The organism is Nocardioides albus, assembly GCF_014648255.1.
Taxonomy (GTDB): Bacteria; Actinomycetota; Actinomycetes; order Propionibacteriales; family Nocardioidaceae; genus Nocardioides; species Nocardioides albus.
In genome coordinates this window covers 1-111,666 of the sequence record NZ_BMQT01000011.1, presented here as the reverse complement: position 1 = coordinate 111,666, position 111,666 = coordinate 1, and the positions used below count along the sequence as shown (strand labels likewise).

The window sequence follows — 111,666 nt, the reverse complement described above, 5'->3', positions numbered from 1 at the left end:
ACCCTGCCCTCGTCGATGAGCTGCATCACCAGGTCGGTGGTCCACAGCTTGGTGATCGAGCCGACCTGGAACAGCGAGTCTGTCGTCGCCTCCACGCCGGTGTCGAGGTTGAGGACTCCGCTCGCATGGTCTACGACGTGGCCGTCCTGGAGGACTCCGACCGCCGCCGCGGGCACCCGACGCCTCCTCAGGAGAGCCGGGAGTTCGCCCTGGAGCCAGGTGCGGGTGGCTGCGAGGGCGCCGGGGAGAGCGTTCATCGGCTGCGCTCGGCGAGAGCCGTGAGCGCGCGCTCGAACGCGGCCCTGTCTGCCGGGTCGAGATCGGCCAGCAGCTCGGCCTCCATGGCCTCGATGGCATCGCGGCAGCCGCGGAGCACCTTGGCCCCGACGGAGGTCAGGGACACGATCCGGTTGCGACGGTCGGCCGGGTCGGGCTCACGAGCCACCATGCCCCGAGCCTCGAGCCGGTCCAGGTTGCCGATCAGACGGGTCTTGTCGCGGCCGGTCGACGCGGCGAGCTGGGCCTGGGTCGGCGCGTCCGACTCGGCCAGCGCGGTGAGCACCGCGTAGTCCCACATCTCCAGCCCCGCGGCATCGAGGATCGGCTTCTCGCGAGCCATCACCTCGCGCATCAGACGGGACAGCAGGAAGCCGAGCTCGGGTCGATCCACCGCAGAATCCTAACCGCTCGACGGATCATCTACACACGCTTACGATCATCAGGTGCTTACTTTCAACGCGCTTCTCGCGGCCTATGACCGCTCCCTTCACGACACCGTCGCCCTCGCCTCCACGACCGACGACCTGAGTCGCCCCACCCCGTGCGACGGCTGGGACCTCGCCGACCTGTTCGGCCACATGGTCGGCCAGAACCTCGGCTTCGCCGCCGCGGTCGCTGACGGCGATGCCCCGGTCACCTCGTACGCGTCCGTGGCGGTCAGCGCGGAGAACCTCTCGCAGAGGTGGCAGGACTCGGCGACCCGGGTCCGCGACGCGTTTGCCGCCGCCGACCCGGAGACGACGATCCACCTCGCCGAGTTCGGTTTCCGGCCGACCGTCACGGTAGCGCTGGGCATGCAGCTGCTCGACGCCGCCGTGCACGCCTGGGACGTCGCGACGACGCTCGGGATCACCTATCGACCGAACGAAGAAACGGTCGCCCACGTCCACGACATGGCGCGCCAGATCGCCTCCTCGCCGAGCGGCACTCCGGTCTTCGCCACGCCGCTGCCCACGAGCGGCGATGACCATTGGAACGACGCGCTGCGCCTGCTCGGGCGTGACCCGGCGCGGCCTCTGAACGCGTAGCGCAACCTGCTGGTGTGTTGTTCACTGGATGCATGCTGCTCGCCGACGTCGTCGCCACCTCGAACGCTGTTGCCGCCACCCGGTCACGGAAAGCCAAGGTCGCGGCACTGGCGGAGTGCCTCGCCGCGACAGAGCGCGACGAGCTCCCGGTGGTGACGGCCTATCTCGGCGGTTCGCTGCTGCAGCGGCGTACGGGACTGGGGTGGCGCTCGCTCACCTCGCTCCCCGCGCCGGCGGCCGAGCCGTCGTTGACCGTTGCGGGCGTGCACGAGGCCTTCGAGCGGATCTCCCGACTGGCCGGCGCCGGGTCGCAGAGCGAGCGGGCACGCGAGACCGACACCCTGTTCGGCTCCGCGACCGAGGCCGAGCAGGCCTGGTTGCGGAGCGTGGTGACCGGAGAGGTTCGCCAAGGCGCCCTCGACTCGCTCGTCCAGGAGGCGCTGGCGGCCGCGGCGCAGGTGCCGTTGCCAGCCGTACGCCGCGCCGCGATGCTCGCCGGCTCGACCGTCGTGGTCGCCGGGCTCGCCTTCGACGGCACCGACGCGCTGGCCGAGGTCGGGCTGGTCGTGGGTCGTCCGGTGCTGCCGATGCTCGCCTCGTCGGCCGGCTCGGTCGAAGAGGCCATGGCGAAGCTCGGCGAGGCGGTCGTGGTCGACACCAAGCTGGACGGCATCAGGATCCAGGCCCACAAGTCCGGCTCCGAGGTCCGCATCGCGACGCGCACCCTGGAGGACATCACCGCGCGCCTGCCGGAGGTCGCGGAGATCGTCGGCGCCTTGCCGGCCGAGACGCTCGTGCTCGACGGCGAGGCGTTGACCCTCGGCCCCGAGGGGCGACCGCGGCCGTTCCAGGAGACCGCCTCACGCACCGCGACACGGTCGTCCTCCGACACCGTCGTGGCTCCGTACTTCTTCGACATCCTCCATGTCGACGGCCGCGACCTCCTCGACCACGCCCTCGATCAGCGCCTCGCCGAGCTCGACCGGATCGTCCCCGAGCAGCACCGGGCCCCGCGGTTGCTGACCGTCGACGCCGAGGAGGCCGAGCGGTTCGCCGCCGATGTGCTCGCCGCCGGCCATGAGGGAGTCGTCGTCAAGGGGGTCGGCCTACCGTGGGAGGCAGGGCGGCGCGGCGCAGGCTGGATCAAGGTGAAGCCCGTCCACACGCTCGACCTGGTCGTGCTCGGTGTCGAATGGGGCTCGGGGCGTCGCAAGGGCTGGCTCTCCAACATCCACCTCGGCGCGCGCGGTCCGAACGGCTTCGTGATGATCGGCAAGACGTTCAAAGGGATGACCGACCAGATGCTGGCCTGGCAGACCGAGCGGTTCACCGAGCTCGCCGTCACCGACCCGCAGGGCGACTGGGTGGTCGAGGTCAGGCCCGAGCAGGTGGTTGAGATCGCCTTCGACGGGGTGCAGCGCTCGACCCGCTACCCCGGTGGGGTCGCGCTGCGGTTCGCCCGCGTCGTGCGTTACCGCGACGACAAGACCGCCGCCGAGGCCGACACCCTCGCGACGGTGCAGCAGTTCCTCGCCTAGCCTGATCGGGACGTCGACCGGGTGTGTGATGACGCGCACTCGTGGTGCAACTCCGAGTTGCACACCGCGTACAGTGTGCTTGTGAGCATCCGACCAACCATCTCTGACGCCGCGTCAGCCCACGGATCTGCGCCCGACGGCCGCCGGTCGGCCGCCGCCGCCCGCCGCCGTGCACGCGAGGCAGACATCGTCACGGCCACCCGTAGACTCTTCGACGAGCGCGGGGTCAGCGATGCGCAGATCGAGGACATCGCCAAGGCCGTCGGCATCAACCGGGCCATCGTCTACCGGCACTTCACCGGCAAGGACGAGATCTTCGCGCTGACCCTGGTCGGCTATCTCGACGAGCTCCGTGAGCGGATGCTGGTCGCGACCGAAGGAGACAGCGCCCCCACCGACGTCGTCCGCGACGTCGTCGGCGCATTCGTCGACTACGGGATCGAGTATCCCGCGTTCGTCGACTGCGCTCAGACACTGATGCGCCGCAGCGGCTCCGACCTGCTCGACGAGCTCTCCGAGAGCGCCCTCTTCCGACTCGGACGGGCGATGAACGGCTGCCTCACCATCCTCACCAAGGTCCTCGAGGACGGCGCCGCCTCCGGCGAGCTCCACGTCAAGGACGCCAACCTGCTCGCCAACACGCTCTACGCCTCCGGCCTGGGCGCCCTCCAGCTCGCCCGCGTCGGCATCCTGGTCTCCGAGTCCGCCCCCGGCGTACCCACCGTCGGCTCCGTCTCCCCCGACCAGGTCCGCGACTTCCTGGTCACCTCCGCCCTCGCCCTCACCGCAAAGTAACCGCAGCCGAGACGTCACCCCCGTCGCCCGACACGTCACGCGATGACGTCTCGACCGACCTAACTGACGTCTCGACCGACCGCAGTGACGTCTCGGCGAAATGACAACGGCGCCCGGCATCAGCCGGGCGCCGCGTACGTTCTCCTGGGTCTACTTCTCCAGGATGGCGACTACGCCCTGGCCGCCGGCGGCGCAGATGGAGATGAGGCCGCGGCCAGATCCCTTCTCGTCGAGCAGCTTGGCCAGGTTGTTGATGATCCGGCCGCCGGTGGCGGCGAAGGGGTGGCCGGCAGCGAGGCTAGAGCCCTTGACGTTGAGCTTCTCGCGCGGGACCGAACCCAGCGGGGCGTCGAGGCCGAGCTTGTCCTTGCAGAAGTCCGGGGACTCCCAGGCGGCCAGGGTGGAGAGCACCTGGGAGGCGAAGGCCTCGTGGATCTCGAAGAAGTCGAAGTCGTCGAAGGTCAGGCCGTTGCGGGCAAGGAGGCGCGGGACGGCGTACGCGGGCGCCATCAGGAGGCCCTCGCCACCGGCGACGTAGTCGACCGCGGCGACCTCGGCGTCGACGAAGTAGGCCAGGACGGGGAGGTTCTTCGCCAGGGCCCACTCCTCGCTCGCGAACAGCACGGCGGAGGCACCGTCGGTCAGCGGCGTCGAGTTGCCGGCCGTCATGGTCGGGTTCTCGCCCTTGACCCCGAAGACGGGCTTGAGCGTCGCGAGCTTCTCCACGGTCGAGCCGGGGCGGAGGTTGTTGTCCTTCTCCAGCCCGCGGAACGGGGTGATCTGGTCCTCGAACCAGCCGGCCTCGTACGCAGCGCCGAGCTTCTGGTGGGACGCGGCAGCCAGCTCGTCCTGGGCCTCGCGGGTGATGCCCCACTCCTGCGCGGTGAGTGCGGCGTGCTCGCCCATGGAGAGCTTGGTGCGCGGCTCAACATTGGCCGGGATGTTGGGGATGACGTCGGCCGGGCGGAGCTTGGCGAACGCCTTGACGCGGTCGACGTTGGTCTTGGCGCGGTTGGCCTCGAGCAGGATCTTGCGGAGCTTCTCGCCCAGCGCGATCGGCGCATCCGAGGTGGTGTCGGTCCCGCCGGCGATGCCGGAGTCGATCTGGCCGAGCGCGATCTTGTTGGCGATGTAGGTCGCCGCCTGGAGGCCGGTGCCGCAGGCCTGCTGGAGGTCGACGGCCGCCGTCTCGGGCGCGAGCTTCGAGCCGAGCACGGACTCGCGGGTCAGATTGAAGTCACGCGAGTGCTTCAGCACGGCGCCGGAGGCGACCTCACCGATGCGCTCGCCCTCGAGACCGAAGCGAGCCGCGAGCCCGTCGAGGACGGCGGTGAACATCTCTTGGTTGGACGCGGTCGCGTACGCACCGTTGGAGCGGGCGAAGGGAATACGGTTGCCGCCCACGATGGCGACACGACGAGTGGTGGTCATGGGTTCATCCTTGTCTGATGACGCTCTTTGGAGAAGGGTATGTCGGGGAGATCACGAAATGTGGACACCGAGTTACACCTCTAGTTACAACTGACCAGTAACATACTAACCGTACGCCTCAGAGACTACGCCCAGAAGGATCAGAGCAGACCATGAGCGACAAGTACCAGAGCTTCACGCAGTCGGCGATCGGCAAGGTCCTCGTCAAGAACCTCGGGCTGCCGAGCCCCGCCAAGCTCGAGCGGTACGCAGCCGGCGCCCCGCTCGTCAAGGGCACCGTCCTGGTCGGCGGTCGGGGTCGTCTGGCCGAGTCTCTCGACGGCCTCCTCGCCGAGCTGGGTGCCACGTCGACCTCTACGGCGACCGGCGGCACGCGCTTCAAGGGCCTGGTCTTCGACGCGACCGGACTGACGTCGACGACCGACCTGGTCGCGCTGCAGGAGTTCTTCACCCCGGTGCTGCGCAGCCTGGACAACAACCCTCGCGTCGTCGTGATCGGCACCCCGCCCGAGCAGCTCAAGGGTGGCGAGCGGGTCGCCCAGCGCGCGCTCGAGGGCTTCACCCGCAGCCTCGGCAAGGAGATCGGCAAGGGCGGCACCGTCCAGCTCGTCTACGTCGCCGAGGGCTTCGAGGGCTCACTGCTCTCCACGCTGGCCTTCCTGCTCTCCCCGAAGAGCGCCTACGTCTCCGGCCAGGTCGTCCGCATCGGCACCAAGAACGCCTCCCCCGCCGCCGAGCAGGTCGACCCCGCGAGGCCGCTGACCGGCAAGGTCGCGCTCGTCACCGGCGCTGCGCGCGGCATCGGCGAGGAGATCGCCAAGGTCCTCCAGCGCGACGGTGCGACCGTGGTCGGTCTCGACATCCCGCCGTCCGAGGACGATCTGAAGAAGGTCACCTCCGACTACATCACCGCCGACATCACCACCGAGGACGCTCCGGCGAAGATCGCGTCCTACCTCCAGGAGAAGTTCGGCGGCGTCGACATCGTCGTCCACAATGCCGGCGTCACCCTCGACAAGAAGCTTGCAAACCAGAAGGCCGACCGCTTCGGCACCGTGCTGGAGATCAACATCTCGGCCCCCGAGCGGATCACCGCCGAGCTGCTCGAGCAGAAGCTGATCCGCCCCAACGGCCGCATCATCGGCGTCTCCTCGATTGCGGGCATCGCCGGCAACGTGGGTCAGACCTCCTACGGCGCCTCGAAGGCCGCCGTCATCGGCTTCGTCGACTCGCTGGCCGAGGAGCTCCCCGACGGCATCACCGTCAACGCGGTCGCCCCGGGCTTCATCATCACCCAGATGACCGCGGCGGTGCCGTTCGCGACCCGCGAGGTCGGTCAGCGGCTCAACGCGATGGCCCAGGGCGGCCTGCCGGTCGACGTCGCCGAGACCATCGCCTGGTACGCCTCGCCGGCCTCCACGGGCGTCAACGGCAACGTCGTGCGGGTCTGCGGCCAGATGATGCTGGGGGCCTGATGAGCACGCCCAAGACCGAGCCCAGCTTCACAGGTAGGTCAGGTCCCGGCCTGCTCCTCCGGGCGGCGCTGCCCGCCATCCCGGGCGTCAACGCCCTCCCCGGGGTCAAGAAGACCGGCGTCGCCTACGAGGAGCTCGGTCTCACCCGCGAGCCGGTCGTCCTCGAGCGGGACGCGGTCGACGCCTACGCCGAGCTGTGCGGGTTCCCGATCAAGGACACCGTGCCGCTCCCCTACCCGCACATGCTGGCCTTCCCCCTCCACATGGCGCTGATGTCCTCTCCGGACTTCCCCTCGCCCGCGATGGGGATGGTCCACATCGAGAACTCGATCAGCGGCTATCGCCCGATCACGGTCGGTGAGGCGGTCGCGGTCACCGCGACCGTGGGCCAGCCCGAGCCGCACCCGGTCGGCAAGGCGTACCGGTTCCTGACGGTCGCCACCGTCGACGGCGAGGTCGTGTGGGAGTCCACCTCGACCTACCTGGTCCGCGGCAAGCGCAACCCCGACGTGATCTGGGCGTCTGATTTCGCCGAGGTGGATCCCTCCGGGCCGGTCTTCCCGCTCAGGGCCGACCTGGGTCGGCGCTACGCCAAGGTCGCCGGCGACTACAACCCGATCCACCTCTACCCGTTGACCGCGAAGGCGCTCGGCTTCAAGCGGCAGATCGCGCACGGGATGTGGACCAAGGCGCGCTGCATCGCTGCGCTGGAGAACCGGCTCCCGGGAGCGGTTCGGGTGGATGTCGCGTTCAAGAAGCCCGTCTTCCTGCCTTCCTCGGTCGCGTTCGGGTCGCTCAAGCACCTGGACGGCTACGACTTTTCGCTCCACAAGCGTGGCTCGGACACGCTCCACCTGGTGGGGCGTACGACCGCTCTGTGACCCCGAGGGGCCGCCACGATTTAACCCGTGGCGGCCCGGGTCCTGCAGGTGAGACGGTGCTCGCATGCCCGCCCCACGCCAGCTCCCGCCGCACTACACCGAGCGGCCGTTGACACTCTCCGATGCCGCCGCCGTGACCCTCGTGATGGCGGCGAACGAGCTGGCGACCGTGGGCGAGGTGTTCATCGAGGAGGCCGACATCGTCGCGGAGTGGCAGCGGCCCTCCTTCGACGTCGGCCCGGCGACCGTCGGCGTGCTCGGACCTGACGGTGAGCTGGTGGCCTACGCGGAGTGCTCCGGCGGCGCCCGCGCCGATGCCGCCGTCCACCCCGACCACTGGGGTCGCGGGATCGGCACCGCTCTGGCCGGCTGGATCAGCGCCCGCGCCGCCGAGCTCGGCGAGCCGGTCATCGGCATGCCGGTCCCCCAGGGCTCGCCCGGCGACCGGCTGCTCGAGTCGCTGGGCTGGTTCCCGCGCTGGGAGTCCTGGGTGCTGGCGCTGCCGGAGGACGCGGCGATCCCGGTGCGCGAGCTGCCCGAGGCGTACGCCATCCGGGCTGCCACCCCGCAGGACCACGAGCAGGTGTGGACCGTGATCGAGGACGCCTTCCTGGAGTGGTCCGAGCGCGAGCGGGAGCCCTATGCCGACTGGGTCGCCACGACCATCGAGCGTCCCGGCGCCGAGCCGTGGAACATCCGCGTCGTCACCGGCCCGGACGGCGCGGTGGTGGCCGCCGCGGTGCTGGTGATGACCGAGGACGGCCGGGAGGGGTATGTCAGCAGACTGGCCACCCGCAAGGACCAGCGCAACCGCGGCCTGGCCCAGGCACTCCTCGCCGATGCCTTCGGCGCTGCCCGCGCCCACGGAGCCACCCGCGCGACCCTGTCGACGGACTCCCGCACCGGCGCCCTCGACCTCTATCTCCACGTCGGCATGGAGGTCGAGTCGACCTGGGTCCACCGGGCGACCCGGCCCTGATCCCACGTCGACGCCCCGGCCTCGGCTACCATCTTGCGTCCAGGAGGTGGACAGACATGTCCGACGTACTGATCCGAGGCCTCTCGGATGACGAGCTCGCGCGCATCGACACCGAGGCGACGCGGCTCGGGCTCACCCGCAACGAGTATCTCCGCCGATGGTTCACGCCCGACGCGCTGCGTCCGCTGCCACCGGCGCGACCCGTGGCCGGCGGCGACTTCGCGAAGTTCGCCCCGCTCGCCGACCGGGGTCTGATGCGTGACGCATGGTCGTGAGGCGACCCTGGCTGATGCACCGGTCGGCACTCGCCCGGATGTCCACCAGCCCCGACGCTGAGAAGTGGTCCCGCCTGATCGAGCTGGGACAAGTACGCATCACCACCACCACGCTGCTCGAGATCGGCCACCTGGCCCGCTCGGAGCGGGAATGGTCCGAGCTCGTCGAGGACGTGCCGGTGATCCACATGCCGCTGGCGACGTTGACGCCGCGCACCGAGGCGCGGGCGCTGGAGATCCAGCGGATCGTCCTGCGCGACGGCCGCCACCGGGCCCCGTCGGTCCCGGACCTGCTCGTCGCGGCGGTCGCCGAGGAGGCCGACCTCACCGTGCTCCACGCCGACAACGACGTCGATCTCATCACCCGCACCACCGGGCAGCCGGTCGAACGCCTGCGCGCCTGACTCGCTCGGTGAGGGTCGGGTCCGGGTCCCGGCCACCGACCGATAGAACATGCGCATGCATGCTGACCCCCACCAGACTGCAGCCGACCTGACGACCCTCGTGACCGCGCTGCGCGCGATCGACGTCACCGGCCCGATGGACCCCGTTCTCGGCGGTCTCGCGGGCTCCCAGACCGCGCAGGCCACGCTGTGGCTCTCCACGCGCCTGGCGGCCGCGGTACGTTCCTGCGCCGACAGGCTCGCCGAACCGTGCGGTCCGGCCGAAGACCGGTTCGACCTCCGTCACGCCGAGAGGGCCTATGTGTCGCCGACCGGTCCACCTGGACTCGCCCAGGTCGGCGGCTGGTCGACCCAGGCGCTGACCGAGGCCGCCCGCCGCGTACACGTCGCCGCCGACATCCTCGAGTCGCACCTGCGCGAGCTGCCAGGCGTCCTGACGGCTGCGGCGCCGTCACAGACGGAGACCGAGGTACGCAACGTCGAGCTGGTCCACAAGGCGCTGCGACACGCACGCTGGGCGATGTACGACGGCGCTGCGAGCCTGGATGCCGCGTTGGCCGATCTGAGCGAGGCGACCGCGGACGCGGTGGCGGCAGGATGTCCGCTCGCCGATGGCCCGGCGTCGTACCCGCAGGCCGTCACCGTCGCCCTCGATCGGGTCGTCCGAACCGACGCGGCGACCGCGCGAGCGCTACACGCGATCGAGTTCCCCGAGAGTCTCCGGTCACGGATCGCCGCCTACCTCGACCGCGTCGTCGCGACCCGGCAGATCGTCGCCTCGCTGGGCGAGGAGGGCGCCGCGGCGCTCTCGGTCGGCACGGTCGCCAAGAGCGCTGGCGGTGTGATCGGGAAGGGCAGCGCGTACGTCCGTTTCCTGCGTACCACCCTGCTCGGGCTGGCCCGGTCACGGTCGCTGGGCGCACTGCGGCACTTCGCCCGCGGAAGCGCGAACGGCGGCTTCCTTCGATTCCTGGTCGGCGCGCGGATCGCCCGCGGCGTCGGCTGGATCTTTCTACCGCTGACGATCGTCACCGGCATGATCGACGTGGTCACCGGCGGCGGAGCCAGCGGTGTACGCGGCTGGGCGAACCGCGTCCTCGGGGCGACCGGAGCCGGCGGAGCCTCGATAGTCCTGCTGACCCAGCTGCGCTGGACGACAGCGGGCCCCGCCGCGCTCAGTGTGGCCGGGGCGGCGGTGCTCGCCTTCAGCTCCTGGTCGCTGGCCACACTGGCCTGGGATCACCGCACCCGGATCGCGATCTTCTCGACCGCGGTCGCAGGCCGGCTCAGAACAGCTCGCGTACCTTGTCGATCGGCCGGGCCAGCACGCCGCGGTCGCCCTTGAGCACGATCGGGCGCTCCAGCAGGGCCGGGTGCTCGACCATGAGGGCGACCAGCTCGTCCTCGGAGAGGTCGCGGTTGCCGAGGTCGAGCTCCTTGTAGACCGGCTCCCGCCTCCGCAGCACGTCCCGAGCGCTCAGGCCGGTCTTCGCGAGGATGTCCTTGACCTCCTCGGTCCGCAGACCGAGGACGTGGTAGTCGACCTTCTCGAAGTCGACTCCCTCCTCCTTGAGGAGGACGAACAGGTTCCGACACGTCGTGCAGGTCGGCTTCTCGTACACGGTGATCTGATCCACGGCGCCACCTTAGCCCGCGGGGTCGGTGCGCTATCGCGGCAGGCGACCAGGGTGTGCGATAGTGCGCCGGCCTATTTCTGGATACGATGATGAGACAGACGCGTCGAGTCGGCTCGTTCTGACCGAAATTCCCGCCGAGTCGGCTCGTCATGACGAGCCGACTCGGCGCCGAATCCCGTCAGGACGAGCCGACTCGTTGAGAGGTCAGGCGCGCGGCGGGCGGATGAGGCCCTCTTGAGCGACCGTGGCAGCCAGGGTGCCGTCGGCGGTGAAGACGCGACCGATGGACAGACCGCGGCCACCGTAGGCCGAAGGGCTCTCCTGGTCGTAGAGCCACCACTCATCGGCTCGGAAAGGCCGGTGGAACCAGATGGTGTGGTCCAGCGAGGCCATCTGGATGCCCTTGTGGTCCAGCGAGTGGGCAGCCAGGGAGGCGCCGAGCAGCGAGATGTCGGAGGCCCAGGTGAAGGCACCACGCTGGATGTCGGGGTCGTCGGGAAGCGCGGCGCCCAGGCGGATCCAGAGGCGCTGCTGCGCGGGACGGGTCGGGTCGGGCTCGATGCCCAGGAGGGAGTTGCCGACGGCGCGTACCTCGACCGCTTCCCACTCCCGGGCCAGCGACACTGCCTCGGGCGACCCCGAGTCGGCCATCATCTTCAGGAAGTCGATGCACTTCTCCGGCGGCGGGACGGACGGCATCGCGTCCTGGTGCTCGAAGCCGGTCTCCTCCCGCTGGAAGTTGGCGGTGAGGTAGTAGATGTCGCGCCCCTTCTGGCGCGCGCGGACCCGCCTGGTCTCGAAGGAACGGCCGTCGCGGATCCGTTCGACCTCGTAGACGATCGGGTAGGACGGGTCACCGGGGAGCAGGAAGTAGGAGTGCATCGAGTGCACCGTGTAGGCGTCGTCGGCTGATCGGATCGCGGCCATCAACGCCTGCGCGGCCACCTGGCCACCGTAGGCGCGCCCGCGCGAGTTGCGGGTCGTGGTGGCGCCATGGAAGAGATCCTTGTCGATCTCGACCAGGTCGAGCACCCCCACCAGCTCCGCCACTGCCTGATCCGCCGCTACGGCCTCCGTCGTCATGTGAGTGAGTTTCCCTCAGTCCTTCTCAGGGCCGTCATCGGGGTCGGGGCCGTTCAGCCCGGCCAGGAACTGCTCGAACTGCTCACCGAGCTCGTCACCGGTCGGCAGCGGCTCGTCGGGCGCCAGGAGGGAGCGTCCGGACTCCTCGCCACGCTGGAAGGTGTCGTACTGCCGCTCGAGCGCGGCCACGACCTCCCGCACCTCGGCGTTCTCCTCGATGTAGGAGGCGATCTCCTCCTCGCGGCGCTGCGCCTCGGCCTCCAGGTCGGAGACGGGGATCGTCAGCCGCGCCGCGCGCTCGAGCTCCTCGACGAGCACGACCGCCGCGGCCGGGTAGTCACTCTGCGCCAGGTAGTGCGGCATGTGCACGACGAACCCCCCAGCGGGGTGGCCCCACTCCCCCAGGCGTACCTCCACCAGGGCCTGGGCCGAGGACGGGATCCGGATCTCGCCCTTCCACGGGCTCTCCCAGATCTGCCCGGCGAGCTCCTGGGCCGGATCGTTGGCATGCCTGGTCGTGGTCAACGGACGCGTGTGCGGCACCGCCATCGGCACCGAACCGAGGGAGATCACCTCGGTCACGCCCAGACGCTCGATGACATCGCGTACGGCGCCGGCGAACGCCTCCCAGCGGTTGTCGGGCTCGGGGCCGTGGAGCAGGAGGTAGGGGTTGTCACCGGTGTCCTTGAGGAGCCGGACGACCAGCCGCGGCGCATCGAAGGACTCGTAGTGGTCGCTGACGAACGAGATCGCCGGTCGCCGGGCCCGGTAGTCGTGGAGCTCGTCGACATCAAAGGTCGCCACCACCGGCGCCCGTCTCGAGGCCTGGATGAGATGGGCCGTGGCCCGCTCTGCCGCCTTGCCGGCATCGAGGAAACCGTCCAGGACGACCACCATCGGCAGCCGGTCGCCACCTGCGAGGACGACCTCCTCCGGCAGGTCGTCCACGATGTGCACGAGCCGTGATCCGGACATCGGTGCCTCCTCCCGTTGCGTACGGCCCTGCGGGGCCTTGCGGTCATCTGTCCCGCCCGGGGTCTCGACCCTGGGGCTCAACCTTCTCAATACACGCTTCCACATGACGACAGGGCAGCATCCTGGACGTCCGCGATATTCCCAAGCCGACGCGCGGACATCGGCGAACGGCCCTCGATGCCCGCGGTGAGCGACCCCTGGGAACCCCCGTTGTTACTAGCGGGTAATGTATTCCTCGGGCACCACCCGTGCCCCTATCGACAACGCCGTGCAAGCGGCACCCGACCGGCAACCCACATGGAGTGACACGGTGACCCGACAGCTGCGAGAAGTCGTCTTCGTCGACGGCGTACGCACACCTTTCGGCAAGGCCAAGGGCCAGTACGCCGAGACCCGCGCGGACGACCTGGTCGTCAAGCTCATCCGTGAGCTCACGCGCCGCAACCCCGAGCTTCCCCCCGAGCGGATCGACGAGGTCGCCATCGCCGCGACCACGCAGATCGGCGACCAGGGCCTGACCATCGGCCGCACCGCGGGCTTGCTCGCCGGGCTCCCGCAGTCCGTCCCCGGCTACGCGATCGACCGGATGTGCGCCGGCGCGATGACCGCCGTCACCACGACCGCCGGCGGCATCGCCTTCGGCGCCTACGACGTCGTCATCGCCGGCGGCGTCGAGCACATGGGCCGCCACCCGATGGGTGAGGGCGTCGACCCGAACCCGCGGATCATCTCCGAGAAGCTGGTCGACCCGAGCGCGCTCGTCATGGGCAACACCGCCGAGAACGTGCACGACCGCTACCCGGCGATCACCAAGGAGCGCACCGACGCCTTCGCCGTCCGCTCCCAGGAGCTGGCCGCCAAGGCGTACGCCGACGGCAAGATCCAGCCCGACCTGGTCCCCGTCGCCACCCGCTCGGCCGAGAACGGCTGGGGCCTGGCCACCACCGACGAGCCGATGCGTCCCGGCACCACCACCGAGGATCTGGCCAAGCTGAAGACCCCGTTCCGCCCCCATGGTCGCGTGACCGCGGGCAACGCGGCGGGCATCAACGACGGTGCGACCGCCTCGCTGCTGGCCTCCGAGGACGTCGCCCGCGAGCTCGGCCTGCCGATCAAGATGCGCCTGGTGTCGTACGCCTTCGCCGGCGTCGCCCCCGAGGTCATGGCCGTCGGCCCGATCCCGTCGACCGAGAAGGCGCTGGCCAAGGCCGGGCTCACCATCGACGACATCGAGGCCTTCGAGGTCAACGAGGCGTTCGCGATCCAGGTGCTCGCGTTCCTGGACCACTTCGGCATCGACGAGAACGACTCGCGAGTCAACCCGTATGGCGGCGCGATCGCGTTCGGTCACCCGCTGGCCTCCTCCGGTGTGCGGCTGATGATCCAGCTCGCCCGCCAGTTCGAGGAGCGCCCCGAGGTCCGCTACGGCCTCACCACCATGTGCATCGGCCTGGGTATGGGCGGCACGGTCATCTGGGAGAACCCTCACTGGAACGGCGCGGAGGCCTGACATGACGGACATCAACACGCTGCTCGCCGACGTGGAGAAGCTCTTCTCCGACGACGAAGTCGTGACCGCGGCCAAGCTGGCGAAGGTCAACCTGCCCTCCGGCAAGGTCCTCGGCCTGGTCACCCTCGACAACGGCCACGACCACACCCGGCCGAACACGTTCGGGCCGAAGTCGCTGGTCGAGCTCAACACGGCGTACGACGCGGCCCTTGCTGACCCCGAGATCGACGCGATCGCGGTCACCGGCAAGCCGTTCATCCTCGCGGCCGGTGCCGACCTGACCTCGCTGCAGGCCGGGGGCGCCGACGGCATCCGTACGATCGCCGAGCTCGGTCACGCAGTCTTCCGCAAGCTGGGCGACGGTCACAACGGCACCAAGAAGCCGTCCTTCGGCTTCATCAACGGGCTCGCGCTCGGTGGCGGCCTCGAGGTCGCACTGCACGCCGACTACCGCACGATCCAGGACTCGGTGCCGGCCGTCGGCCTGCCCGAGGTCATGCTCGGCCTGATCCCGGGCTGGGGCGGTGGCTACCTGCTGCCGAACCTGATCGGTCCGGCCAAGGCCGCCAAGGTCTTCATCGAGAACCCGCTCAACAACGGCAAGGTGCTCAAGGGCACCGAGGCCTTCGACCTCGGCATCGCGGACGCGATGTTCGGCGGCGCCGACTACCTCGAGCAGTCGCTGCTGTGGGCTGACAAGGTGCTCAGCGGCGCCGTCGAGGTCACCCGTGAAGAGGTCGACCGCGGCGACGCCTGGGACGAGGCGGCCAAGAACGCCGGCTTCTTCGCCTGGGCCAAGACCGGCGACGCCTCCCCTGCCGCCAAGAAGGCCGTCGAGCTCTTGACGCTGGCCAAGACCGCCACCCGCGACGAGGGCTTCGCGGCCGAGGACGACGCGCTGGTCGCGATGTCCGAGACCCCGCAGCTGCTCGCCTCGCTCTACTCCTTCGACCTGGTGCAGAAGCGCGCCAAGCGTCCCGCCGGTGCCCCCGACAAGGCGCTCGCGCAGAAGGTCACCAAGGTCGGCATCATCGGTGCCGGGCTGATGGCCTCGCAGTTCGCGCTGCTCTTCGTCCAGCGCCTCAAGGTGCCGGTCGTCATGGTCGACCTCGACCAGGAGCGTGCCGACAAGGGCGTTGCGTACGTCCACGCCGAGCTCGACAAGAAGCTGGCCAAGGGCCGTGCGAGCCAGGACGCTACCAACCGTCTCAAGGCGCTCGTGACGTCGTCGATCGACTACGCGGAGGCCTTCTCCGACGCCGACTTCATCATCGAGGCCGTCTTCGAGGAGATGGGCGTCAAGAAGACCGTCTTCGCCAACGCCGAGGCCGTCGCGCCGGAGACCGCGGTCTTCGCCACGAACACCTCGAGCCTCTCGATCACGGAGATGGCGGCCGACCTGAAGAACCCCGAGCGGGTCGTGGGCTTCCACTTCTTCAACCCGGTCGCGGTGATGCCGCTGCTGGAGATCATCCGCGGCGAGAAGACGTCGGACGCGGCCCTGGCCACGGCGTTCTCCGTCTCGAAGTCGCTGAAGAAGATCTCGATCCTGGTCAAGGACAGCCCGTCCTTCATCGTGAACCGGCTCCTGGGCCGGTTCATGGGCGAGGTCTCCAAGGTCGCCGACGAGGGCACCCCTGTCGACGTCGTCGAGTCCGCCTTCGCCGGGGTCGCGCCGATGGGCCCCTTCGCGCTGATCGGCCTGGTCGGTCCGGCGATCGCGTACCACAACAACGAGACGCTCGCGAAGGCCTTCCCGGACCGGTTCTACCTCTCCGAGAACCTCCACCGGGTCGTCGAGGCCAAGAAGAGCTCCTTCTTCGGTCCCGACGGGCGCACCCTCGACCCCGAGGTCGAGGCACTGCTCGTCACCGGCGATGTGGTCAAGACCGCGGAGGAGGCTCGCCGACAGGCGCTGGAGGCCATCGCCGACGAGATCGGTCGCATGCTCGAGGAGGGCGTCGCGCAGGCCGCCGAGGACATCGACCTGGCGATGATCACCGGGGCCGGGTTCCAGTTCTGGAACGGCGGGATCACCCGGCTGCTCGACCGCGAAGGCATCTCGGAGAAGGTCACCGGCAAGAAGTTCCACTGACCCACGACGAATCCGCCGCCGGCCACGATGTGGTCGGCGGCGGTTCGCAGTCGCTCTGGAGTGGCCTGTTCCGCCCGGACTCGGCCCCGAGCTTCAGACGCTGTTGTCGACGTATGGGCCGCTCGGGCTGCCGGCCACGTCCGGCTTCACGGCCTTCTGCCGCGGGCGTGGCCGCTGCTCGTCCCTGCCCTTCGCCGTGCTGCGCCGGCTCTCGATCCGCTTGCGGACCTTCTCGTCTGCCGCTTGCAGGTCGAACGGCGCGGACATCTGCTCCGGTGACCAGTGGAACTCGGCCACGAGATCGTCGTAGAGCATGGATTCCCCCGAGTGCTGGTTGGTGACGGTGGTGACGGTTCTGGGAGCTTGCGGGTCCCGGAACCTACGACACTCTAAACCGGAATCTGTCCGCATCCGGTGCACCGCCACACGTGAGATCCGGTTGCTACCGGAAGCCATCGGCCCCTGACCTGCGAAAACTGGCTCCTCTGCGACAGAAAGCGATGTCTCAGGGTCAGAGACGGCGGCCCTGGCCGCCTGCCGCAGCCCACACCCGGGCGATCGACTCCGCGGTCCGTGAGAGATCGTTCTCGACCCGGTCGAGTGCCTCGTGCAGCGGACCCGGTCCGGGTGCAGCGGAGAAGACCGCCGTCATGCCGGCCGCGATCGCCGCGTCCGCACCCTGCGACACGTCACCGGCGATCACGACGACCGGGACGCCATGTTCCTGGGCGAGCCTCATCACTCCTACCGGTGTCTTGCCGCCGAGGGACTGGGTGTCGAGCCTGCCCTCACCGGTGATGACCAGATCCGCGCCGGCGATCGCGGAGGCGAGTCCGACGGCGTCGGCGACGAGGTCGAAGCCGGAGCGCAGCTCGGCACCGAGGAACGCGAGCGACGCGAAGCCGAGCCCGCCCGCCGCGCCGGCTCCCGGGGCCGCCGGGTCCGCGAGCGCACCGCACACCTCGCCGAGCCGACGTAGGCCGTCATCGAGCATCCGGACGGTCGCCTCGTCGGCTCCCTTCTGCGGACCGAAGACATACGCCGCGCCCCGCGGACCGTGCAGTGGACTGTCCACGTCGCAGGCGGCGATCACCTCGCAACGAGCCAGACCGGGATGCACACCGGCGAGGTCTACCGCGACGATGTCGTGCAGGCCGACCCCGCCCGACGCGTTCTCCGCGCCGCTCGCGGTGGCGAAGCGTACGCCCAGGGCCTGGGCCATGCCGACCCCGCCGTCGGTGGTGGCGCTGCCTCCCAGGGTGAGCAGGATGCGCTCGGCCCCGGCGTCCAGAGCCGCCTTGATCAGCTCACCGGTGCCGTACGAGGTGGCGGCCGCGGCGCTGGTCGGCGTGGGATCGACCAGGTGCAGGCCCGAGGCGGAGGCCATCTCGACCACGCCGGTGACCCGGCCGCCGGGCTGCTCGGCAGGGATCAGACCCAGCTCGGCGCTGACGGGCTGGCCGTGCGGGCCCGTCACGGTGTGCTGGACGATCCGGCCGCCGAGGGAGCCGACCAAGGCGTGCAGCGTCCCTTCTCCCCCGTCAGCGACGGGCAGACACACGGTCTCCCAGCCGGGGGCACCGCGCCGCCAGCCGGCGGCGATGGCCGCGGCGGCCGCAGGGCTGTCGCAGCTGCCCTTGAACGAGTCCGGAGCGATGACGACGCGCATGGCTCAGGCGATCAGCAGGGAGAGCGGAACGACGACGACCATGCCGGCGATCCCCTGGACCAGGGTCGCCATGGTCTGGGCACGGTAGGCCTGCGGCACGCTCATCTTGCTGAACTGGCTGACCACCCAGAAGTAGCTGTCGTTGGCGTGCGAGACCGTCATCGCTCCCAGGCCGATCGCGAGCACGACCAGCGTACGTCCCATGTCGCTGCCGAGGCCGAGGTCGGCCACCAGGGGCGCGACCAGGGCGGAGGTGGTCACCATCGAGACCGTCGAGGAACCCTGGGCCGTCTTGAGCGCGGCCGCGATCAGGAACGGAACCATGATCCCGATCCCCAGAGCGGAGAGCTCGGTGCCGAGGAAGGTGCCGATGTCGGTTGCCTGGATGACGGCACCGAACGCGCCGCCAGCGCCGGTGATGAGCAGGATCGGCGCGGAGTCGACGATTCCTTCCGCGACCCGGTCGGTCACGGTCTTCTCGTGGTTGGTCGGGCGCAGGCCGGCGACCGCGATCCCGAGGCCGATCAGCAACGCGATGACCGGCTGACCGACGAAACGCAGCACGTCGGCGGCCGTCGTCTCGGTGCCGGGAAGGAACGGCAGCGACATCGCCGAGCCGAGCATGATCAGCACGATCGGGATCACGATCGGGGCGAACGCCATGGCGGCTCCCGGTCGCTGGACGGTGTTGGCGAGCTTCTCGAACTCGGCGATCCGGCGGTCGACCTCGGCGTCCGAGGCGCCGTCGGGCTGCACATCACGGAAGCGGAGCGCCCACAGCGTCCCTGCCCCCGCGGAGACGAGACCGACCACGAGACCCATGGCCATCACCAGACCGAGCTTCGCATCGAGACCCAGGTTGCCGGCGGCCGCGATCGGGCCGGGAGTCGGCGGGACGAGCGTGTGGGTGGCGTAGAGACCGGTGGCCAGCGCGACGGACATCGCGACCGGGCTGGTGCGAGTCCGTGCGGCCATCGACTCCTTGAGCGAGTTGAGGATGACGTAGCCGGAGTCGCAGAAGACCGGTATCGATACGACGTACCCGATGATGCTCATCGTCAGCGTCGGGAACCGGCGGCCGAGCACCCTCACGATGGCATCGGCCATCGTGATCGCCGCACCGGACCGGTCGAGGAAGACGCCGATGATCGTGCCGAGGATGATCACGATCCCGATGCCGCCGAGGGTGCTGCCGAAACCGCCGGTGGCGATCGCGACGACACCTGGCGTGTCACCGTCGGTGAGTGGTGGCAGCCCGAAGGCAAGGCCGCCGACCAGAGCGGTCAGCAGGAGTGCCAGGAACGGGTGCATCCGTGCCCACGCGGTGAGCAGGATCAGTCCGGTCACCAGGGCGAGCAGAATCAACAGGTCGGCCATCGAAGTCCTCAGTCGTCAAAGAAGTACGCAGCACAGCATCGGTGCCGCGATGTGACGACGTCCACAGGCAGATGGCCAAGGCCAGCGGCCTAGTTCTTGTGCATGTGCACAACCACGAGGACCGGCTAGCGCGCCGAGCCGAGCACCGGACCGAGGTAGAGGATCAGCACGTCCGGCAGGTGGTCCATCCGCAGCCCGGTGATCTCACCGATCCGGGAGAGGCGGTACCGGACCGTGTTGCGGTGGACGTGCAGCGCACCCGCCGCTGCCGTCGCGCTCGCATGGTGCTCGATGTAGGCGTTGAAGGTGGCCACGAGCTCGCCGGACCGGTCGGTCGCGACCAGCCGTTGCCACGGCTCCGCGAGCAGATCGCCGCGCCATCCCTCCCCCATGCCTCTGACCAGGGCGAGCAGCGGCACGTCCTCGAAGTCGTACGCAGCGCCGCCCGCGCCGACGAGATCGGTCACCGCCAGGGCGTCGCGGGCGGTCAGGTACGCATGCTCGAAGGCGCTGCGCCCGGCGAAGGCCCGCCCGGTGGCGTGCCGGAGACGACCCTCAGCGGCCCGCAGCAGCGCGGTCACCTCCTCGTTCGGCCCTCGGGAGCGACCAGCCGGGCTGAAGACGACGAGCTCCTGCGGCTCCACCCGTCCGACCAGGACACCGCGTACCTGCATCAGGTCCCGCTGGAGCCCCCGAAGGGCCTCGATGTCCGGCTTGCTGCGGGCTGTCGGTGCGACCACGGTCGCACGTCGAGGCACCTCGAGGTCGATGCCCAGCCCGGCGGCCCATTCGGCGAGCTCGCGCGGTGCGAGCCGGCCTGCGGCGGCATGACCGACGAACTCCTCGCGCTCCCGGTAACGCCACTGTCGCGACTCCGCCGCCTGGGCCTGGTCCACCATCAGCTCCGCCGTCACCCGGATCAGGTCGCCGAGCACGCGCACCTGCCCGGGTTCGCCGGTGATCCCGACGACTCCGACCAGCTGGCCGTGGCAGCGCAGCGGCAGGTTGATCCCCGGCTGGACGCCGCGCAGCGCCAGCGCGTCGGAGTGCGCGATCTCCACCACCCGGTCCTGCTGTGCCGCCAGGAGGGCGCCTTCGTGCACGGTGCCGATCCGGTCGTCCTGCCCCGATGCCAGGATCACCCCGGCCGCGTCCATCACGTTGACGTTGTGCCCGATGACGCCCATGGTCCGTTCGACGACCTGGTGCGCCAGCTCCGGGGTCAGGTGAGCGGTGCCCACCGCAGCGGTCAGAACTGCTCCTGGCGGGACAACGACCCCGCGCCCTCGGTGACCTCCGCGGCGTCCTCCGACCCCGTCGGCAGGGCCGAGATGGTGTCCAGGGCGATCGCCTGCGGCGTCAGACCGATCGCCTCCAGGATCTTGGGACGCTTGGCGTGGTCGAGGAACTCCTGCGGGATCCCGTGGATCTTCACCGGCGTGCGTACGTCGGCGGCGGTCAGGGTCTGCAGGAACGATGCCCCCACGCCGCCGGCGATGCCGTTGTCCTCGATGGTGACGACGAGCCTGTGGTCGGCGGCCGCCTCGACGAGGGCCGGATCGACCGGCTTCACCCATCGGGGGTCGACGACGGTGACACCGATTCCCTGCGCGGTGAGCCGCTCCGCGACGCCCATGGCGACCTCGGCCATCGAGCCGACGCCGAGGACCAGGACGTCTTTGGTGCCGTTGCGCACGAGCACGTCGGCGCCGCCCAGCTTGGCGATCGTGGGGATGTCCTCCGGCGGAGGGCCCTTCGGGAAACGTACGACGGTGGGCGCGTCGTCGACGTCGACTGCCTCGTCGAGCAGCTCGTTCAGCCGGGTGATGTCGCGGGGCGCGGCCAGCCGCAGGCCGGGAACGACCTGGAGCAGCGACATGTCCCACATCCCGTTGTGGGAGGCGCCGTCGTCACCGGTCACTCCGGAACGGTCGAGGACGAACGTCACCCCGGCGCGGTGGAGGGCGCAGTCCATCAGCACCTGGTCGAAGGCACGGTTGAGGAAGGTGGCGTAGACCGCGAAGACCGGGTGGAGGCCACCCATCGCCAGGCCGGCGGCCGAGGTGGCGGCGTGCTGCTCGGCGATGCCGACGTCGAAGGTGCGCGCGGGGAACCTGGCCTGGAAAGCGTCGAGCCCGACCGGGTGCATCATCGCCGCGGTGATCGCGACGATGTCCTGGCGGCTCTCCCCCAGCCGCACCATCGCATCGGAGAAGTGGTCGGTCCAGATCCGGCCCTTGGGCTTCTCGGCGCCGGTCTGGACGTCGAAGGGGCCCGGCGAGTGGAACTGGTCGGCCTCGTGGCGCTCGGCCGGGTCGTAGCCGTAGCCCTTGCGGGTGATCGCGTGCACGATCACCGGGCCGCCGAACTTCTTGGCGCTGGTCAGGGCCTGCTCGAGGGAGTGCCGGTCGTGGCCGTCGACGGGCCCGACGTACTTCAGACCGAGGTCCTCGAAGAGCCCCTGGGGCGCGACCGCGTCCTTGAGCCCCTTCTTGACCGCGTGCAGCGCGTCGTAGGCCATCGCGCCGATCCCGGGCACCGCGTTGAGGCGACGCTTGACCATGTCGAGGACCAGCTCGTAGCGCGGATTCGTACGCAGCGCCGTCAGCGCCGTGGCCAGGCCGCCGATGGTCGGGGTGTAGGAGCGACCGTTGTCGTTGACCACGATGACCAGCCGGGAGTCGTGCTGGATCGCGATGTTGTTGAGCGCCTCCCAGGCCATCCCGCCGGTCAGCGCGCCGTCGCCGATCACGGCGACGACGTGGCGGTCCTCGCCGCGGATCGTGTAGGCCTTGGCCAGGCCGTCGGCGTAGGAGAGCGCGGTGGAGGCGTGGGAGTTCTCGACCACGTCGTGGTCGGACTCGGACTGGCTCGGGTAGCCGCTCATCCCGCCCTCGCGGCGCAGCGTGCCGAAGTCGCCGGCCCGGCCGGTGACGAGCTTGTGGACGTAGGACTGGTGGCCCGTGTCGAAGACGATCTTGTCGCTCGGGCTGTCGAAGACCCGGTGCATCGCCAGGGTCAGCTCGACCACGCCGAGGTTCGGCCCGAGGTGGCCGGTGTTGGTGGCCACCGTCCGGATCATCAGGTCCCGGATCTCGCTCGCGAGGAGCTCGAGCTGGTCGTCGGAGAGATCGCGTAGATCCTGCGGCGCGGCAATGCGTTCGAGGAGACCCATGGCCCGGATTCTACGGCGCGATCCTGAAGGGCACCGACTCGGATAGCGCCGCGTGCTGAGGAGATCCCAGGAACTGCGGCAGCCCGATCCGGGCCGAGTCGCTGAGATCCAGGTCAGGCGCCTTTGCGGGGTCGACGAAGACGATCTGGCGGCCCTCGTGACACACGACGTCGGCATCGGTGAGGTCGACACCGGCGGCGTACAGGTGGAGCTTGTCGTCGGTGCCGGTCTCGGGGTGGTGGACGTCGTGGACGGCGACCAGGTGCAGGTCGGCAGGGCTCACCCGGATCTCGGTCTCCTCCTCGAGCTCGCGCGCGGCGCCGGTCAGCGGGTCCTCGCCGGGCTCGAGGTGGCCGCCGCAGAAGGACCACTTCTCCGGTGCGATGCGGGGATGCTCGTCGCGCTCCTGGAGCAGCACCCAGCCACGACGGTCGACAAGGATCACGGCGGCGAACTCGGTCATGAGGAGCGAGCCTAGTTGTTGGCCGGGCGCACCGAGGCGCGCGGCCTCCCGAGCTCGCCCGTCAGGAGGCTCCCCACGCGGTCGAGGCCGACGGGTGCCTCGACCAGATCGGCCCAGGGCCGGGTGGACGCCGCCAGGAAGGCGACCGCCTGCTCGAGGTGGCGCGGCTCGTAGTTGTGTACGCCGCTGACCGAGCGCCATCCGCGCACGACGTCCTCCGGGTCGAGCCGGATCGCCGGCCCTGGGGAGACCGATCCGACCAGGAGGAGCGACCCGCCGATGTCGAGGGCCGCGAGGGCTTCCTCGATCGCCGGTGCCGCGCCGGAGAAGTCCAGCGCGACATCGACCGTCGGCAGCGTCTGCGCGGCGGGGAGCGTCGAGGTCGCGCCGAAGTCGACGGCGAGCTCCAGCCGAGCAGGCTCGACGTCGCTCACCACGATCTCGGCCGCACCGGCCCCGGCTGCGGCGGCGACCGCGGTGAGGCCGAGCATCCCGGCACCGACGATCAGCACCCGGCGACCGTTCAGCGAGCCGGCCCGCTCGAGCGCGGCCATCACCGTGGCGGTGGCGCACCCCGCCGGCGCGGCGACCTCGTCGGTCAGCGTGTCCGGGACCGGCACCACCGCGGTGCCGGCGGGCAGGAGCACGTGGGTCGCATAGGTGCCCGACAGCGGCCACCCCGGTTCGTACCTCTCGTGCCCGAGCTTGCGCACCCGGCGGCACTTCGCGGTGAGGCCTCGGAGACAGCGGTCGCAGGCCCCGCACGAGACGGTGACGCCCCAGACCACTCGCTGTCCCGTGCCCGCGATCCGGCCGACGCCCTCGTGCCCGAGCACGCTCGGACAGGCGCCGGGACGCCGGCCGGAGACGGTGTGGTGGTCGGAACCGCACACCGTCGCGAGGTCGATCTCGACCAGCGTCTCCCCCTGCCCCGGCGATGGCAGGGGCACGGTCTCCGACGTCACCTCGGCACCGCCTCGCCACACCGCCACCCGCGCCGACCGCGCCATCAGACGGTGCCTACCTTCTTGCGCAGCCAGGCGCTGAACAGGTCGATGACGATGATCAGGACGATCACCATGCACACGTAGGTCATCATCGTGTCGAAGTGGAAGCTGTCCACCTCGGTCTTGATGAAGAACCCGATGCCGCCCGCACCGACGGTGCCGAGGATCACGGAGCTGCGTACGTTGGTGTCGAACCGATAGAGCAGCAGCCCGAGCAGCGACGGCATCACCGCAGGCAGCACGGCGTGCGCGGCCGACTGCACGGGCGAGGCTCCGGCCACACGGAGGGCCTCGACGGGCCCCTGGTCCACCTCGTCCATCGCCTCGGACCACAGCTTGCCCATGACCGCGACGTTGTGGATAGCCAACGCGATCACTCCCGGGAAGGCACCGAAGCCGACCGCGGCGATGAACATCAGCGCGTACACGGTCTCGGGGACCGCGCGCAGCACCGACATCACCCCACGCCCCAAGAACCACAGCGGGACGAACCGGTTGGTCGTCCGCGACGAGATCACGGCGAAGAAGAGCGCTGCCGGGATCGACAGAGTGGTGCCGAGCAGGCCGATCCAGATCGTCAGCAGGCAGTACTCCAGCCCGGGCCGGATCGTCTCGGACCAGCGCAGATCCAGCGGAAAGGCGCCGTCCTGGTGGATCGTCTTGCCGTTCGGGTAGGTGCGGTCCACGCCGAACAGGAAGTTCCACAGGCCCCGCCAGCCCTCGAGCAGCTCCTTGGGCGAGGTGTTGGTCTGCACCGCGGCGTACCAGTGCACCAGTATCAGGGCGATCGCGACGACCGCCCCGGTGGCGATCCCGGCCGGGCGGTACCGCGGCGGGATGTCGAGTCGCGGTCTCGGAGCGGTGGTCAGGCCGGTCATGCGAACTCTTTCGTAGCGGAGTCTGTGGATTCCTTCGGGGCCGTGGAGCCAGCCACAGCGGCCTCCGCGGCCTCCGCGGCCTCCAGCGCCTCGAGGGCGGGGCGATAGAGGTCGGCGACTGCCTGGTCGGTGACCTCGGAGCTGCTGTCGAAGACGAGCCGTCCGCCGGCCAGCCCGAGGATCCGGTCGGAGAAGCGGCGCGCCAGGTCGGGCTGGTGGAGCACGGCCGCCACGGCGAGCCCGTCGTCGTCGGCCAGCGAGCGGAGCAGGTTCATCACCTGCTCGGAGGCCGCCGGGTCGAGCGCCGAGACCGGCTCGTCGGCGAGCAGGACCTGGGCGCGCTGGCACAGTGCCCGAGCGACCGCGACCCGCTGCTGCTGGCCGCCGGAGAGACGACCTGCCTTCTCTCGAGCCCGGTCGGCGAGACCGACCCGGTCCAGGCACGCCATCGCCTCGGCCTGGACCTCGCGCGGGAAGGCCAGCACCGACCAGGACCGGCTCAGGCTGAGCCGTCCGAGCGCTCCCGCGCAGACGTTGTCGAGCACGCTGCGACGAGGCACCAGATGGATCTTCTGGAACACCATCGCCACCGTCGGCACCGCCTCCGCGCTTCGCGCGGTCACTCCCTCGCTCGGCGCGAGCGGACGAGCAAGCTCGCCGCTCGACCTCGCTCCGGTCGTCTCACCCGGCCTGGCGCTGACGCCGTCGACGGTGATCGTGCCACCGTCGGGACGTTCCAGACCGACCACGCAGCGCAGCGACGTGGACTTGCCGGAACCGTTGGCCCCGAGGAGGCTGACCACCTCCCCGGAGGCGACCTCGAAGGACAGACCGTCCAGGACCGTCTTCTCCCCGAACGCCTTCCTCAGGCCGTCGACACGCAGCATGGCGCCGCTGGAGAGGTGATCAGCCCTCATCAGAGGTCGTCCGTGGTGAGGTCGAGAGCCTCGGCGAGCTCGGCGACCGGCTTGTAGTCGTCATCGGTCACCGCGACCAGCGCGGGCTTGCCGGCCGGCGGGGTGAAGTCGAGGTACTCACCGATCTCCGCGACCGCGTCGGCGGGAAGGTTCAACAGCGCCTCCTGGACGGCCGCGGACACCTCCGGCGTCATGTTCGGGCCGGCTGCGATGGGGTCGTTGAGGATCGGCTCGGACTTCCAGACCTGGCGGAACGAGGACTCGTCGAACTGGCCCTCCGCGGTCGCCGACGCCAGGGTCTGGCTGTTGATCTCGGCCGCATCGACCTTCCCGTTGACCAGGGCCAGCAGCGCCTCGGTGTGGCCACCGGCGTACTCGGCCCTGACGTCCTTCTCGATCCCGGCGTCGATGAGAGCCTTGCGTGGCACCGCGTCACCGGAGGTGGAGCCGGACTCAGACAGCGCCAGGGTCGTGCCTGCGAGGTCCTCGACGGACTTGACCGGCGAGTCCTTCGGCACCCAGATGCCCCCGGTGTAGGAGGAGACCTTGCCGTCCTCGCCCGCGAAGGACGCCAGCGGTGTGGCGCCGGCCTGCTTCTGGGCGAAGACATAGCCCAGCGGACCGAACTGGCCGATGTCGAGCTTGCCGTTCTGCATGGCGAGGATCTCGGCGACGTACGTGTCGGAGATCTGCACCTCGACCTCGCAGCCGAGCTCCTCGCCGAGAGCCTTGCCCAGGGTCTCGTAGACGGGGATCAGGGTCTTGGGGTCCTCGAAGGGCTCGACGCCCATCGCGAGGGTGCCGTCGGGACAGATCTGGTCGGGTCCGATCTCGCCGCCGGTGGCCGCCTTCTCCGAGCCGGACCTCTGAGTGTCCGCGTCACCGCCGCAGGCGGTCAGGGCGAGGGTCAAGGTGGCGGCGCCGGCGAGCGCGGTGAGGGAGCGCAGCGTGAACATGTCGGTTTCTCCTGTGGTCAGAGCAGCTGGTCGAGGACATCGGGCGCGAGGCCCAGTGCGGTGGTCATGCCGATGCCCGACGTCACCGAGACGACCCGGAGTCCCGGGAACGGCTCGTCGATGAGGAAGTCGGTACGCGGTGAGTCCGCGTAGACACCTCGCCAGCGACGTCGGACGGTGAGCGGAGCCCCGAGCAGCCGCGCCCCTTCTCGTAGCACCAGCTCGGCGACGTGCTCGTCGTCGAAGGGCAGGTGCGTACGGTCGTAGTGGTGGGTGTCGCCCAGGACGATCGATCCCGGCCGACCGCCGGTGCCCGGACGCTGGGTGAGCATGAGGTTCATGACGACGTCGAGGAGCTCCGGGCTCGTCTGCTCGAGCTCCGTGCGTACGTCGGCAGCCGCCGCGGTCTCGGCGAACCCGCCGTAGCGCAGCATCGAGAGACCGGTCAGCACCGCCGGGCCGATCTCGACGTCGCCCGGAGGCGCCACCTCGAGCATCTGGAGCCGGCAGCGGCGTACCTCCGCCTTGTCGGCCACCTGAGGGAAGAGCCTGTCGACGTCGTGGCCGGCGGCGTGGACGACGCGTGCGGAACGGACCGTTCCGCGGCTGGTGCGGACCTCGACCCCGTCGGTGACCGGATCGATGGCGCCGACATGGGTCGACCAGCTGAACCGGACGCCTTGGGTCTCGAGCCAGGCGGCGATCGCGGGAAGCGCCTCGCGCGGATCGACACGGAGATCCAGCGGCAGGTGGGCACCGCCACGGACGTCCGCGGCGGCCGGCGGGAACAGGTCACGGGTCGCCCCGGCATCCAGCACGCGGGCCTGCTCGGAGCCGCGCGCCGCGGCGAACTCCTCGAGCACGGCCATCTCCGCCTCGGACCGGGCCACGGCGACCGTCCCCGTCTCCTGGAGGCTGAAGCCCGCCTTGGCGGCGAGGGCGAGCCAGCGTTCCCGGGCCGGGAGGGCATAGGCGAGGGTCTGGCCCGACTGCACGGTGGGGCAGATGTGCCCGAAGTTGCGGATCGAGGCGCCGACGGCGCGCTCGTCCCGCTCGATGACGTGGACCTTCAGGCCGCGCGCGAGCCCTTCGACGGCATGCGCGAGGCCGACGATCCCGGCACCGACGACGACAAGGTCGGCGGCACCGTCGGGGGTGGTCGTATGAGTTGGCACGGCCCGAACACTTCTGTCTCGCGGCAGCCGCGGTCAACAGTCCCGACGAACATGTACAGACAAGTTAACCGGTCGTTTTCCTGGCCCCTGCTTGGCTCTCTGAGCGTTATCCGGGCGTTCACGAAGCGCTTGATCACACTTGTCTGATCAAGTTGTAGCCTGCTGTCCATGAGCAGCCCGTTGCATGTCCAGGTCGCCGAGGCCATCCGCGCCCGGATCATCGCCGGCGAGCTTCCGACCGGCGCTCCGATCCCCTCCGAGGCGCAGCTGTGCGAGCAGTTCGGCGCCTCCCGCGGCACGATCCGTACGGCACTGGCGAGCCTGCGCCGCGAGGGCCTGCTCAGCGGCGGGCAGGGGCGTCCACCGACCGTGCGGGACACCGCGCTCGGGCAGCCCTTCGAGCAGCTGATCTCGTTCAGCGCCTGGGTGCAGCAGATCGGCCACACCGCCGGCCAGCGCACCATCGAGGTCGCCCGACGCGGCGCGACCGCCGCGGCCGCCGAGGCGCTCGGCATCCAGGAGGGGGACCCGGTCGTCGACGTGCTCCGGCTGCGTCTGCTCGACGACCAGCCCGCGATGCTGGAGCGCAGCACCTTCGTCGAGACCGTGGGGCGCCTGCTGTTCGACTTCGACCCCGACTCCGGGTCGCTCTACGGCTACCTGACCGCGTCCGGCGTCGACCTGCACGCGGCACGCCACACCATGGACGCGGTCGCGGCCGACGAGACCGACGCCGACCTGCTCGACATCGCCGTCGGCAGCCCGCTGCTGCGCGAGCGCCGCCGGGCCACCTCCTCGGACGGGGTCCCGCTGGAGTACGCCGACGACCGCTACCGGCCCGACCGGGTCACCTTCACCATCGACAACGCCCGGCCGTCCGCGGCCGGGGTCCGCACCGACGTACGCATCCTCAAGGAGATCTCGTGAACTTCCAGCTCGCCGCCCTCGACATGGCCGGCACGACCGTCGACGAGGGCGGACTCGTCTACGACGTCCTCGAGACGACCGTCGCCGACGCCGCCGGCGAGCCGGTCCCCCACGACCTGCTGCTGCAGTGGAAGGGCACCTCCAAGTGGGAGGCGATCCAAGGGCTGCTGCGCGGGCTCGGCCGGGACCCGAGCACCGCCCAGGTCGACAAGATCTTCGACGGCTTCGGTGAACGCCTCGTCACCGCCTACCGTGAGACCCCACCGGAGCCGTTCCCGGGCGTGCCCGAGATGTTCGCGACACTGCGCTCCCAGGGCGTGAAGGTCGCCCTGCAGACCGGCTACTCCACCGAGATCGCCGCCGCCATCCTCGACGGCCTCGGCTGGACGGTCGGAGCCGGTGCCGGCACCATCGTCGACGCCGTCATCACCTCCGACCTCGTCGCCGCCAGCCGCCCCGCTCCGTACCTGGTCTTCCACTGCATGGAGGCCACCGGCGTCCAGGACGTACGCCGCGTGCTGGTCGCCGGCGACACCCCCAACGATCTCGGCGCCGGCACCAACGCCGGAGCGGGCTTCGTGGTCGGCGTCGCCACCGGTTCCTTCACCCACGACCAGCTCGCCACCGAGCCCCACACCCACCTTCTCGCCTCCACGGCCGACCTGCCGACACTCCTGTGAGACCCAGATCCCTTGACTGGACCCAAACGAAGGCAAAGACTGTCGCCATGGCACTCACCAAGAAGCAGAAGGCGATCCTGACCACCGGCGCGATCATGGCCCAGGCGGCAGTCGCTCCGGTGATCCTGCGTGACCTGCAGAGCCGCTCGGACGACGAGCTGCGCGGGCCGCGGATGTTGTGGCGGCTGTGGGGCAGCACCAACCTGCTCGGCGCGGCGACCTACTGGTTCGTCGGCCGGAAGCCCGCCAAGGCATAGGCCCGCCTCGGAGGCACGGCGTCCCCGCAGGCACGCGTTTCGAACCTGCATGGATATGCAGCGATATACAGCGGTGCCAACCGTGTTCATGCCCGGGCACAAATTTTGCGACCCGCCCTTCTCAAACGCTGCACGGCTGAGGAAGGGTGCTAAGTGTCGGGGGTCACAAAACTCGGACCCTGCCCAAGCCAGGAGTGAACACACATGGGGACGCACAACTCGGACGGACCTGCTCGGGTCTCCAGACGATCGTTCGTCGGATACGTCATCGGCGGCGCCACGCTCATCACCGCCGCCGATCTGGGGCTGGCACCGCCAGCCGCCAACGCCTTGCCGGTGCCGTCGGTACCTCAGGTTCCTGAGCTCTACGACCTCAACGACTTCCTGACGCACTGCGCGATGCCGACCTCGAACCTGATCGCGATCGAGGTCGACGAGAAGGGCCACGCCCACTTCGCGCTGCCGCGCATGGAGGTCGGGCAGGGCATCACGACGGCCGTCGCGATGCTCATCGCCGACGAGCTCGACCTCCCGGTCGACCACGTGCACGTCACGCTGGCCCCGGCGCGGCCGGAGCTGCTCTTCAACCAGCTGACCGGTGGCTCCAACACGATCGTCTCGATGTACACCCCGGTCCGCGTCGCCGCCGCCATCGCCCGCAAGGCGCTGCTCGAGGCCGCCGCGATCCTGCTCGGGGGCGCGGTCACGCAGCTGACCTCCAAGGACGGCGTGATCAGCCTCCCGGACGGCTCGTCGGTGACCTACGGCGAGGCGGCCGCCAAGGCGGCCAAGCCGACGACCGAGAAGGTCGAGGTCGAGCTGAAGAAGACCGCAGACCACCAGATCGTCGGCAAGCCTCACCGGCGCGTCGACGCACGCGATGCCGTCACCGGCAAGAAGCAGTTCGCGATGGATCTCGACATCCCCAACGCACTGCCCACGATGGTGTGCCGCGCACCTGAGCTCAACGGCACCCCGGAGTCGATCAACAACAAGATCGACGTCGAGACGATGCCGGGCGTCACCCACGTCGCGATCATCCCGACCGGCGTCGCGGTCCGGGCAAAGACCTTCGGTCAGTGCATCGACGCCGTCCGCGCGCTGGACGTCACCTGGAACTCCGGCACCGTGACGACCCTGTCGGCCAAGGACATCAAGGCCGAGCTCAAGGCCGGTCAAATCCCCCTGGCTGTGCCGAAGATCGGGGCGACCTCGGTCGACGGCGAGTTCACCTTCCACTTCCGCAGCGGTTCGGCGCTCGAGCCAAACTGCGCGGTGGCCGACGTACGCGACGGAAAGGCCACCATCTGGGGCGGCCTGAAGTCACCGATCGACGCCCAGGGCCGGATCGCCAAGGCGCTCGGCCTCCCGCAGACAAGCGTGACCGTCAACGTCGTCCAGGGCGGCGGCTCCTTCGGGCGCAAGCTCTTCAGCGACGCCGCGGTCGAGGCCGCCCACGCCTCCAAGGCCTTCGGTGCGCCGGTCAAGCTGATGTGGCACCGCGCCGACGAGCCGCGCCAAGGCCGAGTGCACCCGATGGCCGTCTCTCGGATCCGGGCGACGGTGCTGGCCGGCAGCGTGCTCACCTTCGAGCAGCGCCACGCCAGCGTGGCCACCGATTTCACCCACGGCCTCGGCGAGCGGTTGACCGCGGAAGCGGCGGCGCTGCCGACCGGCCTGTCGAACCTGACCTTCTCGGAGTCGATCTTCCTGCTCAGCCAGGAGCTGCCTTACAACTTCGGGGTCATCACCCAGCTGCTCAACGAGCCGAAGCCCGCGGTCGACCGGTTCAACACCAGCTCGGTCCGCAACATCTACTCCCCCGACGTCGCCACGGCCAGCGAGCTCATGGTCGACCAGCTCGCCAAGAAGCTGAAGCAGGATCCGGTCACCTTCCGGCGCAACTATCTCAAGAGCAAGAGCGTCAAGCGGGTCCTGGACCGTGCCGCCGAGCTCGGCGACTGGGGCCGCTCGATGCCGGCCGGCACCGCACAGGGCATCGCCATCCACAAGGAGTACAAGGGCGCCACCGCCGTTCTCGTCGAGATCGACTGCCGTCCCGAGACCGTCAACCGGAAGGTACGCGACGCCGTAACCGGCCCCCGGGTCACCAAGGCCGTCGTGGTCGCCGACGTCGGGCTGGTGATCAACCCCGCCGGAGTCAAGGCCCAGATGATGGGTGGCTTCTCCGACGGCATGTGCCAGGCGCTGACCTACAGCAACCACCTGGTCGACGGGCAGTTCCTCGAGGCCAGCTGGGACAACTCGGCCTACACCCGGCAGTGGAACACGCCGTTCGAGTTCGAGTGCGAGGTGATCGAGTCGCACGGCAACCAGCCCGGCGGTGTCGGCGAGGCCGGGGTGGCCGCCTCCATGGCAGCCGTCGCCTGCGCCTACGCCCGCGCCACCGGCAAGATGCCCACGGAGTTCCCGATCAACTTCCACGACCCGCTCCACTTCGAGCCCAAGTCGTTCGTCCCGTCCGTCCCCGAGTCGCCGACCGACGGCCTCGCCTACACGTTCTGAGGTCCTCGATGCCTACTCACACCTTCCAGCTCAACGGCGAGACCGTCACTGTCGACGTCGAGGACGACGTCCGCATCCTCTGGGTCCTGCGCGACGTCCTCGGTGTCACCGGCCCCAAGTACGGCTGCGGCATCAACGTCTGCAAGGCCTGTACGTCGCACATCAACGGCAAGGCGTTCAACCCCTGCTCCGTACGCGTCGCCGACCTCGACAAGAACGACGAGATCACCACCATCGAAGGCCTCGCCGACACCGCTCCCGGCGACGGGCTGCACCCGATGCAGGAGGCCTGGCTCGAGCACGACGTCGCCCAGTGCGGCTACTGCCAGCCCGGCCAGATCATGGCCGCGGTCGCGCTCGTCAACAAGGTGCGCGAGGAGGGTCGGGCGATCAACGAGGCCGACCTCGACACGATTCGCAACGTCTGCCGCTGCGGCACCTACTCCCGGATCCGCGAGGCCATCAAGACCGGCCAGGAGGCGATGGCCCGCGGGCTCTGAGAGCTCTCCGGGGTCAGTCCCCGGAGAGCTCCTGCTCCGCGCTTCGCGCGGTCACTCTCTCGCTCGGCACGAGCGGACGAGCAAGCTCGCCGCTCGGCCTCGCTACGATCGTCTCGATCCGCTCGACCTTCGCGGTGAGCTGGCCGGTGTAGCCGGGCCGGATGTCGGCCTTGAGCACCAGCCCGACCCGCGGAGAGACGGCGGCGACCGCGTCGACGCACTGCTTGATGACAGCCATCACCTCGTCCCACTCACCTTCCAGGTTCGTGAACATGGCGTTGGTCTCGTTGGGCAGTCCGGACTCGCGGACGATGCGGATGGCCTCGGCGACGGACGCGGCCACCGAACCATCGGGGTCGTCCGTGGTCGTCGGGGCGATCGAGAAGGCGACGAGCATGCCGCGACACTATCCGACTGCCTCGTCCAAGCGCGTCCCTGACTGCATATAGTGGCGCCGCCGGGGGCCGAACGTGCCACAGCCGGCGGGAAGGAAGGCGATGACTGAGGGACTCGACCGGCTCGCTGCCACGCTCGGTGTGCCGGCCACGCGGCTCGCGCCGCTGGCGGCGTACGACGACCAGCAGCTGGACCGTTTCGACGAGCTGGTCCACGGCGCGATGACCGCAGAGGACAAGGCCTTCGACGCCTCTCTCGACGAGGCGCTCAAGCTGGTCCCGAAGATGCTGCGCGGGGTCGTCCAGAAGATGCTCGGAGGTGCTCGATGACCGCACTGACCAGCGCGCTGGAGATCACCAAGCTCGCCCACGAGATGCACGTGGACGAGGCCGAGCTTGCTTTCCTCGCCACCACCTCCCCCGATGACCTCCGCGACCTTCGCGGGGTCGTCTCGCACGCGATGTTCAGCCGTCACGAGTCCCGGGTGAAGGGGCTGGCCGCGGTCAGCAAGAAGCTCCCCGCGGCGGTCACCGCGAAGATCACCGAGATCGCCATGGGGCCGATGCTCAGCGCTCGGGTGGCTGCGGTGATGGATCCCACCGACGCTGCGAAGCTGGCCGGTCATCTGAAGCCGGCGTTCCTCGCCGACCTCTCCGTCCATCTCGACCCGAGCCGGGTCGGGGCCATCATCGCCAAGCTCGACCGGTCTCTGCTGGTCGATGTCGGCCGCCGGCTCCTCGCGGACGGTCACGTGCTGACGCTGGCCAGGTTCACCGGCGTGGTCGGCCCCGAGACCTCGCTCCAGGTGATGGACGGCGCCTCCGGCGCCGAGATCCTCCAGGTGGCGCTCTTCCTCGACGACACCTCGGTGCTGGACCCGATCCTCGCCGGCCTCCCCGACGAGACCGTCTCCGAGATCGCCGCCGCCACGGCCGACCCGGGCGAGGCCGCGGAGGCACTCCTGGCCACCCTGAGCGAGGACAGCCGCGCCAGGATCGCCTCGCTCGCCTGATCTCAGGCCGGGGGCCAGAACCTGGCCATTCGGTGACAACATGTCGAACGACGGCGAAATGAGCGCGCCATCGCGCGACCCGGCGGTTAGCGTCCGCGCGTGCCCACTGTCCATCTGCCGCGCCGTCCCTTCCTCCCGGACCACCGGGAGGAAGGCGAAGGTCGGATCAGGCTGCTGCTCGGCGCGCTGCTGACCGGGTCCTTCGCGCTGCGCCTGGTCGGCATCGACCATGGGCTGCCACAGGTCTACAACCCCGATGAGGAGCTCCACTTCGTCCCGCAGGCCGCGGCTGCCGCGGACGGCGACCTCAACCCGGGCTACTTCCAGAACCCGTCGGCGCTGACCTACCTGCTGGCCATCGTGTTGCGGGTGGTCTACATCGGCCATGACGTGACCGAGCGGCTGGCGGCAGATCCCGGCGAGATCTTCCTGGTGTCACGGGTCGTGGTCGCCGCGCTGGCCACCGTCCTGGTCTACCTCGTCTACCGGCTGGGTCGCCGGCTCTACGGCGCCGCCGCAGGGTTGATCGCCGGTGCTCTGCTGGGCTTCGCCTTCCTCCCCGTCTTCTACAGTCATCAGGCGCTCAACGACATCGTCACTCTCATCCCCGTGACGCTGGCGGTCTGGGCATCGCTGCGCGCCTACGAGGACGGCCGCCTGGCCGACTTCACGCTCGCCGGCGCGATGGTCGGGCTCGCCGCCGGCACCAAGTACTCCGCCGGGCCGATCGCGCTGGTCGTCGGGCTGGCCGGCCTCCTGCGCCTCCTCGAGCGCAAGGACCAGCTCCGTCCGACGCTTATCGCCCTCGTCTGCTCGGGGGTGTTCTGTTTCGCGGCGTTCGTGCTGGTCAACCCGTTCCTGGTGATCGACTTCGACTACGCGATCCGCCAGTACAGCGGACAGTCGGCGCAGCTCCCCGCCGGCAAGATCGGGCAGAGCGGCGCGGCCTGGTCCTACTACCCGTACTCCCTCATCTGGGGGCTCGGTGCGGTGCCGGTCGCGATGGCGCTGCTCGGCGCGATCTCCGGGTTGCGCAGCGACCGGTCGCGTACGTTGCTGCTGGTCCTCTTCCCCGTCGTCCTCTACCTCTACGCCTCCACCCAAGGTCGGTTCTTCGCCCGTTGGATGCTTCCGACGTACCCGATCCTGGCCGTGCTCGCCGGGCTTGGGGCGGTCGTCCTGGCCACCTGGGTAGCCAGGCGTCTCGCCGCACGGGGTCGGACCCGCGTCGCCGGGCTGGCGCTGCCGACGGTTGCGCTCCTCGTGCTCGCCCAGCCCCTGGCCGACTCGGTGCGCAGCTCCGTCATCCTCACCCGCACCGACACCCGGACGCTCGCTCTCGACCACATCCGCGAGCATCTCCCGCCCGGAGCCCGGATCGTGGTCGAGCCGGCCTTCCCGGCTGCGTACCTCGACTTCGCAGACGTCGTGCCACGACCGGTCGAGCGTCCGTTCCAGGAGTATGAGTCACGGCTGAGACCCGAGCTCGTCGACACCTACCGCGAGGAGGGCTACTGCTGGGTGCTGGTCACCAGCCACCAGCGCGACCGAGGCCTTGCAGCCGGGCTGAGCGATGCCGCTGCCTATTACGACCGGCTGCGACGCGAGGCCGACCAGATCGTGACCATGTCGCCCTACCGCGACGGCGCGAGCGCGCCGAAGTTCTCCTTCGACTTCAGCTACGACTGGTATCCGCTCGCCTTCGAGCGTCCTGGTCCCGAGATCGAGATCGTCTCGCTCTCCGACTGCACCGGCTGAACTCGCAACGCACGCGCCAGCGCCACCGCTGCCGCCAGCACGATCGCGTCGCCGATCACGACCAGGCCACCGTCGAGCAGTGTGTGCACCGGACCGCTCAGCTGGGTCAACAGCAGAACATGGGCGACCAGCGCGGCCGCCAACATGACACCGACGAAGATGTACGTCACCCGCCACTCCCGCACCTCAGGATCGGCGTCTGGCGCGACGGCCCGGCCCAGCCGCAGCACCGCGAGGGCCACCAATGTGGCCGTCAGCGGGAGCAGGGGCATCGCATAGCGAGCATGGATCCAGCCGCCGCCGGCGATGAAGGTGCCGACGCTGGCCACCACCAGCGCCGTGTAGCCGACAGCGACCATCCACGCCCACCAGTCTTCCGGCGCCAAGCCACGGGTCCGGCGCTCGTGCGCCTTCCACCAGCCGATCCGTTCGCGGCATACGGCACGGACCTCGACCACGGCCGCGGCCAGCAAGATCGCAATGAGCAGCACCGGAACCACCACCAGCACGTCGAGCAGCCGCTCGTCGACCCACAGCGACTCGAGCAGCCGCCAGTGGAATCGTGGGTCGAGCAGAGTGCCGAGGGTGGTGCCCGACGGCTCACGCCCGAACTTCTCGAAGAGCGCCGTGGAGGCCGTCGGGTCGCCGTACAGGCGGATGTTGCGCAGGTAGAACCACGCGATCGCCACCACTGGCACGATGCCGACCAGGAAGCCGGCGACGAGGCCACGGAGGAGACCCGCGCGGTTGCGCCTGTGCAGCCAGGTCGCGCCGACCACGACCAGGCAGGCGAGCGCGACCGCGATCACGCCGGTCGACCGGGTCGCCACCGAAGCGGTGGCCGCGGCGGTGATCAGCGCGATCCGCCCCGGCGTGACACCCGTCCTGACCATGCGCAGCGCCAGCAGCACCACCCACAGCATCGTCACCGTGGACAGCCCGTCGTTGTAGATGCCGCCGCCGCGGTACGGGATCGAGCCGCAGGAGAGTGCCACGGCTGCCCCGAGCAGAGGCACCGCCGGCCGGCGGGGAACCAGCTCACGTGCGATCAGGCCGACCAGCAGCACCGTGAGAGTCAGGCCGATGCCGTTGAGGATCCGCATCCCGAAGTAGGTGACCCCTGGATGACCGGTGGCGTCACCGAGCGCGACCAGCGGCAGCGAGAGGAGGTAGAACAGCGGTGGGTGGTTGGCGACCCAGACCGCGCGGTGCGGCTCGTCTTTGACGGCGAGGATCTCCGACATGCGCGTGTCGGTGTTCGGGTCCGCCGGGATCAGGGTGTCGATCGTCGGCAGTTGCCCCCGGTACAGCACCTCCGCGTAGCCGACGTGGGCGCGCTCGTCGGCCTGGTGGAGCGGCGCCGTCGCGACAGCCGTCTGTAGGCACAGCACGAAGACCACGACGCCGACCAGCAGAAACGCTCTGGGATTGCGCACACTCGAATCTACGACGTCATCCGCGGCTCCGCGGAACCCATCTGCGGCGATCGACAGGAGTTGTCTGTACGTTCGCCGTAGCGTCACACACGACGACGGCCCGCCACCCTCTCGGGTGACGGGCCGTTCTGTGTCAGTCGGGTCAGGCGTTGACCAGGCTGCGCAGGACGTACTGCAGGATGCCGCCGTTGCGGTAGTAGTTGGCCTCACCGGGGGTGTCGATGCGGACGACCGCGTCGAACTCGACTCCCGTGTCGGTGGTGACCTTGACCGTCTTCGGGGTGACACCCTCGTTGAGCTCGGTGATGCCGGAGATCGAGAAGGTCTCCTCACCGGTCAGGCCGAGGCTGTCGGCGTTCTCGCCCTTGGGGAACTGCAGCGGGATGACGCCCATGCCGATCAGGTTGGAGCGGTGGATGCGCTCGAACGACTCGGTGATGACCGCCTTGACGCCGAGCAGCGAGGTGCCCTTGGCGGCCCAGTCGCGCGAGGAGCCGGAACCGTACTCCTTGCCGCCGAGGACGACCAGCGGGGTGCCGGCCGCGGCGTAGTTCTGCGCAGCGTCGTAGATGAAGCTGACCGGAGCGTCGGGCTGGGTGAAGTCGCGGGTGTAGCCACCCTCGGTGCCCGGGGCGACCTGGTTCTTGATCCGGATGTTGGCGAAGGTGCCGCGGATCATGATCTCGTGGTTGCCTCGACGCGAGCCGTAGGAGTTGAAGTCCCGCTGCTCGACGCCGTGCTCGATGAGGTACTTGCCGGCGGGCGAGTCCTTCTTGATGTTGCCCGCGGGGCTGATGTGGTCGGTGGTGACCGAGTCACCCAGCTTCAGCAGCACCCGAGCACCCTCGATGTCGGTGACCGGGGCCGGAGCCTTGGCCATGCCGTCGAAGTAGGGCGCCTTGCGGACGTAGGTCGACTCCTCGTCCCAGGTGAAGGTGTCACCGGTCGGGGTCGGCAGGTTCTGCCAGCGCTCGTCGCCCGCGAAGACGTCGGCGTAGTCCTTGGTGAACATGTCGGAGGAGATCGCGGTGGCGATGGTCTCCTCGACCTCGGCCGGGGTCGGCCAGATGTCCTTGAGGAAGACGTCGTTGCCGTCCTGGTCCTGACCCAGCGGGTCCTCGAACAGGTTCACGTTCATGTTGCCGGCCAGGGCGTAGGCGATGACCAGCGGCGGCGACGCGAGGTAGTTCATCTTCACGTCGGGGTTGATCCGACCCTCGAAGTTGCGGTTTCCGGAGAGGACCGAGACGACGGCGAGGTCGTGCTCGTTCACCGCGGTGGAGACCTCGGGGATGATCGGGCCCGAGTTGCCGATGCAGGTCACGCAGCCGTAGCCGACCAGGTTGAAGCCGACCTTCTCGAGGTAGGGCGTGAGGCCCGACTTGTCGTAGTAGTCGGTGACGACCTTCGAGCCCGGCGCGAGGGTGGTCTTGACCCACGGCTTGCGGGTCAGGCCCTTCTCGACGGCCTTCTTGGCCAGCAGCGCCGCGCCGATCATGACCGACGGGTTGGAGGTGTTGGTGCAGGAGGTGATCGAGGCGATCGTGACCGCGCCGTTCTCCAGCTCGAACTGCTGACCGTCGGCCAGGGTGACCGGGATCTTCGCGTCTACTGCCTTGGAGGTGTACGTCGGCAGGTGCCCCAGATAAGACGTCTTGGCGTCGGTGAGCGAGACACGGTCCTGCGGACGCTTCGGGCCGGCGATCGAGGGCACGACCGTGGCGAGGTCGAGCTCGAGCTTCTCCGAGAAGCGGGGCTCGGCGGCCGGGTCGTGCCAGAGGCCCTGCTCCTTGGCGTACTTCTCCACCAGCGCCAGCTGCTCCTCGGAGCGGCCGGTGAGCTTGAGGTAGTTGATGGTCTCCTCGTCGACCGGGAAGATCGCGATGGTGGAGCCGAACTCAGGGCTCATGTTGCCGATGGTGGCGCGGTTGGCCAGCGGCAGCGCCGTGACGCCGTCGCCGTAGAACTCGACGAACTTGCCGACCACACCGTGCTTGCGCAGCATCTCGGTGATGGTGAGCACCAGGTCGGTGGCGGTCGAGCCCTCGGGCAGGTCGCCGTTGAGCTTGAAGCCGACCACGCGCGGGATCAGCATGGAGACCGGCTGGCCGAGCAGCGCGGCCTCGGCCTCGATGCCGCCCACGCCGAAGCCGAGGACGCCCAGGCCGTTGACCATGGTGGTGTGGGAGTCGGTGCCGACGCAGGTGTCGGGGTAGGCCTGCAGCTCGCCGTCGACCTCACGGGTGAAGACGGTGCGGGCCAGGTGCTCGATGTTGACCTGGTGGACGATGCCGGTGCCCGGCGGGACGACCTTGAAGTCCTCGAAGGCGGTCTGGCCCCAGCGCAGGAACTGGTAGCGCTCGCGGTTGCGCTCGTACTCGATCTCGACGTTCTTCTCGAACGCCTCCGGCGTGCCGAAGACCTCGGCGATCACGGAGTGGTCGATGACCATCTCGGCCGGCGAGAGCGGGTTGATCTTGGTCGGGTCGCCACCGAGCTCGGCGGCAGCCTCGCGAAGGGTGGCGAGGTCGACGATGCAGGGCACGCCGGTGAAGTCCTGCATGATCACGCGCGCCGGCGTGTACTGGATCTCCTTGTCGGGCTCGGCGGTCTCGTCCCAGCCCGCCAGCGCCTTGATGTCGTCGGCGGTGATGTTCGCGCCGTCCTCGGTGCGCAGGAGGTTCTCCAGCAGCACCTTCAACGAGAAGGGCAGCGACTGAACGTCGAGGCCCTCACCCTTGACCGCATCCAGGCGGAAGATCTCGTAGGACTTACCGTCCACGTCCAGGGTGCTCTTGGCACCGAAGCTGTCCTTGCTGGCCAACGCGTTCATCTCCTTGCTCGCGTCCACAGACGTACGAATTCAAGTCTTTGGAGCCCATCCTGCCCCGGCTACCCACGCCGGGAAAACAAAGGCTCACCTAACCTTTTACGACGGACGTGCCGTCGATCTCTTGATATCAAGATACATGATGTCGAACGACAATTCGAATCACCCGGCGCGCCGTGTTGTGACCACCACCGCTGACAGCCATCCTCGGATGCTCCATGATTGGTCCGACCTGGGCACCGTCGGGCCGCTGGCCGGGCACTAGTTTGTGATGCGAGGAGATCCTTGAGCACCCTGATCGCCGTCGTGGCACTGGCCGTCGCCGCGGCCGCAGCCGCTGTCGCCTGGCGTCTGCAGCAGGCCAACAAGGCCCTGCGCGCCGAGACCATCGGGCTGCTGTGGCGGTTGGAGCAGGCAGATCTCTCGGCGCCGCGCAACGCCTACGCCGACCTCCCGCCCGAGGAACGGTTGCTGAGCATCCGCATCCTGAACCCGCTCGAGCTGGCCTCCGCGCAGACCAAGGCGGCCACGATGCTGCACAGGGTGCGCCCCGCGCTGCTCTCGAAGATGGTCTATGACCAGGCGGCCGACTCGCTGCGCGAACGGCTCGCCGACGAGGGTGTCGTGGCCGAGGTCAAGGTCCATGCTGGTCGCTAGCCTCGCGCTGGTCGCAGCCGTCGCCGCCGGTGTCGCCGTTGCCCTGGCTTTCCGAGAGCAGCATCGTCTGGAGCAGGCGCTGGATGACGTACGCCTCGCGGACCTGAAGGCACGCACGAGCCACGCCGAGGCGGAGCGCGCCGCGAACTGGCTCGGCTCGATCACCGACCCGATCACGGCACCGTTCGCCGGCGCGACCCGATCGGTGGCGGATGCGCTCGCCCGCGTGGTGCCTCGTTCAAGCCGCCGTGGCACACGTCTGCTCACCACGGTGCCGGGCGCGACCTCTGGAGAGCTGCTCGGCACCCTCGGTCCTCAGCTGGACGAGGCGGTCCTCGACCGCAGGCAGCTGATCACCGATCTCTCCGACGATCCGACGATGGCGATGCGCGCCATCGTCGATGACGCCAGCCGGTAGGCTCCTAGAGGTTCTCCAGACGCTCGCGCAGACGGGTGCGCTCGTCGTCGGTGAGCGGCACCTCGAGCTCGTCGACGTACGCCATCGCCTCCTCGAGCCCGATCTCGCGATGCTCGGTCTCCTCGCCCTCACGGCGGATGGTGACGGTGTCGTGGGTGAGGCTGATGTGGCGGTCGGCGAGAAGCTTGGTCACGATCAACCGGTGGCGGAAGTGCACCGACGGGTGCGTGCTGGTGAAGTGGTGGCCGATCGCAACGTCGCTGGGCACCACCAGCGCCTCGTCATGGGTGTGCATCCGCTCCCAGCCGTCGCCCTTCGCCCGCTCCAGCGCCCAGCCGTGCTCGGTCCACCTCACTCGGTGGGTGATGCCTCCGACCTGATCGACCGCGCCGTCGACCAGCGAGATCGGCCGCCACACGCTCAACCCGAACCCGGGATCAGCCAGCAGTCGCTGCCCGTCGAGATCGACCACCACCACCAGGTGCGTACGTCCGGCCGCGGTCGGATCGGCGCCCACCCGGGCGAGCCGCCGCTCGACGGCGTATCCCAGCTGCTCCAGCGCCGCCGCGAGCAGCGTCCCGTGCTCGAAGCAGTAGCCGCCTCTCCCCCGCCCGACGAACTTCTCCTGCACCTCGGCCAGGTCGACGCCGGGGTGCTGCTCCAGCAGCACGTCGATGTTGTCGAAGGTGAACGTGCGCAGGTGGGCGTCGTAGATCTCCTCCAGCGCCGCCCGCGACGGGCCCGACGGCTCCGCCGTCCCGATCCGTTCCAGATAGGCGGTCAGGTCGAGCCGGTCGGTGCCCCACATCTCATCGCTCACAGCAGCATCACAGCGCCGAAGTCCTTGACGCGCAAGCGATATCCGAAGCGCGCCCACTGCGTCCGGCACCGCCGTTGCGGGCTGTCGGGCGCTCCTCCCAGGTCGGCCGACCACGTTGCAGACGAGGCCGTAGGTCCGGTAGCCGCTCACGGATGCCGGACCTACGGCCTGATCAGAGCTCAGCAGGTGAGTCGAGCGTCCGCCCAGTCGCCGTGGTCGTCACGGACGAAGTCGCCGCCGTCGACCATGATCAGCTTGAGCCCCTCGACGCCGCTGAGGCTGATGTCCATGGGGCGGGCAGCATCGGAACCGGTCATCGGTCCGCTGTCGAAGAGGAGACGACCGTCGCCCCACACCTGGAAGGCGAGGCTGCCGTTCGTGCCCACGGAGTCGTCGACGCCGACGTACCCGGTGAGGCGGTCGCATACCGCGCCGAGGTGGAACACCTGCTCGGAGTGGGCGGCACCGCCGAGACCCTTCTCGAAGGTCCGGCCCTCGATGGTGATCGGTGAACCGTCCCCGGACGCGCTGCCGCCGTTGCTCTGGTCGCGCTCGAGCGGCCCTTCCCAGTTGAACGAGTCGAACGGCTCCAGGTCGCTGAGGTACGGCGACCCGGACGGTGCCGACCCCGGCGCGACGGTGACCTTCTGCTCCGCGGTGCGCTCCACCGAGCCGGCACCGATGGTGTAGCTCGCGTCGACACCGATGGTGTGCGCGCTGCCCGGCTCCGCATCCCGCGGCACGTCGACCTTCCACCTCAACGTCGTGACCCCGCCGGGCCGCACCTTCTGCCCGGTCGTGGCGCCGACCGGCTCAGCGGTCCAGGACTCGGGGAGCGAGAGCTCACCCCTCACGTCGCGGAGCGGCTGGCGCCCCTTGTTCTGGACCCGTACGGTCACCGGAACCGTGGACCCCGGCTCGGGCCAGCGACGCTCGGCCTCGATGCTCACCCGGTTCAGCAGGGAGTTCTCCAGCATCGGCCCGGACTCGATGGGGCTCAGCAGGACGACGAAGCCGCCGTTCGCCTCCGAGTCGACGGTCAGTCGGTCTGCGCTCGTGACCGGGTGACGTTCGACGACCAGGTCGTCGCGACCGCTGTCGCGCACCACCTCGGCCAGGTAGCGCCGGCCAGGCTCCAGGAAGCTCAGTGGGACCGAGGTCGACGACGCTGCGCCGGCTTGTGCCGAACCGACGAACCAGCGGTCGCCCGACCGTCGCGCGAACGTGGCCTCCGCGTCCGGCCGCGCGGACACCAGCCGGGTCTCGTCCCAGGTGGTGGGCATCTTCCGCAGGACCGCTTCCACGACACCGCGGCCGTCGTAGGACTCGACGCTGTCTGCGGGGTGCAGCAGGCCGGACTCGAAGACGACCGAGAGACCGAGCTCGTGTCCGGCGCTGGTCTCGCGTCGGTCGGCGGAGAAGGTGAGCGGCGTGTAGTCCATCGAACCGACCACGTTGCGGGTGAGTGCCAGGTTGACGCTGTGCTGCGGCGTGACCCACCCGAGGTGGTAGTCCTCACCGCCACGTACGCCCTCGGAGGTCAGCACGTGCGGCCAGGTGCGCTCGATCCCTCGGGGGGCGGTCGACCCGTGCAGGTTCACCATGATCCGCTCCTCGGCGGTGTCACGGAGCAGGGCGTCGTACCACTTCATCCGGGCCTGGGAGTCGGAGTCCATGAAGTCGACCTTGAGGCCGGCGATTCCCCACGACTTCCACAGCGGCAGGAGCGCGTCGCGCTGCTGCTGGGTCTCGAGGTCCTGCCAGCGGGACCACACCCACACGCCGATGCTCTTCTCTCGCGCGTAGGCGACCAGCTCCGGCATCCACTGCGGGCTCCATCCCTCGTCCACCAGGACGTACTCCCAGCCCTCTTCGGCGGCGTGGTCCACGTAGTCCTTCTGGCGCTCCAGGTCGCGGGGGCTGCCACCGTCGGACCACCACGACCACGCAACCGTGCCGGGCCGCACCCAGTCGGTGTCGGCGATCCGGCTGTCGCCGGCCAGGTCGGTGACCAGGTCGCTCTCGACCACCGCGGACAGGTCGCCGACCACAGCGACCCGCCACGGCGTCGTCAGCGGACCATCACTGGTCACCGATGCCTCGGGCAGGGACACCTGGAAAGAGCCGGGCTGGCCCGTCGGCAACAGGTGTGAGGCGGCGTACCGACCATCGAGGTCGGCCTCGGTGAACATCGCCCAGCCGCCGTCAGGCAACCGGAACAGCGCCGGGAACGCGTACGGCAGCTGCTTCACCTCGTCGGCACGGAGCCGCCGGTACTGGTTCTCGTAGTTGGCGCGGTGCTCCATCAGCACCGCCTCCGAGGCCGCCGGAACCCGGAAACCGCTGCGCTCCCCCGTCACGCTGGTCTGCCCGGCGCCGGGCAGGACGTACCGGTAACCCACACCGTCGTCGAAGACGCGGACCTGCAGGCGCATGCTCTCACCCGTCGCACCGCGCAGCGTCGCGGTCAGCTGGTGGCCGACATCGTGATGCTCGTGGCGCTTGCCGACCACGGTGCGGTAGTCCTCACGCACGCTGCTGCGCTCGAGACCGGTCACCGTCAGACCCTTCGACAGGTCAGCAACCGACGTCTCGATGCCGAGCGTCGAGGTGACGGTCGCGCGCCCGTCACGTCGCACCTCGAGCGCCAACCGTCCCGCGGACCGGTCGCGTCGCAGCACCGCCGTCACGTGGCCCGAGGGCGAGTCGACGGCCCACGAGCTCTTCCCGGTGTCGAGAGATCCAGACTCCTGGCCGGCAACCCGGTCACCGGACTCGTGCACGGACCCCGGGATCGTGGCCGCATGGACAGGTGAAACCAGACTCACGATCAGAGCAGGAGCCGCGACCACAAGGCCGGCGCGTGCGCTGATCCGTTCGAATATAGACAACATTCCTCCGCAGAGAGCCCTCATCGGGTCTCACATCGTTCTTCCCGAGACCAGGGCGCAGATCGCCCCGGCCACCAATCGATGGGGAACCCTAGAGTGTCCTATGACACATGGCAATGTCGCCCCGTCACCCCATGGCGAAGCCGCGTTCGCTCAACTGCTGAGTCGGCGCGTCATGACGCGCCGACTCAGCAGGGGGCGTCGCCAGGACGAGCCGACTCGGCGGGATCTGCTGTCGGGATGAGCCGACTCGGCGCTACCTGGTCAGCAGAGCGACGGCTTCGACGTGGTGGGTCATCGGGAAGAGGTCGAAGGCGCGCAACGTACGCAGCCGGTAGCCGTGCTCGGCGAAGATCGCCACGTCGCGGGCGAGGGCGGCGGGGTCGCAGGCAACGTAGGCGACCTTGCGCGGCGTACGCGCGACGACGGCCTCGACGACGGCGCGGCGCGCGCCCTCGCGGGGTGGGTCGAGGACGACGAGGTCGTAGGGGCCCTCCTCGAGACGGCCCAGGACGGTGGCGACGTCGCCGGCGGTGACGTCGGCGGTGGGGACGTTGCCGACCGAGAGCGCGGAGGCCGTCTGGTCGCCCTCGACAGCGAGGACACGGCCGGTCGGACCGACGGCGTCGGCGAGGAAGGCGGAGAAGAGGCCGACGCCGGCGTAGAGGTCCAGGACGGAGTCGCCGGGGGCCGGAGCCAGGGCGGACATCACGGCGGAGACGAGGGCCTCGGGCGCCCCCGGGTGGACCTGCCAGAAGCCGTCGGCTGCGACCTCGAAGGAGTGCTCCACTCCCCCGATCACCACGCTCTCCACGACGGTCCCGGCAGCTGGCTCGCGCGCATCCGTGGTCGCGATCAGACAGTCCTCGACCGGGATCACGTCGTGGGAGCGGTATTTTCGCATGCCGCGGGCGCCGCCCGGTGCGGTGGCGTAGCGCTGACGGGTGCGCCAGCGCAGTCCGTCCTCGTCGCCGGGAACGGCCTCGACGACCAGGTCCGCGACCAGCGGGTCCGAGGCGGACAGGCCACCGAGCCGGACCAGCTGCTCGCGCAGCACGGTCGCCTTCAGGTCGCGCTGAGCGGGCAGGGAGACATGCTGGAAGTCGCAGCCCCCACACAGCCCGGGACCGGCATAGGGGCACGGCGGAACGACCCGTTCCGGCGCGGCCGAGAGCACCGAGACCGCGTCCCCGCGCCAGAACCGGTCGCCCGCGGTTCCCTCGGTGATCTCGACGACCACCCGCTCACCGGGCAGGCCGTGGCGTACGAAGACCACGCGGGAGGCCTCTTCGATCTGCACGCGGGCGACGAAGTGTCCGCCGTGGGCGACCGGGCCGATCTCGACTTCGAAGCGCTTCCCGACGTACGACTCGCCCTTCGACGCCTTCGGACGGGGGCGCCGTCCGCGAGGCACGGGACGCTGGGGGCGGCTCATCGGCGTCCGCTTCCGCGGCGCAGGCCCGGCGCGAGCCAGTACTCCTCGCGCAGCTCCTCGGCCCGCTCCTTGCCGGAGGCGAGCTGGTAGGGCACCGAGATGACCATGACGCCCGGGGTGAACAGCAGCCGACCCTTGAGCCGCAGCGCGGTCTGGTTGTGCAGGAACTGCTCCCACCAGCGGCCGACGACGTACTCGGGGATGTAGACGGCCACGACGCCACGCGGGTTGGCGTCACGGATCGCCGAGGCGTACTCCACGACCGGACGGATCAGCTCTCGATAGGGAGAGTGGAGCACCTTCAGCGGCATCGGCAGGTTGCGCTCGTCCCACTGCTTGAGCAGCTCGGCGGTGTCGGAGTCGGTGGTCGAGACCGTCACGGCCTCGAGAGCGTTGGGCCGCGAAGCCTGGGCGAAGGCCAACGCTCGCAGGGTCGGCTTGTGGAGCTTGGAGACCAGGACGATGGCGTGGACGCGGGTCGGCAGCACCCGGTCGCGCTCGTCGGCGGCGAGCTCGCGGGCCACGTTGTCGTAGTGACGTCTGATCGCCAGCATGACCACGAAGAAGAAGCCCATGGCGAGGATCGTGATCCAGGCGCCGGAGAGGAACTTGGTGATCAGCACGATCACCAGCACGACCGCGGTCATCCCGAGACCGAAGGCGTTGATCGCCCTCGAGCGCTGCATCCGGCGCCGTGCGACCGGGTCGCGCTCGGTGGCCAGGTGACGGGTCCAGTGCCGGATCATGCCGAGCTGGCTCAGGTTGAAGGAGACGAAGACGCCGACGATGTAGAGCTGGATCAGCTTGGTGGTCTGCGCATCGAAGATCACGATCAGCGCGATCGCCAGCACCGCCAGGAAGATGATGCCGTTGCTGTAGGCGAGCCGGTCGCCGCGCGCCCCCAGCGAGCGTGGCGCGTAGCCGTCCTTGGCCAGGATCGAACCGAGCACCGGGAAGCCGTTGAACGCGGTGTTGGCGGCGAGCACCAGGATGATGCCGGTGACGGTGATGACGAAGTAGAAGCCCGGCGGGAAGTCGCTGAAGACCCCGGCCGCGATCTGGGAGATCACCGGATGCTGCTCGTAGCCGTCCGGAACGGCGTTGCCCGCCGCGGTGCGGAGCTGGTCCAGCTTGTGCGGGTCGACGTAGCGGATGCTCATCTGCTTGGCCAGCACGATGATGCTCATCATCATCGAGACCGCGATCAGACCGAGGAGCAGCAGCGTGGTGGCGGCGTTCTTGCTCTTGGGGCGCTGGAAGGCGGGTACGCCGTTGGAGATCGCCTCCACACCGGTCAGCGCCGCACAACCGGACGAGAAGGCGCGGGCGAGCAGGAAGACGAGCGCGATCTGGTTGAGCGTGCCTTCCCAGCCCTCCTCGGGACGGATCTGGAGGTGCGCGCTCTCCGCCTCGGGCAGGTTGCCGTTCAGCAGCAGCATCAGGCCGTAGAGACCCATGCCGAGGATGGCGAACATGAACAGGTAGGTCGGGACCGCGAAGAAGGTCCCGGACTCGCGTACGCCCCGCAGGTTCATCGCCGTGAGCAGCACGATCGCGGTCGAGGCGACCAGCACCTCGTTGCCGATCAGGCTGGGGATCGCGCTGGCGGCGTACTGGGCGGCGTTGGAGATCGACACCGCCACCGTCAGCACGTAGTCGACCAGCAACGCGCTGGCCACGGTCACGCCCGCGTTGCGTCCCAGGTTGACGGTGGCGACCTCGTAGTCGCCGCCGCCGCTGGGATAGGCGTGCACCGTCTGCCGGTAGGAGGCGACGACGGTCAGCATCACCAGGGCGACGACCAGGCCGATCTTCCAGGACCAGGCGTACGCCGACGCGCCCGCGACCGCCAGCATGATGAAGATCTCGTCGGGCGCGTAGGCGACCGAGGAGAGCGCGTCGCTGGCGAAGACGGGTAGCGCGATGCGCTTCGGCAGCAGCGTCTCGCCGAGCTGCGAGCTCCGGAGCTTGCGGCCGATCAGTATCCGCTTGGAGACATCACCAACACCCACAACCGCAGACGCTACGGCACCGAGCGCATTCCACCCGCTTCCGGATCGCCATCGCACCGAACACGCCAACTTCGAGGGCGTAGGCGACGGGCGGGCCGCACGAGTGCAATCATGACACGGTGCACGTAGTGATCATGGGCTGTGGCCGCGTCGGCTCGACCCTGGCCAGAAGCCTCGAGGACCGCAACCACACGGTCTCGGTCATCGACCAGAACTCGGACGCCTTCCGGCGGCTCGGACCGGGCTTCAACGGCGACAAGGTCGCCGGGATGGGCTTCGACCGCGAGGTCCTGCTCAAGGCCGGCATCAAGCGGGCCGAGGCGTTCGCGGCGGTCTCCAGCGGCGACAACTCCAACATCATCTCCGCGCGGGTCGCCCGCGAGGAGTTCGGCATCCAGCAGGTCGTGGCACGCATCTACGACCCCGGCCGCGCCGAGGTCTACCAGCGCCTCGGGATCAGCACGGTGGCGACCGTGAAGTGGACCGCCGACCAGGTGCTCCGCCGACTCCTCCCGGCGGGCGCCGAGCCCGACTTCCGGGACATGTCGGGCAACATCCGCATCGACCAGGTGATCATGCCCGAGTCCTGGGTCGGTGAGCGGACCATCAAGTTCCAGCGCCAGTCCGGCAGCCGCATCGCCTGGATCGACCGGCTCGGCGAGGGCATCCTCCCGGTCCGCGAGAGCGTGATCCAGGAGGGCGACGTGCTCCACGTCGTGATGCGCGAGGAGAACACCGCGCAGGCCTACAAGACCATCAAGAACGGCCCCGAGGAAGACTGATGCGCGTAGCCATTGCGGGAGCCGGAGCCGTCGGCAGGTCCATCGCCCGTGAGCTGATCACCAACGGTCACGAGGTGCTCCTCATCGACAAGAACCCAGGCGCGATCAAGCCCGAGCGGGTGCCCGACGCCGAATGGCTGCTCGCCGATGCCTGCGAGCTCTCCTCGCTCGAGGAGGCCCGGCTCGACAACTGCGACGTGGCCATCGCCGCGACCGGGGACGACAAGGCCAACCTGGTCTGCTCGCTGCTGGCCAAGACGGAGTTCGGCGTGCCGCGCACCGTCGGCCGGGTCAACCACCCCAACAACGAGTGGCTCTTCACCGAGGCCTGGGGTGTCGACGTCAACGTCTCGACGCCGCGGATCATGTCCGCGCTGGTCGAGGAGGCGGTCACCGTCGGCGATCTGGTGCGGCTGTTCACCTTCCGGCAGGGCCAGGCCAACCTGGTCGAGATCACCCTGCCCGCCGACTCGCCCTATGTCGGCAAGCCCACCGGTCTGGTGCCGTTCCCGGAGAACTGCGCGCTGGTCACGCTCCTGCGTGACGGCCAGGTCTACGTACCCACGCCCGAGCAGCCTCTCGAGCAGGGCGACGAGCTCCTCTTCGTCGTGCCCACCGAGAAAGAGGACGAGCTCGAGCGGCTCCTCGCTCCGACCGGTCACGGCGGCTGATCCCCGGATCCCGTACGCAGCAACCCCTCGATCTCGGCAGGAACCCTGATTTGCCCGCTTCTCCCCTCCTCCAGACGCTTCGTCCTGTCCGGGGAAGGCTGATCGGCAGCCTGCTGCTGATGGTCGTCTCGACCGTCGCCGGCCTGGTGCCGCTGGTCGGGATCGTCGAGCTCGCCCGGATCCTGCTGCCGGCGGCGTCCGGTGCCGCTGTCGATGCCGACCGTGCCTGGGTGGTGGTCTGGGTGAGCGTGGCGGCGCTGCTGGTGCGCCTCGCGACGGTGCTCGGCTCGTCCTGGCTCTCCCACGTCGCCGACCTCGACCTCTCCATTCACCTGCGCCGGCTGCTGGTCGCTCGGCTCGGCCGGGTGCCGTTGGCGTGGTTCACCGAGCGCAACTCCGGCACCGTGAAGAAGGCGGTGCAGGACGACGTCGCCGCGCTGCACCATCTGGTCGCCCACTCGGTCATGGAGCTGACCGCGGCGATCACGCTGCCGACCGTCGTCGCCGTCTACCTCTTCGTCGTCTCTCCACCGCTCGCCCTGATGACCCTCGTCCCGCTCGTGCTCGGCCTGATCGGATTCCGGATCTCGATGCGGGGCGCCGGGGCGCTCTACCGCGACTATGACGCCGGGCTGGCCGAGCTGGCCGCGGCCACTGTCGAGAACACCGGCGGGATCGCGGAGATCAAGACCTTCGGCGCCACCGGGCAGGCTCACCGCCGGCTGGCCGAGGTCGCCACCCGGTTCGGCGGGTTCAACCGGGCCTGGATGCGTCACTCCGCGTTCGGGATGCTGCTGATGGAGCTCGCGCTGACACCGGCGCTGACGCTGGTTCTCGTGCTCGGTGCCGGGGTCTGGATGCTCCGGGCCGACTGGATCACCGGTCCCGACCTGGTCCCGTTCCTCGTCCTCGGCCTGGCCATGACTGCCCCGGTCACCGTCGCCGGCTACGCCGCCCGCGAGCTGCGCGAGGCCACCGAGGCGGCCCGGCGCATCCAACGCCTGCTGGCCGAGCCGGAGCTTCCGGAGCCGACCGTGCCCGCCCAGGCACCCGCCTCGTCCCGCGTCGAGCTCCATGACGTCTCCTTCGCCTACTCCCCCGGCGCGCCACCGGTGCTCCACGACATCGACCTGGTCCTCGAACCAGGCACCGTGACCGCGCTCGTGGGCCACTCCGGCTCGGGCAAGTCGACGCTGGCCAAGCTGCTGCCCCGGTTCGCCGACCCGATCGCGGGCCGGATCACGATCGACGGCGTGGACCTGCGCGAGCTGACGAGCGCTCAGCTCTACGAGCTGGTCTCGTTCGTCTTCCAGGACACCGGGCTGCTGCGTACCTCCATCCGGGACAACATCCGGCTCGCCCACCCGCAGGCCCCCGAGGAGGACGTACGCCGCGCGGCCGAGGCCGCGCAGATCGCCGACCGCATCGACGAGCTCCCGCGCGGCTACGCGTCGGTTGTCGGCGAGGACGCCCAGCTCTCCGGAGGCGAGCGGCAGAGGGTCGCGATCGCCCGTGCCCTCCTCTCCGACACCCCGATCCTCGTCCTCGACGAGGCCACCGCCGCGGCCGATCCCGAGTCGGAGGCGCTCGTCCAGCGCGCGCTGTCCCGCCTCGTCGCCGGCCGTACGCTGCTGGTGATCGCTCATCGGCTCTCGACGGTCACCGCGGCCGACCAGATCGTCGTGCTCGACGAGGGCCGGATCGCCGAGCGCGGCACGCACCGCGAGCTCCTCGCCCGGGGCGGGCGTTATGCGCGGCTCTGGGCGGCTGACCAGCGCGCCCACCCGGCCCCCGCCGATCAAGCCGTCACCCCCGCTGGTCGAGCCGCGAGCGCCAGCGAGCGTGTCGAGACCAACGGCGGGGACGGCTCGACCAGCAGGCGTGCCGGCTCGACCGACGTGGACGAGGTGGAATCGGCGTGATCATCATCGTCCAGCTCATCGCCGCGCTGGTGGACCGCCCGCACCGGCACCAGCTCGCCCGGGTGGTCGCGATGTTCGTCGCCACCGGGGTGCTCCAGGGGCTCGCCTTCGCCTGTGTCGTGCCGGTCCTGGACGCCGCGCTGCGCCAGGACTGGGACGCTGCGACGACGTGGCTGGGCGTGCTCTTCGGCCTCTTCGTGGCCCACCACGTGGCGCTGACGGTGGGCAACCTGGACGGCTACGACCTGGCCTGCGACCTGCTCGACATCACCCTGGCACGGCTCGGCGACCACACCGTGCGGCTGCCGCTGGGCTGGTACGACCAGGATCGCACCGGCCAGCTCTCCCGGATGGCCTCCAAGGGCGCCACCGACATCGCCTCGGTGCCAGGACATCTGCTGCGGCCGCTGATCGCCGCCGTGGTCAGCCCGGTAACCGTGGTCGTCGCGATGGCGTTCCTGGAGTGGCGCCTGGCGCTCGCGCTCCTCGTGGGGGTCGTCGCGGTGCTGGCCACGACCCGGCTCCTGGCGACGATCGTCGGCCGCGGTGAGGGCGCCTACGACGCCGCGATGGCGGAGGGCTCGGCGCGCGTGGTCGAGTTCGCCCTCAACCAGCCGGCGCTGCGGGTCTTCGGTCGCACCGTCCACGGCAACGAGCTGGTCGAGACCGCGCTGCGGGAGCAGAAGCGGGCCTCGCGCCGGCTGCTGGTGACCGGGTTCGGCGGCCTGGGGATCCAGCTGCTCTCCATCCAGGCGTTGCTCACCTTGGTGATCGCGCTGGCCGTCCACCTCAGCCTCGGCGGCACGCTCGCCCCGGCCACGGCGATCGGTCTGCTCGTCCTCACCGTGCGGTTCGTGGAGTCGCTCATCGACTACGGCGAGCTCTCCAGCGCGCTCCGGATCGCGGAGGGGTCGTTGCGACGTGTTCTCGACGTGCTGGCCCTCGAGCCGCTCCCCGAGCCCGCCACGCCCGGCGAACCCGCCGACAGCGGCATCGAGCTGCGCGAGGTGACCTTCTCCTACGACGGCACCACGCCGGTCCTCGACGAGGTCTCCCTCACCGCGCCGCCACGCTCGCTGACCGCCGTGGTCGGGCCGTCGGGCTCGGGGAAGAGCACCCTGCTGCGCCTGGTCGCCCGGTTCCACGACGTCACGGCGGGCTCGGTGAGGCTCGGCGGGGTCGACGTACGCGATCTGGGGATCGAGGCGCTGATGCAGCGCGTCTCGATCGTCTTCCAGGATGTGTACCTCTTCGAGGGCACCCTGCGCGACAACGTGCTGATGTCGCGCCCCGACGCCACCGACGACGAGCTGCGCGAGGCCGCCCGGCTGGCCCGCGTCGACGACATCGTCGCGCGTCTCCCGCACGGCTGGCAGACCCGGATCGGCGAGGCCGGGTCCACGCTCTCGGGCGGTGAGAAGCAGCGGGTCTCGATCGCCCGGGCGCTGCTGAAGGACGCCCCCGTCGTCCTCCTCGACGAGGCGACCGCCGCCCTCGACGCCGAGAACGAGGCCGCCGTCCAGGAGGCGCTCACCGCGCTCGCCGCCGACCGTACGGTGATCGTCATCGCCCACCGCCTCCAGACCGTCGTCGCCGCCGACCAGATCGTCGTCCTCGACTGCGGCCGGATCGTGGAGCGCGGCTCCCACGAGGAGCTCCTCGCCCACGACGGCCGCTACCTCGACTTCTGGCGCGAACGTACGCAGGCCGAGGGCTGGCGGCTCCTCGCCAGAGAGTAGGCACGGAGAGTCACGCCGGCCGGGCCGCCCCCGAGGACGACCCGGCCGGCGTGGCTCGGACTCAGAACGCGTCGGGGTGCAGGCCCTCGGCGATCGTGCGCACCGCGGTGACGTTGCCGAGCGTGCCCGGGAACGTGTCCGGGGTGCGCAGGGCGATGAAGCGGTCCTCCTTGACGGCGGTCACGTCGGGGAAGGTCTTGCGCAGGTAGGCCTCGACCCGCCCGGCCTCGGACGGCTCCCGGACGGCGAACACGATCGCGTCCGGGTTGCGCGCGGCGACCTCCTCCGGCGAGACGACCGCCGAGAAGAACTGGGCGAAGAGCTCCTCGTCCGGGCTGAAGACGTTCTCGCCACCGGCGCGCTCGATCATGTCGTACTCCACCCCGGCGCCGATCGCGGAGAGCGTCTTGCCCTCGACGAAGAGCTGGGCGACCTTGGGCTGCGGGCGGTCCGCGACGGCCTTCTCGACGGCCTCGAGGTCACCTCGGGTCTCGGCGACCAGCTCGTCGGCGGCGGCAGGGACTCCGAAGATGCTCCCGAGCGCCTCCAGGTCGGTGAACAGGTCGGTGACCTCGCCGGTGGAACGGCGTTCGGGGCAGCCGCCGGCTGCGACGTACGTCGTCACCCCGGCGTCGGTGAGCTGGTCGATGGTGGCGAAACCCTGCTCGGCGGTGAACTCGTACTCGGTCGGGGCGACGACCGCGTCGGGCTGTACGTCGAGGAGCTGCTCGCGGGCCGGCGGCGCGTCCGTGCTCAGCTCGGGCACCTCGCTCGCGTCCGCGGCGACGTCCTCGGGCAGCTCGTGCATGGCCGTCTGCGCCTGGCCGACGAGCCGGTCGGCGACCCCGAGGCGTACGAGCAGCTCGGTCTGCGCCGGGCTGAGCCCGACGATGCGCTTCGGAGCCGACTCGACCGTGATCTCGCGCCCGCAGTTCTCCACGGTCACCGGATATCCCTCGGCGGCCTCGCCTTTCGCCGAAGCGTCGTTCTGGACGCCGGTGCCGCCGCATCCGGTCGCGGCCAGGAGCGTGAGTGCTGCCACCGGGACGGTGCGCAGCAGTGGGGTGGTGTTCATGTGTTCCTCTCTCGAACCCGCGCGGACGTCCCGCGCAGGAGCAGGTGTGGGGTGCCTGCCTCGGGATCGGTGATCCGGCTGGCCTCCACTCCGAAGACCTCGCGCACCAGATCGGGCGTGAGGATGTCCGCCGGCGTCCCGAGCGCGACGACGTGCCCGCGGTCGAGCACCGCGACCCGGTCGCAATAGGCCAGCGCGAGGTCGAGCTCGTGGAGCGCGACCACGGTGGTGATGCCGAGCTCTGCGACGGTGTGCATCAGCTCGAAGCGATAGGAGACGTCGAGATGGTTCGTGGGCTCGTCGAGCAGCAGGAGCTCGGCCTCCTGTGCGATCGCCCGGGCGAGCAACGTACGCTGCCGCTCACCGCCCGAGAGCCGGTGGACCGGCCGGTCGGCGAGCCCGGAGACGCCCGCCAGCTCCATCGCCCGGCCCACGACCAGCCAGTCCGCGGCACTGTCGCGACCGAGCACTCCCCGGTGAGGCGTACGTCCCAGCAGCACGCTCTCGGCGACGGTGAGCCCGAACTCGTCCGGCGGCTCCTGGGCCATCACCGCGACCCGGCGGGCGACCTCACGCCGACTCATCGAGGCCACGTCGGTGCCGTCGAGGAGCACCTGACCCGAGACCGGCCGCAGGGCGCCGAAGCAGGCCCGCAGAATGGTCGACTTGCCGCTTCCGTTGGCGCCGAGCAGGCCGAGGACCTCCCCCGGCTCGACCACGACCGAGGCCGCGGTGACGACCTCGCGGCTGCCCCGGTTCAGGGTGAGGTCCAGCGTCTCGAGCCTCATCGCGCCATCCCCTGCTCGTCAGCCGCCCGGCCGCGCATCAGCCATAGGAAGAACGGCACCCCGATCAGGGCGGTGATGATCCCCAGCGGCACCTCGGCGGGTGCCGAGACCGTCCGGGCGATCAGGTCCGCACCGCACAGGAACAGCGCGCCGCCGACCACGGCCACCGGCACGATCCGCCGGTGGTCGGAGCCGACCAGCACCCGAGCGATGTGCGGGACGACGAGCCCGACGAACCCGATCCCGCCTGCGACCGAGACCACGGTGCCGGTGAGCAGCGCGGCCGCGAGCAGCAGGATCGAACGCAGCCGGTTCACCCGGACTCCCAGCGCCGTGGCCGTCTCGTCCCCGACCTGGAGCGCGTTGACCGCGCGTCCGGTGGTGAGCGAGACACCGAGCGCGACCACGAGCGCAACCAGCGGCCCGATCAGGTCGGTCATCGTTGCGGCGGAGACCGAGCCGAGCAGGAAGAACATCACGCTGAACACGTTCTGCGCCTCGGTCGTGAGCGTGAGATAGCTGGTGATCGCGCTGAAGAACGTGCCCAGCGCCACCCCGGTCAGCACCAGCCGCTGCGGGGCGATGCTGCCGTCCTTGTACGCCACCCAGAAGACCGCCGCGGTCGCGACCGCGGCGCCCAGGAACGCCGCGGTGCCGATCCAGGCGCCGACCGCCGCGGCACCCAGGACGACCACGGAGACCGCGCCCACCCCTGCGCCCGAAGAGACGCCGATGATCGCCGGCTCGGCCAGCGGGTTGCGTACGACTGCCTGGATGAAGACCCCGGCCAGGCTCAGCGCCGCTCCGGCCAGCGCGGCCAGCAGCGCTCGCGGCAGCCGGAACTGCCAGACCACCTGGTCCTGCAGCGGCGTGTAGGTGCCGTCGCTCATCCACGGCATCCCGGGCAGCAGGTGCCCGGCCACGAGCCTGGCCGCGTCGAGCGCGCTCAGATCGACGGTTCCCGAGGACGCAGACAGCGCGACGACGAGGACGAGGGCCGCGGCCAGGCTCACGGTCAGCAGCCGGGCGCGCCATCTGCGTCGCGCGATGCTCTCAGGAACGCGAGGGCTGCCGACGGTCGGCGGCTTCGCGGGCGGCGCTTCCTCGTCCGTGCCCGTTGTCGGGGAAAGGTCCGTGGGGGTCGTCATCGCACTCCTGTGCACGTCGTGGGCTTTAACCGATGGCGCGCACAGCATACTCACATTGATAATCGTTCCCATGATGATTGATCGGATGCTCGTCCGCACGGCGGCGGACCATCCCCCGATTGCAGCGGCCACGGTCGGACTGCAGGTCCTCGTGACCATGACCTACCTCCCGCAGGCCTACGCCCTGGCTCAGGGGCTCTACGCGGTGGTCGAGCGCGACGACGACCGGGCGCTGACCGCCGCGCTGTGGATCGCCGCGATCGTGGCAGTGCGCTGGCTCCTGTCCTGGATCCAGGCCGTGGTCGCGGGACGGCTCGGCGCGAAGGTACGTCTCTCGGTGCGGGACGAGGCGCTGCGAGGCGTCCTGGTCCCCGAGGCACTGCACGACCCGGGCCGGCGAGACGGCGGTCTCCGCACGGCACTCGTCGACGGGGTCGACGGCGTCGATGCGTACGTCACCCGCTACCTGCCGGCGCTCGCCCAGGCGTTCGTGCTGATCCCGCTCGTGACGGCCCTGCTGATGCTCGTCCATCCGCTCTCCGGCCTCGCCGCCGGCCTGGCGGCACTCGGCGCACTGACCGCGCCGCTGCTCTGGAAGCGACTCATGCGCCGACGCTCGGACGACCACTGGGACACCTACGAGGCTCTCGGCTCCGACCTGCTCGAGGCCCTGCGCGGGATGGCGACGCTGCGCCTGCTCGGCCAGGTGGGCCGAACCAGGGAACGGATGGCTGAGCGCAGCAGGGCGCTGCACCGAGCGACCGTCAGGGTGATGCGTACCTCGCTGCTCGACACCGCGCTCATCGATCTCGCCGTCCAGGGCGGCACGGTCGCCGCGGCCGGGCTCGCCCTGGTCGCGAGCGTCGGTGGGACCGGGGTGCCGCCGGCCGAGCTCTACCTGGCGCTCATGCTGGTGAGCGAGGTCTTCCGCCCCATCCGGGATCTCTCCGCCGCCTGGCACGCGGGCTATCTCGGGACCTCTGCCGTGCCGGCGCTCCGCAGGCTCGGTGTCGGCGCGCAGCACGCCACCTCGTCGAGCGGCCCCGCCGAGACGGACCGGAAGGTGTCGCCCTCGGCGGCGCTCGTCCTCGACGACGTCTCTTTCTCCTACGCCGACGGTCCGGCGATCCTCGACGGCGCCCGAGAGAGCTTCTCGCCAGGCGCCGTTACCGCCGTCGTCGGTCCGAGCGGCGCCGGGAAGACGACTCTCCTCGACCTGGTCCTCACCCACCTCTCCCCCACCGGCGGCCGGGTTCTGCTCGACGGCCGTCCGGTGCGTACGTCCGACGTCGCCGTGGTCTCGCAGCGGCCGGTGCTGTTCGAGGGGACCGTGCGCGAGAACCTCCAGGTCGCCGGCACGCACGGGAGCGAGGCCGACCTGTGGCAGGCGTGCGCGGCGGCAGGCATCGAGCAGGAGGTACGCAGCCTCCCCGCCGGCCTCGACACGCCGGTCGTCAGCGCCGGGGCCAGCCTCTCCGGCGGACAGCGGCAGCGGATCGCCCTGGCCCGGGCCGTCCTCTCGGAGCGGCCGGTGCTGCTCGCCGACGAGCCGACCAGCGCCCTCGACCCGGCCTCGGCACGCACCGTGACCGCCACGCTCGCCCGGCTCGCCGCCGACCGCATCGTCGTCGTGGTCGCGCACCGCGAGGAGTCGCTGGACGGGGTGCAGCGCGTCCTCGAGCTCACCGACGGCCAGCTGCACCCGCTGCTTCTGGAGAGGAGCCACCGATGACCGCGACCGCCGCTCCCAGGCGGCCGCTCACCGCCCTGTTCGGTCATCTGGGCGGCGAGCGCCGGGCCATCTCGGGCACGATCGTGCTCGTGGTCGTCAGCCAGGTGTGCCTGGGAACGATCTCGGTGCTGCTCGCCGCCGCCGTCGGTCACGCCGTGGTCCTCGGCGAGGCGCCGCCGGGATGGTTCTGGCTCCTGCTCGCCGGCCTCGTCGCTTTCCGGGCGCTGTTGACCTGGGGTGAGATGGACGCCTCCCACGCGCTCGCGTTCCGAGTGCTCGCTCGGCTCCGGATGGCGCTCTTCGACCGTTACGCGGTCGCGTTGCCGACCAGGCGTCGCGAGAACGTCGGCCGGGCCGCCTCGACCGCGATGGCCGACACCGAGCGCCTGGAGTTCTTCTACGCTCACACCGTCGCCCAGCTCCTCGCCGCAGCGGTCAACACGCTCCTCGGCCTCGTCCTCCTCACGTTCGTGGAGCCCACGCTCGCGCTGGTCACCCTCGTCGCGCTCGTGCTCGTGCTCTCCACAGTACCGCTGGGTCGACACCGTCTGGAGGCGCTCGGGCAGGAGGTCATCGAGGCGACCGGGGCACTCTCCGACCGGGTCGTCGACGTGCTCGGCGGCCTCCGCGAGGTGCTGGGCTACGGCCTCCACGAGCCGGTCCGCCGTCAGATCCGCGAGACCGGCGCCGACGCCGCGCGGTCGGCGGCCAGGCTCGAGACAACCCAGCGCGTGCTCGCCGGAGCCCGCGAGGCGGCGGTGACCCTCGCCGGGGTGGGCGTGCTGGTCAGCGTCCTCGCCCGTGACGTCGCCGCCGAGCACGTCGCCGCCCTGGTCGTCCTCGCGCTCGCGACCGTCGCACCGGTTGCCGATGCCGCCGCCACCTGCGCCCGGCTGCCTGCCCTGCGCGCCTCGGCTGCCCGGGTCGGCGACGAGCTCGCCCGTCCTGCCGTGCTCACCCGCGACACCCCACCGGCCGTGCTGCCCGACGGGCCGCTCGGCCTCGTCATGAGCGATGTCGGCTTCGGGTACGGCGAGCGCCGTGTGCTGGACGGTTTCGACCTCACCATCGCGCCCGGAGAGCACGTCGGTCTCCGTGGGCCGCCGGGAGCGGGCAAGTCCACCGTCGTGGCGCTCGCCAGCCGGCTCTGGGACCCCGACACCGGAACCATCGACCTCACCGGCCCGGAGACCGCCCCAGTTGCGATCTCAGGGGTCGAGGACGCCGTGCTGCGGGTTGCGCTGACCACCGTCGAGCAGGACGGCGCGCTCTTCTCCGGCACCGTACGCGAGGCGATCGCCGGCCCCACGACGACCGACGCCGAGATCGCGAGCCTCCTCGACCGGCTCGGCCTCGCGGACGCGGTCGCGCCGGAGAGCCACATCGGCGAGGGCGGTCTCCGGCTCAGCGGTGGGCAGCGTGCGCGGCTGCGGCTGGCGCGCGCCGTCCTGCACCGCCCACGGATCCTCATCCTCGACGAGCCGACCGCCGACCTCGACGAGGACTCCGCCCGACGGGTCACCGACCTGCTCGACACGATCCCGGCGACCATGCTGGTGGTCTCCCACCGTCCGCAGACTCTCGCCGGGATGGACCGAGTCGTCGACATGGGGGTCGACGACTCGGTCGAGACGGGAGTCGAGATCGGACCTCAGGAAGCCCCCGGAAAGCCATCAGAACCCCGCAGAGCCCGCAACCACGCGGGACACGCGGCGCGTGAACGTTGAAGATCCGCGCTACTGGCCTACGCTGGCGACGAGCCGCATCTCGTCAACCTTTGCTGCTCTGATCAACGATTAAAGGAGATCGCATGAACCGCACCGACCTGGTGAGCGAAATCGCCAAGCAGGCCGAGATCACTCAGACGCAGGCCTCGGCCGCCCTGGGTGCCGCCCTCGAGGCGATCAGCGCGGCCGTCGCTGACGGCGACAAGGTCACGCTGCCCGGCTTCGGTACGTTCGAGTCGCGCGAGCGCTCGGCTCGCACCGGCCGCAACCCGCAGACCGGCAAGACGATCGACATCCCGGCTTCGCGTGGCCCGGCGTTCAAGCCCGGCTCCGCTTTCAAGGAGCGGGTCAACAAGGGCTGAAAGCCTTTGGATCAGACGAAGGGCCGGATCGTTCGCGATCCGGCCCTTCGTCTGTTCTGCGATGCCTACCCGGCGGCTTCAGCCCTGGCGTGCCTTGAGGCGTGGGTTGCGCTTGTTGATGACGTAGACGCGGCCGCGGCGGCGTACGACCTGGGAGCCGGGCTGGTTCTTGAGAGATCGGATGGAGTTGACGACCTTCATCAGGGTCTATCCCTTCGTGCTGGTGTAGGGCAGCAGAGCGACCTCCCGGGCGTTCTTGATCGCCTTGGTGACCGCGCGCTGCTGTTGCGGGGTGAGGCCGGTGACGCGGCGGGAGCGGATCTTGCCGCGGTCGGAGATGAACGTACGCAGCAGCTGCACGTCCTTGTAGTCGACGTAGGTCACGTCCGGGGCCAGCAGCGGCTTGCGCCGCTTGCGGACCGGAGACGGCGGACGCTTGGGCATGGCGGCCTTTCTCTCGGGATTCTCTCTCAGCGGATCTTGGCGGGGTCGACGTAGCCCCGCTCGACCGCGCGGACCAGGCGCCGGGGCACCTGGTGGGTCTGGCCGTCGACGGTCACGGGCACGAGCGCGACCGCAGTCGCCTTCCAGCTCGAGCGTCGGTGGCGGGTGTTGCTGCGCGACATCTTGCGTTTGGGTACGGCCATCTCGGCCTCCTTCGGGGTTTGTTGTCGGGGTCAGGCTGCGCGACCGATGGGGCCGAGCCAGTCCTCGAGCCCGTCCCAGGACTCCTCCCAGAGCTGGCCGCGCTGGGCGATCTCCTGGTCGGTGAGCAGGGCGCGCTCGAAAGCCCGCGGGATCTCGTCGGCCTCGTCGTCGATGCCGATCACGACGATCCGGGTGAGCCGCTCGGTGCGGCCCCACTTCTGGGTCGACCCCACGCTCGCCTGACCACCGGCGCCGTCCCAGACGCAGATGTCGTCGGGACGGGTCGGGACCCAGAAGCAGCCGCGGGAGCGGCGCGGGCCACCTCCGAGGATCTCCAGCTCCTCCTGGAACCGGACCGGATGGATCGGGCGCTCGGAGCGCAGGTCGAGCCGCCACGCCCCGCCCTCCGGCAGCGGTGGCAGCGGGTTGCGGCGCACCTCGGCGACCCAGGCCTCCACGGCATGGTGGCGGTGCACGCCGGCGACGAGGCCGGCGGCGTCCAGGAGCGAGGGGTCGGTCACCACCGGCGTACGCGGCTGGGCCAGGGTCGCGATCAGCGATCGCTCCTCCGGCTCGGGGTCCTCGGTGACGCAGACGACGTCGGCGTACTCCACGATCGCGCTCGCGACCTCGGCGACGCCGCGGCGATCGTCCTCGGAGGTGGCCAGGCCGCGCTCGTCGAGCAGGTCAGGGCCGAGCAGGTCCTCGGCGACGGTGGTGCCCTCGAGCGCGGCGACGACCGCGGCGATCGAGATGTGTGGTGCCATCCGCGGCGCCCAGGCGAGCACCCGGCAGACCTGGATCGCCTCCGCCGCGACCGGCAGGCAGGCGACGATGCTGCCCCAGCGGTCCTGTGCAGCGAGGCGCTCGAGGGTCGGGACGATGTCCTCGCGGATCGCGCAGGCGACGCAGGCGTGGGCGAGGTTGATCTCCTCGTGCTCGACCACGCCGTCGATGTCGCTGACGATGCGGGTCAGCAGCTGGCGGCCGGGGTCGATGACGTGGCGGACCATGACCGTGTCGGGCAGGCCGAACTGGAGCGAGACGGTCGCGGAGAGCATCGCACCCTCTTCGACCCCGCTGACCAGGATCACCGGCAGCTTCGGGCTCGGGAGCTTGCGCTGCGACCGCGGCCGCGGCGTCATCGGCCGCGCCCGTAGCGGCGCTTGAACCGTTCGACCCGGCCCTCGGTGTCGACCACGCGGCCGCGCCCGGTCCAGAACGGGTGGCTGGCGCTGGAGACGTCGACGTCGACGACCGGGTAGGTCTCGCCGTTCTCCCAGGTGACGCGCTCGTGGTCCTCGGCGAGACGCTCGAGGATCGTCGACTGCATCAGGAAGAGCTTGTCCGCCGAGCGGTCGCGGAAGACGACCGGCCCGGAGACGGGGTGGATGCCTTGCTTCATGGGGACCTCCCGCTGTGGTTAATGATAACGGTTCTCATTCTACACACAGGGTCACGCCCCACTCATATCGAGGCCAGGCTCACCCCTCAGCGGTGTGGGTGTGCATGCGTACGCCCTCGCTGTTGAAGATGCTCAGCACCTGCGCCGGGCGCGACCCGGTCGCGAAGATCGCGTGCGGCACCCTCGTGTCGAACTCGGCAGCCTCACCGCGGGTCAGCACCAGGTCGCGGTCACCCAGAATCAGCCGCAGCTTGCCGGAGATGACATAGAGCCACTCGTAGCCGTCATGGACCCGCGGCTCCGGCACCTCGGTGACCGGTTCGTAGGTGATCTTGAAGGTGTTCACCGGCGAACCCTCGGGGGTCAGCGGCGCGATCTCCATGCCGTCCTTGCGGATCACGGGCCGGCGCACCCGAGGATCCGGGACCGACGGCGTCACCAGGCTGTCGAGCCCGACGCCGAGGTGACGGGTGAGCGGGATCAGCAGCTCAAGGCTCGCCTGACGCTTGCCCGACTCGAGTCGCGAGAGCGTGCTCGGCGACATCTCGGCCATCGCGGCCAACTGGTCCAGCGTCCAGCCCTTGCTGTGTCGGATCGCTCGGATCCGCGGTCCGACCTGTTTGAGCTCGTCGATCATGTGACCCATCTCCCGTTTGCCAAATCTGCAAGAACCCTTGCCGTTCCTTCATTATGCCAGTGAACTGGTGTCATGACCGAAAACACCGAACACCTCGACGCGATCGTCATCGGCGGCGGAGCCGCCGGCCTCTCCGCAGCCCTCATGCTGGGCCGCTCCCGCCGCAGGACCCTCGTGGTCGACTCCGGCCTTCCCCGCAACCGCTTCGCGGCCCACATGAACGGAGTCCTCGGCCACGACGGCCTCGACCCCGCCGACCTGCTGCGCAAGGGACGCGAGGAGCTGGCTGCGTACGACGTCGGGATCCGCCCTGGGCGCGTCGCCCGCCTCGACGAGACCGAGCACGGCGTGAGCGTCCTCCTCGAGGACGGCGAGCGGCTCACCGGCCGGATCGCGATCGTCGCCACCGGCGTCACCGACGAGCTCCCCGACATCCCCGGCCTGGCCGAGCGCTGGGGGACGACGGTCCTGCACTGCCCCTACTGCCACGGCTGGGAGGTGCGTGACCGCCGGATCGGCGTGCTGACCACCTCTCCCCTCGGCATGCACCAGGCGCAGCTCATCCGGCAGTGGAGCGACGACGTCGTCGTCTTCACCGCGGGGCTCGGTCCGGTCGAGGAGGCCGACGAGCAGCGGCTGCTCGCCCGCGGGGTCACCCTCGTCCCCGAGCCCGTCGTCGAGGTGCTCGGCGAGGGCGACCAGGTCACCGCGGTCCGCACCGCCGACGGCAAGGTCACCGAGGTCGGCGCCATCTTCACCGCCGGCACCCTGCGTCCGCACGACGGCTTCCTCACCCACCTGGGCCTCGAGCGCACCGACACCCCGGTCGGCAGCTTCCTCGCCGTCGACCCCACCGGCAAGACCAGCAGCGACCGGATCTGGGCGGTCGGCAACGTGTCCAACCCGATGGCCAACGTCCCGATCAGCATGAGCGCAGGCACCATGGCCGGCAGCGTCGTGAACATGACTCTGGTCACCGACGACTTCGACCGAGCCGTCGCCGGGACCGCCGAGGCGGGCGACCCGGTCGCCTTCTGGCAGGAGAGGTACGCCGGCGGAGACCGCATCTGGTCCGGCAAGGTCAACGCTGTGCTCGGTGACGTCGCCTCCGGCCTGGAGCCGGGGACGGCGCTCGACCTGGGCTCCGGCGAGGGCGCCGACGTCATCTGGCTGGCGCAGCAGGGCTGGCAGGCCACCGGCATCGACATCTCCGAGAACGCCGCGACCCGGGGCCGTGAAGCCGCGCACGCGGCCGGCCTCTCCGACGAACGGGCAAAGTTCGTCGTCTCCGACCTCTCCGACCCCGCCGTCCTCGACAAGGGCTATGACCTGGTCACCGCGAGCTTCTTCCACTCCCCCGTCGAGCTGCCCCGCACCGACATCCTGCGCCGGGCCGCCGGACTGGTGAACCCGGGTGGCCACCTCCTCATCACCTCGCACGCGGCGGCCCCGCCCTGGGCCGAGGCAGCCGCGCACGAGCACCACTTCCTCGATGCGAAGGGCGAGCTGGAGGAGCTCGATCTGCCCGAGGAGGGGTGGGAGACGGTCGTGCTCGAGCACCGGAACCGCCCGGTGACGAACCCGTCGGGCGAGCCCGCCACCCTCGAGGACGCGGTCGTCCTGCTCCGCCGACTCGGATGAGGCCTACGCCGCGCCGCAGCTCTCGGTGAGGAACTCGCCGAGCCGCTCGTAGGCGAGGTTCTGGGCCTCGCTGCGCTCGAGCGGGTCCTCGCCGCGGCCGGTGCGCAGGGCGTCCTCGATCATCATCCGCACGCCCTCGACGGCGGCCGCCGGCGTACCTTCGGGAACACCCATCGACTGCAGGCTCGACGCCGCCAGACCGAGAGCGGTCTCGTTCTCGTCGTTCGGGGTGGACATCTGACTCGCATGGGCGTTCGCCATGGCCTGTACGGCGCCGCAGAACTCCTCCAGAGACGCGACCGGGCCGGCGACGACCGGAGCGACCGACGAGGCCCCGCCGGCGGGGTCTGAGACTGCCGGAGCCTCTCCGCCACCGAGGTCGCGGGTGAGCACCACGACCCCGATCGCGACAGCGATCAGGACACCGATGACCAGCGCGCGGGGCGGGTGCGGAAGTCGGTCGCGCAAGGTCGGCTCAGGTGGCGCCTCGGCCCGGCGGGCGGGGTTGCCGGAGCGCCTCGGGTCACCCATCAGCACTCACTGGTAGGTGTTGGCCGGCGCCTCGCGCGGCTCGACCGAGGCGGCCTCGATGGCCGTCTCCGACTTGCCGCCGGGAGCGGTGCCCTCGACCCAACGACCGGTGACCGCGACCCAGGAGTCGCGCTCCGGGGCGTCGTCGTAGTCCTCGACCCGCACCCGCGAGGCGCTCGCGTCGGCGGCGCAGCAGGCGATGGCGATGCGGGTGACGTACCAGTTGCCGTTCTCGTCGGTGCTGACGAAGCCGGTGAGGCGTACGTCGCGGTCCTTGATCGTCGCCCCGTCCTCGACCCCGGCACGCCACATGAACTCGGCGACCTCGACGTCGACCGGCCCGTCGGAGGCGGGCAGCGGCAGGATCTCGGCATCGGGGGCCGCCGCGACCGGGTCGTCGGCACGCCGCTCGGCGAGGTAGGCGCCCAACGACGGCGGGCTGGCGACGAAGACGATCACGCCGGGCACGATCGCCAGCCAGGTCATCGCCGGGACCTTGTGGCCGTGATCATGACCGTCGTGGTCGTCGCTGTCCTCGTGGTCGTGCTCGCCCGGCGCTGGACGCAGCAGCATCCACGCCGTCAGCCCGAGCAGCACCACGCCGGTGGCCACCAGCGGCCACTTCATCCAGTCGGTGACGTACCTCAGATAGCCGTCACCGAGCGAGAGCCGCAGCAGGACGGCGCCGAGGAAGCCGACCACAAGGGCCTGGGTAGTACGCGTCACGCGGCCACCTCCGTTGCGCGAGCGCCAATCTGCGGACGCGGCCGCGCGTTGACTGAATGGTTCGCTCGCTGACGCTCGCTCACAGCAGCCACCATCCGATGCCGACGGCGGAGGCGACCGCCGTGATGATCACCAAGGGTACGAAGCGAAGCGCGAAGGCCATGCCGAACTGGCCGGCCTCCATCGAGGCGAGCTTGATGTCCATCGCCGGGCCGACGACGAGGAAGACCAGCTTCGCGGTGTCTGAGAAGGCGGTGAACGAGGCCGCGACGAAGGCGTCGGACTCCGAGCAGAGCGCCACGATGAACGCGAACAGCGCGAGCGTGAGGATTCCCAGCACTGCCTGCCCGGCGACGGTGTTGACCACCGAGCGAGGTACGAAGGTGTTGACCGCCGCGGCCAGCATGGCGCCGAGCACCAGGAAGCCCGAGGCGTGCAGGAAGTCGTGGCTGACGTTGCCGAGGAACGAGCGCTCGTGGGCGTGCTCGTCGCGCCCGAGCTTGGTCAGCCGCTCCAGCAGCAGCTTGCCGCGGGCGAGCATGATCCAGCCGACCGCGACCGCCGTGATCAGCGAGGCCAGGAACCGGGCCAGCACCATCATCGGCTGGCCCGGGAAGGCGACCGCGGTGGAGACGAGCACCGCAGGGTTCACCGCCGGCGCGGCGAGCAAGAAGGTCAGCGCGACCGCGGGCGCGACCCCACGGCGGATCAGAGAGTTGGTCACCGGCACCGCGGCGCACTCGCAGCCCGGCAGCCCGATCCCGGCCAGGCCGGCGACCGGGACGCCGAGCACGGGGCTCTTGGGCACGATCTTGCTCAGCGCCTTCTCGGAGAGGAACGTCGAGATGACCGCGCTGAGCAGCACGCCACCGAGCAGGAACGGAGCCGACTGCACCACGATCGCGACGAAGATCGTGCCCCAGGTGTTGAACAGGTCGTGGTCCAGCAGCGGCAGCAGCCAGCGCTGGGAGAGCAGGATGACGAGCAGGACGATCGCCACGACCTCTGTCTGCCCCAGGCGGAACCCGGACTTCTCCGCCGCCCGCACCGGGGTCTTCGTACTCATGGTGCGAGTGTTTAGCACAGCTCGATGACGCCCGGGTAGCGCCCCGCCGGTTCGGAATGGTTCCGGTTAGGATTTTGTCGAGGTCACCAGCTGGACTTGGTGATCCCCGGCAGATGCCCCTTGTGCGCGAGCTCGCGGAACCGGATCCGGGACACCCCTGCCTTGCGCAGATAGCCCCGCGGCCGGCCGTCGACCTGGTCACGGTTGCGCAGGCGTACGGGTGAGGAGTCGCGCGGGAGGCGGGACAGGGCGCGGACCGCCTCGGCCTGCTCGGCAGAGCCCGGCTCGGCAGTGCGGATGCGCTCCTTGATCTCGGCCCGGCGTGCGGCGTACCGCTTCACGATCTCGCGACGCTTGGCCTCGGCCGCGATCTTGGATTTCTTGGCCATCAGACGCATCCTCCTCGGGCGAGCATCTCGGCGACGACGGCGTCGATGCCGCGTACGTCGATCCGCTTGATCGCGTTGGTGCTGAGCCGCAGCGTCACCTTCCGGCCCAGGCTGGGGACGTAGTAGGTCTTCTTCTGCAGGTTCACCTCCCAGCGTCGTCGGGTCGCCTTCTTGGACCAGGGGCGGTTGTTGCCGAAGCCGGGGCGGGCTCCGGTGACCTGACACGTGCGTGACATGGCAGCCTTTCGTCTTATCGGGAATCATTTTCATTATGTCACAGCTGCTTCTCGTCGCGTCATCACCGTCCCCGCCGACGGTGCCGCTGGGCAGGGGATCCATACCGATACCGACTAACATGGCGCTCATGGCACCAACCCAGCAGGTCAAGCGGCGCGCCACCAACCAGGGCGCCGCCGTGAAGGAGGCACTCGCCGCCGAGGACACCTTCCGCAGCGCCCAGGACGTCTACGCCACGTTGCGCGCGAGCGGAGAGAAGATCGGCCTCTCCACGGTCTACCGCCACCTGCAGATCTTCGTCGACGACGGGCTCGCCGACGTGATCCACAAGCCGGATGGTGAGTCCACCTACCGGCTGTGCGGAGACGCCTCCACGACCCATCACCACCACCTGGTCTGCCGCAGCTGCGGCAAGGCGGTGGAGATCGAGGGCCCGGCCGTGGAGACCTGGGCGGACAAGGTGGCGGCGCAGCACGGCTTCTCCGACGTCAACCACACCGTGGAGATCTTCGGCCTCTGCACGACCTGCGCCGCCTCCTGACTCAGCCGCGTCGACGCGCCACGCCCACCGCGACGTCGACCAGCAGGAACGCGACCAGGCTGATCCCCAGCATGGGGACGAACCAGCCGACCACACCGGTGACCGCGACGAGTCCCACGAGTGCCGGCCAGGGCAGGCGGCGCCACGCCCCGCGCGGTGCCGGCCGACCGAACCGCAGGCCGGTGGCACCGCGTGGCCGCCGCAGCCACCACATCCGGTAGCCGAGCAGGGTCATCACGATCAGGCCGATCGCCAGCGCCGCCAGCGCCAGCTGGTTGGCGACGCCGAACAGGATGCCCATGTGGGCGCCGATGACCCAGTCGGTCAGCTTGGCCATGACCGGCCAGTCGGCGAACTCGACCCGGTCCAGCATCTCGCCGCTGGCGGGGTCGACACTGATCGCGTCGTAGCCGGTCGGCCAGTCGCGCTTGTTCTCCGCGGCCGTCCAGGCGCTCGCTGCGTCGGCCGGCGGGACCAGGTAGAGCGGATCGCCCAGCCCGGCCTCCCGCGCGGTGGCGAGGACACCGTCGACCCCTGCGCCGTCGGAGAAGACCGCATCCGGCTCCTCGGCGCCCGGGGCCGCCTCCGCGGAACCGTGTTGCGCGTGCTCGTCAGCGGCGCCGCCGCCGGGGAGCAGCGAGGTCGCCGGTGTGGGCTCGGTCCACGACAGCGCCGTACGCACCTCGCCGATGTTCTCCCCGGCGAAGCGTGACCAGGTCAGCCCCGAGACCGACAGCGCCAGCACACCCAGCAGGACCCACACCCCGATGACGGCGTGCCACGACATCACCCGGGAGCGTCCGGTGGCCGCCGGATCCGGAGCGATCAGCCGGCGCGCGCGCCGTTCCCGGCGGCTCTTGCCGATCCACAGCATCAGCCCGCCGAGGGCCACCACCCACAGCCAGCTCGCGGCGAGCTCGCTGTAGTGACGACCGAAGGCGCCCAGGTGGAGGTTGCGGTGCAGCTCGTCGAGCCAGGCACGGAACCCGAGCCACTGCCCGTAGCTGCGTACCTGGCCCTCCACGCCGGCGGAGTAGGGATTGACGAAGACCGACATGTCGTAGCCGGCCGGGACGGTCTCGTCGGTGAAGACCACCCGCGTGCTGCGGTCGGGGGCGGACGGCACGTCGACCCGGAGGATGTCGCCGTCGGGGTGGCTGGCTCGGGCGGCAGCGACCTGTTCGGCGAGCGTCGCCTGATCTCCTGACGGGGTGACATGGGTGAGGTCGTGGTAGGCGATCTGCTCGACCTGCGGGGCGATCGTGTAGAGCAGCCCGGTCACCGAGGCGACCAGGATGAACGGGGCCACCAGCACCCCGGCGTAGAAGTGCAGGCGCAGCACGAGCGGACGGACCAGCGACCACCAGGCCCGCCATCGGCTCGGCGGGTCGATCCGTGGCTCGGCCTGCGGTGCGCGCCGGGACTGGGTGGGAAGGGTTGGCACGGGCATTCGAGGTCTCTCTTCTCGCGAATCGGGGAACGCAAGACAGCCACCGGGGCTCACCCGGTGGTGCTCGCAGAGGGTTGTCAGAGGCCGAACGGCCTCGGCGGTCCCCTACGCGGAGAGACGTCGACCCACGGAGCCGGCCGCGGTACGACCTGCTGCACCTCGGCGAGCAGGGTCCCCACGACCACGAGCCGCGGGATCGGGAGGCTGCGTACGACGACAGCGAGAGCCTTGCGGTGCAGCCCCCAGACGACGACGGAGAGCGCGGCCGCGCAGGCGTGGGCAAGGAGCATCGACCCGTTGCCGTCGACCGCGCCGGCGGCATGCTGGTGCTCGGCACCGGGGGCCGCAGCGAAGGCCGCGAAGACCTCGTGGAGCGCCAGCTGGGACAACCCGGCCGCCAGCGCGCCGCCGAGCAGGCCGACCCGACGCTGCAGGACCACGATGCCCGCACCGAAGACAGCCAGCGCCGCTGCGGCCAGCCAGCCGGCGCCTGGCAGAGCGCCGCCCGCGGCCACGTGAGCCAGACCCGCGCCCGTCATGATCTCGAGGGTGGCGAGCAGGGAGAGCCACACGCTTCCGCGTACCGGCCTCACCACTCGCAGCTCCACGTCGAGCACCGTATCCCGAGCCGGCGCCACCGACGCGCTCCTGCGCTCGTGCCGTCGTCGTGGGTTCACATCGGTCGGATCGGGGACGCGCTCTCAGAGCTGGTGGGCGTCGCCCTCCACCAGGAACGTCGGATATCGACCCTGGTCCGTGTCGTCGGCCGCGATCACCGGGCTGACCGGAGTGCAGGACAGCGTCGACACCTCGCAGGTGACGACCTGTCGGGCACGCAGCACATCGTCTGCCTTCTCGTCGATGCGCTCCGCGACACCGAAGAACGTGTCCTCGTCGCTCCAGCCGGCGAGCGTGAAGTGGCTCCACGGCGCATCGATCGCACGGCGGTCACCGGTGTCTACGTCGTATGCGACCGCTTCGGTGGGCCACTGGCTGGTGTCGAAGATCGTGCTGCGGTCCGGGGAGAGCAACCCGATCCCGGACAGCCAGGTGTCGCTCAGCTGCCGATGCCGGCCTTCGCCCTCGAGATAGACGTGGAAGCCGTCGCGGAACACGGTCTCGCGATATCCCTCGTAGACCTCCCCGTCAGGACCATCGCTCGCTGGTGTCGCGGAGGCGTCGTCGAGGTCGATGGTGGCACCGTCGAAGAAGACCCGCTCGTTGCTCACCCCGATCAGCAGGGGCATGATCTCGCCGTAGAGGTCGGCCAGATCGTCGCCGTCGTCAGGCTCCTCGTCGGGCGTTCGGTAGAGCTGCTCGCCGGTGCGGGTGTCGAACACCGCCACCTGGATCACGTGGGTGCCGAACTCGTCGGTCGGGCCACGCGACTGGTCCACCGTGGCGAACACCGACCGGTCCGCCGACACCGCCAGGTTGCCCCAGCCCACCTTCTCGACCTTCTCGGTCTCGCCCTCCGCGCTGGTGAACATCAACGTCCCACCACGCATCCAGTAGGCGCCTGTCGCGCCGAGCACGAACTGGTCCACACGATCACCGATCTCGACGGTCCGCTCCCCCACGTGCAGCGTGCCATCGGCATACCAGGCCGGTGCGGTGGCATCCCACTCGGTCGGGCCCACGGGCAACGCGAAAGGCTCCTTGCCGCCGGCAGTCGCGGTCGGGCTCCCGCATCCGGTCGCCAGAACGGAGACCATCACGCCGGCAGCGATGACCGCGACCGGGTTCATCGGGCGGCGGGCTGGACGGGTGTGTGGTTGCGCGCGAGGAGCCAGATCATGGTGCCGTAGCAGGCGATCCGCAGCGCCCAGCCGACGCCGGTGCGCAGGATGCCGAGGGCGAGGATCGCCCAGTCGCGGTCGATGGCGCCGCTCCAGGCCAGGAACCAGATCGGGCCCTGGATGGCCGCTCCGATCGCACCGGGCGCCAGGAAGAGCCAGGTCAGCCGCGAGCACAGCTTCACGATCTGCTTGTCCTGGTGCCACTCGAGCGGATCACCGCTGGCGACGCCGATGAAGAAGCCGAAGATCGGCCAGCCGATCAGGCACAGCCCGCCGACGATGACCGTGTAGCCGAGGCTGATCAGGATGCCGGGCAGGAAGTAGGCCAGGGCCTGCTCCTCGGCCGTGCCGCCCATCGACTGGGCCAGGCGCACCACCGCGAAACCGATGACGATGCCGAAGATGGCGTTGCCGACGTACTGCAGGCTCGAGCGCTGCACCAGCCGCACCAGCAGGAAGATCGCCGCGGTGGCCGCCGAGGCGATCAGCGCGACCTTGAGGTCCTTGACCACCAGCCAGGCGATGGTGAAGACCAGGCCGGGCACACCGGCCTCGAGCATCCCGCGCACACCCCCGAGCCCGGCGGACATCTGGCGGCGTACGACCGCCTCGACGGTGTCGACCGTCGGATGGTTGTGGTCGTGGTCGACCGGACCGCCGTCGTCGGCAGGGGTCTCAGGGGCGGGGCTCACGTTTGATTGGCTCACTCGTTGGGGTCCGGAATCAGCTCGTAGCGGGGGTTGAACATGATGCGCTGGCCGTCATGGCGGCCGATGCGGCCCTGCACCTGCAGGGACCGGCCCGGGCTGACCCCGGCGATGCGTCGGCGACCGAGCCAGATGATCGTCAAGGTGCCGGAGCCGTCGAAGAGCTCAGCCTCCAGCGCGGGTACGCCACCGCGCGGTCGCAGCGTGATCGTACGCAGCGTCCCCCGCAGCCGGACCGTCTCACGGTCGGGGGCGTCGGCGATAGAGGCGACATCCTTGGCGACGTAGGCGGCCCGGATCTCGCTGGCGTCCATCGAGGCGGTGTTCGCCCACTCGCTGAGCTTCGCGCGCAGCCGGCCCTTGGACATCGCTACCCGATCACTTCTCGACGCGGCGCGCGTTGGGCGGCAGCTTCACCTCGAGCGCCTCACCCTTGGGCTTGGCCCCCTCACCGCGGCGCACGACGACCCGCTCGAGGAGCTTCTCCCACTCCTTGCCGGCGGACTGCTCCATCGCGGGGCGGCCCATCATGGTGGCGCGGAGCATCCAGCGCGGGCCGTTCACGCCGATGATCCGGGTCTGCTGGACGGCCGGCTGACCATCGGGCAGCTTCACCTTCATCTGCGTGATCAGCTCGGTGCCCCACGGACCCTCCAGGTCGGCGGTCGCGCCGCCGCGCTGCTGGACGTCCTCGCGCAGCATCGGCAGCGACTCCGTCCACAGGTCGCCGTTGCGGGGCGCGGCGAAGGCGCGCAGCTCCATGGCGCCGTCATCGGCGGTCAGCATCACGGCCGCGATCTGGCCGGACTTCTCGTCCACCTGCAGGCGCAGCTCCTTGCCCGGCGCGGGGGCGAGCATCATCGAGCCGAGATCCACCCACTCACCGGTGATCAGGCCCTCGGGGACCGAGTCGATGTCGAACGGCCCGACCTCGGGAGCTGCCGGCACCGGCCGCTCAGGGGCAACCGGCCCCTCGTCGACCGATGCAGACGGCTCTCCCCGGTGGGAGGGCGTGGACTTGCGACGGAACTTCACGACCATCTGCTTTCAGGTTGCGGTGACTCTGTGAGGAGACTTATCTAACACTGATCCCTCAGCGGTTCGAGAAGCCCCCTGTAGAACCGTAACCCCCATCGCCACGAACCGAGGCCGGTAAGTCGGCCAACTCGGAGACCTCGACGAAACGGGCCTGCTCGACGCGCTGGATCACCAGCTGGGCGATCCGGTCTCCACGACGCAGCTCGATGGCCTCGACGGGGTCGAGATTGACCAGCGCCACCTTCACCTCGCCGCGGTATCCGGCATCGACCGTCCCCGGAGCGTTGACGATGGAGAGACCGTGCTTGGCGGCCAGTCCGGAGCGGGGATGCACCAGGCCGACGTACCCGTGCGGCAGGGCGATCGCGATCCCGGTCGGCACCAGTGCCCGCTCCCCCGGTTTCAGGGTCACGTCCACTGTCGTTCGCAGATCGGCTCCGGCGTCCCCCGGGTGGGCGTAGGCGGGTGGCGGCAGCTCCGCGTCCAGACGCACCAGGGCTACTTCGAGATCAGACACACCCCGCACCCTAATGGCGCCGAGACTCACCCGATTCGTGACTCCCTTGCCCGACGTGAAAAACTCACGATTCGTGAGCACCCCCGCGTACGACGAGCGACTGACCGTACCGCTGCGGTGGTGGGTCCAGGGCGTCATGTTCCTGGCAACCTTGTGGATCGCCGTCATCTTGTGGGTCCCGGCAGCGCTCGCCTGGGGTATCACGGCCGCGACCGTCAGCCTGTTCGCGCTGGCCATGATCGTCTACGGCAACGCCAGGATCACGGTCGCCGACGGCCTCCTCCGCGCCGGGCCCGCCCGGATCGAGGCTCGCTTCCTCGGCGAGGCGGTCGCTCTCGACGAGACCGAGGCACATCACCTGGCGGGCCGCGACGCCGACGCCAGGGCGTACCTGCTTCTCCGTCCCTACCTCAAGCGCGCAGTCCGGGTCACCATCGAGGACCCGGCCGACCCGGCGCCCTACTGGCTGCTCTTCACCCGCCACCCGGTGGCGCTCGCCAAGACGGTCAACGCGCTGCGCGCGAGTCTCTGAGAGCCAACGCCGCGCACATGGCCTAGGCTCGGGACATGTCCACGTCCAACAACGCCCAAGGCAAAAAGGCACAGCAGGGCGACAAGATCTGGGCGGTCATGGCCCTCGTCAGCGGGCTCGGTGCCGCCAAGATCACCAGCAAGGTCCTCTCCTCAGGCTGGCAGGCGTCCACAGGGCGCAAGCCGCCGGCCAACCCCGCCGATCCCGACGTACGCCTCGTGGAGGCTGTGGTCTGGTCGGCTGTCACCGGGGCGACCGTCGCGCTCGTGCGGATGTTCGCGCAGCGTCGCGCGGCCAACTACTACGTGAAGTCGGTCGGTCGGTTGCCGAAGCAGCTGGAGAAGGACTAGTCCTCAGATCACGAACAGAAGGCCGTACGGGAGCTCCCGTACGGCCTTCTGCTTACTCACAACGTAGGGCTCGAGCCTCTACGCGCAGTCGAAGCAGATCATCTTCTTCTCGTCAGCAAGCTGGCTGCGGTGGTGGACCAGGAAGCAGCTCATACAGGTGAACTCGTCCTCCTGCTTCGGCTTCACCTCGACCGCAAGCTCCTCGTGGCTGAGGTCGGCTCCAGGGAGCTCGAACGACTCCGCCGCCTCGGCCTCGTCCTCATCGACCTTGCCCGAGTTCTTGTCGTGACGACGAGCCTTGAGCTCTTCGATGCTCTCCTCGGACTGGTCCTCTTCATTCTTACGCGGTGCGTCGTAGTCCGTCGCCATTTGCGCCACTCCCCTTCTCACTCATCTTCTGTCCCCCCGCGCGCCCCCGAGGGCAGCGGCACGGCCCGGATTGTGCACTATTCACGTGCATTTCGCACACTCAAACCGGATCCGCGTCGCCGGAACGTTCTGTCACCTGGCGGTATTCCCTATCACAGGGGCAGATGATCAGTGTGTTTCGGGGAGGTGAACGCGGTCGTGGCCGACGGAGCTCCGGGACCGTCCCGGCCGTCAGCCGGTCATAGATCTACATCAACCGGTGGCATTCAGTCCGGTACGACACCCGGGACCGACTCAACTGGCAGAAAACCGGCCTGAACAGCAGCTTTCCGTAGCTCATCGTAGCCGTGCACGGGTGCAACGAGGACGAATCGGCGACCGCCGGCACCCGTCGTCGCCTCCCAGCGAGCGCCGGCCGCCTCCGCCACCAGGCACGCTGCGGCATGGTCCCACAGGTGCAGCCCCTCTTCGAGGTAGCCGTCGAGAGCGCCATCGGCCACCGCACAGATGTCCAGTGCCGCCGAGCCGATGCGACGAACGTCACGTACGACAGGGAGAAATCGCACCAGCGCCTCGGCCTGGATGCGGCGGAGTCCGGCGTCGTAGGAGAAGCCGGTGGCGATGAGCCGCTGGGCGAGGTCGGCGGGCCGGCGTACGGCCATGGGCTCGCCGTTCTTGACCGCGGCGACCGACCCGTCAGGCTGTCGGAAAGCGGCGTAGAGGGTGCCGTGGGGCACGTCGACGACCGCCCCGGCGACCACCTCGCCGGCGTACTCCGCAGCGATCGAGACGGCATAGCTGGGCAGGCCGTAGAGGAAGTTGACGGTGCCGTCGATGGGGTCGACGATCCAGCGGACACCGCTGGTCCCCGAGAATTCGGTGGTCGAGCCTGTCGACACCCCCTCCTCCCCGAAGAATGCGTCCTCCGGGCGCTCCTGGGCGATCAGCCGCCGGATCAGCGCCTCGGTGTCCCGATCGGCCTGGGTGACGACGTCGGTGGCGGTGGACTTGGTGGCTGCCACCTCGACCACGCCGGCCGCCCGTTCGCGGACGAGGTCGGCGGCCGCGCGGGCGGTCGCCACGGCGAGCGCGAGCAGGTCTCCGGACTTGGGCGCTGGGCCGTGCGGTGCTGGCTGGGACGGCTCTGGACGGTCTGTCATGGGGCCGACCCTATGTCGGGGGTGATCACCCGGAGTACTGGGGCGAGTCCTCCCCCGACAGGGTCGGCAGCTGGGAGCGCTGGTTGAAGCAGCAGCCCGCAGGACAGCGGTCGTGGCTGGCGCCCAGTCCGCCGACGGTAAGCCGCTCTGGGGCCTCGCCGCGCTCGACGGCGGCGCGTTCCAGCAGCAGGTCTCGTACGGCAGCCACGAACCGCGGATCCTCCCCCGCGGTCGGGCTGCGTCGGGCGTGGATCCCGAGCCGCTCAGCGGTCGCCATGGCCTCGGTGTCGAGGTCGTAGACGACCTCCATGTGGTCGGAGACGAACCCGACCGGGCACATCACCACGGCCTTGACGCCCTCGCCCGCCAGCTCCTCGAGGTGGTCGTTGACATCCGGCTCCAGCCACGGGATGTGCGGGGCTCCGGAGCGGCTGCAGTAGACGAGATCCCACTCGTGGGTGACCCCTCGTCGCGCCGCGACCTGATCGGCGATCACCTGGGCGACGTCGAGGTGCTGGGCGACGTACGCGTTGCCCTCGGGGCCGGCGTTGTCATTCATCGAGGTCGGGATCGAATGGGTGACGAAGAGGATCCGTGCGCCGTCGCGCTCCGCTGCGGGAAGGTCCTCGATCGAGGCGAGCACGCCGTCGACGACCGGCTCCACGAAGCCCGGGTGGTTGTAGTAGAGCCGCAGCTTGTCCAGCACCGGCCCTCCCTCGACGTCACCGGTCTTGTCGCACGCCTCGAAGAGGTTCTCGCGGTATTGCCGGCACGAGGAGTAGGACGAGTAGGCGCTGGTCGTGAAGACCGCCGCTCGCTTGATCCCGTCGGCTCGCATCTGCGCGACGGTGTCGCTCAGGTAGGGATCCCAGTTGCGGTTGCCCCAGTAGACCGGCAGGTCGATACCGTGCTCTGCCAGGTCGATGCGCAGCGCAGCCAGGAACGCCCGGTTCTGGTCGTTGATCGGCGATTTCCCGCCACGGTCGAAGTAGTGCTGACCCACCTCGACCAACCGCTCCCGAGGGATCCCGCGCCCCCGGGTCACGTTCTCCAGGAACGGCACCACGTCCTCGGTCTTCTCCGGCCCCCCGAAAGAGACGAACAGCAGGCCATCGTAAGGAGAGACATCCACCCGCCCATCCTATTTCCCAACCCCGAAGAGTCGAAATCAGCCGCCGAGAGGTCAGTAATCGACGCCGAGAGGTCGATCTTCCGGATCGGTCGATCAGTTGAAGTTCGGTTTCATCCAGCCCGGCTTCCAGTCCACAGCGAAGTCGCCAGCGCCTCGTTGTCGCGGCGGACACCCCTATTCGTACGCGGATACCAGGCCGAGGTGGCCAAAAGGATCTTGATCCGGCCCTCGCGGTCGCGGCACCGCACCCACGTACGTCCGAACACCATATCGACTTCCGCGATGTCGTCCCATGAGATCGTTCTGCTTCGGAACGGCGCGACCAGCACCACGCCACCGCTCGTGACCCTGAGCCGGCCCCGGAATCCGAGCAGAAGCCCGGTCGAGGCGATCCCGCCGACGACCACGGCCGTCGCGTAGGCAGCTCCGGTCAGCGCCTGCTGATAGGCGGCGAACCCGACGCCCCAGATGCCGAACGCCATCAGCAATCCGACCGCCAGTACCGCTATCCATGCCCTGCCGACGAAGGCTGTGACCAGGTAGCCGCGCTTCACGACGGACAACTTAGCGCTGCCGAGCCTGCTTCGCGGTCGATCACCCCACCTCGTTAGGGCGGGCATCCAGAAACTGACGTCTCGCCGTCAGAAAGTGACCTCTCGGGGTTATTCGACGACGGAGGAGTAGGCCACCACTCCGCGCTTGAGGAGGTCCATGGTCTGCCTTGCCGTGCGGCGGAGCGGGGCATCGCCGGCGGCGTCGGCCACCTGGCCGCACAGGTCGATGAGCTGCTTGACCCAGCGGACGAAGTCGCCGGCGGCGAGATCGACCTCGCTGAGAACGTCGTCGAGCTCGTCGCCCTCGGCCCACCGGTAGGCGGCCCAGGCGAAGCCGAGGTCGGGCTGGCGCAGGAAGTCGAGCTTGTGGTCCCGCTCCAGGGCATCGAGCTGGCCCCACAGGCGTACGGTCTCGGCGATGACGTCCTTGACCTTGCCGCCGGGAAGGCGGGGCGGGGTGGCGTCGTCGGCGCGGCGGGCCTCGTAGACCAGCACCGAGAGAGCGGCCGCGAGCTCGGAGGGCGTCAGGTCGTCCCACAGGCCGCCACGGAGCGCCTCGGCGGCGACCAGGTCCATCTCGGAGTAGAGCCGCATCAGGTGGGTGCCGCGCTCGGTGACGGTCTCGCCCTCGAGGTAGTCGAGCGCGACCAGGACGTCGCAGACGCGGTCGAAGGTGCGCGCGACCGTGTTGGTGCGCGCCTCGACGCGACGACGCAGGGTGTCGGTGTCACGGGAGAGCTTGAACCAGCGCTCGGCCCAGCGGGCGTGGTCCTCGCGGTCGGGACAGTCGTGACACGGGTGCATCTTGAGCTCACGGCGCAGCTCGGAGATCTGGGTCTCCGCCGAGCTCTTGCGCTCCTTGCGAGCGGTCGGCGACCCCTCGTAGGGCACCGGCCGCAGGTCAAGGGTCTTCTCCCGAAGCCGGGAGGCCATGTCGCGGCGCATCTGGGGGTTGCGGCCGTTGAACGACTTAGGCACCCGCAACCGGGTCTGGGCGACGATCGGCACGTTGAAGTCCATCATCGCCAGGCGGCGCGCCTGGCGGTCCTGGGTGAGGACGTAGGGGCGCGGACCGTCGGGGTCGAAGCCCGGGTCGAGGATGACGGCGTAGCCGGCGAACTTCCCCGTCGGAACGTCGATGACATCACCGACCTTCAGCTTCGAGAGCGAGTCGATGATCTCGTCACGGCGGTCGGCACGCCGCTCCCGAGAGGAGGACTTCTCGACGTCGGAGATCTTGCGCCGGATCGCTGCGTACTCCATGAAGTTGCCCTTGTCGCAGGCCGCCGCCTCCTGGTAACCCTCCAGAGCGTCCTCGGCCTTGTGCACCTGACGGGCCAGCCCGACGACCGCCTTGTCGGCCTGGAACTGGGCGAACGACTGCTCCAGCAGCTCGCGCGAGCGGGCCCGCCCGAACTGGTGCACGAGGTTGACCGCCATGTTGTAGGACGGCCGGAAGCTCGACCGCAGCGGATACGTACGCGTCGAGGCGAGACCGGCGAGCTCGCGCGGGTTCAGCCCCTGCTGCCACAGCACGACGCCGTGGCCCTCGACGTCGAGGCCGCGCCGGCCGGCGCGGCCGACGAGCTGGGTGTATTCCCCCGGGGAGAGGTTGACGTGGGCCTCGCCGTTCCACTTCGAGAGCTTCTCGATGACGACCGTGCGGGCGGGCATGTTGATGCCCAGCGCGAGCGTCTCGGTGGCGAAGACGGCCTTCACCAGACCGCGCAGGAACAGCTCCTCGACGACCTGCTTGAAGGCCGGCAGCAGTCCGGCGTGGTGGGCGGCGACGCCGCGGCTGAGGCCGTCGATCCAGTCGTGGTAGCCGAGGACGTGGCGGTCCTCGTCGGGCAGGTCGGCGCAGGCCTCCTCGACGTAGGCGATGATCTCGTCGCGCTCGTCGGATGTGGTCAGGCGCAGGTTCGCCTGGATGCACTGGCCCACCGCGGCGTCGCAGCCGACCCGGGAGAAGACGAAGTTGATCGCGGGGAGCAGGTTGTCGCGCTGCAAGGCGGTGATGACCTCCACGCGCGACGGGATCCAGACCCGCCGCCCGTTGCCCACGCGCCGATTCCCGTTGCCTCTGCGCTTGTCCTTGGGCGTACGCCGGTCCGTCATCCGTCCGGCCGCCCAGTCGTCACGAGCCAGCTTCATCAGCTCACCGTTGACCGGCGCACCCTCCTTGACGAACCCCGCTGCCGCGTCGACGTCGGAGGAGGCGAACAGGTCCATGATGCGGCGACCGGCCATCACGTGCTGGTAGAGCGGCACCGGCCGCTTCTCCTCGATGATCGTGGAGGTCTCGCCACGCACCGTGGTCAGCCACTCCCCGAACTCCTCGGCGTTGGAGACGGTGGCACTCAACGAGACGACCGAGACCGACTCGGGCAGGTGGATGATGACCTCCTCCCAGACTGCGCCGCGAGAGCGGTCGGCGAGGTAGTGGACCTCGTCCATGACCACGAACCCGAGCCCCATCAGGGTCTGCGAGCCGGCGTAGAGCATGTTGCGCAGCACCTCGGTGGTCATCACCACGACCGGCGCCTCACCGTTGACGACGTTGTCGCCGGTCAGCAGACCGACCTTGTCGGCGCCGTAGCGCTTGACCAGGTCGTTGTACTTCTGGTTGGAGAGCGCCTTGATCGGGGTGGTGTAGAACGCCTTGCGACCGGTCGCAAGCGCCAGGTGGATGGCGAACTCGCCGACGATCGTCTTGCCCGAACCGGTCGGCGCGGCGACCAGGACTCCCTTGCCGTCCTCGATCTCCCTGCACGCCTCGACCTGGAAGTCGTCGAGCCCGAAGTCGTAGAGCGCGGCAAAGTCCCGGAAGACGGGGTAGTCCTTGTCACGCTTGTAAGCGGCGTACTTCTCCGCTGGCGAGGCGTCCATGGCTCCGAGCCTATCGACCGGTGCCGACAATCAGCTGCGCGGCGGCACCAGTACGCCGAGAGCGGACGGGACGCACTCGACCTCGAGGGGCAGCGGGCCGAGCCGCTCGCCGTCGCTGTAGGCGATCACGCCGGGCGCAGAGACCGTGATCCGGCGGGCGCGGATGCGTTCGAAGGCCGGGTGGGTGAGGTGCTTGGCCTCGCGTACGCCCGGGAAGACGCGGAGGAACTCCAACCGGGAGACCGGCTTGATGAGGATGGCGTCCAGCAGGCCGTCGGCCGGGTCGCAGTCCGCCGCGATCCGCAGGCCACCGCCGTAGGACTCGGTGTTGGCGATCGCCAGCAGCATGGCCTCCTGCTCTCGCGGGACGCCGTCGATCTCGAGCCGGTACGGCACCGGCTTCCAGCTGCGGATCACCGACAGCGCGGCGAGCGTGTAGCGAAGGTCGCCGTGCGGCCACCTCATCGCGTTGGCCCGCTCGTTGACCGCCGCGTCGAACCCGGCGGCCAGGACCGTGGCGAACCAACTGTCGTCGCTGCGTCCCAGGTCGATGCGACGAACGTGGTCGCCCACGACGACATCGGCCGCGGCCAAGGGGTCACCAGTCGGGATCCCGAGCGCGCGCGCGAAGTCGTTGCCGGTGCCGAGCGGGACGACGCCGAGGCTGACCTCGGTCTCCGCCAGCGCCTGGACGGCGACATGGACCATGCCGTCCCCACCCAGGGTCACGACCGTGTCCACGCCCTCGGCCACGGCCTTCCGGGTCAGCTCGAGAGCATGGTCGGCGTCATCACCGATCAGGTGCTCGACCAGCGCCCCGGATGCCGCCAGTCGTTCAGTGACCGCGTCGAGGATCTGGTCGGCGTTGCCACGGCCGGCGGTGGGGTTGGCGAGCAGGGCGATCTGGCGCGTCACCCGGTGAAGACTAGTGGTCAGATCACCGACGGGACGTCCGGATCCCCGATCACGTCCTTGCGCTTGTTGGCCTTCCGCCTGTCGTGGGCCCGCGCGATCACCTCGGAGATCCCGAAGAGGACGACCATCGGTCCGGCCATGATCGTCATCGTGAACGGGTCGCCAGACGGGGTCGCGATGGCTGCGAAGACGAAGGAGCCGACGATGATCCACGCTCGGTACTTCGCCAGCGCGGCACCAGGCAGCACCCCGATCCGGTTGAGCATGATCACGAAGACCGGGATCTCGAAGGCGATGCCGAAGACCAGCAGCGTACGGCTCAAGAAGCTGAGGTAGTCGCTGAACTCGACGATGTTGGTCAGCCCGTCAGGGATGAAGCCGAACAGGATCTCCAGGCCCTTGGGCAAGGTGACGTAGCCGAGGAGGACACCGACCAGGAAGAGCGGGCTCGCGACCGCCACGAAGATCCGCGACATCTTCTTCTCATGGGGGTGCAGACCCGGCATCAGGAACGCCCAGATCTGGTAGAGCCAGATCGGGCTGGTGCCGATGAAGGCGGCCAACCCGCACAGCTTCAGATAGAGCATGAAGCCGCCCGCCGCCCCGTTCACGGAGCTGAGGGACTCGGCCCCGCTATCGGCGTCCATCATCTCGACGGCCTTGAGATAGGGGTCCATGACGAGAGCGAAGAGCTGCTCGAAGAAGAACAGCGAGACGATGAAGCCGACGATCAGAGCCAGGGCAGCCTTGATCACCCGCGCGCGAAGCTCACGCAGGTGGTCGGAGAGCGCCATCCGGCCGTCGTCGCCGATGGCGTGCTTGGGGGTGCCGCGGAAGATCGCGACAACACCGGCGATGGACAATGTCGGCCTCAGTTGCCGGAGAGGCGCTCGCGCTCGGCCTTGATCTCGGCCTCACGTCGCTCGAGCTCGGCGATGCGCTCCTGCTCGGAGGCGGTCAGCTCGGCCGGCTTCTCGGCCTTCTCGCCCTTCTTCTCGTCCTCGTCGCGAAGACCCTTGGTCTCGGTCTTGAAGATCCGCAGCGCCTGACCGGTGCCGCGGGCGAGCTCGGGAAGCTTGGCGGCACCGAAGACGAGGATCACGATCGCCAGGATGATGAGCCACTCGGCTCCCTGCGGCATACCGATCAATGGAGTGAACATGAACTACCTCATCTACGTCTAGGGGGGAACGCCAGAAGTCTACGCGTCCGAACGGTACAGGCCGAGTGCCTGCCGTGCAGTCGCGACAAACGATTCGGTGAACGTTTCGTCGTCAAGGACCTCAGCGTAGGGTGCCAGCCGGAGCAGGAAGCGGGTGAGCCAGCGCTGGTCGTAGACCCGCAGCCCCACCTCGAGCCCACCGCCGGCCAGCTCGACCGGGTCGATCACCGAATAGTATTCACCGACCCAGCGGGCCTCAGGAGCCAGCCGAACCCGGACGACCGTGCCGGATTCCGTACGCTCCAGCAGCCCGGCCGCGTCCTCGGCACTCGCGCCGTCCTCCGGATCCGTGGCCACCGGGGTGTCGAGCACCTCGGCACCTCTGATCCGGTCGAGGCGGAAGCTGCGCGGCGCCGCGGCCGTGTGACACCAGGCGTCGACGTACTCGACGTCGCGGATCGAGACCAGGGCGCGCGGGTCGAGGACCCGCGAGGACTCCTCGTCGCGCGCCGGGACCCAGTAGTCGATGCGTACCTGACGGCCCTGGTCGATCGCGGTCGCGATCGCGGCGTGGATCTGGACGAGCGAGGTGTCGACCGGCTCTTCGCCGGGGTCGATGCTCGCCGCGGCGCCTTCGGCGGCCGCCTGCTCGAGCTTGGCCAGGGTCCGGTCGACGACCTCCTTGGTCTCGGCGGCCACCGCCCCGCCGCGCAGCGCCCGCAGCGCCACGATCACGGCGGTGGCCTCGATCGGGGTCAGTCGCAGCTGGCGGTCGAGGTAGTCGGCGTTGGAGATCCGGATGACTCGGTCGCCGTCGGGCTCGGTCAGCGCGTCGATGTCGACGTCGATCAGGTCGTCGGGGTAGCCACCTGGCAGGCCGCACATGAAGAGCACCTGCAGGTCCTTGACCAGCTGCTTCTCCTCGACGCCGAGGTCGGCGGCGGCCTTGTCGAGGCGTACGTCGTCGTCTTGGGAGTAGAGGTAGGGCACCAGCGTCAGCAGCCGTCCCACCTGCCCCTTGGCACCGGAGGCGCTTGCCCGGTTCGCTCGCTGAGGCTCACTCATCGGGTTGCTCCGTCCAGGGGCGCTACCAGTCGCTCCAGTCGGGCCGCGACCTCGCGCCGCAGGTCCGCGGGCTCCTCGACGTAAGCGTCGGGGCCGTGCCCCAGGACGGCACCGACCAGGTCGGCAGGCACCCGGGTCAGCACCACCCGGTCCCAGTCGTCGCTGCCGTCGGGGCCGGTCACCCCGGTCTCGGTGGAGTCGGCGGCCCGGCGCAGGGTGTAGCCACTCCCCTGCCGCAGCAGCAGGACGGCCTTGCCCGTGGGCGGGGCCGGCGCCAGGGTTCGTGCGATATCGCGTACGTCCACCTCGGCCGGCACCTCGAAGGCGTCGAACTCGCCGACCGCTCGCGCCTCCCCCAGGACACGGGAGAGTCGGAAGATGCGGGTGTCGTCACGGTCGACGTCGTGGCCGACGGCGTACCAGCGACCCGAGTAGCGCACCACGCCCCACGGCTGCAGCCGCCGATGTGACGGCTCGGCCGCCCGCGACCCGCGGTAGTCGAACTCGACGACCTGTCGGTCCTGGGTCGCGGCGACGAAGACGTCGAAGGAGCCCTCCTCCGCGGCCAGCCGCGGCTGCACGATCTCCAGCGCCGAGACGTCGGTCTCGAGCCCGGCAGCGTTGAGCTTGCGTACGGCCTCCGTGGTCGCCTCCGCCATCGAGGCGTTCTCCCAGACCCTGGTCGCCAGGGCGACCACAGCGAGCTCGTCTGCCTCCAGGGTGATCGGCGGCAGCGCGAACTGCTCGGGGCTGACCCGGTAGCCGACCTCGTCCTCGAAGAAGGAGTCGATCACCCCGGTCTCGATGGGCACACCGAGGCTGCGCAGCTCCTCCTTGTCGCGCTCGAACATCTTCTCGAACGCCTCACCGTGCGACGACGGGTAGAGGACCTCACGGATCCGCTCCTTCGACACGTTGTCACGCTGCACCAGCAGCATGATGAGCAGGTTCATCAACCGCTCGGTCTTACCCGCCGCCACGGTGTGGTTCTCCCCCTAGAGACTCAACTACTGCTGCGCCGGGGTGTCCTCGGCCTTGACGACGTCGATGACGAAGTAGAGCGTGCTGTTGGCCGGGATCCCCGGCGTGCCGCCCTGGCCCGGCTTCTCCTCAGCACCGTAGCCCAGCTCCGGCGGGATCTGCAGCAGAACACGGCTGCCGACCTTGACGCCCTCCAGGCCGTTGGTCCAGCCCGGGACGACCTGGTTGAGGGCGAACGGGACGGGCTCCTTGCTGAAGCTCTCGTCGAAGGGCTTCTTGGCGCCGTAGGTCATACCGAGGTAGTTGGCCGTGACCGTCTGGTCGGTGGTGATCTCCTCGCCGTCGCCCTCGGTGACGACGGCCCGCTTGAGCCCGTCGTCGGCCTTCGGCTTGGCGATGCCGGTGAAGTCGAAGCCGGTCGGCTTGCCGTCCTTCTCGACGACCTTCGGGAGCTCGGAGGGCTCGACGTCCTGCGGTGTCTTGTCAGCGGCAGGCTTCACCACGTCGACGACGACCAGCAGCGTGTCGTGGTTGCCGATGCCCATCTGCGGGTTGCCGCCCTCGCCGAGCAGGTCGGCCGAGCCGACGATGGCCTCGATCCGGTCGCCGACCTTGGCACCCTCCAGGATGGTGCTCCACGGCTTCTCCGCCGGGAGCTCTTCACCCTCAGGAGCCTGGCTCTTGTAGGCCCACTCCTTGTCCATGGTGGTCGCGTTGCCAATGTAGATCTTGGCGAGGACGCCGCGGCCCTCCGGGATCTCCTCGCCGTCGCCCTCGGTCAAGGTCTTGACCTTGGGGTCCTTGGGGTAGGCGATCGGGGACTTCCACTTCAGCGTGGGTTCCTTGTCGACCGCGGCCGAGACCGTGACCCCGTCGAAGCCGGAGACGGTCTCATCGCCGTACCCCGTCTTCTCCTCGCCGCCGCAGGCGACCAGAGCTGGGATGAGCAGGGTGACGGCCAGCGCGCTCAGCGCGTGGCGCAGACGAGGCCGAGGAGCAGTGGGCACAGTGGAAACCTTCGTGACGTGAAATAGATAGACGACAGCGGAGCACACCATATCCGTACGGTGGTTGCCACGCGGCGAAGCCACCCCACCGCGTTTCTGTCGGCCGGTGCTTCACATGCCGTCGATGAGGCGCTGGACGCGCTCGTCGTACGCCTTGAGCGGGTCCTTGCACAGCACGGTGCGCTGAGCCTGGTCGTTGAGCTTGAGGTGGACCCAGTCGACGGTGAAGTCGCGACGGCGCTCCTGGGCCTTCTTGATGAACTCGCCACGGAGCCGGGCGCGGGTGGTCTGCGGAGGCACCGACTTGGCCTCGAAGATCTTCAGGTCGGTGGTCGCCCGCTTGACCGCGCCCTTCTTCTCCAGCAGGTAGTAGAGGCCGCGGTTGCGGTGGATGTCGTGGTAGGCGAGGTCGAGCTGCGCAACCCTCGCGTGGCCCAGCGGGAGGCCGTGCTTGGCGCGGTAGCGGTCGATCAGCTTCCACTTGATCACCCAGTCGATCTCACGGTCGACCAGGGACAGGTCGTCGGACTCGATCGCCTTCAGCCCGCGCTCCCACAGATCGAGGGCGGCGAGCATGGTCGGGTCGGTGATCTCCCGGCGGTCGACGAACTCGCGGGCCTTGGTGAGGTATTCGTTCTGGATGTCGAGGGCGCTGGCCTCGCGGCCGTTCGCGAGCCGGACCTTGCGACGACCGGTGAGGTCGTGGGCGATCTCGCGGATGGCCCGGATCGGGTTCTCCATCGTCATGTCGCGCATGACGACGCCCTCCTCGATCATCCGCAGCACCAGGTGACAGCTGGCGACCTTGAGCATCGTGGTGGTCTCGGACATGTTCGAGTCACCGACGATGACGTGGAGTCGCCGGTATTTCTCGGCGTCCGCGTGCGGCTCGTCGCGGGTGTTGATGATCGGCCGCGACCTCGTCGTCGCCGAGGACACGCCCTCCCAGATGTGCTCGGCACGCTGCGAGACCGAGAACCCGGCGCCTCGCGGCGTGTGGGTGACCTTTCCGGCGCCGACGATGAGCTGGCGGGTGACCAGGAACGGGATGAGCACGTCGGCGAGCTTCGAGAACTCGCCCGCGCGGCTGACCATGTAGTTCTCGTGGCAGCCGTAGGAGTTGCCGGCCGAGTCGGTGTTGTTCTTGAACAGGTAGATGTCGCCGGCGATGCCCTCGTCGTGCAGCCGCTGCTCGGCGTCGAGGAGCAGCCCCTCCAGGATCCGCTCCCCCGCCTTGTCGTGCGTGACGACCGAGGTCACGTCGTCACACTCGGGCGTGGCGTACTCAGGGTGGGAGCCGACGTCGAGATAGAGCCTCGCTCCGTTCCTGAGGAACACGTTCGAGCTGCGTCCCCAGCTGACCACCTTGCGGAAGAGGTAGCGGGCCACCTCGTCCGGGCTCAGTCGCCGCTGGCCGCGGAACGTGCAGGTCACGCCGTACTCGTTCTCGATGCCGAAGATGCGCCTGTCCATACCTGAAACCCTAGACGGTCGACGGTCACTCCGGAGCCGTTCAGAGGTACGACACGACGGGGCGGACCACCCTCCGGAACGTCAGTGCAGCTCGCGCCTGAGAATCGCGATGAACTCGTCCGCCATGCCCAGCTGTCGTTCCAGCTTCTCGCGGCGTACGCCGGCCTCGGCCCCGACCGCCGCGAGGCGCTCGCGGGCGGCGTCGACGTCGACGGGGTCGGGCGCGGGCTCCCGCAGGATCTCGATGTCGACCAGGACCGCCTTCATCTCCTCGAGGCTGAAGCCGAGAGGCTTCATCCGGCGGATCACCAGGACCTTGTCGACGTCCTCCTCGGTGTAGAGCCGGAAGCCGCCCTCGCTTCGCCCCGACGGCTTCAGCAGGCCGACCTCCTCCCAGTGTCGGAGGCTGCGCAGTGACAGCTCCGTGCGGGCCGCCACCTCGCCGATCTGCATCACCCCTTCGGGGGCAGCGCTGCGCGTCATCGTGTCCCTTCTCACATCGTCGGCGATCCCAACTCTTACGTTACGTGAGGTTAGGGTCTCGGTGTTGCGTACATCCTGCCAGCGCCGACGGATCGGACCCCTTTCGTGCCCTCGACCATGCCCGTCTCCTCTCCGAGCGAGCCCACCGTGCGCGCCGCGCTGCGGTCGCCACGGCTGCTGCGTACGGAGGTGCTGGCCGGTCTCGTCGTCGCGCTCGCGCTGATCCCGGAGGCGATCTCGTTCTCGATCATCGCCGGGGTCGACCCGCGGGTCGGGCTGTTCGCCTCGTTCACGATGGCGGTGGCGATCTCGTTCCTGGGCGGTCGGCCGGCGATGATCTCGGCGGCCACCGGCGCGGTCGCGCTCGTCATCGCGCCGGTGATGCGGGACCACGGGTACGACTACCTGATCGCGACCGTGCTGCTGGGCGGACTGATCCAGGTCGCGCTGGCGCTGGCGGGGGTGGCCAGACTGATGCGGTTCATCCCGCGTTCGGTGATGGTCGGTTTCGTCAACGCGCTCGCGATCCTCATCTTCGAGGCGCAGATCGCCCACATGGTCGACGTGCCCTGGTTGGTCTACCCGATGATCGCCGTCGGAATCGCCGTCATCGTCGGCTTCCCGCGGATCAACAAGGTCATCCCGGCGCCGCTCGTCGCCATCGTCGCGCTCACCGCCTTCACGGTCGTCGGCGCGATCAACGTGCCGAACGTCGGCGACGAGGGCAAGCTGCCCGACAGCCTGCCGACCTGGTTCCTGCCCGACGTGCCTCTCACTCTCGACACGCTGCAGACCATCGCGCCGTACGCCCTCGGCATGGCCCTGGTGGGACTGCTGGAGTCGCTGATGACGGCCAAGCTCGTCGACGACATCACCGACACCCACTCCGACAAGACCCGTGAGGCCCGCGGTCAGGGCATCGCGAACATCATCACCGGGTTCTTCGGCGGGATGGGCGGTTGCGCGATGATCGGCCAGACGATGATCAACGTGAAGGTCTCCGGAGCACGCACCCGGCTGTCCACCTTCCTCGCCGGTGTCTTCCTGCTCATCCTGGTCGTCGGGTTCGGCGACATCGTGGCACTGATCCCGATGGCGGCGCTGGTCGCGGTGATGATCATGGTCTCGGTCGGCACCTTCGACTGGCACTCGATCCGGCCGTCCACCCTGCGCCGGATGCCGCGCTCGGAGACCGCGGTGATGGTCGCGACCGTGGTGGTCACCGTCGCCACCCACAACCTGGCCATCGGTGTCGTCGTCGGTGTCCTGGTCGCGATGACCCTCTTCGCCCGCCGGGTCGCCCACCTGACCGAGACCGACCGCACCCTGGTCGAGGGCGCCGACGGTCGGGCCACCGCCGTCTACCGGGTCACCGGGGAGCTCTTCTTCGCCTCCAGCAACGACCTCTACACGCAGTTCGAGTACGCCGAGGATCCCGACCAGATCGTCATCGACCTCTCCGACTCCCACATCTGGGACGCTTCCACGGTCGCCGCGCTCGACGCGATCACCCACAAGTACGAGGCCAAGAACAAGTCCGTACGCATCATCGGCCTCAACCAGGCCAGCGCGGACCGGCACGAGCGGCTGACAGGTCAGCTCACCGGCCACTGACCGGGCCGATCACCAACCCGGTCACCGACCCGGTCACCGCACCGACACCCGGGCCACCACCGGCCGGTGATCGCTGCCGGACCGCGGGAGGACCCGCAGTTCCCGCACCTCGGCACCACGCCCGAGGACGTGGTCGAGCTGCACGACCGGGAACGCCGAGGGAAAGGTGAGACCGAATCCTTGCTCCTCACGCGAGACCTGATCGGTCACCGGCGCGAGTCCGCGGTCGAGCAGGTTCCCGTTGAGGTCGCCGGCGAGCAGCACCTGCGGCGCCGGATCCTCGGCGATCGCCTGGCCGAGCAGCTCGGCGCTACGGTTGCGGCTGTGCGCCGCGAGCCCACGCGGTCCCAGCCGGACCGACGGCAGATGCGCGACGTAGACGGTCACATCCCCCTCAGGGGTCCGGACGACCGCTCGCAGGCATCGGTCCCAGGACGCATCGATCCCCGACGGGCGAATGTCGACCCGGGAGCGCTCCGGGATCGGGTGACGCGACCAGAGCCCGACGGTGCCTTGGGTCGCGTGGTGCTCGAACCTCTCCCCCAGAGCCGCCTCGTACGCCGGGAGGTGCTCGGAGGTGAGCTCTTCGAGCGCGACGACGTCAGGATCCTCCGCCAGGAGCAGCTCGACGGTCTCCTCGACGGCGTAATTGTCGTCGGCGACGTTGTGCTGCACCACCGTGAGGTCGTACGCCGCCGGCTCGGCGGGCAGCAGCCGCGGGCCGAACACGGCGACCCAGGCGACGAGGGGGGTCAGCGCGAGCATTGCCGCGATCGCCGAGCGCCGAACGACAGCGGCGAGGATGAGCACCGGAACCGCCAGGACGAGCCACGGCAGCAGCGTCGCCACCAGGGAGCCCAGGTTGCCCCAGCGGTTCGGCACCAGCGCGTGCAGCGCGATCACCGCCGCGAGCAGCACCGCGACGAGCGCGAGCAGCCTCCCCCGGCGCCACGGCGACCGCTGCGCCGCACGTCGGGCGCCGCCCTCCACCTTGCCGGTCACAGAGAGCGACCCTAGCCAACGGTCTCCCTCTCCGGCCGCGCGGATCCATCGTCGCCGCGATGTCGAGAACGGCGCGACTGCGTCGTTCACCAGGCAGACACCCGATCAAGCGCGAGGATGAGAGTCATGACACATCAGCTGCGGTTCGACCACATCGGCGTCACCGTCGCCGACATCGACACGGCCACGGAGTTCTTCGTCGGCCTCGGCCTGGAGCTCGAGGGGCGCGCGTTCGTGGAGGGCGAGTTCATCGACACGGTCTGCGGGATCCCCGGCGCCCGCTGCGAGGTCGTCATGCTGCGTCCGCCGGGCGGCGGCACCTCGCTCGAGCTCGCCAGGTTCGTACGTCCAGACCATGTGCAGGGTTCACCCGAGGCGATGGCCAACGAGCTGGGCCTGCGCAACGTCTGCTTCGAGGTCGACGACCTCGACGCGGTCCTGGAGCGGTTGGCCGCGGACGGCTACGGCCTCGTCGGAGGTGTCGGCGCCTACGAGGACGCCGTGCGTATGGCATATGTGCGCGGACCCGAGGGCATCGTCGTCTCGCTCACCGACCGGATCGGCTGACCCGAGCATCGTCCTCCGAAAAGAGGCTGTCGCGATCTCGGAGCCATGGCAAGCTCGGGCCATGACTTCGAAGCACCTCGGCCTGCTTCCGCCTCCGGTCACCTGACCGGAGCAGCCTCGCCGATCTCCCGCTGAGAGCGCTGATCGGCTCTCGTTGGCGTGCTCCAGACGCTGTCCTGCACTCTCGTCGAACCTGGAGCACTCTTCGATGTCATTTCTTACCGCCCGTCTCGGTCTCGTTCAGATCTGCCTCGCCGGAGTCCTGTGCGTGGCGACGATGGCGCTGGCGTACAGCCTGCTATATGCCGGGCTACGCACCACGCGAAGCAGCGCCGCCACCGTGGCCAGCCTGATGGAGCCGGTCGCCGCCTCCGTCGCTGCCGCAGCGGTCCCCGGCGAGCGCCTCGCCGCGCCGGCGGTCGCCGGGGTTGTGCTGATCTTGGTCGCCGTCGCCGGTCTGGGGTAGATCGGACCCGGAACGAAGCCGGGGAGTCTCAGGCGCACCGGGTGCGCCTGAGACTCCCCGGCTCCTGTGCTCAGTCGAGCGGCGGGGCGATCGGCGGGTCGCCGTCGTCGTCGACGGGCGTGGCCAGCGGGGCCTCGTCGACCGGCTTCTCGGCCGGCGCCTCGACGGCTGTCGGCTTCGCCTCCTCGACCGGCGGGGTCGCCGTCACCGAGCCGAGGATCTCGACCAGCGTCGCCGGCCGGATCCTGCGGAACTTGCGCGGCTGGGTGCGGTTGCGGTCGAGGACCGCGACCTCGAGGTCCTTCGCGGCGATCTCGCGATCGTCGGTGTCGGTGTGCCCCAGCGCGGCGACAGCCAGCCGGATGGCGTCCTCGAGCGAGGCGCCCTTGGTGTAGCGCTCCTTGAGGTAGCCCCCGACGGACTCGGCCGCGCCGCCGATGGCGGCGAAACCGTGCTCGTCGACGACCTGGCCGTCGTAGGTGAGCCGGTAGAGCTGGTCGTCCTCGGCCGAGTCACCGATCTCGCCGACGAAGAGCTCGACCTCGTAGGGCTTCTCCCCGCCCGAGGAGAAGATCGTGCCGAGGGTCTGGGCGTAGGCGTTGGCCAGCCCGCGGCCGGTGACGTCGCGCCGGTCGTAGGCGTAGCCGCGCATGTCGGCCAGCCGCACACCGGCGATGCGGAGGTTCTCGAACTCGTTGTAGCGCCCGACCGCGGCGAAGGCGATCCGGTCGTAGATCTCGCTGACCTTGTGCAGCGCCGCCGAGGGGTTCTCGGAGGCGAACACGATGCCGTCGGCGTACTGCAGGGAGACCAAGGCCCGGCCCCGGGAGATGCCCTTGCGCGCGAAGTCCGCGCGGTCGCGCATCAGCTGCTCGGGAGAGACGTAGAAAGGAGTGCTCATGGCTCAGGCCTCCAGCTCGGCGATGGGACCGTCGGGCCGCTGGAGCCTCCCGGCGATGACATTCTCGGCCACGGCGGCCACCTCGGCGTCGGGCAGCGTGCGCCCGCCGTCGGCGGTGATCACGTGGACCAGCGGGAACAGCCTGCGGGACAGGTCAGGGCCCCCGGTGGCCGAGTCGTCGTCGGCCGCGTCGTAGAGGGCCTGGATCAGGACCGCGACCAGACCGGCCTCGTCGAGGTCGGGCCGGTAGAGCTTCTTGAGCGAGCCCTTGGCGAACAGCGATCCGGAGCCGACGCCGGTGTATCCGGTCTGCTCGTAGCGGCCGCCGGTCGGGTCGTACCCATAGATCTTCCCCTTCGCGGCGTCGGGGTCGAAGCCGACGAAGAGCGGCACGACGACCAGGCCCTGCATCGCCATCGGGAGGTTGCCGCGGACGAGAGCGGAGAGCCGGCTCGCCTTGCCCTCGATCGAGAGCGTGGTGCCCTCGATCTTCTCGTAGTGCTCCAGCTCGGTCTGGAAGAGCTTGACCAGCTCGACCGCGATCCCCGCGGAGCCGGCGATGCCGACCGCAGAGTATTCGTCGGAGGGGAAGACCTTGCGCATGTCGCGCTCGGCGATCAGGTTTCCCTGAGTGGCCCGTCGGTCACCGGCGATGATCACGCCACCGGGGAAGGTGGCCGCGACGATCGTGGTGCCGTGCGGCGCGATGTCAGTCAGGTTGCCCGGAACGGCGTTGTGCCGCGGGAGCAGGTCCGGTGACTGCGCGGTCAGGAAATCGGCAAAGGACGAGGTGCCCGGCGTCATGTAGGCCGCCGGGATACGGGACTCTGTCACGCCATCGCCTCCGTTGGGCAGAGGACAGAGTACGGACGCGAAGGCGTGAGTATGCCCATTGTCGCTCGCTGGCGCTCGCTCATGACTACTGCCCGCCCTTCTGGATGAAGGACTTCACGAAGTCCTCGGCGTTGGTCTCCAGGACGTCGTCGATCTCGTCCAGGATGTCGTCGACGTCGGAGTCGAGCGCTTCCTTGCGCTCGTTCACATCGGTCTCGGGCGCGGTCTCGACTGACTCCTCCGACTCGGAGGACTTCTTCGGCTGCTTCTGCTCCTGTGCCATGTCATCAACCTATCCACTCGCACCGACAAACCTGAGGAAACAATGCCCGATTTCGCTACGGGAGGAAGCAGAAGTCGTACGTTGGCCCGCGATGTGGCACGAGTAGCGAGCGGCGATCAGGAACCGGTCAGCCGGTTGAACAGGTCGACGGCGGTCTCGGAGGAGTCGAGCAGGCCACCGACGTGCTTCTTGGTGCCGCGCAGCGGGTCGATGGTCGGCACCCGCTGCAGCGACTCGCGCCCTGGCAGGTCGAAGATGACCGAGTCCCAGCTGGCCGCGGCGACGTTCTCGGAGTATTTCTCCAGGCAGCGGCCACGGAAGTAGGCCCGGGTGTCGGTCGGCGGCTCGTGCATCGCCTTCTCCACCAGGTCGTCGGTGAGCAGTCGCTCGATCCGGCCGGAGCGGACCAGTCGCTGATAGAGGCCCTTCTCGGGGCGGATGTCGGCGTACTGCAGGTCGATCAGGTGGAGCTTGGGGTCGTCCCACTCCAGGCCGTCGCGGTCGCGGTAGCCGAGCAGGAGCTTGTATTTCGCCACCCAGTCGAGCTCGGTGGCGCACTCCATCGGGTCGCGCTCGAGGCGGTCGAGCACCGATTCCCAGCGCTCCAGGACGTTCTTCGTCTGATAGTCCGCATCCGAGCCGTAGCGTTCCTCGACGAACTTCTTGGCCAGGTCCAGATACTCCATCTGCAGCTGGACACCGGTCAGCTTGCGACCGTCCTTGAGCGTGATCAGGGTCTTCAGGGTCGGGTCGTGGGACACCGCACGCAGCGCCGAGACCGGGCCGTCGACGCTGAGGTCACGGGTGATGTAACCGTCCTCGATCATGGCGAGCACCAGCGACGTGCTCCCGACCTTGAGGTAGGTCGAGACCTCGGCAAGGTTGGCGTCGCCGAGGATGACGTGGAGGCGGCGGTATTTCTCCGGGTCGGCGTGCGGTTCGTCGCGGGTGTTGATGATCGGCCGCTTGAGGGTGGTCTCCAGACCGACCTCGACCTCGAAGAAGTCGGCGCGTTGCGAGATCTGGAACCCGTGCTTGGGACGCTCCTGGCCGATCCCGACGCGCCCGGCACCGGCGAAGACCTGCCGCGAGACGAAGAACGGGATCAGATGCTTGACGATGTCGGCGAACGCGGTGCTCCTGCGCATGAGGTAGTTCTCGTGCGCGCCATAGGAGACGCCCTTGTTGTCGGTGTTGTTCTTGTAGAGGTGGATCTGCGGGTTTCCCGGCAGCCGCGCGGCCGCGCGGGAGGCGTCCAGCATCACCTGCTCGCCCGCCTTGTCCCAGCGCACCGCGTCGAGCGGGTTGGTCACCTCGGGGCAGGAGAACTCCGGGTGGGCGTGGTCGACGTAGAGCCGGGCGCCGTTGGTCAGGATGACGTTGGCGAGCCCGAGATCCTCGTCGGTGAGCTGGCTGGGGTCGGCCACCTGCCGCGACATGTCGAAGCCACGCGCGTCGCGCAGCGGCGACTCCTCCTCGAAGTCCCAGCGCGCTCTCCTCGCCTTGAGAGTCGAGGTCGCGTACGCGTTGACGACCTGCGAGGAGGCCACCATCGGGTTGGCCTGGGGCTGTCCGGCCACGGAAATTCCGTATTCGACCTCGGTCCCCATCACCCGTCGTACGCTCATACCGCCGCCTCCGTCTGGACCCGCAAATTGTACGGAAGCGGCGGCATGAGATTGATTGTCGCTCGCTGACGCTCGCTCATGTCTGCAAGGCTACCGGCCGCGTGCACGAAGGCACGTGAGCATCCACACGCCACGCTGAGGACGGCGGCGGTTGTTCGGCTGGACGGAACCAGGAGGATCCCCGAACGTGAGACGCTATGCCTGGTGGTACGCCACCGGAGCGGCCATCCTTGCGATGCTGGTGCTGTGGCCGCTGGCCGCCGCGCAGATCTGGGCTCGCACCGGCGAGACCGTCGCGGAGCCGACCACGATCACCGACTATCGCGCTGAGTTCGACGTCGGCGAGGACGGCTGGATGGACGTCACCGAGACGATCACCGTCGACTTCCCGGACGAGGGCAGCCACGGGATCTTCCGGTTCTTCGACTCCGCCGACCCCAACGCGCCGAGGCTGCGCCGGGTGCCCATCCTCGAGGACGTCACCGTCGACCCCGACACCACCGAGGCACAACGGCTCGAGCTCGCTCGCAGCTCCTTCTCGGACGGCTACTTCGACGAGGAGATCCTGCCTCGCCTGATCGAGGAGTACGGCGAGACCGAGGGCCGACGCCGGGCGCTGGACTACTACGGCGATCCCTACAGCCAGACCGCGACCTCGACGGAGGGCTGGGCCGACCGGTTCACCAACATCCGGATCGGCAGCGAGTCGGACGAGGTCACACCCGGCGAGCACGTCTACGTCATCACCTACAAGATGAGCTCGGTGCTCCTGCCCGACGGCGACGGTTCGCGGTTCTACTGGAACCTGATCCCCTCCGGATGGCGCCAGCCGATCGAGCAGGCCGACCTCACCGTCAACCTGCCCGCAGAGGCCGAGGACGTACGCTGCGCAGTCGGCCGCGGAGCCACCTCCGGATGCGCGAGCACCGAGGGTGAGGGCTCTCGCACCGTCCATGTCACCGCTCGTGACCTGGCTCCGGGCACGCCGGTGACTCTCCGGGCCGGGATGGACGTCGCCGCGCCCTCGACCGAGTGGGCCGAGCTGCCGTGGTCCTACTCCTGGGACCCGGTGATGGGCACGGACACCGAGCACCTGGGCGTGCTCATCGGGCTGGTGATCGCGGCCATGATCCCTGCCGGGTACGTCCTCGTCAGGATCTGGGATCCGCTGCCCCGTGCCGATGCCCGGGCGACACCTCCTGGCGGGGTCGGGCCGGCGCAGGCGGCGTACCTCGTCTCCAAGGCTGCCCGGCCACGACAGCTGGCAGCGACGATCCTCTACGCAGCCTCCCGCGGGGCGCTCGACATCCGGTCGACGCAGAACGGCTGGAAGGTCTCCCTCGACTCCCCCCGGACGGCGTGGGAGGAGCTGGACGACGTCAGCGCCGTCGTCCGCGACCTCGGCGGCGTCGCGATCGGGGCGAAGAAGGGCACCGCTGCGGCGAAGTCGGCCGGGCGGCGGCTGTACCGCACCCGTGTCGCCTACGGAAAGAAGGTCCAGACGTGGGCTCTCGAGGAGGGTCTGCTGGAGCAGCGTACGAACCGGGTCGGCTGGATCGTCGCCCTCATCCTCTGTGCCGTCGCGGCGGTCGTCCTGGCGTTCGTACGCCCCGGGGGCACGACCCTGTGGGCGCTCGTCCCCGGGGTCTTCGCCGTCCTCGTCTGCCCCGTTCTCGCGGCTGGTTCCGGTCTGGTCCGCTCCAGCGCCGGGCGCGACCTGACAGCCGAGGCCGTCGGGTTCCGATCGACACTCGGCTCGCGCAAGGGCGACTTCGCCGGCGACCAGGCGACCTACGACTCCTACCTGCCCTGGGCCGTCGCGCTCGGCTGTGCGGAGGAATGGGCGCGCAAGCTCGAGGTCAAGGGCTCTGCCCCCGCCGCTCCGAGGTACCTGCCCTACGACCAGCACGCCCGGTATCGGACCATGACGGCCGCAAGCGGTGTCGGCCTCGTCGACGAGATCACCCAGGACTTCGAGTCCTCGGTCGAGTCCGCGATCCGCTCCTACTCGGCCCCCTCCAGCAGCGGGTCAGGGTCCGGCGGTGGATCCTCCTACTCCGGTGGTGGAGGCGGCGGAGGCGGCGGCAGCTTCGGTGGTGGTGGAGGCGGCGGAGACGGCGGAGGCGGGTCATGGTGAGGTTGGACAATGGGCACTCCTGAGATCCGGCGGGCGACCGCCGACGACCTCGACGATCTCTTCTCGATCTGTCTGCTGACCGGCGCCTCGGGCGAGGACGCCACCGAGTTCTACGACGACCCTCGGCTGCCGGGGAACATCTATGCCGCTCCCTACATCGTGCTGCGCCTCGGGCTCGGCTTCGTCGCCGTCGACTCCGAGGGCGTCGTGGGTTACGTCGTCGGCACCCCGTTCACCCGCGCCTTCGAGAAGGAGTGCGAGGAGGACTGGTGGCCGGCGTTGCGTGTGGTCAACCCCGATCCCGGGCCCGACCACGACCGCACCGACTGGAACGCCCGGCTCCGCTCCTTGATCCACCGGCCGGTGCGGACGCCCGGTGAGCTCTTGAGCGAGTTCCCGGCGCATCTGCACATCAACCTGCTCCCCCGAGCTCAAGGCCAAGGCGTCGGCAAGGAGCTGATCGCGATGATGCTGGGCGCCTTCCACGTGGCGGGCGTACGCGGCGCCCACCTCGGCGTCAGCACCGCCAACGAACGCGCTGTCGGGTTCTACCGACGTGTCGGGTTCAGGACGATCGCCGAGACCGAGGACACGCTGCTCCTCGGAGTCCAGTGGACCGGCGAGATGGAGGAGTGAGCTCGGATGGGACTGTGGGAGGCGCGAGTGGTGCCACACATCGTGGACCGCTCCTGCGGGATGCCGCAGCTCGAGCCGCTGCGTACCCAGGCATGTGACGGGCTCCGCGGCCGGGTCGTCGAGATCGGCTTCGGCAGCGGGAGCAACGTCGGCCTCTATCCCCGTGAGGTGACCGAGGTCGTCGCCGTCGAGCCCTCCGACGTCGCCTGGCGGCTCTCGGCCTCGCGCCGTTCGGGCTCGTCGGTCCCGGTGAGTCGGGTCGGGCTCGACGGCGCCCGGCTCCCGCTAGCGGACGCCTCGGTCGACACCGGGCTGGTCACGTTCTCGCTGTGCACCATCCCCGACGTCGCCAGCGCGCTCGCGGAGCTCCGCCGCGTCCTGCGCCCGGGCGGCACCATCGGTTTCGCCGAGCACGGCCTCTCCCCCGACCCCTCCGTCGCCCGCTGGCAGCATCGCCTCGACGGCCTCCAGCAGCGGCTCTTCGGCGGCTGCCACCTCACCCGCGACATCCCTCGCCTGATCGAGTCGGCTGGAATCACCATCGACGCCCTGGAACAGTCCTACCTCCCCGGGCCGGCGCTCTCGCGGCCGTGGGGGTATCTCTCGGTCGGGCGGGCAGCCAGCTGATCCGCCTCAGCGCTTGCGCGTACGCAGCGCGTGGGCGACGTTGACGCCGACGAGGCCGACCCAGGAGACCACGAGTGCGCCGAGGTTGTCGGTGACACCGAGGGTGATGCTGATCGGGATGCCGGCGACAGCGGAGCCGGCACCCAGGACGAACTGGAAGACCGACGTACGCGACTCGTTGCGCTCGGCGAGGGTGCGGGCGGCTGCGGTGGTCCCGACCCGCTCCTGGACGGTCTTCTCGATCCGGTCGGCGAAGCCGGCCACCAGCTCTGCGTCGAACGCGTCCCCCAGCTCATGGCGGGTCTCCAGACCTGCCTCGATGTCCTTGCGCGCCATCTCGTCTGCCACGTCGTACAACCTTAGAGAGTCAGATGCCCGGACCGGGGTTTCCGTGGTGCATGGTCTGGGTGTGTGACGACTGGCCTCGAGCGCGCTGCACAGCGGCGTCGTTGGCCGGGTCGATCGCCCCGCCCGGCTTGGCGCGAGCGGACAGCATCCAGACCAACGCGGCGAGCGCGACCAGGACGACTACGACCGCCAGTCCGATCATGATCAGCAACCACGACGCCATCAGATTTCCCGTTCCCCCGCGAGCCCATCTCGCGAACGTCTCAAACCTAGCCCGGTGGGATGCCCATGCGCAGCCGAATTGGCCCCAGCCGGCACGCCCGGGACCCGCCTGAGCCGATGAGTTGAGTACGAAGGCTCACGCGCCGCTCCTTCCCGAGCCGCTGCAATGGTCACATGGACACCGACGTACGACCCCTCGCGCCGAGGCGGCTCGCCTGGCTGGACAACGAGACCGCCCGCTGGGTGAGCGAGGGCATTCTCGACGAGGACACCGCAGCGAAGATCAAGGCACAGTACGTCGCCTCACGAGCCGGTTCGCTGACGCGAGTCGTCTCCTACCTCGGTGGCGCATTCGTGGGGATCGGGCTGGTGTGGCTCGTGGCGACCAACCTGGACGCGCTGACCCCGCTGGTGCGCTTCGTCGGGATCGTCGTCATCTGGCTCGCCTTCACCGCTGCCGCGGAGGTTCTCACGCTCCCGCGCTCCCTGCGCGGCGCGTTCCGCGGCGTCGCGGCGATGAGCTTCGGCGGCGTCGTCTTCCAGGCCGCGCAGAGCCTTCAGGTACCGGCGTACGAGGCTTCCCTGGTCGGGGTCTGGGGGCTCGGGGCGCTTGCCTACGCGTACGCGAGCAGCGGCCTGGCTCCGCTGGTCGTCGGCGTCGTGACCACGATGGTCTGGTTCGAGTGGCAGGTGGTGGCGAGCAGCGAGAGCACCTTCGCCGGCGTCTTCGCGGTGCTGGTCGGGGGTGTGGCGGCCTTCGGGATGGCCGCTCTGCACGATCGGCGCCTCGAGGCCTTCGCTCAGGTATGGCGGCTGGCGGGCGGCGTACTCACTCTGGGCGGCCTCTTCGTCGCCGCTGTCCCGCAGATAGGCGACCGCGACCTGACGTGGAGCCCTACCCTCGTGGTGGCGCTCGCGTTCGCGGTGCTCCTCGTCGCAGTTGCGGCAGCTCGTACGGACGGGCTGCCGCGGTGGGAGGTGCTCGCCTCGGCGCTCATCGTGCCGATCGGGCTCGGGCTGGTCGCGTGGGACCCGCAGGTCGACGATCTCGGGTCCGTCTCGGGCGAGGCGTGGCTGTCGGCCTTCGTCAGTATCGCGGTGTACGTCGTCGTGGCCGGTGCAGTCGCTGTCGACGGCTCCCTGCGCGACCACACGCTGCTCGTCGTGCTCGCCACCGGCGCGCTGGTCGTCTTCACGACCATGCAGAGCTTCGCGGTCTTCGCGCCGATCATGTCCGGCGCGACCCTGTTCCTGCTGTTGGGAACGCTCCTGCTCGCCACCGGCCTCGTCTTCGACCGCGCCCGCCGCGGCGTGGCCGCCAACCTCAACGAGGCCCTGTCATGAACGCTCGTACCCGAGTGGCACTCGTCTGCGTCCTCAACCTCGGCCTCGTCGGCGTCTCCGTCGCCGGCCAGCTCTCCGCACGCGTTACCGGCGATGAGATCCTGCTCCGCGTCGAACCGGTCGATCCGATCGACCCGTTTCGCGGCGCCTACGTCGACCTCTCCTACGCCGGCATCAGCGCGCGTACGACCAAGGAGACCGGAGATGCGTACGTCGCCCTGGCGCGACGGGGCGACGCCTGGGAGGCGACCAGCGTCTCCGCCGAGCCGCCCGCCGAGGGACCGTTCCTCAAGTGCCACGACGACGGCTGGCGGCTCACCTGCGGCATCGAGAGCTTCTTCGTCCCGCAGGATCGGGCCCGTGAGCTCGAGGACGATCTCGGCGGCGGCGATGCCGTCGCGGTGGTGAAGGTCGACTCGCGCGGCAACGCGGCGCTCGTCTCGATCCAGACGCACTGACGGCCATCCCTGCACGGGCACCGACGACGTGGAGACCGTCGCCGCCGGCATCCAGCGTCCTCCGCGAGAAGTCCAGGCTGAGGACCTGACGCCTCGCGGGCGATCTCAACCGGGGGCTCCGCTGCAACGGCCACCCGCAGCGAACGGATCGCCTCACGCGACGCCCGATCAGACGACCACGACGAGCTTGCCGCGAGCAGCCCCCTCCTCCATCCGCTGGTGAGCCTCGCGGATCCCGTCGAGGTCGTACGTCGTGTCGATCGGCACCGCTGCGCGACCAGCGGCCACATCGTCGAGGAAACCCTGGAGAACCTCGGCCGGGAGGTCGTCGGCGTCACCGGCGTAGGCGGTGAGCCGAACACCTGTGGGGAGATAGTCGATAGGATAGAACTCCTCGACGGTCCACACGTTCGAGAGCATCCCGGTGAAGCAGACCGTGCCGTGGATGCGGGTGGACCGTAGCGTGTCGGGAAGCGTCGGCGTACCGATCAGCTCGATCGCGCCGTCGACCCCTTCAGGAAGCAGCCGCCGCACCTGGGACGCGACGTCGCCGTCGTCGACGAGCACGTCATCGACCCCGATCGCCTCGAGCGCTTCGGCCTTGGCCGCGCTCCGGGTCGTGGCGAGAACGCGAAGATCCTTCCGCTTGGCGAGCACCGCCGCCGCCATTCCGACCGACGAGGTGCCGCCTCGGATGAGAAGGCTCTGGCCAGGCTCGATGCCGACTCCGACGGTCAGGGAGCCGTACGCCGTCTGCAGCATCTCCGGCACGGCCCCCAGCGTCGCCCAGTCGAGGTCGGAGCGGAACGGGATGACCTGTGCCGCGGGGACGCAGGTGTACTCGGCGTAGCCGCCGTCGAACGTACGCCCCATGCCACCCATCATCGTCATCACCTGCTGCCCGGGCTCGAACTCAGCGCCCGGCGCAAGATCCACGACGCCGGTGGCTTCGATGCCCAGCACACGCGGGTACGTCACCGAGTCCCCGGCCAAGCCCAGTCGGGTGTGCAGCTCCGAGCGGTTGAGCCCGAACGCCTTGACCCGGATCCGCACCCAGCCCGGTTCGGGCTCCGGAAGAGGCAGGTCCCGGACCTGCAGGGCCTCCACCGGTCCGGGCGCCTCCAGCACGACAGCTCGCATGGTCTCGCTCGAGTTCACGAGTCGATCTCCTCTCTGATCCAGGCCCTCTCGGCGGCACTGGTGGCACGGGCGGTCAGCAATAGTCCGCGTCGGTAGGGATCGGCGACCTCTTCGGCCCGAACCGGGCGGTCGCCGTCGTAGAAGAGGCTCGCCGGCGTCTCCAAGAACTCCAGTCGTCGGCGCAGGACCGCGTGCTGGTCGGAACGGCGCGGCAGCATCGACAGGAAGGTGAGCAGGACGACGAACCGGCTCGCGTCGGTGATGTCGTGGCCCTCGGCGGTGCGGATCGATTCGAGCAGATGCGCACGCCCTGCGTCGGTGAGGGTGAGTGTGTGTCGACCCGCCCGGCCACGCCCCGGCTCAGACTCCTTGGCCACGTAGCCGTTGCGTTCGAGCCGATCGGTCGCCGGATAGAGCGTGCCATCGCTGATTCGGCGGGTGTGGCCATACAGCTGCTCGATCTTCCGGCGCAGCTCGTAGCCGTGCTGGGGTCCGTCGGCCAAGAAGCCGAGGACCATGACGTCGATGATGCTCACACCGCAGAACTATACCTCGATTCGAGATATTACCCTCCCTGAATACTTCGAGGGGGCTTGGTGTTCGAGGCCTGACGCGGCGGAGCGATCGACGTGACATCGCCGCGGCCAGACAGCGGGTCGGTCGACGGCTTCGTTCGGGGATGCTCGGGTATGTGCGCCTTGCAAGGCACACATGGGACGCTGAATGCCGCGAGCCTCGACCGCGGTCACACGGAACGCGCAACGGCGCCGAGGCCCCAGGCATTGCGAAACTCGTCGATCAGCTCGATCGCCAGGTCGGGATGCACCGCCATCGACTGGCGGGCTCGCCCAAGAGTCGGCAGCAGTTCCTCGTACTCCTTCGTCTCCTTCTCGAGAGCATCGACGTCAAGCACTTCCAGGACGCTCCCGCAATAGCACAGGTAGCTCGCGACCTGGTTGGCGAATATGCCGCCATCCTGGATCTGGCGTATCACCGCTGCATGGTCGAGCAGCTCCCCCGCCGAGATCGGCCGCTCGTCCTTCCTGACCCGCCGAATCTCACGGATCACATGCAGGATGGCCGAATCAGACATGGTGTTCGACGCCGCCCCGGTGGCGTCGTAGTCCTGCAGCCTTCCGCCGCACGTTCGTTCGAAGGCTGACAGGCGCTGTGCCATGTCCCGCGCGACGAGCCTGTGGGCGACGGTGCGGAGGCGTGCGCCTGGGTTCTCCCTCGCAACGGCATTGAGGTGCGAACCGACTCGCGCAACATCGCGCGGCAGGCCTCCAGACACGAGGTAGACGAGCCAGACGAACGGTCTGCTGACCCATTCCAGCCCCATCCGCTCGAGAATCCTGCGGGTGTCGGAGATCGAGAGATAGTCGATCCGAAAGACATGCTTGAACGCGCTGTCGAACGCGTCTCGCATCGGCAGCCCCCGAAGCTCGAAGCTGTTCAGCGCGTCCTCGGACACCGACACGATCACCTGCGTGCCACGGGCACCGAAGAGGCCCTTGAGCTCGTTGACGAAGAGCTGGGCGTCCTCGACGTTGTCGAGCTTGTCCAGCTCGTCGATCGTGATCACCACCCCAGGCTCCACGGGTGGACTCCGGTAGACCTGGCCACCTACCCAGGTTTTTTCTTCGGTGTCGTCGATGCGTGCGAGCAGTTGGCTCAGCACGGCCGCTACCACTGGCCTCAGCCCCGGTTCGGTCTCTACCAGGTGGTGAACAGCGCGCTGGTCCGAGTCATAGACCTCCGCCAGGAATCTCCTCAGCTCACCGACGAGTTCTGGGGCCGTCCACTCCCGCGCCGCCCGCTGCACCGAATGGCTGGCGACGAGCTTGAGCCCCGCGACGCCGACCTCACCGTTCACCCCTGCCGAGGCGGTCTGGATCGTACGGATGGTCTCGAGGTGGCGTTTGGCCGTTCTCACCAGGTCCGGAACATCTCGCCGCGTCACCAGGGCCCACCGCAGCGACCTCACCGTCACGACGGTGAGACAGAGCAGTGCGACCACGGCCAGGGCAGGGACCGGCTGCACCACGCCGCCCAGCGAGAACGAGGTGTTCAACGGTTGCCACATCCACTGCCAGGCAGCCCCGAGGTAGGCGGCCATCGCCCGAAACGGTTCGCTCAGCGCTCCGCCGGATCCGATGCTCAACGTGACAGCGAGCGTATAGGCGAAGACTCCAAGAGCGGCGTACGAAACGACGCGCCGGGCCGGGAAGGCGATGCGGATCCTCGGGAAGTGCTCTCTGAACTCCGGGTGGCGATAGTCGACCACGGCACGGCAGACCTCCGCGAAGAGGTGGAGCAGGAAAGCTTGGGTCTCGTACTTCACCGGTGCGCTGACGTTCACCCGGACCCGATCCGACTTCAGGGGAAGCGAAGGGTCGGGCCGGTTCTCCAGGAGGGTCGACTTTCCACAGCCACGCGGTCCGGCCAAGCCGATCGTGGCGTTCGGGTGGTCGTCGCAGAACTCTCGGAACGCACGGACGGCCTTCAGACTAGCCACTCCGTCGGGTTCGGTCATCGGAAAGACGCCCCAGGGTCCCGGCGACAGCTCCAGCCTGTCACCGTCGTCATACCATTCGCTGACCAGGTCGTACAGCTCGTCCTGGACCCGCAGCCGAAGGCGGCTCACCCAGGCGTTGTACCTCTGATTGAGCTTCCGAATATCCTCAGTCGCCTCCAGCGTCACCTCGTGCGACAGGTCGTGGCCGGGCGACCGATCACCGGCCAGCGGATCCTCGTGGAAGCGCGCCACAAAGTCGAGGTGCACGGTGACGTACGCATCGATCTCCGACCCGGTCGCAGCGATCATCCTGGCCGCGTTGTCTGCCATCCGGTGCTGAACCCACTCACGTGGCAGCTTCTCCGCGATCGGAATGGCCCACCGGGCCTCATCAGTGACGGATTCGAGCTCCCGTCGGATCATCCTGTCAACGACCTGCTGACGTCGCTCGGCTTCCGTGGCCCGATCTGTCACGACCGGAGACTCTATCGACCGACGCTCGTGGTTCGCGGTCGATCACGTCAGGAACGAGAGGCGGCTACAGCTACAGGACGTGTCATGAACTCGTTGGCTAGCGACTGAGCTGCTTGATCAACTCCGCCGGCGTACCTTCCAGCTTGTCATCGATCGGGTTCTCGCCTTCAATCGACATCTCCAACCGGCTGACGCCGACTCGCTCCGCGTCCTGTGCGACGGTGAGGAGGTCGGCTTCAGTCTTGACGGTCAGCACCAGCCACGTGTCGGTCCCGCCGCCGACGTAGGTGACGCTCGCGATCGGCGAGTCCTTCAGCCCCTCGAGCACCGCAACCTCGCCCTCGACCTCCTCGACCGTGCCCATCACCAGGAGGATTCCCTCAGACGGCACGTCGGTGACCGACACGAAGAGGTCGTTCGGGTTCACCAGCTTCGCCTGCACTGCGAGAGCCGACCTGTTGGCATCGACCGTGTCTGCCAAAGGAACTTGGAAGTAAAGTCCGATCCTGTTCGGCTTCTCATTGATGCCGCCGACCTGCACCGACGCGCCGTCGTAGGCACTCCAGTCCGGCAGGCTTTCGAGGTCCGTCACGATGCTGCCGATCAGGCTCGCGTCGAGCTTGTCCATCTCGACCAGGACGTGAAATCCTCCCGGTGCCTCGACCGAGAGCGTGCCGTAGCGAGTCGCATGGTCACCCAGCGCCTTCAGCACGGTGATGGTGACCCCCATCGGGTCCTCAACGCCATTCAGCGACACCCGGAACGAGTCATCGATCCCTCCCGAACCAAACGGCTTGATCTCCTCAGAGGTGTATCGATCAAGGCCCAGACCCGCCAGCTCGACGAACGCGGCAACGGCCTCGTTGGGCAGTTCCTGCTGCGCCGCATCAGAGCCCACGACCACGCCGTTGCTCGTCAGATCCCACCCGTCCAGCATGGTCGCGAGACCACCGTCGTCCTCCCACTCGGCGATCCGATCGGCGACGGGCTTCAGGTCGCTCTCCTTGACCTCAGCGAACTCCACCCGCCGGTCATCGACATCAACCGCCTCGACTCCGGCCATCTTCAGGAGGTCTTCTTCCAGAGCAGCGTCCCGGTCAAACGGGCCGCATCCCGACAGGCCCAACACCAAGCCTGCGACCCCAACCCCGAGCATGAATCTCATCCGTGTCCCCGTCCGAGTACGTTGTCGGATCACGTCTGGCGTGTCCACGCAAACAGTGCCACGCCACCGACTCCGCGAAGGCCACCACGCGCCCTCACCGTTACGGCAACCGGCGACGACGATCCGGCGGAGGCTCGGCGGCGTCGCGGAACGCCACGACACCGGCGACGCATCGGCCCGCCACCTTTTTCCAGGTGACGGGCCGATGCGAGGCGTACAAGAGCTCTTACAAGTACTGACCCGTGTTGGAGACCTGCTCGATGGAACGACCGGGCTCGGTGCCCTGCTTGCCGGTGATGAGCGTGCGGATGAAGACGATCCGCTCGCCCTTCTTGCCGGAGATGCGGGCCCAGTCGTCGGGGTTGGTGGTGTTGGGGAGGTCCTCGTTCTCCTTGAACTCGTCCACGCAGGCCTGGAGCAGGTGCTGCACCCGCAGGCCCTTCTGAGCGGAGTCCTCGCCGGAGTCCAGGAAGGACTTGATGGCCATCTTCTTGGCCCGGTCGACGATGTTCTGGATCATCGCGCCGGAGTTGAAGTCCTTGAAGTAGAGGACCTCCTTGTCACCGTTGGCGTAGGTGACCTCCAGGAAGCGGTTCTCCTCGGTCTCGGTGTACATCCGCTCCACGGTGGTGCGGATGAGCTCGTCGATGGTGGCCTGCTTGTCGCCGTTGAACTCCGCCACGTCGGTCGAGTGCAGCGGCAGGGAGGGCACCAGGTACTTCGAGAAGATGTCTCGAGCCCCCTCGGCATCGGGGCGCTCGATCTTGATCTTCACGTCCAGACGGCCCGGGCGCAGGATCGCCGGGTCGATCATGTCCTCACGGTTGGAGGCGCCGATGACGAGCACGTTCTCGAGCGCCTCGACACCGTCGATCTCGGAGAGGAGCTGCGGGACGATGGTGTTCTCCACGTCGGAGGAGACACCGGTGCCACGCGTCCGGAACAGCGAGTCCATCTCGTCGAAGAAGACGATCACCGGGGTGCCGGCCGCGGCCTTCTCGCGGGCACGCTGGAAGACCAGGCGGATGTGACGCTCGGTCTCGCCGACGTACTTGTTGAGAAGCTCGGGGCCCTTGATGTTGAGGAAGTAGGACTTGCCGTCCGCCCCGGTCTTCGCGGCGACCTTCTTCGCCAGCGAGTTGGCGACCGCCTTCGCGATCAGGGTCTTGCCACAACCTGGAGGACCGTAGAGCAGCACGCCCTTGGGCGGCTTGAGCTGGTGCTCGATGAAGAGGTCCGGGTAGAGATAGGGCAGCTCGACCGCGTCCTGGATCTGCTCGATCTGGCCGCCGAGGCCACCGATCGACTCGTAGGAGATGTCGGGCACCTCCTCGAGGACGAGCTCTTCGACCTCGGACTTGGGCACCTTCTCGTACACATATCCCGAGCGTGGTTCGAGAAGCAGCGAGTCGCCCGCACGGATGGGGTCCTTGAGGAGCGGCTCCGCCAGTCGTACGACCCGCTCCTCGTCGGCGTTGGCGATCACCAGGGCGCGCTCGCCGTCGGCGAGCAGCTCCTTGAACATCACCACCTCGCCGACCTTCTCGAACTCCATCGCCTCGACGACGTTGAGCGCCTCGTTGAGCATGACCTCCTGGCCATAGCGCAGCTCGTCGAGGTCGACGTTGGGCGACGCGGTCACCCGGAGCTTGCGCCCGCCGGTGAAGACGTCGATCGAGTCGTCCTCGTTGCGCTCGATGAAGGTGCCGAAGCCTGCCGGCGGCTGCGCCAGCCGGTCGACCTCCTCCTTGAGCTTGATGATCTGGTCTCGGGCATCCCGAAGCGTCACGGTGAGTCGCTCGTTCTGCGACGTCACGGCGGCCAGGGAGCGCTGCGCGTCTGCGAGCCGCGCCTCCAGGCCACGCGAAGATCCGGGCATCTCGGTCAGCCTGTGCCGCAGGTCGGTCACCTCAGCCTCGAGGAAACGGACATGACTCTCGAGCTCCTCGGGGCTGCGCCCCTCGGACTGGAATCCATCGGATGTCGACATCAGCACACCTCCTCTACTGCTTCGACCCTACAAGGGTGAGGGGTAGGAGCGGAGAAGGATTTACCGGTGTTGGACACTATTCGTCGACTTCGGGCGAGTTCGTGTCAACCCGTGGCACGTCGGACGATGCGCGCCGCCGCGGAGCAGACTCAGTCCAGCTCGCCGGCGTCGTCAGGAAGCACCTCGGCGACAGGCTCCGGAGCAGGCATGTCCGCCGGGCGCGGGCCCGTGTAGTCAGGTCCGTACGCCCCGGGGGCAGGTCGCCGCGTCTTGCGAGGCGCACGCTCGCCGGGCGCGAGCTTCCTGGCCGTCACCAGGAACGCGGTGTGGCCGATCATCTTGTGGCCCGGCCGAACCGCGAGGCCCTCGACGTGCCAGTCGCGCACCAGCGACTCCCACGCCTGCGGCTCGGTGAAGCCGCCATGGGCACGGACCGTCTCGACGAAGCGGGACAGCTGGGTGGTGGTCGCGACGTAGGCGCAGACCATGCCGCCGGGGTAGAGCGCCTCGGCGGCCGCGTCGATGCACTCCCACGGAGCGAGCATGTCGAGGATCAGCCGATCGCAGCGGATCTGCTGGCGTGGGAGCTCCTCCTGGAGGTCGCCGAGGTTGAGCGACCAGTTGGGGTGCGTCTCCCCTGCCGGCGTGCCGAAGAACTGGTCGACGTTCTTGCGGGCGACCTCGGCGAACTCCTCGCGACGCTCGAAGGAGGTGACCTTGCCGAACGGGCCCACCGCACGCAGGAGCGAGCAGGTCAGGGCACCGGAGCCGACCCCGGCCTCCACCACGGAGGCGCCGGGGAAGATGTCGGCCATGGCGACGATCTGGGCGGCGTCCTTGGGGTAGACCACGGCGGCGCCACGCGGCATCGAGACGACGAACTCGCTCAGCAGCGGACGGAAGACCAGATACTCACCACCGGTGGACGCGGTGACCGTGAAGCCCTCTTCACGACCGATCAGCACGTCGTGGTCGATGTGGCCCTTGTTGGAGAAGAAGCGCTTGCCGGCGACGAGCTCGAAGTTGTGGCGGCGACCCTTGGTGTCGGTCAGCCGCACCCACTCGCCCTCACGAAGCGGACCGCGGTGCACGCCCGCTCGGGCCTCGACCGGAATGTCTGGGATATCAGCGCTCGACACCCGCCGAGGTTACCCGTTTCCCGGGTCAACCCGGCAAACCGCGGCGCGGTCCGGCTCAGGCCCCCGCGCGGAACGCGGCGTCGACGTCGGAGGTGACGAGTACGCCATAGATCGAGCCGTCGGGCTCGACCAGGAGGTATTCGGGAGCCGGGGTCTTGGAGATCGCCTGGATGAGCGCCTCGCCGTCGATGTCGGCAGGGAGGGTGAGGCCGTCCTCGAGGCGCCGGGTGACGGTCGAGGTGGCCATCCACGGGCGGCGGTCCTCCGGCGTCGCCAGCAGCGCGCCCTCGTGCACGAGACCGATCGGCTCACCGCCGGTGGTCACGGTGACGATGCTGCCGGCCTCTGCCTCGTGGGCTCGGCGGACAGCCTCGGCCAGCGGGAGGTCGGCCGGCACGGCGAGCGTGCGCCGAGCGAGGTCGCGGGCGACCAGGCGCGGGAGCCGGAGGCGTACCTTCGCCGACATGATGGCCGCGGAGGCGCCGCTCCAGAGGAAGACGCCGAAGATGACGGCTACGACGTAGCTCGTCAGGCGCGGCTCGGTGCCGAGGATCCGGCCCTGGATGAAAGGCCACAGCAGGACGACGAACGAGAGCACCCGCCCGGCCCAGCCGGCGACGATGCTGCCGCGGTTGATGTTGCCGGTCGCGCTCCATACGCCCGCCTTGAGCAGCCGGCCGCCGTCGAGGGGCAGGCCGGGGACGAGGTTGAGCACGCCCACCAGGAGATTGGTGACCCACAGCCCCGTGACGAACAACCCGATCAGACCGTCGGGAGTGAGGAAGGAGACGCCGAAGGCGGCCGCGGCGACGGCGAGCGAGGCCAACGGCCCCACGACGGCGATCCAGAACTCGTGGGCGGGCTTCTTCGCCTCGCTCTCCACCGCGGTCGCGCCACCCAGGAAGTGGAGCATGATGGCGCCGACGGGGTAGCCCAGGCGCCGGGCGACGACCGCATGCGCCGCCTCGTGCAGCAGCACGGCGCCGTAGAGGACGATCGCGAACGCGAAGCCTGCCACGTACGCCAACCAGCCGAGACCGGGCTCCGCGGCATCGATCTGGGGCGCCATGACCCAGGCGATCAGCGCCGCGATGAGGAACCAGGACGGTGTCACCAGGACATCGCTGCCGGCGATGGAGCCGACCTTGATCGTGCCCGGGGCGCGGGACGTGGGCGCCTCTTCGACGGGCTTGTCGCCGTCGGGGCGTGGGTCGGGGTCTGCCACGTTCTGAGCGTACTTGAGAAGTGGTGGTGCGCCGCTTCCACCCTCGTCTCGGATGAGTGTCGGTGCCGACGAATAGGGTCGACCCCATGAGCCCCTCACCAGCAGACGCACGGTCGACCCCGGTCGACGGCGTCAACGTGCTGGGGTCGCTCTCACCGAGCCGTGCTAGCGACTTCACCTCGTGCCCGTTGCTCTACCGGTTCCGCACGATCGACCAGCTGCCCGAGCCGCCCTCGGAGGCGGCCGCGCGCGGGACCGTGGTGCACAAGGTGCTCGAGGACCTCTTCGATCTGCCCGCCCCCGAGCGCACGCCCCGGCAGGCGAGGTCGATGGTGGAGCAGGCGTGGGAGGACGTACGCAGCCTCGACCCGGCGCTCGCGACGCTGTTCACCTCGGAGGCCGAGGGCGCGGAGGAGGGCTGGCTGGAGTCGTGTCGGCAGGTGCTGCGGCGCTACTTCGACCTGGAGGACCCGCGGCGGCTGGAGCCCGCTGAGCGGGAGCACTATGTCGAGGCACTGCTCGACTCCAAGCTGCTGCTGCGCGGCTTCATCGACCGTGTCGACGTGGCCGCCGACGGCCGGATCCGCGTGGTCGACTACAAGTCCGGAAGGGTGCCCAGTGAGGCGTACGAGGCGAAAGCGCTGTTCCAGCTCAAGTTCTACGCCCTGGTGATCTGGCGCACCCGAGGCGTCGTGCCGGCGATGCTCCAGCTGATCTACCTCGGCAGCGGCGACATCCTGCGCTACGTGCCGGACGAGGCCGACCTGCTGGCGACCGAGCGCAAGGCCGAGGCGATCTGGCGAGCCATCCGCCTCGCCCAGGAGACCGGCGAGTGGCTGCCGAACCCGGGCAAGCTGTGCGGCTGGTGTGCCCACAAGTCCCTGTGCCCCTCTTTCGGCGGCACTCCTCCCCCGCTGCCGGCGATCCCGGGCCCCGTCACCGCGGGCGACGATGTCGACCTGGACTAGCGCCTAGGTGTACTCGGCCATCACGTTGGTGACAGTCGGCTGATCGGCGGGAGTCCTCCGAGTGCGCTGTGGC

Annotated in this window: 113 protein-coding genes (1 of these 113 only partly in view); 41 read left to right on the top strand and 72 right to left on the bottom strand. The window is 69.4% G+C overall.

What is annotated here, in order from left to right:
• Both IEY84_RS21970 and IEY84_RS21965 read right to left on the bottom strand, forming a co-directional pair.
• Positions 1–257, bottom strand: partial view of a serine hydrolase domain-containing protein gene (locus IEY84_RS21970; protein ID WP_183549215.1) — the start only. Its footprint begins 1,147 nt before the window's first position; the window shows 257 of its 1,404 coding nt (coding positions 1–257); its start codon is at positions 255–257; its stop codon lies beyond the left edge, outside the window.
• The gene (locus IEY84_RS21965) at positions 254–670 is read right to left on the bottom strand and encodes a MarR family winged helix-turn-helix transcriptional regulator (protein ID WP_183549217.1); all 417 of its coding nucleotides are present in this window, start codon (positions 668–670) and stop codon (positions 254–256) included. The genes IEY84_RS21970 and IEY84_RS21965 overlap by 4 nt, the downstream gene beginning before the upstream one ends.
• Positions 671–722: 52 nt before the next feature.
• Here IEY84_RS21965 and IEY84_RS21960 point away from each other — a divergent pair, with 52 nt between their 5' ends.
• The 3 genes from IEY84_RS21960 to IEY84_RS21950 all read left to right on the top strand — a co-directional run bounded on the left by IEY84_RS21960 (position 723) and on the right by IEY84_RS21950 (position 3,640).
• Complete coding sequence (locus tag IEY84_RS21960; protein ID WP_183549219.1) at positions 723–1,307, top strand: TIGR03086 family metal-binding protein; 585 nt, start codon at positions 723–725, stop codon at positions 1,305–1,307.
• 32 nt (positions 1,308–1,339) lie between these two features.
• A complete protein-coding gene (locus IEY84_RS21955; RefSeq protein WP_183549221.1) occupies positions 1,340–2,845 on the top strand; it encodes an ATP-dependent DNA ligase in 1,506 nt (501 codons plus the stop codon).
• A gap of 81 nt (positions 2,846–2,926) precedes the next feature.
• Positions 2,927–3,640, top strand: coding sequence for a TetR/AcrR family transcriptional regulator (locus tag IEY84_RS21950; RefSeq protein WP_229788920.1), 714 nt, complete (start codon positions 2,927–2,929; stop codon positions 3,638–3,640).
• 150 nt (positions 3,641–3,790) lie between these two features.
• On the opposite strand, the gene IEY84_RS21945 is transcribed toward IEY84_RS21950, so the two are convergent.
• Complete coding sequence (locus IEY84_RS21945; protein WP_183549225.1) at positions 3,791–5,071, bottom strand: acetyl-CoA C-acetyltransferase; 1,281 nt, start codon at positions 5,069–5,071, stop codon at positions 3,791–3,793.
• A 152-nt stretch (positions 5,072–5,223) separates the two neighbouring features.
• Between IEY84_RS21945 and IEY84_RS21940 the strand changes: the two genes are divergently transcribed.
• From IEY84_RS21940 to IEY84_RS21915, 6 genes are all read left to right on the top strand, one after another.
• A complete protein-coding gene (locus IEY84_RS21940; RefSeq protein ID WP_183549227.1) occupies positions 5,224–6,546 on the top strand; it encodes a 3-oxoacyl-ACP reductase in 1,323 nt (440 codons plus the stop codon).
• Positions 6,546–7,427: a MaoC/PaaZ C-terminal domain-containing protein gene (locus IEY84_RS21935; protein ID WP_183549229.1), complete on the top strand. Its 882-nt coding sequence runs from the start codon at positions 6,546–6,548 to the stop codon at positions 7,425–7,427. The genes IEY84_RS21940 and IEY84_RS21935 overlap by 1 nt, the downstream gene beginning before the upstream one ends.
• Positions 7,428–7,491: 64 nt before the next feature.
• On the top strand, positions 7,492–8,406 hold the full coding sequence (locus tag IEY84_RS21930; RefSeq protein WP_183549231.1) for a GNAT family N-acetyltransferase: 915 nt from the start codon (positions 7,492–7,494) through the stop codon (positions 8,404–8,406).
• 56 nt (positions 8,407–8,462) lie between these two features.
• Positions 8,463–8,681, top strand: a complete 219-nt coding sequence (gene vapB / locus IEY84_RS27035; protein ID WP_091041496.1) for a type II toxin-antitoxin system VapB family antitoxin — start codon at positions 8,463–8,465, stop codon at positions 8,679–8,681.
• Between the two features lie 14 nt (positions 8,682–8,695).
• Entirely contained in the window at positions 8,696–9,085 is a 390-nt protein-coding gene (locus IEY84_RS21920) for a PIN domain-containing protein (RefSeq protein ID WP_229788919.1), read from the top strand.
• Between the two features lie 55 nt (positions 9,086–9,140).
• Positions 9,141–10,430 (top strand): hypothetical protein, encoded by a 1,290-nt coding sequence (locus tag IEY84_RS21915; protein ID WP_183549236.1) that lies wholly within the window; start codon positions 9,141–9,143, stop codon positions 10,428–10,430.
• Here the strand turns inward: IEY84_RS21915 and IEY84_RS21910 are convergent.
• From IEY84_RS21910 to IEY84_RS21900, 3 genes are all read right to left on the bottom strand, one after another.
• Complete coding sequence (locus IEY84_RS21910) at positions 10,372–10,722, bottom strand: arsenate reductase family protein (RefSeq protein ID WP_183549238.1); 351 nt, start codon at positions 10,720–10,722, stop codon at positions 10,372–10,374. The two genes, IEY84_RS21915 and IEY84_RS21910, sit on opposite strands and share 59 nt — an antisense overlap.
• 204 nt (positions 10,723–10,926) lie before the next feature.
• A complete protein-coding gene (locus tag IEY84_RS21905) occupies positions 10,927–11,805 on the bottom strand; it encodes an acyl-CoA thioesterase (protein ID WP_183549240.1) in 879 nt (292 codons plus the stop codon).
• A gap of 15 nt (positions 11,806–11,820) precedes the next feature.
• A complete protein-coding gene (locus IEY84_RS21900) occupies positions 11,821–12,780 on the bottom strand; it encodes a proteasome assembly chaperone family protein (protein ID WP_183549242.1) in 960 nt (319 codons plus the stop codon).
• 310 nt (positions 12,781–13,090) lie between these two features.
• Between IEY84_RS21900 and IEY84_RS21895 the strand changes: the two genes are divergently transcribed.
• Both IEY84_RS21895 and IEY84_RS21890 read left to right on the top strand, forming a co-directional pair.
• Positions 13,091–14,290: a thiolase family protein gene (locus tag IEY84_RS21895; protein ID WP_183549244.1), complete on the top strand. Its 1,200-nt coding sequence runs from the start codon at positions 13,091–13,093 to the stop codon at positions 14,288–14,290.
• A 1-nt stretch (position 14,291) separates the two neighbouring features.
• The gene (locus IEY84_RS21890) at positions 14,292–16,385 is read left to right on the top strand and encodes a 3-hydroxyacyl-CoA dehydrogenase NAD-binding domain-containing protein (protein ID WP_183549246.1); all 2,094 of its coding nucleotides are present in this window, start codon (positions 14,292–14,294) and stop codon (positions 16,383–16,385) included.
• A gap of 93 nt (positions 16,386–16,478) precedes the next feature.
• On the opposite strand, the gene IEY84_RS21885 is transcribed toward IEY84_RS21890, so the two are convergent.
• From IEY84_RS21885 to IEY84_RS21835, 11 genes are all read right to left on the bottom strand, one after another.
• Complete coding sequence (locus tag IEY84_RS21885) at positions 16,479–16,700, bottom strand: hypothetical protein (protein ID WP_183549248.1); 222 nt, start codon at positions 16,698–16,700, stop codon at positions 16,479–16,481.
• A 196-nt stretch (positions 16,701–16,896) separates the two neighbouring features.
• The gene (locus tag IEY84_RS21880; protein WP_183549250.1) at positions 16,897–18,054 is read right to left on the bottom strand and encodes a glycerate kinase; all 1,158 of its coding nucleotides are present in this window, start codon (positions 18,052–18,054) and stop codon (positions 16,897–16,899) included.
• A 3-nt stretch (positions 18,055–18,057) separates the two neighbouring features.
• Complete coding sequence (locus IEY84_RS21875) at positions 18,058–19,431, bottom strand: GntP family permease (RefSeq protein ID WP_183549252.1); 1,374 nt, start codon at positions 19,429–19,431, stop codon at positions 18,058–18,060.
• 125 nt (positions 19,432–19,556) lie between these two features.
• Complete coding sequence (locus IEY84_RS21870) at positions 19,557–20,672, bottom strand: sugar diacid recognition domain-containing protein (RefSeq protein ID WP_183549254.1); 1,116 nt, start codon at positions 20,670–20,672, stop codon at positions 19,557–19,559.
• A gap of 8 nt (positions 20,673–20,680) precedes the next feature.
• Complete coding sequence (dxs, locus tag IEY84_RS21865) at positions 20,681–22,606, bottom strand: 1-deoxy-D-xylulose-5-phosphate synthase (RefSeq protein WP_183549256.1); 1,926 nt, start codon at positions 22,604–22,606, stop codon at positions 20,681–20,683.
• Between the two features lie 10 nt (positions 22,607–22,616).
• On the bottom strand, positions 22,617–23,069 hold the full coding sequence (locus IEY84_RS21860) for an NUDIX domain-containing protein (RefSeq protein ID WP_183549258.1): 453 nt from the start codon (positions 23,067–23,069) through the stop codon (positions 22,617–22,619).
• An 11-nt stretch (positions 23,070–23,080) separates the two neighbouring features.
• Complete coding sequence (locus IEY84_RS21855) at positions 23,081–24,079, bottom strand: zinc-binding dehydrogenase (protein ID WP_183549260.1); 999 nt, start codon at positions 24,077–24,079, stop codon at positions 23,081–23,083.
• A complete protein-coding gene (phnE, locus tag IEY84_RS21850; protein ID WP_183549262.1) occupies positions 24,079–24,954 on the bottom strand; it encodes a phosphonate ABC transporter, permease protein PhnE in 876 nt (291 codons plus the stop codon). The genes IEY84_RS21855 and phnE overlap by 1 nt, the downstream gene beginning before the upstream one ends.
• Positions 24,951–25,871, bottom strand: coding sequence for a phosphonate ABC transporter ATP-binding protein (locus IEY84_RS21845; RefSeq protein WP_229788917.1), 921 nt, complete (start codon positions 25,869–25,871; stop codon positions 24,951–24,953). The genes phnE and IEY84_RS21845 overlap by 4 nt, the downstream gene beginning before the upstream one ends.
• Entirely contained in the window at positions 25,871–26,827 is a 957-nt protein-coding gene (locus IEY84_RS21840; protein ID WP_183549264.1) for a phosphate/phosphite/phosphonate ABC transporter substrate-binding protein, read from the bottom strand. The genes IEY84_RS21845 and IEY84_RS21840 overlap by 1 nt, the downstream gene beginning before the upstream one ends.
• A 17-nt stretch (positions 26,828–26,844) precedes the next feature.
• Positions 26,845–28,002 (bottom strand): TIGR03364 family FAD-dependent oxidoreductase, encoded by a 1,158-nt coding sequence (locus IEY84_RS21835; protein WP_183549266.1) that lies wholly within the window; start codon positions 28,000–28,002, stop codon positions 26,845–26,847.
• A gap of 168 nt (positions 28,003–28,170) precedes the next feature.
• Between IEY84_RS21835 and IEY84_RS21830 the strand changes: the two genes are divergently transcribed.
• From IEY84_RS21830 to IEY84_RS21810, 5 genes are all read left to right on the top strand, one after another.
• The gene (locus tag IEY84_RS21830; RefSeq protein WP_183549268.1) at positions 28,171–28,929 is read left to right on the top strand and encodes a GntR family transcriptional regulator; all 759 of its coding nucleotides are present in this window, start codon (positions 28,171–28,173) and stop codon (positions 28,927–28,929) included.
• The gene (locus IEY84_RS21825) at positions 28,926–29,609 is read left to right on the top strand and encodes a phosphonatase-like hydrolase (protein ID WP_183549283.1); all 684 of its coding nucleotides are present in this window, start codon (positions 28,926–28,928) and stop codon (positions 29,607–29,609) included. Before IEY84_RS21830 ends, IEY84_RS21825 begins: the two co-directional genes overlap by 4 nt.
• Before the next feature lie 47 nt (positions 29,610–29,656).
• Complete coding sequence (locus IEY84_RS21820) at positions 29,657–29,866, top strand: hypothetical protein (RefSeq protein WP_183549286.1); 210 nt, start codon at positions 29,657–29,659, stop codon at positions 29,864–29,866.
• Positions 29,867–30,070: 204 nt separating this feature from the next.
• The gene (locus tag IEY84_RS21815) at positions 30,071–32,392 is read left to right on the top strand and encodes a molybdopterin cofactor-binding domain-containing protein (RefSeq protein ID WP_183549289.1); all 2,322 of its coding nucleotides are present in this window, start codon (positions 30,071–30,073) and stop codon (positions 32,390–32,392) included.
• Positions 32,393–32,400: 8 nt separating this feature from the next.
• Complete coding sequence (locus IEY84_RS21810) at positions 32,401–32,892, top strand: (2Fe-2S)-binding protein (protein ID WP_183549292.1); 492 nt, start codon at positions 32,401–32,403, stop codon at positions 32,890–32,892.
• Positions 32,893–32,905: 13 nt separating this feature from the next.
• Here IEY84_RS21810 and IEY84_RS21805 read toward each other — a convergent pair whose 3' ends face one another.
• Complete coding sequence (locus tag IEY84_RS21805) at positions 32,906–33,289, bottom strand: thiamine-binding protein (RefSeq protein WP_183549296.1); 384 nt, start codon at positions 33,287–33,289, stop codon at positions 32,906–32,908.
• Positions 33,290–33,389: 100 nt separating this feature from the next.
• Between IEY84_RS21805 and IEY84_RS21800 the strand changes: the two genes are divergently transcribed.
• The 3 genes from IEY84_RS21800 (at position 33,390) to IEY84_RS21790 (ending at position 36,058) form a co-directional block, all read left to right on the top strand.
• Positions 33,390–33,617: a hypothetical protein gene (locus IEY84_RS21800; protein WP_183549299.1), complete on the top strand. Its 228-nt coding sequence runs from the start codon at positions 33,390–33,392 to the stop codon at positions 33,615–33,617.
• Positions 33,614–34,300 (top strand): hypothetical protein, encoded by a 687-nt coding sequence (locus IEY84_RS21795; RefSeq protein ID WP_183549302.1) that lies wholly within the window; start codon positions 33,614–33,616, stop codon positions 34,298–34,300. The genes IEY84_RS21800 and IEY84_RS21795 overlap by 4 nt, the downstream gene beginning before the upstream one ends.
• 99 nt (positions 34,301–34,399) lie before the next feature.
• Positions 34,400–36,058, top strand: coding sequence for an ArnT family glycosyltransferase (locus IEY84_RS21790; protein ID WP_183549305.1), 1,659 nt, complete (start codon positions 34,400–34,402; stop codon positions 36,056–36,058).
• Here IEY84_RS21790 and IEY84_RS21785 read toward each other — a convergent pair.
• The gene (locus IEY84_RS21785) at positions 35,980–37,494 is read right to left on the bottom strand and encodes a hypothetical protein (protein WP_183549308.1); all 1,515 of its coding nucleotides are present in this window, start codon (positions 37,492–37,494) and stop codon (positions 35,980–35,982) included. The genes IEY84_RS21790 and IEY84_RS21785 overlap by 79 nt on opposite strands.
• Positions 37,495–37,636: 142 nt before the next feature.
• The gene (acnA, locus tag IEY84_RS21780; protein WP_275944487.1) at positions 37,637–40,327 is read right to left on the bottom strand and encodes an aconitate hydratase AcnA; all 2,691 of its coding nucleotides are present in this window, start codon (positions 40,325–40,327) and stop codon (positions 37,637–37,639) included.
• 282 nt (positions 40,328–40,609) lie between these two features.
• Here acnA and IEY84_RS21775 point away from each other — a divergent pair, with 282 nt between their 5' ends.
• Both IEY84_RS21775 and IEY84_RS21770 read left to right on the top strand, forming a co-directional pair.
• Positions 40,610–40,981 (top strand): hypothetical protein, encoded by a 372-nt coding sequence (locus IEY84_RS21775; RefSeq protein ID WP_183549311.1) that lies wholly within the window; start codon positions 40,610–40,612, stop codon positions 40,979–40,981.
• The gene (locus IEY84_RS21770; RefSeq protein ID WP_183549313.1) at positions 40,968–41,399 is read left to right on the top strand and encodes a hypothetical protein; all 432 of its coding nucleotides are present in this window, start codon (positions 40,968–40,970) and stop codon (positions 41,397–41,399) included. The genes IEY84_RS21775 and IEY84_RS21770 overlap by 14 nt, the downstream gene beginning before the upstream one ends.
• A gap of 4 nt (positions 41,400–41,403) precedes the next feature.
• Here IEY84_RS21770 and IEY84_RS21765 read toward each other — a convergent pair whose 3' ends face one another.
• The 4 genes from IEY84_RS21765 to IEY84_RS21750 all read right to left on the bottom strand — a co-directional run bounded on the left by IEY84_RS21765 (position 41,404) and on the right by IEY84_RS21750 (position 48,557).
• Complete coding sequence (locus IEY84_RS21765) at positions 41,404–42,219, bottom strand: arylamine N-acetyltransferase family protein (RefSeq protein WP_183549316.1); 816 nt, start codon at positions 42,217–42,219, stop codon at positions 41,404–41,406.
• A 179-nt stretch (positions 42,220–42,398) separates the two neighbouring features.
• On the bottom strand, positions 42,399–45,047 hold the full coding sequence (locus IEY84_RS21760) for a glycoside hydrolase family 97 N-terminal domain-containing protein (protein WP_183549325.1): 2,649 nt from the start codon (positions 45,045–45,047) through the stop codon (positions 42,399–42,401).
• Between the two features lie 319 nt (positions 45,048–45,366).
• Positions 45,367–46,545 (bottom strand): class I SAM-dependent RNA methyltransferase, encoded by a 1,179-nt coding sequence (locus tag IEY84_RS21755; RefSeq protein ID WP_183549328.1) that lies wholly within the window; start codon positions 46,543–46,545, stop codon positions 45,367–45,369.
• The gene (locus IEY84_RS21750) at positions 46,542–48,557 is read right to left on the bottom strand and encodes an APC family permease (protein WP_183549331.1); all 2,016 of its coding nucleotides are present in this window, start codon (positions 48,555–48,557) and stop codon (positions 46,542–46,544) included. Before IEY84_RS21750 ends, IEY84_RS21755 begins: the two co-directional genes overlap by 4 nt.
• Positions 48,558–48,676: 119 nt before the next feature.
• On the opposite strand from IEY84_RS21750, the gene IEY84_RS21745 reads away from it, so the two are divergent.
• Genes IEY84_RS21745 through IEY84_RS21730 form a run of 4 tightly spaced genes read left to right on the top strand, consistent with a single transcriptional unit; the run spans position 48,677 to position 53,671 of the window.
• Positions 48,677–49,339 (top strand): potassium channel family protein, encoded by a 663-nt coding sequence (locus IEY84_RS21745; protein WP_183549334.1) that lies wholly within the window; start codon positions 48,677–48,679, stop codon positions 49,337–49,339.
• A complete protein-coding gene (locus IEY84_RS21740) occupies positions 49,339–50,010 on the top strand; it encodes a potassium channel family protein (protein ID WP_183549337.1) in 672 nt (223 codons plus the stop codon). The genes IEY84_RS21745 and IEY84_RS21740 overlap by 1 nt, the downstream gene beginning before the upstream one ends.
• 50 nt (positions 50,011–50,060) lie before the next feature.
• Positions 50,061–51,932: an ABC transporter ATP-binding protein gene (locus IEY84_RS21735; protein WP_183549339.1), complete on the top strand. Its 1,872-nt coding sequence runs from the start codon at positions 50,061–50,063 to the stop codon at positions 51,930–51,932.
• The gene (locus IEY84_RS21730; RefSeq protein WP_183549340.1) at positions 51,929–53,671 is read left to right on the top strand and encodes an ABC transporter ATP-binding protein; all 1,743 of its coding nucleotides are present in this window, start codon (positions 51,929–51,931) and stop codon (positions 53,669–53,671) included. Before IEY84_RS21735 ends, IEY84_RS21730 begins: the two co-directional genes overlap by 4 nt.
• Before the next feature lie 61 nt (positions 53,672–53,732).
• Here IEY84_RS21730 and IEY84_RS21725 read toward each other — a convergent pair whose 3' ends face one another.
• From IEY84_RS21725 to IEY84_RS21715, 3 genes are read right to left on the bottom strand one after another with little or no spacing between them, the layout of a single operon-like run.
• Positions 53,733–54,746, bottom strand: a complete 1,014-nt coding sequence (locus IEY84_RS21725) for an ABC transporter substrate-binding protein (protein WP_183549342.1) — start codon at positions 54,744–54,746, stop codon at positions 53,733–53,735.
• Positions 54,743–55,534 carry an ABC transporter ATP-binding protein gene (locus tag IEY84_RS21720; RefSeq protein ID WP_183549344.1) on the bottom strand — a complete coding sequence of 264 codons (792 nt, stop codon included), beginning with the start codon at positions 55,532–55,534 and terminating at the stop codon, positions 54,743–54,745. Before IEY84_RS21720 ends, IEY84_RS21725 begins: the two co-directional genes overlap by 4 nt.
• Positions 55,531–56,682, bottom strand: a complete 1,152-nt coding sequence (locus IEY84_RS21715; protein ID WP_221209146.1) for a FecCD family ABC transporter permease — start codon at positions 56,680–56,682, stop codon at positions 55,531–55,533. Before IEY84_RS21715 ends, IEY84_RS21720 begins: the two co-directional genes overlap by 4 nt.
• A 70-nt stretch (positions 56,683–56,752) precedes the next feature.
• Here IEY84_RS21715 and IEY84_RS27030 point away from each other — a divergent pair, with 70 nt between their 5' ends.
• From IEY84_RS27030 to IEY84_RS21700, 3 genes are all read left to right on the top strand, one after another.
• Complete coding sequence (locus IEY84_RS27030) at positions 56,753–58,414, top strand: ABC transporter ATP-binding protein/permease (RefSeq protein WP_183549355.1); 1,662 nt, start codon at positions 56,753–56,755, stop codon at positions 58,412–58,414.
• Positions 58,411–60,141: an ATP-binding cassette domain-containing protein gene (locus tag IEY84_RS21705; protein WP_183549359.1), complete on the top strand. Its 1,731-nt coding sequence runs from the start codon at positions 58,411–58,413 to the stop codon at positions 60,139–60,141. The genes IEY84_RS27030 and IEY84_RS21705 overlap by 4 nt, the downstream gene beginning before the upstream one ends.
• 83 nt (positions 60,142–60,224) lie before the next feature.
• Complete coding sequence (locus IEY84_RS21700; RefSeq protein WP_179658077.1) at positions 60,225–60,503, top strand: HU family DNA-binding protein; 279 nt, start codon at positions 60,225–60,227, stop codon at positions 60,501–60,503.
• A gap of 78 nt (positions 60,504–60,581) precedes the next feature.
• Here the strand turns inward: IEY84_RS21700 and ykgO are convergent, their stop codons facing one another.
• From ykgO to IEY84_RS21670, 6 genes are all read right to left on the bottom strand, one after another.
• Positions 60,582–60,704, bottom strand: coding sequence for a type B 50S ribosomal protein L36 (gene ykgO, locus IEY84_RS21695; protein ID WP_160023080.1), 123 nt, complete (start codon positions 60,702–60,704; stop codon positions 60,582–60,584).
• Positions 60,705–60,710: 6 nt separating this feature from the next.
• A complete protein-coding gene (gene rpsR, locus IEY84_RS21690) occupies positions 60,711–60,947 on the bottom strand; it encodes a 30S ribosomal protein S18 (protein ID WP_141804807.1) in 237 nt (78 codons plus the stop codon).
• Positions 60,948–60,973: 26 nt separating this feature from the next.
• Positions 60,974–61,150, bottom strand: coding sequence for a 50S ribosomal protein L32 (rpmF, locus tag IEY84_RS21685; RefSeq protein ID WP_183549361.1), 177 nt, complete (start codon positions 61,148–61,150; stop codon positions 60,974–60,976).
• A 30-nt stretch (positions 61,151–61,180) separates the two neighbouring features.
• The gene (locus IEY84_RS21680; RefSeq protein WP_183549363.1) at positions 61,181–62,296 is read right to left on the bottom strand and encodes a CobW family GTP-binding protein; all 1,116 of its coding nucleotides are present in this window, start codon (positions 62,294–62,296) and stop codon (positions 61,181–61,183) included.
• Positions 62,293–62,556: a type B 50S ribosomal protein L31 gene (locus IEY84_RS21675; RefSeq protein WP_183549373.1), complete on the bottom strand. Its 264-nt coding sequence runs from the start codon at positions 62,554–62,556 to the stop codon at positions 62,293–62,295. Before IEY84_RS21675 ends, IEY84_RS21680 begins: the two co-directional genes overlap by 4 nt.
• Positions 62,557–62,635: 79 nt before the next feature.
• Positions 62,636–63,193 carry a helix-turn-helix domain-containing protein gene (locus IEY84_RS21670; RefSeq protein ID WP_183549376.1) on the bottom strand — a complete coding sequence of 186 codons (558 nt, stop codon included), beginning with the start codon at positions 63,191–63,193 and terminating at the stop codon, positions 62,636–62,638.
• A gap of 72 nt (positions 63,194–63,265) precedes the next feature.
• Here IEY84_RS21670 and IEY84_RS21665 point away from each other — a divergent pair, with 72 nt between their 5' ends.
• Entirely contained in the window at positions 63,266–64,834 is a 1,569-nt protein-coding gene (locus tag IEY84_RS21665; protein WP_183549379.1) for a bifunctional NAD(P)/FAD-dependent oxidoreductase/class I SAM-dependent methyltransferase, read from the top strand.
• 3 nt (positions 64,835–64,837) lie between these two features.
• Here IEY84_RS21665 and IEY84_RS21660 read toward each other — a convergent pair whose 3' ends face one another.
• The 5 genes from IEY84_RS21660 to rpmB form a co-directional block, all read right to left on the bottom strand.
• Entirely contained in the window at positions 64,838–65,365 is a 528-nt protein-coding gene (locus tag IEY84_RS21660; RefSeq protein WP_183549382.1) for a hypothetical protein, read from the bottom strand.
• A gap of 6 nt (positions 65,366–65,371) precedes the next feature.
• Positions 65,372–66,091 carry a TIGR03943 family putative permease subunit gene (locus IEY84_RS21655; protein ID WP_183549385.1) on the bottom strand — a complete coding sequence of 240 codons (720 nt, stop codon included), beginning with the start codon at positions 66,089–66,091 and terminating at the stop codon, positions 65,372–65,374.
• Positions 66,092–66,170: 79 nt separating this feature from the next.
• The gene (locus IEY84_RS21650) at positions 66,171–67,157 is read right to left on the bottom strand and encodes a permease (protein WP_183549388.1); all 987 of its coding nucleotides are present in this window, start codon (positions 67,155–67,157) and stop codon (positions 66,171–66,173) included.
• Positions 67,158–67,240: 83 nt separating this feature from the next.
• Positions 67,241–67,546 carry a 30S ribosomal protein S14 gene (rpsN, locus tag IEY84_RS21645; RefSeq protein WP_183549405.1) on the bottom strand — a complete coding sequence of 102 codons (306 nt, stop codon included), beginning with the start codon at positions 67,544–67,546 and terminating at the stop codon, positions 67,241–67,243.
• Positions 67,546–67,782 carry a 50S ribosomal protein L28 gene (rpmB, locus tag IEY84_RS21640; protein WP_183549408.1) on the bottom strand — a complete coding sequence of 79 codons (237 nt, stop codon included), beginning with the start codon at positions 67,780–67,782 and terminating at the stop codon, positions 67,546–67,548. Before rpmB ends, rpsN begins: the two co-directional genes overlap by 1 nt.
• A gap of 128 nt (positions 67,783–67,910) precedes the next feature.
• Between rpmB and IEY84_RS21635 the strand changes: the two genes are divergently transcribed.
• On the top strand, positions 67,911–68,324 hold the full coding sequence (locus IEY84_RS21635; RefSeq protein WP_183549411.1) for a Fur family transcriptional regulator: 414 nt from the start codon (positions 67,911–67,913) through the stop codon (positions 68,322–68,324).
• A 1-nt stretch (position 68,325) separates the two neighbouring features.
• Here the strand turns inward: IEY84_RS21635 and IEY84_RS21630 are convergent, their stop codons facing one another.
• The 7 genes from IEY84_RS21630 to dut form a co-directional block, all read right to left on the bottom strand.
• Positions 68,326–69,774, bottom strand: coding sequence for a PepSY-associated TM helix domain-containing protein (locus IEY84_RS21630; protein ID WP_183549414.1), 1,449 nt, complete (start codon positions 69,772–69,774; stop codon positions 68,326–68,328).
• 77 nt (positions 69,775–69,851) lie between these two features.
• Positions 69,852–70,382, bottom strand: coding sequence for a cell division protein FtsQ (locus tag IEY84_RS21625; protein WP_183549417.1), 531 nt, complete (start codon positions 70,380–70,382; stop codon positions 69,852–69,854).
• A gap of 93 nt (positions 70,383–70,475) precedes the next feature.
• Positions 70,476–71,522 (bottom strand): hypothetical protein, encoded by a 1,047-nt coding sequence (locus tag IEY84_RS21620; protein ID WP_183549419.1) that lies wholly within the window; start codon positions 71,520–71,522, stop codon positions 70,476–70,478.
• Positions 71,519–72,265 carry a DUF3159 domain-containing protein gene (locus IEY84_RS21615; protein WP_229788915.1) on the bottom strand — a complete coding sequence of 249 codons (747 nt, stop codon included), beginning with the start codon at positions 72,263–72,265 and terminating at the stop codon, positions 71,519–71,521. The genes IEY84_RS21620 and IEY84_RS21615 overlap by 4 nt, the downstream gene beginning before the upstream one ends.
• Before the next feature lie 11 nt (positions 72,266–72,276).
• The gene (locus IEY84_RS21610; protein WP_183549422.1) at positions 72,277–72,648 is read right to left on the bottom strand and encodes an OB-fold nucleic acid binding domain-containing protein; all 372 of its coding nucleotides are present in this window, start codon (positions 72,646–72,648) and stop codon (positions 72,277–72,279) included.
• 10 nt (positions 72,649–72,658) lie between these two features.
• Positions 72,659–73,321 (bottom strand): DUF3710 domain-containing protein, encoded by a 663-nt coding sequence (locus tag IEY84_RS21605; protein WP_183549425.1) that lies wholly within the window; start codon positions 73,319–73,321, stop codon positions 72,659–72,661.
• A gap of 52 nt (positions 73,322–73,373) precedes the next feature.
• On the bottom strand, positions 73,374–73,835 hold the full coding sequence (gene dut / locus IEY84_RS21600) for a dUTP diphosphatase (RefSeq protein WP_183549428.1): 462 nt from the start codon (positions 73,833–73,835) through the stop codon (positions 73,374–73,376).
• A gap of 73 nt (positions 73,836–73,908) precedes the next feature.
• On the opposite strand from dut, the gene IEY84_RS21595 reads away from it, so the two are divergent.
• Both IEY84_RS21595 and IEY84_RS21590 read left to right on the top strand, forming a co-directional pair.
• Positions 73,909–74,367 (top strand): DUF3093 domain-containing protein, encoded by a 459-nt coding sequence (locus IEY84_RS21595; protein ID WP_183549431.1) that lies wholly within the window; start codon positions 73,909–73,911, stop codon positions 74,365–74,367.
• 35 nt (positions 74,368–74,402) lie between these two features.
• Positions 74,403–74,717 carry a DUF4235 domain-containing protein gene (locus IEY84_RS21590; RefSeq protein ID WP_183549434.1) on the top strand — a complete coding sequence of 105 codons (315 nt, stop codon included), beginning with the start codon at positions 74,403–74,405 and terminating at the stop codon, positions 74,715–74,717.
• Positions 74,718–74,795: 78 nt separating this feature from the next.
• Here the strand turns inward: IEY84_RS21590 and IEY84_RS21585 are convergent, their stop codons facing one another.
• The 13 genes from IEY84_RS21585 to IEY84_RS21525 form a co-directional block, all read right to left on the bottom strand.
• A complete protein-coding gene (locus tag IEY84_RS21585) occupies positions 74,796–75,086 on the bottom strand; it encodes a DUF4193 domain-containing protein (RefSeq protein WP_040755057.1) in 291 nt (96 codons plus the stop codon).
• Between the two features lie 266 nt (positions 75,087–75,352).
• A complete protein-coding gene (locus IEY84_RS21580; RefSeq protein ID WP_183549437.1) occupies positions 75,353–76,246 on the bottom strand; it encodes an inositol monophosphatase family protein in 894 nt (297 codons plus the stop codon).
• A 25-nt stretch (positions 76,247–76,271) separates the two neighbouring features.
• Entirely contained in the window at positions 76,272–77,378 is a 1,107-nt protein-coding gene (locus IEY84_RS21575) for a ferrochelatase (protein WP_183549440.1), read from the bottom strand.
• A gap of 110 nt (positions 77,379–77,488) precedes the next feature.
• A complete protein-coding gene (locus IEY84_RS21570; protein ID WP_183549443.1) occupies positions 77,489–77,932 on the bottom strand; it encodes a PH domain-containing protein in 444 nt (147 codons plus the stop codon).
• 108 nt (positions 77,933–78,040) lie between these two features.
• A complete protein-coding gene (locus tag IEY84_RS21565; RefSeq protein WP_183549446.1) occupies positions 78,041–80,821 on the bottom strand; it encodes a DEAD/DEAH box helicase in 2,781 nt (926 codons plus the stop codon).
• A 30-nt stretch (positions 80,822–80,851) separates the two neighbouring features.
• A complete protein-coding gene (locus IEY84_RS21560; RefSeq protein ID WP_183549448.1) occupies positions 80,852–81,736 on the bottom strand; it encodes a diacylglycerol kinase in 885 nt (294 codons plus the stop codon).
• A 17-nt stretch (positions 81,737–81,753) separates the two neighbouring features.
• On the bottom strand, positions 81,754–82,599 hold the full coding sequence (gene tatC, locus IEY84_RS21555; protein WP_183549451.1) for a twin-arginine translocase subunit TatC: 846 nt from the start codon (positions 82,597–82,599) through the stop codon (positions 81,754–81,756).
• Positions 82,600–82,607: 8 nt separating this feature from the next.
• Positions 82,608–82,898 (bottom strand): twin-arginine translocase TatA/TatE family subunit, encoded by a 291-nt coding sequence (gene tatA / locus IEY84_RS21550; protein WP_183549454.1) that lies wholly within the window; start codon positions 82,896–82,898, stop codon positions 82,608–82,610.
• 39 nt (positions 82,899–82,937) lie between these two features.
• The gene (locus IEY84_RS21545) at positions 82,938–83,963 is read right to left on the bottom strand and encodes a helix-turn-helix transcriptional regulator (RefSeq protein WP_183549457.1); all 1,026 of its coding nucleotides are present in this window, start codon (positions 83,961–83,963) and stop codon (positions 82,938–82,940) included.
• The gene (locus IEY84_RS21540; protein ID WP_183549460.1) at positions 83,960–84,943 is read right to left on the bottom strand and encodes a helix-turn-helix transcriptional regulator; all 984 of its coding nucleotides are present in this window, start codon (positions 84,941–84,943) and stop codon (positions 83,960–83,962) included. The genes IEY84_RS21545 and IEY84_RS21540 overlap by 4 nt, the downstream gene beginning before the upstream one ends.
• A 27-nt stretch (positions 84,944–84,970) precedes the next feature.
• Positions 84,971–85,951, bottom strand: coding sequence for an FKBP-type peptidyl-prolyl cis-trans isomerase (locus tag IEY84_RS21535; protein ID WP_183549463.1), 981 nt, complete (start codon positions 85,949–85,951; stop codon positions 84,971–84,973).
• A 111-nt stretch (positions 85,952–86,062) separates the two neighbouring features.
• Positions 86,063–87,424, bottom strand: coding sequence for a Pup--protein ligase (gene pafA / locus IEY84_RS21530; RefSeq protein ID WP_183549465.1), 1,362 nt, complete (start codon positions 87,422–87,424; stop codon positions 86,063–86,065).
• 81 nt (positions 87,425–87,505) lie between these two features.
• A complete protein-coding gene (locus IEY84_RS21525; protein ID WP_183549468.1) occupies positions 87,506–87,907 on the bottom strand; it encodes a MerR family transcriptional regulator in 402 nt (133 codons plus the stop codon).
• 105 nt (positions 87,908–88,012) lie between these two features.
• On the opposite strand from IEY84_RS21525, the gene IEY84_RS21520 reads away from it, so the two are divergent.
• The gene (locus IEY84_RS21520; RefSeq protein ID WP_229788914.1) at positions 88,013–89,521 is read left to right on the top strand and encodes a SulP family inorganic anion transporter; all 1,509 of its coding nucleotides are present in this window, start codon (positions 88,013–88,015) and stop codon (positions 89,519–89,521) included.
• A 33-nt stretch (positions 89,522–89,554) separates the two neighbouring features.
• Here the strand turns inward: IEY84_RS21520 and IEY84_RS21515 are convergent, their stop codons facing one another.
• Entirely contained in the window at positions 89,555–90,523 is a 969-nt protein-coding gene (locus IEY84_RS21515) for an endonuclease/exonuclease/phosphatase family protein (RefSeq protein WP_221209148.1), read from the bottom strand.
• Positions 90,524–90,649: 126 nt separating this feature from the next.
• Here IEY84_RS21515 and IEY84_RS21510 point away from each other — a divergent pair, with 126 nt between their 5' ends.
• Both IEY84_RS21510 and IEY84_RS21505 read left to right on the top strand, forming a co-directional pair.
• Positions 90,650–91,090 carry a VOC family protein gene (locus tag IEY84_RS21510; protein WP_183549471.1) on the top strand — a complete coding sequence of 147 codons (441 nt, stop codon included), beginning with the start codon at positions 90,650–90,652 and terminating at the stop codon, positions 91,088–91,090.
• Between the two features lie 208 nt (positions 91,091–91,298).
• Entirely contained in the window at positions 91,299–91,556 is a 258-nt protein-coding gene (locus IEY84_RS21505; protein ID WP_229788912.1) for an EamA family transporter, read from the top strand.
• 70 nt (positions 91,557–91,626) lie between these two features.
• Here IEY84_RS21505 and prcA read toward each other — a convergent pair whose 3' ends face one another.
• The 4 genes from prcA to dop form a co-directional block, all read right to left on the bottom strand.
• On the bottom strand, positions 91,627–92,457 hold the full coding sequence (prcA, locus tag IEY84_RS21500) for a proteasome subunit alpha (protein ID WP_183549474.1): 831 nt from the start codon (positions 92,455–92,457) through the stop codon (positions 91,627–91,629).
• Positions 92,458–92,460: 3 nt separating this feature from the next.
• Positions 92,461–93,261: a proteasome subunit beta gene (prcB, locus tag IEY84_RS21495; RefSeq protein ID WP_183549555.1), complete on the bottom strand. Its 801-nt coding sequence runs from the start codon at positions 93,259–93,261 to the stop codon at positions 92,461–92,463.
• Positions 93,262–93,376: 115 nt separating this feature from the next.
• A complete protein-coding gene (locus IEY84_RS21490; RefSeq protein ID WP_183549477.1) occupies positions 93,377–93,574 on the bottom strand; it encodes a ubiquitin-like protein Pup in 198 nt (65 codons plus the stop codon).
• A gap of 116 nt (positions 93,575–93,690) precedes the next feature.
• Positions 93,691–95,202 carry a depupylase/deamidase Dop gene (gene dop / locus IEY84_RS21485; RefSeq protein ID WP_183549480.1) on the bottom strand — a complete coding sequence of 504 codons (1,512 nt, stop codon included), beginning with the start codon at positions 95,200–95,202 and terminating at the stop codon, positions 93,691–93,693.
• Between the two features lie 187 nt (positions 95,203–95,389).
• On the opposite strand from dop, the gene IEY84_RS21480 reads away from it, so the two are divergent.
• Genes IEY84_RS21480 through IEY84_RS21470 form a run of 3 tightly spaced genes read left to right on the top strand, consistent with a single transcriptional unit; the run spans position 95,390 to position 98,602 of the window.
• Positions 95,390–97,339 carry a DUF2207 domain-containing protein gene (locus IEY84_RS21480; RefSeq protein WP_183549483.1) on the top strand — a complete coding sequence of 650 codons (1,950 nt, stop codon included), beginning with the start codon at positions 95,390–95,392 and terminating at the stop codon, positions 97,337–97,339.
• Positions 97,340–97,348: 9 nt separating this feature from the next.
• On the top strand, positions 97,349–97,975 hold the full coding sequence (locus IEY84_RS21475; RefSeq protein ID WP_183549486.1) for a GNAT family N-acetyltransferase: 627 nt from the start codon (positions 97,349–97,351) through the stop codon (positions 97,973–97,975).
• A gap of 6 nt (positions 97,976–97,981) precedes the next feature.
• Positions 97,982–98,602 carry a class I SAM-dependent methyltransferase gene (locus IEY84_RS21470; protein ID WP_183549489.1) on the top strand — a complete coding sequence of 207 codons (621 nt, stop codon included), beginning with the start codon at positions 97,982–97,984 and terminating at the stop codon, positions 98,600–98,602.
• A 6-nt stretch (positions 98,603–98,608) separates the two neighbouring features.
• On the opposite strand, the gene IEY84_RS21465 is transcribed toward IEY84_RS21470, so the two are convergent.
• Both IEY84_RS21465 and IEY84_RS21460 read right to left on the bottom strand, forming a co-directional pair.
• On the bottom strand, positions 98,609–98,950 hold the full coding sequence (locus tag IEY84_RS21465) for a hypothetical protein (protein ID WP_183549492.1): 342 nt from the start codon (positions 98,948–98,950) through the stop codon (positions 98,609–98,611).
• A gap of 19 nt (positions 98,951–98,969) precedes the next feature.
• Complete coding sequence (locus tag IEY84_RS21460) at positions 98,970–99,173, bottom strand: hypothetical protein (RefSeq protein ID WP_183549495.1); 204 nt, start codon at positions 99,171–99,173, stop codon at positions 98,970–98,972.
• Positions 99,174–99,346: 173 nt separating this feature from the next.
• Between IEY84_RS21460 and IEY84_RS21455 the strand changes: the two genes are divergently transcribed.
• Together IEY84_RS21455 and IEY84_RS21450 are read left to right on the top strand one after the other, a co-directional pair.
• Positions 99,347–100,516, top strand: a complete 1,170-nt coding sequence (locus IEY84_RS21455) for a DUF2157 domain-containing protein (RefSeq protein ID WP_183549498.1) — start codon at positions 99,347–99,349, stop codon at positions 100,514–100,516.
• Positions 100,513–100,974 carry a GDYXXLXY domain-containing protein gene (locus IEY84_RS21450; RefSeq protein WP_183549501.1) on the top strand — a complete coding sequence of 154 codons (462 nt, stop codon included), beginning with the start codon at positions 100,513–100,515 and terminating at the stop codon, positions 100,972–100,974. Before IEY84_RS21455 ends, IEY84_RS21450 begins: the two co-directional genes overlap by 4 nt.
• A 168-nt stretch (positions 100,975–101,142) precedes the next feature.
• On the opposite strand, the gene IEY84_RS21445 is transcribed toward IEY84_RS21450, so the two are convergent.
• The 7 genes from IEY84_RS21445 to IEY84_RS21415 form a co-directional block, all read right to left on the bottom strand.
• Positions 101,143–102,132 carry a zinc-binding dehydrogenase gene (locus IEY84_RS21445; protein ID WP_221209149.1) on the bottom strand — a complete coding sequence of 330 codons (990 nt, stop codon included), beginning with the start codon at positions 102,130–102,132 and terminating at the stop codon, positions 101,143–101,145.
• Positions 102,129–102,650: a PadR family transcriptional regulator gene (locus tag IEY84_RS21440; RefSeq protein WP_221209150.1), complete on the bottom strand. Its 522-nt coding sequence runs from the start codon at positions 102,648–102,650 to the stop codon at positions 102,129–102,131. Before IEY84_RS21440 ends, IEY84_RS21445 begins: the two co-directional genes overlap by 4 nt.
• Positions 102,651–102,859: 209 nt before the next feature.
• Complete coding sequence (locus tag IEY84_RS21435; RefSeq protein ID WP_183549504.1) at positions 102,860–104,818, bottom strand: hypothetical protein; 1,959 nt, start codon at positions 104,816–104,818, stop codon at positions 102,860–102,862.
• Positions 104,819–105,203: 385 nt separating this feature from the next.
• The gene (locus IEY84_RS21430) at positions 105,204–106,271 is read right to left on the bottom strand and encodes a hypothetical protein (protein WP_183549507.1); all 1,068 of its coding nucleotides are present in this window, start codon (positions 106,269–106,271) and stop codon (positions 105,204–105,206) included.
• A 226-nt stretch (positions 106,272–106,497) separates the two neighbouring features.
• Positions 106,498–108,261, bottom strand: a complete 1,764-nt coding sequence (gene arc, locus IEY84_RS21425; protein ID WP_183549509.1) for a proteasome ATPase — start codon at positions 108,259–108,261, stop codon at positions 106,498–106,500.
• Positions 108,262–108,410: 149 nt separating this feature from the next.
• Positions 108,411–109,400: a tRNA (adenine-N1)-methyltransferase gene (locus IEY84_RS21420; protein WP_308424460.1), complete on the bottom strand. Its 990-nt coding sequence runs from the start codon at positions 109,398–109,400 to the stop codon at positions 108,411–108,413.
• A gap of 55 nt (positions 109,401–109,455) precedes the next feature.
• A complete protein-coding gene (locus tag IEY84_RS21415) occupies positions 109,456–110,625 on the bottom strand; it encodes a site-2 protease family protein (protein WP_183549511.1) in 1,170 nt (389 codons plus the stop codon).
• Between the two features lie 86 nt (positions 110,626–110,711).
• On the opposite strand from IEY84_RS21415, the gene IEY84_RS21410 reads away from it, so the two are divergent.
• On the top strand, positions 110,712–111,593 hold the full coding sequence (locus IEY84_RS21410; protein ID WP_183549514.1) for a RecB family exonuclease: 882 nt from the start codon (positions 110,712–110,714) through the stop codon (positions 111,591–111,593).
• Positions 111,594–111,666: the final 73 nt, after the last annotated feature.

What these genes read in the sequence shown, in the direction of transcription:
- IEY84_RS21955 (WP_183549221.1), top strand. Translation starts at nt 1,340, where the DNA reads ATGCTGCTCGCCGACGTCGTCGCCACCTCGAACGCTGTTGCCGCCACC.
- IEY84_RS21945 (WP_183549225.1), bottom strand. Translation starts at nt 5,071, where the DNA reads ATGACCACCACTCGTCGTGTCGCCATCGTGGGCGGCAACCGTATTCCC.
- IEY84_RS21940 (WP_183549227.1), top strand. Translation starts at nt 5,224, where the DNA reads ATGAGCGACAAGTACCAGAGCTTCACGCAGTCGGCGATCGGCAAGGTC.
- IEY84_RS21935 (WP_183549229.1), top strand. Translation starts at nt 6,546, where the DNA reads ATGAGCACGCCCAAGACCGAGCCCAGCTTCACAGGTAGGTCAGGTCCC.
- IEY84_RS21930 (WP_183549231.1), top strand. Translation starts at nt 7,492, where the DNA reads ATGCCCGCCCCACGCCAGCTCCCGCCGCACTACACCGAGCGGCCGTTG.
- vapB (WP_091041496.1), top strand. Translation starts at nt 8,463, where the DNA reads ATGTCCGACGTACTGATCCGAGGCCTCTCGGATGACGAGCTCGCGCGC.
- IEY84_RS21920 (WP_229788919.1), top strand. Translation starts at nt 8,696, where the DNA reads ATGCACCGGTCGGCACTCGCCCGGATGTCCACCAGCCCCGACGCTGAG.
- IEY84_RS21915 (WP_183549236.1), top strand. Translation starts at nt 9,141, where the DNA reads ATGCATGCTGACCCCCACCAGACTGCAGCCGACCTGACGACCCTCGTG.
- IEY84_RS21905 (WP_183549240.1), bottom strand. Translation starts at nt 11,805, where the DNA reads ATGACGACGGAGGCCGTAGCGGCGGATCAGGCAGTGGCGGAGCTGGTG.
- IEY84_RS21900 (WP_183549242.1), bottom strand. Translation starts at nt 12,780, where the DNA reads ATGTCCGGATCACGGCTCGTGCACATCGTGGACGACCTGCCGGAGGAG.
- IEY84_RS21890 (WP_183549246.1), top strand. Translation starts at nt 14,292, where the DNA reads ATGACGGACATCAACACGCTGCTCGCCGACGTGGAGAAGCTCTTCTCC.
- IEY84_RS21885 (WP_183549248.1), bottom strand. Translation starts at nt 16,700, where the DNA reads ATGCTCTACGACGATCTCGTGGCCGAGTTCCACTGGTCACCGGAGCAG.
- IEY84_RS21880 (WP_183549250.1), bottom strand. Translation starts at nt 18,054, where the DNA reads ATGCGCGTCGTCATCGCTCCGGACTCGTTCAAGGGCAGCTGCGACAGC.
- IEY84_RS21875 (WP_183549252.1), bottom strand. Translation starts at nt 19,431, where the DNA reads ATGGCCGACCTGTTGATTCTGCTCGCCCTGGTGACCGGACTGATCCTG.
- dxs (WP_183549256.1), bottom strand. Translation starts at nt 22,606, where the DNA reads ATGGGTCTCCTCGAACGCATTGCCGCGCCGCAGGATCTACGCGATCTC.
- IEY84_RS21860 (WP_183549258.1), bottom strand. Translation starts at nt 23,069, where the DNA reads ATGACCGAGTTCGCCGCCGTGATCCTTGTCGACCGTCGTGGCTGGGTG.
- IEY84_RS21855 (WP_183549260.1), bottom strand. Translation starts at nt 24,079, where the DNA reads ATGGCGCGGTCGGCGCGGGTGGCGGTGTGGCGAGGCGGTGCCGAGGTG.
- phnE (WP_183549262.1), bottom strand. Translation starts at nt 24,954, where the DNA reads ATGACCGGCCTGACCACCGCTCCGAGACCGCGACTCGACATCCCGCCG.
- IEY84_RS21845 (WP_229788917.1), bottom strand. Translation starts at nt 25,871, where the DNA reads ATGAGGGCTGATCACCTCTCCAGCGGCGCCATGCTGCGTGTCGACGGC.
- IEY84_RS21840 (WP_183549264.1), bottom strand. Translation starts at nt 26,827, where the DNA reads ATGTTCACGCTGCGCTCCCTCACCGCGCTCGCCGGCGCCGCCACCTTG.
- IEY84_RS21830 (WP_183549268.1), top strand. Translation starts at nt 28,171, where the DNA reads ATGAGCAGCCCGTTGCATGTCCAGGTCGCCGAGGCCATCCGCGCCCGG.
- IEY84_RS21820 (WP_183549286.1), top strand. Translation starts at nt 29,657, where the DNA reads ATGGCACTCACCAAGAAGCAGAAGGCGATCCTGACCACCGGCGCGATC.
- IEY84_RS21815 (WP_183549289.1), top strand. Translation starts at nt 30,071, where the DNA reads ATGGGGACGCACAACTCGGACGGACCTGCTCGGGTCTCCAGACGATCG.
- IEY84_RS21810 (WP_183549292.1), top strand. Translation starts at nt 32,401, where the DNA reads ATGCCTACTCACACCTTCCAGCTCAACGGCGAGACCGTCACTGTCGAC.
- IEY84_RS21805 (WP_183549296.1), bottom strand. Translation starts at nt 33,289, where the DNA reads ATGCTCGTCGCCTTCTCGATCGCCCCGACGACCACGGACGACCCCGAT.
- IEY84_RS21800 (WP_183549299.1), top strand. Translation starts at nt 33,390, where the DNA reads ATGACTGAGGGACTCGACCGGCTCGCTGCCACGCTCGGTGTGCCGGCC.
- IEY84_RS21795 (WP_183549302.1), top strand. Translation starts at nt 33,614, where the DNA reads ATGACCGCACTGACCAGCGCGCTGGAGATCACCAAGCTCGCCCACGAG.
- acnA (WP_275944487.1), bottom strand. Translation starts at nt 40,327, where the DNA reads ATGAACGCGTTGGCCAGCAAGGACAGCTTCGGTGCCAAGAGCACCCTG.
- IEY84_RS21770 (WP_183549313.1), top strand. Translation starts at nt 40,968, where the DNA reads ATGCTGGTCGCTAGCCTCGCGCTGGTCGCAGCCGTCGCCGCCGGTGTC.
- IEY84_RS21755 (WP_183549328.1), bottom strand. Translation starts at nt 46,545, where the DNA reads ATGAGCCGCCCCCAGCGTCCCGTGCCTCGCGGACGGCGCCCCCGTCCG.
- IEY84_RS21740 (WP_183549337.1), top strand. Translation starts at nt 49,339, where the DNA reads ATGCGCGTAGCCATTGCGGGAGCCGGAGCCGTCGGCAGGTCCATCGCC.
- IEY84_RS21725 (WP_183549342.1), bottom strand. Translation starts at nt 54,746, where the DNA reads ATGAACACCACCCCACTGCTGCGCACCGTCCCGGTGGCAGCACTCACG.
- IEY84_RS21720 (WP_183549344.1), bottom strand. Translation starts at nt 55,534, where the DNA reads ATGAGGCTCGAGACGCTGGACCTCACCCTGAACCGGGGCAGCCGCGAG.
- IEY84_RS21715 (WP_221209146.1), bottom strand. Translation starts at nt 56,682, where the DNA reads ATGACGACCCCCACGGACCTTTCCCCGACAACGGGCACGGACGAGGAA.
- IEY84_RS27030 (WP_183549355.1), top strand. Translation starts at nt 56,753, where the DNA reads ATGATGATTGATCGGATGCTCGTCCGCACGGCGGCGGACCATCCCCCG.
- IEY84_RS21705 (WP_183549359.1), top strand. Translation starts at nt 58,411, where the DNA reads ATGACCGCGACCGCCGCTCCCAGGCGGCCGCTCACCGCCCTGTTCGGT.
- IEY84_RS21700 (WP_179658077.1), top strand. Translation starts at nt 60,225, where the DNA reads ATGAACCGCACCGACCTGGTGAGCGAAATCGCCAAGCAGGCCGAGATC.
- ykgO (WP_160023080.1), bottom strand. Translation starts at nt 60,704, where the DNA reads ATGAAGGTCGTCAACTCCATCCGATCTCTCAAGAACCAGCCCGGCTCC.
- rpsR (WP_141804807.1), bottom strand. Translation starts at nt 60,947, where the DNA reads ATGCCCAAGCGTCCGCCGTCTCCGGTCCGCAAGCGGCGCAAGCCGCTG.
- rpmF (WP_183549361.1), bottom strand. Translation starts at nt 61,150, where the DNA reads ATGGCCGTACCCAAACGCAAGATGTCGCGCAGCAACACCCGCCACCGA.
- IEY84_RS21680 (WP_183549363.1), bottom strand. Translation starts at nt 62,296, where the DNA reads ATGACGCCGCGGCCGCGGTCGCAGCGCAAGCTCCCGAGCCCGAAGCTG.
- IEY84_RS21675 (WP_183549373.1), bottom strand. Translation starts at nt 62,556, where the DNA reads ATGAAGCAAGGCATCCACCCCGTCTCCGGGCCGGTCGTCTTCCGCGAC.
- IEY84_RS21670 (WP_183549376.1), bottom strand. Translation starts at nt 63,193, where the DNA reads ATGATCGACGAGCTCAAACAGGTCGGACCGCGGATCCGAGCGATCCGA.
- IEY84_RS21665 (WP_183549379.1), top strand. Translation starts at nt 63,266, where the DNA reads ATGACCGAAAACACCGAACACCTCGACGCGATCGTCATCGGCGGCGGA.
- IEY84_RS21660 (WP_183549382.1), bottom strand. Translation starts at nt 65,365, where the DNA reads ATGGGTGACCCGAGGCGCTCCGGCAACCCCGCCCGCCGGGCCGAGGCG.
- IEY84_RS21650 (WP_183549388.1), bottom strand. Translation starts at nt 67,157, where the DNA reads ATGAGTACGAAGACCCCGGTGCGGGCGGCGGAGAAGTCCGGGTTCCGC.
- rpsN (WP_183549405.1), bottom strand. Translation starts at nt 67,546, where the DNA reads ATGGCCAAGAAATCCAAGATCGCGGCCGAGGCCAAGCGTCGCGAGATC.
- rpmB (WP_183549408.1), bottom strand. Translation starts at nt 67,782, where the DNA reads ATGTCACGCACGTGTCAGGTCACCGGAGCCCGCCCCGGCTTCGGCAAC.
- IEY84_RS21635 (WP_183549411.1), top strand. Translation starts at nt 67,911, where the DNA reads ATGGCACCAACCCAGCAGGTCAAGCGGCGCGCCACCAACCAGGGCGCC.
- IEY84_RS21630 (WP_183549414.1), bottom strand. Translation starts at nt 69,774, where the DNA reads ATGCCCGTGCCAACCCTTCCCACCCAGTCCCGGCGCGCACCGCAGGCC.
- IEY84_RS21620 (WP_183549419.1), bottom strand. Translation starts at nt 71,522, where the DNA reads ATGAACCCGGTCGCGGTCATCGCTGCCGGCGTGATGGTCTCCGTTCTG.
- IEY84_RS21610 (WP_183549422.1), bottom strand. Translation starts at nt 72,648, where the DNA reads ATGTCCAAGGGCCGGCTGCGCGCGAAGCTCAGCGAGTGGGCGAACACC.
- IEY84_RS21605 (WP_183549425.1), bottom strand. Translation starts at nt 73,321, where the DNA reads ATGGTCGTGAAGTTCCGTCGCAAGTCCACGCCCTCCCACCGGGGAGAG.
- IEY84_RS21590 (WP_183549434.1), top strand. Translation starts at nt 74,403, where the DNA reads ATGTCCACGTCCAACAACGCCCAAGGCAAAAAGGCACAGCAGGGCGAC.
- IEY84_RS21585 (WP_040755057.1), bottom strand. Translation starts at nt 75,086, where the DNA reads ATGGCGACGGACTACGACGCACCGCGTAAGAATGAAGAGGACCAGTCC.
- IEY84_RS21580 (WP_183549437.1), bottom strand. Translation starts at nt 76,246, where the DNA reads ATGACAGACCGTCCAGAGCCGTCCCAGCCAGCACCGCACGGCCCAGCG.
- IEY84_RS21565 (WP_183549446.1), bottom strand. Translation starts at nt 80,821, where the DNA reads ATGGACGCCTCGCCAGCGGAGAAGTACGCCGCTTACAAGCGTGACAAG.
- tatA (WP_183549454.1), bottom strand. Translation starts at nt 82,898, where the DNA reads ATGTTCACTCCATTGATCGGTATGCCGCAGGGAGCCGAGTGGCTCATC.
- IEY84_RS21545 (WP_183549457.1), bottom strand. Translation starts at nt 83,963, where the DNA reads ATGAGTGAGCCTCAGCGAGCGAACCGGGCAAGCGCCTCCGGTGCCAAG.
- pafA (WP_183549465.1), bottom strand. Translation starts at nt 87,424, where the DNA reads ATGGACAGGCGCATCTTCGGCATCGAGAACGAGTACGGCGTGACCTGC.
- IEY84_RS21525 (WP_183549468.1), bottom strand. Translation starts at nt 87,907, where the DNA reads ATGACGCGCAGCGCTGCCCCCGAAGGGGTGATGCAGATCGGCGAGGTG.
- IEY84_RS21510 (WP_183549471.1), top strand. Translation starts at nt 90,650, where the DNA reads ATGACACATCAGCTGCGGTTCGACCACATCGGCGTCACCGTCGCCGAC.
- IEY84_RS21505 (WP_229788912.1), top strand. Translation starts at nt 91,299, where the DNA reads ATGTCATTTCTTACCGCCCGTCTCGGTCTCGTTCAGATCTGCCTCGCC.
- prcA (WP_183549474.1), bottom strand. Translation starts at nt 92,457, where the DNA reads ATGAGCACTCCTTTCTACGTCTCTCCCGAGCAGCTGATGCGCGACCGC.
- prcB (WP_183549555.1), bottom strand. Translation starts at nt 93,261, where the DNA reads ATGACGCCGGGCACCTCGTCCTTTGCCGATTTCCTGACCGCGCAGTCA.
- IEY84_RS21490 (WP_183549477.1), bottom strand. Translation starts at nt 93,574, where the DNA reads ATGGCACAGGAGCAGAAGCAGCCGAAGAAGTCCTCCGAGTCGGAGGAG.
- dop (WP_183549480.1), bottom strand. Translation starts at nt 95,202, where the DNA reads ATGAGCGTACGACGGGTGATGGGGACCGAGGTCGAATACGGAATTTCC.
- IEY84_RS21475 (WP_183549486.1), top strand. Translation starts at nt 97,349, where the DNA reads ATGGGCACTCCTGAGATCCGGCGGGCGACCGCCGACGACCTCGACGAT.
- IEY84_RS21470 (WP_183549489.1), top strand. Translation starts at nt 97,982, where the DNA reads ATGGGACTGTGGGAGGCGCGAGTGGTGCCACACATCGTGGACCGCTCC.
- IEY84_RS21460 (WP_183549495.1), bottom strand. Translation starts at nt 99,173, where the DNA reads ATGGCGTCGTGGTTGCTGATCATGATCGGACTGGCGGTCGTAGTCGTC.
- IEY84_RS21455 (WP_183549498.1), top strand. Translation starts at nt 99,347, where the DNA reads ATGGACACCGACGTACGACCCCTCGCGCCGAGGCGGCTCGCCTGGCTG.
- IEY84_RS21450 (WP_183549501.1), top strand. Translation starts at nt 100,513, where the DNA reads ATGAACGCTCGTACCCGAGTGGCACTCGTCTGCGTCCTCAACCTCGGC.
- IEY84_RS21430 (WP_183549507.1), bottom strand. Translation starts at nt 106,271, where the DNA reads ATGAGATTCATGCTCGGGGTTGGGGTCGCAGGCTTGGTGTTGGGCCTG.
- arc (WP_183549509.1), bottom strand. Translation starts at nt 108,261, where the DNA reads ATGTCGACATCCGATGGATTCCAGTCCGAGGGGCGCAGCCCCGAGGAG.
- IEY84_RS21410 (WP_183549514.1), top strand. Translation starts at nt 110,712, where the DNA reads ATGAGCCCCTCACCAGCAGACGCACGGTCGACCCCGGTCGACGGCGTC.